At 66.4% G+C, this 115,343-nt stretch carries 98 protein-coding genes and 1 pseudogene (2 of these 99 cut by a window edge); 55 read left to right on the forward strand and 44 right to left on the reverse strand.

Features of this window, described 5'->3' with window-relative positions; translation table 11 throughout:
- From D575_RS0104485 to D575_RS0104500, 4 genes are all read left to right on the forward strand, one after another.
- Positions 1 to 569, forward strand: partial view of an inositol monophosphatase family protein gene (locus tag D575_RS0104485; protein ID WP_018144717.1) — the 3' portion only. Its footprint begins 262 nt before the window's first position; 569 of the gene's 831 nt are visible here — the last part of the coding sequence; the start codon falls outside the window, past its left edge; its stop codon occupies positions 567 to 569.
- Positions 566 to 1,969 carry an adenylate/guanylate cyclase domain-containing protein gene (locus D575_RS0104490; protein WP_018144718.1) on the forward strand — a complete coding sequence of 468 codons (1,404 nt, stop codon included), beginning with the start codon at positions 566 to 568 and terminating at the stop codon, positions 1,967 to 1,969. Before D575_RS0104485 ends, D575_RS0104490 begins: the two co-directional genes overlap by 4 nt.
- Positions 1,966 to 3,087: a tetratricopeptide repeat protein gene (locus D575_RS0104495; RefSeq protein ID WP_018144719.1), complete on the forward strand. Its 1,122-nt coding sequence runs from the start codon at positions 1,966 to 1,968 to the stop codon at positions 3,085 to 3,087. The genes D575_RS0104490 and D575_RS0104495 overlap by 4 nt, the downstream gene beginning before the upstream one ends.
- 84 nt (positions 3,088 to 3,171) lie before the next feature.
- The gene (locus tag D575_RS0104500) at positions 3,172 to 4,386 is read left to right on the forward strand and encodes a TraB/GumN family protein (RefSeq protein ID WP_018144720.1); all 1,215 of its coding nucleotides are present in this window, start codon (positions 3,172 to 3,174) and stop codon (positions 4,384 to 4,386) included.
- Positions 4,387 to 4,423: 37 nt separating this feature from the next.
- Here D575_RS0104500 and D575_RS0104505 read toward each other — a convergent pair whose 3' ends face one another.
- The 4 genes from D575_RS0104505 to D575_RS0104520 are packed head-to-tail and all read right to left on the reverse strand — an operon-like array spanning position 4,424 to position 7,501.
- Positions 4,424 to 5,422 carry a zinc-binding dehydrogenase gene (locus D575_RS0104505; RefSeq protein WP_018144721.1) on the reverse strand — a complete coding sequence of 333 codons (999 nt, stop codon included), beginning with the start codon at positions 5,420 to 5,422 and terminating at the stop codon, positions 4,424 to 4,426.
- 59 nt (positions 5,423 to 5,481) lie between these two features.
- On the reverse strand, positions 5,482 to 5,973 hold the full coding sequence (locus D575_RS0104510; RefSeq protein WP_018144722.1) for a Slp family lipoprotein: 492 nt from the start codon (positions 5,971 to 5,973) through the stop codon (positions 5,482 to 5,484).
- Positions 5,974 to 5,975: 2 nt separating this feature from the next.
- Positions 5,976 to 6,560, reverse strand: a complete 585-nt coding sequence (locus D575_RS0104515) for a Slp family lipoprotein (protein WP_051069915.1) — start codon at positions 6,558 to 6,560, stop codon at positions 5,976 to 5,978.
- Between the two features lie 44 nt (positions 6,561 to 6,604).
- Positions 6,605 to 7,501, reverse strand: coding sequence for an HDOD domain-containing protein (locus D575_RS0104520; RefSeq protein ID WP_018144724.1), 897 nt, complete (start codon positions 7,499 to 7,501; stop codon positions 6,605 to 6,607).
- 194 nt (positions 7,502 to 7,695) lie between these two features.
- Between D575_RS0104520 and D575_RS0104525 the strand changes: the two genes are divergently transcribed.
- Positions 7,696 to 8,490 (forward strand): dienelactone hydrolase family protein, encoded by a 795-nt coding sequence (locus D575_RS0104525; RefSeq protein ID WP_018144725.1) that lies wholly within the window; start codon positions 7,696 to 7,698, stop codon positions 8,488 to 8,490.
- 51 nt (positions 8,491 to 8,541) lie between these two features.
- Here the strand turns inward: D575_RS0104525 and D575_RS0104530 are convergent, their stop codons facing one another.
- From D575_RS0104530 to metH, 5 genes are all read right to left on the reverse strand, one after another.
- Positions 8,542 to 9,915, reverse strand: coding sequence for a response regulator (locus D575_RS0104530; protein ID WP_018144726.1), 1,374 nt, complete (start codon positions 9,913 to 9,915; stop codon positions 8,542 to 8,544).
- A 213-nt stretch (positions 9,916 to 10,128) separates the two neighbouring features.
- A complete protein-coding gene (locus D575_RS0104535; protein WP_018144727.1) occupies positions 10,129 to 11,682 on the reverse strand; it encodes a bifunctional GNAT family N-acetyltransferase/carbon-nitrogen hydrolase family protein in 1,554 nt (517 codons plus the stop codon).
- A gap of 57 nt (positions 11,683 to 11,739) precedes the next feature.
- A complete protein-coding gene (locus D575_RS0104540; RefSeq protein ID WP_018144728.1) occupies positions 11,740 to 12,063 on the reverse strand; it encodes a hypothetical protein in 324 nt (107 codons plus the stop codon).
- Positions 12,060 to 12,452, reverse strand: a complete 393-nt coding sequence (locus D575_RS0104545) for a PH domain-containing protein (RefSeq protein ID WP_018144729.1) — start codon at positions 12,450 to 12,452, stop codon at positions 12,060 to 12,062. The genes D575_RS0104540 and D575_RS0104545 overlap by 4 nt, the downstream gene beginning before the upstream one ends.
- 136 nt (positions 12,453 to 12,588) lie before the next feature.
- Entirely contained in the window at positions 12,589 to 16,380 is a 3,792-nt protein-coding gene (metH, locus tag D575_RS0104550; protein ID WP_018144730.1) for a methionine synthase, read from the reverse strand.
- 155 nt (positions 16,381 to 16,535) lie between these two features.
- On the opposite strand from metH, the gene D575_RS0104555 reads away from it, so the two are divergent.
- The gene (locus tag D575_RS0104555) at positions 16,536 to 17,270 is read left to right on the forward strand and encodes an arginyltransferase (RefSeq protein ID WP_018144731.1); all 735 of its coding nucleotides are present in this window, start codon (positions 16,536 to 16,538) and stop codon (positions 17,268 to 17,270) included.
- A 29-nt stretch (positions 17,271 to 17,299) separates the two neighbouring features.
- Here D575_RS0104555 and D575_RS0104560 read toward each other — a convergent pair whose 3' ends face one another.
- On the reverse strand, positions 17,300 to 18,148 hold the full coding sequence (locus tag D575_RS0104560; protein ID WP_018144732.1) for a methyltransferase domain-containing protein: 849 nt from the start codon (positions 18,146 to 18,148) through the stop codon (positions 17,300 to 17,302).
- Positions 18,145 to 18,963, reverse strand: coding sequence for a class I SAM-dependent methyltransferase (locus D575_RS0104565; RefSeq protein ID WP_018144733.1), 819 nt, complete (start codon positions 18,961 to 18,963; stop codon positions 18,145 to 18,147). The genes D575_RS0104560 and D575_RS0104565 overlap by 4 nt, the downstream gene beginning before the upstream one ends.
- Before the next feature lie 491 nt (positions 18,964 to 19,454).
- Between D575_RS0104565 and purH the strand changes: the two genes are divergently transcribed.
- The 3 genes from purH to D575_RS0104580 are packed head-to-tail and all read left to right on the forward strand — an operon-like array spanning position 19,455 to position 24,852.
- On the forward strand, positions 19,455 to 21,020 hold the full coding sequence (gene purH, locus D575_RS0104570) for a bifunctional phosphoribosylaminoimidazolecarboxamide formyltransferase/IMP cyclohydrolase (RefSeq protein ID WP_018144734.1): 1,566 nt from the start codon (positions 19,455 to 19,457) through the stop codon (positions 21,018 to 21,020).
- 13 nt (positions 21,021 to 21,033) lie between these two features.
- The gene (purD, locus tag D575_RS0104575) at positions 21,034 to 22,323 is read left to right on the forward strand and encodes a phosphoribosylamine--glycine ligase (protein ID WP_018144735.1); all 1,290 of its coding nucleotides are present in this window, start codon (positions 21,034 to 21,036) and stop codon (positions 22,321 to 22,323) included.
- Between the two features lie 42 nt (positions 22,324 to 22,365).
- Positions 22,366 to 24,852, forward strand: coding sequence for a glycogen/starch/alpha-glucan phosphorylase (locus tag D575_RS0104580; protein ID WP_018144736.1), 2,487 nt, complete (start codon positions 22,366 to 22,368; stop codon positions 24,850 to 24,852).
- 15 nt (positions 24,853 to 24,867) lie between these two features.
- Here D575_RS0104580 and cysQ read toward each other — a convergent pair whose 3' ends face one another.
- The 3 genes from cysQ to D575_RS0104595 all read right to left on the reverse strand — a co-directional run bounded on the left by cysQ (position 24,868) and on the right by D575_RS0104595 (position 27,205).
- Complete coding sequence (gene cysQ / locus D575_RS0104585) at positions 24,868 to 25,701, reverse strand: 3'(2'),5'-bisphosphate nucleotidase CysQ (protein ID WP_026182045.1); 834 nt, start codon at positions 25,699 to 25,701, stop codon at positions 24,868 to 24,870.
- 51 nt (positions 25,702 to 25,752) lie between these two features.
- On the reverse strand, positions 25,753 to 26,298 hold the full coding sequence (nudE, locus tag D575_RS0104590) for an ADP compounds hydrolase NudE (RefSeq protein ID WP_018144738.1): 546 nt from the start codon (positions 26,296 to 26,298) through the stop codon (positions 25,753 to 25,755).
- Between the two features lie 193 nt (positions 26,299 to 26,491).
- Positions 26,492 to 27,205, reverse strand: a complete 714-nt coding sequence (locus D575_RS0104595) for a hypothetical protein (protein WP_018144739.1) — start codon at positions 27,203 to 27,205, stop codon at positions 26,492 to 26,494.
- Between the two features lie 32 nt (positions 27,206 to 27,237).
- On the opposite strand from D575_RS0104595, the gene D575_RS0104600 reads away from it, so the two are divergent.
- Positions 27,238 to 27,972: an HAD family hydrolase gene (locus tag D575_RS0104600; RefSeq protein ID WP_018144740.1), complete on the forward strand. Its 735-nt coding sequence runs from the start codon at positions 27,238 to 27,240 to the stop codon at positions 27,970 to 27,972.
- Here D575_RS0104600 and D575_RS0104605 read toward each other — a convergent pair.
- Positions 27,965 to 28,204 (reverse strand): hypothetical protein, encoded by a 240-nt coding sequence (locus D575_RS0104605; protein ID WP_018144741.1) that lies wholly within the window; start codon positions 28,202 to 28,204, stop codon positions 27,965 to 27,967. The two genes, D575_RS0104600 and D575_RS0104605, sit on opposite strands and share 8 nt — an antisense overlap.
- Positions 28,201 to 28,842, reverse strand: coding sequence for a 7-cyano-7-deazaguanine synthase (locus tag D575_RS0104610; protein WP_018144742.1), 642 nt, complete (start codon positions 28,840 to 28,842; stop codon positions 28,201 to 28,203). The genes D575_RS0104605 and D575_RS0104610 overlap by 4 nt, the downstream gene beginning before the upstream one ends.
- A 43-nt stretch (positions 28,843 to 28,885) precedes the next feature.
- On the opposite strand from D575_RS0104610, the gene D575_RS0104615 reads away from it, so the two are divergent.
- Together D575_RS0104615 and D575_RS0104620 are read left to right on the forward strand one after the other, a co-directional pair.
- Positions 28,886 to 29,359: a TerB family tellurite resistance protein gene (locus D575_RS0104615; protein WP_018144743.1), complete on the forward strand. Its 474-nt coding sequence runs from the start codon at positions 28,886 to 28,888 to the stop codon at positions 29,357 to 29,359.
- 15 nt (positions 29,360 to 29,374) lie between these two features.
- Complete coding sequence (locus D575_RS0104620) at positions 29,375 to 30,037, forward strand: sulfite exporter TauE/SafE family protein (RefSeq protein ID WP_018144744.1); 663 nt, start codon at positions 29,375 to 29,377, stop codon at positions 30,035 to 30,037.
- Positions 30,038 to 30,086: 49 nt separating this feature from the next.
- Here D575_RS0104620 and D575_RS0104625 read toward each other — a convergent pair whose 3' ends face one another.
- The 4 genes from D575_RS0104625 to ppsA form a co-directional block, all read right to left on the reverse strand.
- Complete coding sequence (locus D575_RS0104625; RefSeq protein WP_018144745.1) at positions 30,087 to 30,539, reverse strand: DUF4426 domain-containing protein; 453 nt, start codon at positions 30,537 to 30,539, stop codon at positions 30,087 to 30,089.
- A 137-nt stretch (positions 30,540 to 30,676) separates the two neighbouring features.
- On the reverse strand, positions 30,677 to 31,237 hold the full coding sequence (locus tag D575_RS0104630; protein WP_018144746.1) for a YggT family protein: 561 nt from the start codon (positions 31,235 to 31,237) through the stop codon (positions 30,677 to 30,679).
- A 364-nt stretch (positions 31,238 to 31,601) separates the two neighbouring features.
- Positions 31,602 to 32,432 carry a pyruvate, water dikinase regulatory protein gene (locus tag D575_RS0104635; protein ID WP_018144747.1) on the reverse strand — a complete coding sequence of 277 codons (831 nt, stop codon included), beginning with the start codon at positions 32,430 to 32,432 and terminating at the stop codon, positions 31,602 to 31,604.
- The gene (gene ppsA / locus D575_RS0104640) at positions 32,429 to 34,798 is read right to left on the reverse strand and encodes a phosphoenolpyruvate synthase (protein WP_018144748.1); all 2,370 of its coding nucleotides are present in this window, start codon (positions 34,796 to 34,798) and stop codon (positions 32,429 to 32,431) included. Before ppsA ends, D575_RS0104635 begins: the two co-directional genes overlap by 4 nt.
- Before the next feature lie 178 nt (positions 34,799 to 34,976).
- Between ppsA and D575_RS0104645 the strand changes: the two genes are divergently transcribed.
- The 9 genes from D575_RS0104645 (at position 34,977) to D575_RS0104685 (ending at position 43,349) form a co-directional block, all read left to right on the forward strand.
- Entirely contained in the window at positions 34,977 to 35,471 is a 495-nt protein-coding gene (locus D575_RS0104645) for an ATP-dependent zinc protease (protein ID WP_051069919.1), read from the forward strand.
- Positions 35,468 to 37,003, forward strand: a complete 1,536-nt coding sequence (locus D575_RS0104650) for an inactive transglutaminase family protein (protein WP_018144750.1) — start codon at positions 35,468 to 35,470, stop codon at positions 37,001 to 37,003. Before D575_RS0104645 ends, D575_RS0104650 begins: the two co-directional genes overlap by 4 nt.
- A complete protein-coding gene (locus D575_RS0104655; protein WP_018144751.1) occupies positions 37,003 to 38,031 on the forward strand; it encodes an alpha-L-glutamate ligase-like protein in 1,029 nt (342 codons plus the stop codon). Before D575_RS0104650 ends, D575_RS0104655 begins: the two co-directional genes overlap by 1 nt.
- A 49-nt stretch (positions 38,032 to 38,080) precedes the next feature.
- Positions 38,081 to 38,563, forward strand: coding sequence for a transcriptional repressor (locus D575_RS0104660; protein WP_018144752.1), 483 nt, complete (start codon positions 38,081 to 38,083; stop codon positions 38,561 to 38,563).
- A gap of 389 nt (positions 38,564 to 38,952) precedes the next feature.
- The gene (locus D575_RS0104665; protein WP_038032011.1) at positions 38,953 to 39,399 is read left to right on the forward strand and encodes a DNA-deoxyinosine glycosylase; all 447 of its coding nucleotides are present in this window, start codon (positions 38,953 to 38,955) and stop codon (positions 39,397 to 39,399) included.
- A 151-nt stretch (positions 39,400 to 39,550) separates the two neighbouring features.
- Positions 39,551 to 40,846: a TonB-dependent receptor gene (locus D575_RS0104670; protein ID WP_018144754.1), complete on the forward strand. Its 1,296-nt coding sequence runs from the start codon at positions 39,551 to 39,553 to the stop codon at positions 40,844 to 40,846.
- Positions 40,847 to 40,932: 86 nt separating this feature from the next.
- A complete protein-coding gene (locus D575_RS0104675; RefSeq protein ID WP_018144755.1) occupies positions 40,933 to 41,859 on the forward strand; it encodes a metal ABC transporter substrate-binding protein in 927 nt (308 codons plus the stop codon).
- A gap of 106 nt (positions 41,860 to 41,965) precedes the next feature.
- Entirely contained in the window at positions 41,966 to 42,574 is a 609-nt protein-coding gene (locus D575_RS0104680) for an AAA family ATPase (protein ID WP_018144756.1), read from the forward strand.
- The gene (locus D575_RS0104685; RefSeq protein ID WP_018144757.1) at positions 42,564 to 43,349 is read left to right on the forward strand and encodes a metal ABC transporter permease; all 786 of its coding nucleotides are present in this window, start codon (positions 42,564 to 42,566) and stop codon (positions 43,347 to 43,349) included. Before D575_RS0104680 ends, D575_RS0104685 begins: the two co-directional genes overlap by 11 nt.
- A 72-nt stretch (positions 43,350 to 43,421) precedes the next feature.
- Here the strand turns inward: D575_RS0104685 and D575_RS0104690 are convergent, their stop codons facing one another.
- Positions 43,422 to 44,345, reverse strand: coding sequence for a histone deacetylase family protein (locus D575_RS0104690; RefSeq protein ID WP_018144758.1), 924 nt, complete (start codon positions 44,343 to 44,345; stop codon positions 43,422 to 43,424).
- Between the two features lie 39 nt (positions 44,346 to 44,384).
- On the opposite strand from D575_RS0104690, the gene D575_RS0104695 reads away from it, so the two are divergent.
- The 3 genes from D575_RS0104695 to D575_RS0104705 all read left to right on the forward strand — a co-directional run bounded on the left by D575_RS0104695 (position 44,385) and on the right by D575_RS0104705 (position 48,943).
- A complete protein-coding gene (locus D575_RS0104695) occupies positions 44,385 to 47,066 on the forward strand; it encodes a bifunctional acetate--CoA ligase family protein/GNAT family N-acetyltransferase (protein ID WP_018144759.1) in 2,682 nt (893 codons plus the stop codon).
- 127 nt (positions 47,067 to 47,193) lie between these two features.
- Positions 47,194 to 48,153, forward strand: a complete 960-nt coding sequence (locus D575_RS0104700) for a YafY family protein (RefSeq protein ID WP_018144760.1) — start codon at positions 47,194 to 47,196, stop codon at positions 48,151 to 48,153.
- Between the two features lie 379 nt (positions 48,154 to 48,532).
- Positions 48,533 to 48,943, forward strand: coding sequence for an HIRAN domain-containing protein (locus tag D575_RS0104705; protein WP_018144761.1), 411 nt, complete (start codon positions 48,533 to 48,535; stop codon positions 48,941 to 48,943).
- A gap of 46 nt (positions 48,944 to 48,989) precedes the next feature.
- Here the strand turns inward: D575_RS0104705 and D575_RS0104710 are convergent, their stop codons facing one another.
- Complete coding sequence (locus D575_RS0104710) at positions 48,990 to 50,357, reverse strand: NAD-dependent succinate-semialdehyde dehydrogenase (RefSeq protein ID WP_018144762.1); 1,368 nt, start codon at positions 50,355 to 50,357, stop codon at positions 48,990 to 48,992.
- 129 nt (positions 50,358 to 50,486) lie between these two features.
- Here D575_RS0104710 and D575_RS0104715 point away from each other — a divergent pair, with 129 nt between their 5' ends.
- From D575_RS0104715 to D575_RS0104755, 9 genes are all read left to right on the forward strand, one after another.
- The gene (locus D575_RS0104715) at positions 50,487 to 51,458 is read left to right on the forward strand and encodes a complex I NDUFA9 subunit family protein (RefSeq protein ID WP_018144763.1); all 972 of its coding nucleotides are present in this window, start codon (positions 50,487 to 50,489) and stop codon (positions 51,456 to 51,458) included.
- Between the two features lie 24 nt (positions 51,459 to 51,482).
- The gene (locus D575_RS0104720; protein WP_018144764.1) at positions 51,483 to 52,715 is read left to right on the forward strand and encodes a multifunctional CCA addition/repair protein; all 1,233 of its coding nucleotides are present in this window, start codon (positions 51,483 to 51,485) and stop codon (positions 52,713 to 52,715) included.
- 137 nt (positions 52,716 to 52,852) lie between these two features.
- Positions 52,853 to 53,509: a protein-L-isoaspartate O-methyltransferase gene (locus tag D575_RS0104725; protein ID WP_018144765.1), complete on the forward strand. Its 657-nt coding sequence runs from the start codon at positions 52,853 to 52,855 to the stop codon at positions 53,507 to 53,509.
- Positions 53,510 to 53,620: 111 nt separating this feature from the next.
- Positions 53,621 to 54,952 carry a TolC family outer membrane protein gene (locus D575_RS0104730; RefSeq protein ID WP_018144766.1) on the forward strand — a complete coding sequence of 444 codons (1,332 nt, stop codon included), beginning with the start codon at positions 53,621 to 53,623 and terminating at the stop codon, positions 54,950 to 54,952.
- Entirely contained in the window at positions 54,952 to 55,521 is a 570-nt protein-coding gene (locus D575_RS0104735; protein WP_018144767.1) for an isochorismatase family protein, read from the forward strand. The genes D575_RS0104730 and D575_RS0104735 overlap by 1 nt, the downstream gene beginning before the upstream one ends.
- Before the next feature lie 18 nt (positions 55,522 to 55,539).
- A complete protein-coding gene (locus D575_RS14455) occupies positions 55,540 to 55,686 on the forward strand; it encodes a hypothetical protein (protein ID WP_018144768.1) in 147 nt (48 codons plus the stop codon).
- A 10-nt stretch (positions 55,687 to 55,696) separates the two neighbouring features.
- A complete protein-coding gene (locus D575_RS0104745; RefSeq protein WP_018144769.1) occupies positions 55,697 to 56,548 on the forward strand; it encodes a hypothetical protein in 852 nt (283 codons plus the stop codon).
- The gene (locus D575_RS0104750) at positions 56,548 to 57,618 is read left to right on the forward strand and encodes a homoserine O-succinyltransferase (protein WP_018144770.1); all 1,071 of its coding nucleotides are present in this window, start codon (positions 56,548 to 56,550) and stop codon (positions 57,616 to 57,618) included. Before D575_RS0104745 ends, D575_RS0104750 begins: the two co-directional genes overlap by 1 nt.
- A 144-nt stretch (positions 57,619 to 57,762) precedes the next feature.
- Complete coding sequence (locus D575_RS0104755) at positions 57,763 to 59,103, forward strand: MFS transporter (protein WP_018144771.1); 1,341 nt, start codon at positions 57,763 to 57,765, stop codon at positions 59,101 to 59,103.
- A 286-nt stretch (positions 59,104 to 59,389) separates the two neighbouring features.
- Here the strand turns inward: D575_RS0104755 and D575_RS14525 are convergent.
- Positions 59,390 to 59,672, reverse strand: a pseudogene (locus D575_RS14525) (hypothetical protein).
- 302 nt (positions 59,673 to 59,974) lie between these two features.
- On the opposite strand from D575_RS14525, the gene D575_RS0104760 reads away from it, so the two are divergent.
- Together D575_RS0104760 and D575_RS0104765 are read left to right on the forward strand one after the other, a co-directional pair.
- The gene (locus D575_RS0104760; protein ID WP_018144772.1) at positions 59,975 to 61,873 is read left to right on the forward strand and encodes an ATP-binding cassette domain-containing protein; all 1,899 of its coding nucleotides are present in this window, start codon (positions 59,975 to 59,977) and stop codon (positions 61,871 to 61,873) included.
- Between the two features lie 164 nt (positions 61,874 to 62,037).
- Positions 62,038 to 64,053, forward strand: a complete 2,016-nt coding sequence (locus tag D575_RS0104765) for a methyl-accepting chemotaxis protein (RefSeq protein WP_018144773.1) — start codon at positions 62,038 to 62,040, stop codon at positions 64,051 to 64,053.
- A gap of 9 nt (positions 64,054 to 64,062) precedes the next feature.
- Here the strand turns inward: D575_RS0104765 and D575_RS0104770 are convergent, their stop codons facing one another.
- Positions 64,063 to 66,018, reverse strand: coding sequence for a GNAT family N-acetyltransferase (locus D575_RS0104770; protein WP_026182046.1), 1,956 nt, complete (start codon positions 66,016 to 66,018; stop codon positions 64,063 to 64,065).
- A 142-nt stretch (positions 66,019 to 66,160) separates the two neighbouring features.
- On the opposite strand from D575_RS0104770, the gene D575_RS0104775 reads away from it, so the two are divergent.
- The 11 genes from D575_RS0104775 (at position 66,161) to D575_RS0104830 (ending at position 78,459) form a co-directional block, all read left to right on the forward strand.
- Positions 66,161 to 66,880: an SDR family NAD(P)-dependent oxidoreductase gene (locus tag D575_RS0104775; protein ID WP_018144775.1), complete on the forward strand. Its 720-nt coding sequence runs from the start codon at positions 66,161 to 66,163 to the stop codon at positions 66,878 to 66,880.
- 285 nt (positions 66,881 to 67,165) lie between these two features.
- On the forward strand, positions 67,166 to 67,387 hold the full coding sequence (locus D575_RS0104780) for a cold-shock protein (protein WP_196799411.1): 222 nt from the start codon (positions 67,166 to 67,168) through the stop codon (positions 67,385 to 67,387).
- Between the two features lie 499 nt (positions 67,388 to 67,886).
- A complete protein-coding gene (murJ, locus tag D575_RS0104790) occupies positions 67,887 to 69,458 on the forward strand; it encodes a murein biosynthesis integral membrane protein MurJ (protein WP_018144778.1) in 1,572 nt (523 codons plus the stop codon).
- 54 nt (positions 69,459 to 69,512) lie between these two features.
- Complete coding sequence (gene ribF / locus D575_RS0104795; RefSeq protein WP_018144779.1) at positions 69,513 to 70,475, forward strand: bifunctional riboflavin kinase/FAD synthetase; 963 nt, start codon at positions 69,513 to 69,515, stop codon at positions 70,473 to 70,475.
- Between the two features lie 33 nt (positions 70,476 to 70,508).
- Positions 70,509 to 73,355, forward strand: coding sequence for an isoleucine--tRNA ligase (gene ileS, locus D575_RS0104800; RefSeq protein WP_018144780.1), 2,847 nt, complete (start codon positions 70,509 to 70,511; stop codon positions 73,353 to 73,355).
- A complete protein-coding gene (lspA, locus tag D575_RS0104805; protein WP_018144781.1) occupies positions 73,355 to 73,858 on the forward strand; it encodes a signal peptidase II in 504 nt (167 codons plus the stop codon). The genes ileS and lspA overlap by 1 nt, the downstream gene beginning before the upstream one ends.
- A gap of 12 nt (positions 73,859 to 73,870) precedes the next feature.
- Positions 73,871 to 74,305, forward strand: a complete 435-nt coding sequence (locus tag D575_RS0104810) for a peptidylprolyl isomerase (RefSeq protein WP_018144782.1) — start codon at positions 73,871 to 73,873, stop codon at positions 74,303 to 74,305.
- An 18-nt stretch (positions 74,306 to 74,323) separates the two neighbouring features.
- Complete coding sequence (gene ispH, locus D575_RS0104815) at positions 74,324 to 75,274, forward strand: 4-hydroxy-3-methylbut-2-enyl diphosphate reductase (protein ID WP_018144783.1); 951 nt, start codon at positions 74,324 to 74,326, stop codon at positions 75,272 to 75,274.
- Between the two features lie 344 nt (positions 75,275 to 75,618).
- Positions 75,619 to 76,473, forward strand: coding sequence for a formyltetrahydrofolate deformylase (gene purU / locus D575_RS0104820; RefSeq protein WP_018144784.1), 855 nt, complete (start codon positions 75,619 to 75,621; stop codon positions 76,471 to 76,473).
- Between the two features lie 119 nt (positions 76,474 to 76,592).
- Complete coding sequence (locus D575_RS0104825) at positions 76,593 to 77,438, forward strand: S1C family serine protease (protein WP_018144785.1); 846 nt, start codon at positions 76,593 to 76,595, stop codon at positions 77,436 to 77,438.
- A gap of 55 nt (positions 77,439 to 77,493) precedes the next feature.
- Positions 77,494 to 78,459 carry a hypothetical protein gene (locus D575_RS0104830; protein WP_018144786.1) on the forward strand — a complete coding sequence of 322 codons (966 nt, stop codon included), beginning with the start codon at positions 77,494 to 77,496 and terminating at the stop codon, positions 78,457 to 78,459.
- Between the two features lie 16 nt (positions 78,460 to 78,475).
- Here the strand turns inward: D575_RS0104830 and D575_RS0104835 are convergent, their stop codons facing one another.
- From D575_RS0104835 to D575_RS0104875, 9 genes are all read right to left on the reverse strand, one after another.
- Positions 78,476 to 79,582, reverse strand: a complete 1,107-nt coding sequence (locus D575_RS0104835) for a nucleotidyltransferase family protein (RefSeq protein WP_018144787.1) — start codon at positions 79,580 to 79,582, stop codon at positions 78,476 to 78,478.
- A complete protein-coding gene (locus tag D575_RS0104840; protein ID WP_018144788.1) occupies positions 79,579 to 80,484 on the reverse strand; it encodes an HprK-related kinase A in 906 nt (301 codons plus the stop codon). The genes D575_RS0104835 and D575_RS0104840 overlap by 4 nt, the downstream gene beginning before the upstream one ends.
- On the reverse strand, positions 80,481 to 80,783 hold the full coding sequence (locus D575_RS0104845) for an HPr-rel-A system PqqD family peptide chaperone (RefSeq protein ID WP_018144789.1): 303 nt from the start codon (positions 80,781 to 80,783) through the stop codon (positions 80,481 to 80,483). Before D575_RS0104845 ends, D575_RS0104840 begins: the two co-directional genes overlap by 4 nt.
- Positions 80,784 to 80,838: 55 nt before the next feature.
- Positions 80,839 to 81,606 carry a hypothetical protein gene (locus D575_RS0104850; protein WP_018144790.1) on the reverse strand — a complete coding sequence of 256 codons (768 nt, stop codon included), beginning with the start codon at positions 81,604 to 81,606 and terminating at the stop codon, positions 80,839 to 80,841.
- Between the two features lie 256 nt (positions 81,607 to 81,862).
- Positions 81,863 to 82,597: a class I SAM-dependent methyltransferase gene (locus D575_RS0104855; protein WP_018144791.1), complete on the reverse strand. Its 735-nt coding sequence runs from the start codon at positions 82,595 to 82,597 to the stop codon at positions 81,863 to 81,865.
- Between the two features lie 40 nt (positions 82,598 to 82,637).
- On the reverse strand, positions 82,638 to 83,360 hold the full coding sequence (locus D575_RS0104860; RefSeq protein ID WP_018144792.1) for a GAF domain-containing protein: 723 nt from the start codon (positions 83,358 to 83,360) through the stop codon (positions 82,638 to 82,640).
- A 140-nt stretch (positions 83,361 to 83,500) separates the two neighbouring features.
- Positions 83,501 to 86,827 (reverse strand): VanZ family protein, encoded by a 3,327-nt coding sequence (locus tag D575_RS0104865; protein ID WP_018144793.1) that lies wholly within the window; start codon positions 86,825 to 86,827, stop codon positions 83,501 to 83,503.
- 347 nt (positions 86,828 to 87,174) lie between these two features.
- Positions 87,175 to 88,464: a nucleotide sugar dehydrogenase gene (locus tag D575_RS0104870; protein WP_026182048.1), complete on the reverse strand. Its 1,290-nt coding sequence runs from the start codon at positions 88,462 to 88,464 to the stop codon at positions 87,175 to 87,177.
- Between the two features lie 91 nt (positions 88,465 to 88,555).
- Positions 88,556 to 89,686, reverse strand: coding sequence for a hypothetical protein (locus D575_RS0104875; RefSeq protein ID WP_026182049.1), 1,131 nt, complete (start codon positions 89,684 to 89,686; stop codon positions 88,556 to 88,558).
- Between the two features lie 560 nt (positions 89,687 to 90,246).
- On the opposite strand from D575_RS0104875, the gene wecB reads away from it, so the two are divergent.
- The 4 genes from wecB to D575_RS0104900 are packed head-to-tail and all read left to right on the forward strand — an operon-like array spanning position 90,247 to position 94,524.
- The gene (gene wecB / locus D575_RS0104885; protein WP_018144796.1) at positions 90,247 to 91,401 is read left to right on the forward strand and encodes a non-hydrolyzing UDP-N-acetylglucosamine 2-epimerase; all 1,155 of its coding nucleotides are present in this window, start codon (positions 90,247 to 90,249) and stop codon (positions 91,399 to 91,401) included.
- A 5-nt stretch (positions 91,402 to 91,406) separates the two neighbouring features.
- Positions 91,407 to 92,372: a polysaccharide deacetylase family protein gene (locus D575_RS0104890; protein WP_018144797.1), complete on the forward strand. Its 966-nt coding sequence runs from the start codon at positions 91,407 to 91,409 to the stop codon at positions 92,370 to 92,372.
- Positions 92,369 to 93,364, forward strand: coding sequence for a polysaccharide deacetylase family protein (locus D575_RS0104895; RefSeq protein ID WP_018144798.1), 996 nt, complete (start codon positions 92,369 to 92,371; stop codon positions 93,362 to 93,364). The genes D575_RS0104890 and D575_RS0104895 overlap by 4 nt, the downstream gene beginning before the upstream one ends.
- Before the next feature lie 2 nt (positions 93,365 to 93,366).
- Entirely contained in the window at positions 93,367 to 94,524 is a 1,158-nt protein-coding gene (locus tag D575_RS0104900) for a GNAT family N-acetyltransferase (RefSeq protein WP_018144799.1), read from the forward strand.
- Here D575_RS0104900 and D575_RS0104905 read toward each other — a convergent pair.
- From D575_RS0104905 to D575_RS0104920, 4 genes are read right to left on the reverse strand one after another with little or no spacing between them, the layout of a single operon-like run.
- Complete coding sequence (locus tag D575_RS0104905) at positions 94,487 to 95,134, reverse strand: GNAT family N-acetyltransferase (protein WP_026182050.1); 648 nt, start codon at positions 95,132 to 95,134, stop codon at positions 94,487 to 94,489. The genes D575_RS0104900 and D575_RS0104905 overlap by 38 nt on opposite strands.
- A 37-nt stretch (positions 95,135 to 95,171) precedes the next feature.
- Positions 95,172 to 96,140, reverse strand: a complete 969-nt coding sequence (locus D575_RS0104910) for a GNAT family N-acetyltransferase (protein ID WP_018144801.1) — start codon at positions 96,138 to 96,140, stop codon at positions 95,172 to 95,174.
- Positions 96,137 to 97,372 (reverse strand): pyridoxal-dependent decarboxylase, exosortase A system-associated, encoded by a 1,236-nt coding sequence (locus D575_RS0104915; RefSeq protein WP_018144802.1) that lies wholly within the window; start codon positions 97,370 to 97,372, stop codon positions 96,137 to 96,139. Before D575_RS0104915 ends, D575_RS0104910 begins: the two co-directional genes overlap by 4 nt.
- Entirely contained in the window at positions 97,369 to 98,982 is a 1,614-nt protein-coding gene (locus D575_RS0104920; protein ID WP_026182051.1) for an acyl-CoA ligase (AMP-forming), exosortase A system-associated, read from the reverse strand. The genes D575_RS0104915 and D575_RS0104920 overlap by 4 nt, the downstream gene beginning before the upstream one ends.
- Before the next feature lie 204 nt (positions 98,983 to 99,186).
- Here D575_RS0104920 and D575_RS0104925 point away from each other — a divergent pair, with 204 nt between their 5' ends.
- Positions 99,187 to 100,620: a putative O-glycosylation ligase, exosortase A system-associated gene (locus D575_RS0104925; RefSeq protein ID WP_018144804.1), complete on the forward strand. Its 1,434-nt coding sequence runs from the start codon at positions 99,187 to 99,189 to the stop codon at positions 100,618 to 100,620.
- A gap of 22 nt (positions 100,621 to 100,642) precedes the next feature.
- Positions 100,643 to 102,469: a hypothetical protein gene (locus D575_RS0104930; protein ID WP_026182052.1), complete on the forward strand. Its 1,827-nt coding sequence runs from the start codon at positions 100,643 to 100,645 to the stop codon at positions 102,467 to 102,469.
- Positions 102,470 to 102,483: 14 nt separating this feature from the next.
- Here D575_RS0104930 and D575_RS0104935 read toward each other — a convergent pair whose 3' ends face one another.
- Complete coding sequence (locus D575_RS0104935) at positions 102,484 to 103,494, reverse strand: glycosyltransferase family 2 protein (protein WP_018144806.1); 1,011 nt, start codon at positions 103,492 to 103,494, stop codon at positions 102,484 to 102,486.
- A 107-nt stretch (positions 103,495 to 103,601) separates the two neighbouring features.
- Here D575_RS0104935 and D575_RS0104940 point away from each other — a divergent pair, with 107 nt between their 5' ends.
- Together D575_RS0104940 and D575_RS14365 are read left to right on the forward strand one after the other, a co-directional pair.
- Positions 103,602 to 104,495 carry a polysaccharide pyruvyl transferase family protein gene (locus D575_RS0104940; RefSeq protein ID WP_018144807.1) on the forward strand — a complete coding sequence of 298 codons (894 nt, stop codon included), beginning with the start codon at positions 103,602 to 103,604 and terminating at the stop codon, positions 104,493 to 104,495.
- Positions 104,496 to 104,654: 159 nt separating this feature from the next.
- Entirely contained in the window at positions 104,655 to 105,875 is a 1,221-nt protein-coding gene (locus D575_RS14365; RefSeq protein WP_155985170.1) for a hypothetical protein, read from the forward strand.
- 290 nt (positions 105,876 to 106,165) lie between these two features.
- Here D575_RS14365 and D575_RS0104950 read toward each other — a convergent pair whose 3' ends face one another.
- The 4 genes from D575_RS0104950 to D575_RS0104965 all read right to left on the reverse strand — a co-directional run bounded on the left by D575_RS0104950 (position 106,166) and on the right by D575_RS0104965 (position 112,068).
- Entirely contained in the window at positions 106,166 to 107,731 is a 1,566-nt protein-coding gene (locus tag D575_RS0104950) for an asparagine synthetase B family protein (RefSeq protein WP_018144809.1), read from the reverse strand.
- 511 nt (positions 107,732 to 108,242) lie between these two features.
- Positions 108,243 to 109,064: an FkbM family methyltransferase gene (locus tag D575_RS13885; RefSeq protein ID WP_196799810.1), complete on the reverse strand. Its 822-nt coding sequence runs from the start codon at positions 109,062 to 109,064 to the stop codon at positions 108,243 to 108,245.
- Positions 109,065 to 109,292: 228 nt separating this feature from the next.
- Complete coding sequence (locus tag D575_RS0104960) at positions 109,293 to 110,192, reverse strand: hypothetical protein (RefSeq protein ID WP_231367504.1); 900 nt, start codon at positions 110,190 to 110,192, stop codon at positions 109,293 to 109,295.
- 73 nt (positions 110,193 to 110,265) lie between these two features.
- Positions 110,266 to 112,068, reverse strand: coding sequence for an ABC transporter ATP-binding protein (locus D575_RS0104965; protein WP_018144812.1), 1,803 nt, complete (start codon positions 112,066 to 112,068; stop codon positions 110,266 to 110,268).
- A gap of 262 nt (positions 112,069 to 112,330) precedes the next feature.
- Here D575_RS0104965 and D575_RS0104970 point away from each other — a divergent pair, with 262 nt between their 5' ends.
- The gene (locus tag D575_RS0104970) at positions 112,331 to 113,938 is read left to right on the forward strand and encodes an amino acid adenylation domain-containing protein (RefSeq protein ID WP_018144813.1); all 1,608 of its coding nucleotides are present in this window, start codon (positions 112,331 to 112,333) and stop codon (positions 113,936 to 113,938) included.
- Positions 113,939 to 113,981: 43 nt separating this feature from the next.
- Here the strand turns inward: D575_RS0104970 and D575_RS0104975 are convergent, their stop codons facing one another.
- Positions 113,982 to 114,806, reverse strand: a complete 825-nt coding sequence (locus D575_RS0104975; protein WP_018144814.1) for a GNAT family N-acetyltransferase — start codon at positions 114,804 to 114,806, stop codon at positions 113,982 to 113,984.
- Positions 114,807 to 114,886: 80 nt separating this feature from the next.
- On the reverse strand, positions 114,887 to 115,343 hold the 3' portion of the coding sequence (locus tag D575_RS0104980; RefSeq protein ID WP_018144815.1) for a glycosyltransferase. It continues 563 nt past the right edge of the window; only the last 457 of its 1,020 coding nucleotides appear in the window; its start codon lies off the right edge, out of view; it ends in the stop codon at positions 114,887 to 114,889.

The following is a 115,343-nucleotide window of genomic DNA, read 5'->3' on the forward strand; positions in this document are numbered from 1 at the left end:
TGGTGGACCCGCTGGACGGCACCTCCAATTTCGCCGGTGGCATGCCCTTCTTCGCCATCTCCATCGCCCGCATCGAGGGTGACCGGGTCACCCATGGCGCGACCTACGATCCGGTACGCGAAGAACTCTTTACCGCCACCGAAGACAGCGCGCTGGAACTCAACGGGGTCACCCCGCCGGCGACCACTCGCCCTCCCGTCACGGAGCTGGGCCGCGCCATCGCCCTGGTGGACTACAAGCGCCTGGATGCCCCCCTGGCGGGTGAGCTGGCCTGCAACGCACCGTTTCGCTCGCAACGCAACCTCGGCGCCTGCGCCCTGGAGTGGGCCTGGCTGGCCGCCGGCCGCGCCGATCTGTACCTGCACGGTGGCCAGGCCCCATGGGACAGCGCGGCCGGTGGGCTGATGCTCGCCCGCGCCGGCGGTGCCATGTGCAACCTCGCGGGCGAGCCCGTATTCGGACGATCGCTGACCAAGCGCTCCGCGGTGGCGGCGCGCTCCGACACCCTGCTCGCCGACTGGCGGGCGTGGCTAGCCCCTTGGCTTGCCGCCCCGGAGACCCCCTCGTGATCCGCCGCCGCAAGTCCGGCAGTGGCGCACGCCTGGGCGTCGGCAGCACCGACTTCACCCCACGCTACCTGCCGATCGCATGGAAGATCGTCGCGGCGATCGCCGGGCTGACACTGGCCGGGATCGTGACCCTGTCGGCTGTGGTGCTGAACCAGGTCAGCAACGTGCTGGACAACCAGATTCGCGCCCAGGCCGAGAGCACCGTGGCGCCAGTCGCGCGGACCTCGGCGGAACTGATGCTGGCCGAGGACTACCTGACCCTGGAGACCCTGCTGAACTCACTGGTGGAGGAGGGGCGCGTCGAGTCCATCGCCGCCTACGCGATCGACCGCGGTCAGGTTGCCCGCGCCGGGACACCCCCGGACCAATCCCTCACCGACGGGGTGTGGCCGCTGGCACCGACGATGGAGCCCTACCGACGCAACGTGCGCTTTCAGGACGTACAGGTGGGCTACATCGAGGCCTACATCGACACCTCGCCAATGCAGGAGCTAATCCGCAACACCCTGAACGCCGGGATCGCCACGGCCGTCGGGGTGTTTCTGCTGAGCCTGATCCTGGCCATCGACATCAGCAAGCGCCTGGTGCGCCCACTGGAACGCCTGGCCGAGAGCATGCGTTCGCGCGCCCGCCCCATGGATGACCAGGGCAACACGCTGCCGATGGTGCGCCAGGACGAGATCGCCCAGCTGACCGACGCCTTCAACGATATGGCGCGCGACCTGCTGCGCAAAGACCAGGTCGAGGCCGCCCTGCGCCGCTATGTGTCGGACGCCATCGCCCAGGACATCCTGGAGAATCTGGACCGGGTGGAGCTGGGCGGTCGCGCGCTGGAGGGATCGGTACTGTTTGCCGACATCCAGGGCTACACCGCGCTTTCGGAGCGCTGCAGCCCGGAGGCCCTGGGCCGCATGCTCAACGAATTCTTCGGGCCGATGTCGGAATGCATTGCCCGTCACGGCGGCACGGTGGACAAGTACATGGGCGACTGTACCATGGCGGTCTTCGGCCTCGCGGCGGATGCCGGAAACCATCGCCTGACCGCTGTGCAGACCGGCCTGGCCCTGCTGGACACCGTCGCCTCGATCAACGCCGAGCGTGAACGCCGCGGCGATACCCGGGTGGAGTTCCGTATCGGCCTGAATGCCGGCGAGATGCTGGCCGGCAACATGGGGGCCGAAGACCGCATGCAGTTCACCGTAGTCGGCGACACCGTCAACCTCGCGGCCCGCCTGGTCACGGTCGCGCCCGCCGGCGGGCTGGTCACGACTGCCGCATTCATGGAGCACGAGCAGGTGAAGGGACAGTTCCGCACCGAAGACTGGGGCACCCACGAGCTGCACGGGGTCAGCGAAGCCGTGCCCACCACCCGGGTACTGAACGCTACGGATCGCACATGACTGCAGCCCGCGGCCTGTTCCCGCTCGCGAGTATCCTGCTGGCCCTTCTGCTGGTCCAGGGCTGCGCCGCTCTGGACCCCTTCGCCCCGCCCGAGCAGCGCATCGAACGCGCACTGGAGACGGGTAACTACCAGCATGCCCTCGAGCTGATCGACGAGCACGACCCGGAACCGCGAGCCCGATGGGCCGAGCGCCGGGCAGCCATCGAGGACGAGGCCGCGACCGCCGCGACCGAGGCGATGCACGAAGCGCGCGCCGCCTCGGCCGAAGGCGCGGTCGCTCAGGCCCTGGAGATCCTCGAGACGGCCGAGGCACAACTGCCGCCGGACAGCGAACGTCGGGAATTCATCAGCCAACTGGAACGCCAGCGACAGGTTGGATTGCAGACCCTGCAGCAACGCCACGACATCCTCGAGGCGCGCGCCCTGGTCCAGCGGCTGCGCCTGCTCGAGGTGATGCGTCCGTTGGTGCGCCACAGCGAACGGCTGCCGGACGATCCCGACCGCCTTGCCAATCGTCGCGAGCCCCTGGCGCGGGCGCTGGATGGCTACGCCGCCGACACCGATGGCGAGGAACGCCTGGAGCTACTGCACCTGGCCCAGGGCCTGGCCTCCGACTCCGAACGCGCAGAACGCATCGCGCGCCTGGAGCGGGAACTGCGCCAGGCCGAAGCCCCCGAGATCGAGGAAGAGGTCCCGCATTCCACCATCAATGCACGCCTGCGTCAGGCCCTGGAGGCCGGCGAATTGGCCACGGCAGCGCGCTGGTGTCGCAACGAGATCACCCCCGACACCGACGCCTCCGGCCCGGACCAGGCCGCCCAGCGAGCCCATCGCGCGCTGTGCGAGGAATGGCGCGAGCGCCGAGACGCGCGCGCCGAGACGCTGCTGGAGGAGGGCCGCAGCCATTACTCCGCCGGTGACATCGAAGAGGCCCTGAGACACTGGGAAGAGGGGCTCGAACTGGCGCCCGACCATGCCGGACTCCTCTCGGCCCACGAGCGTGCGCTGCGCGTCGTCGAACGCCTGGAGAGCCTGCGCGTGCCGGAACCGCTCCCCGAAGCGGAGGCAGACAGCCCGCCCGACGACGTGCCACAGGCCGAGCCCGATGCCCCGTAGCGCGCGATCCGGCGGCCGGCGCTGCGGGCCGCGCGTATTCGCCGTAGAATACGGCCCGCCCACCGGAGCAAGAGCCCGCCACGCATGAATCCCGCCGTCCAGGAACTGATCGCCGACGAACCCCACCGCGTCCTGCAACTGGGCGACACTGAAGTCGTGGTGCTGGGCACCGCGCACGTGTCGCGCGCCAGCGCCGACAAGGTCCGAGCCCTGATCGACACGGGGGCCTTTGACAGCGTGGCGGTCGAGCTTTGCGAAAGCCGTCAGCGCGCGATGCTGGACCCCGACGCAGTCGGGCGCATGGATCTGTTCAGCGTGATGCGCAAGGGCCAGGCCCCGATGATCGCCGCCAGCCTGGCGCTCGGGGCCTACCAGCAACGCCTGGCCGACCAGTACGGCATCGAACCCGGCGCCGAGATGCGCGCGGCCATGGACGGCGCCCTGGACAATGGCCTCCCCCTGGCCCTGATCGACCGGGATATCGGCCTGACCCTGCGCCGCACCTACCGCGCAGTGCGCTGGTGGGAACGCATGGGGCTGATCGGCGGATTGTTCAGCTCGGTACTTTCGCGCGAGAAGATCGACGAATCCGAGATCGAGCGCCTGAAGGAAGGCGACATGCTGGAGTCCACCTTCAGCGAGTTCGCCGAGCAGTCCGAGGACCTCTACCGCACCCTGATCGAAGAGCGCGACCACTACATGGCCGCCCACCTGCGCCGCCTCGCGGCCAACCCGGAGACGCGCTGCATCCTGGCGGTGGTGGGGGCTGGCCACCTGCCCGGGATTGCCGAACAGGCCGAGGATCACCTGACCCCACCGGACGCGATCCTCGACGCCCTGGACCAGGCCCCGCCCAAGGCGCGCTGGCCCAAGGTCGTCCCGTGGGTGGTGATCGGGATCATCCTCGCCGGCTTTGCCATCGGGTTCTCGCGCAACCCGGATATCGGCCTGCAGATGGTGATCGACTGGGTACTGATCAACGGCGGGCTGGCGGCCCTCGGCGCGATCATCGCCCTGGCCCATCCACTGACCGTGCTCACCGCGGCCCTGGCGGCCCCGCTGACCTCGCTGAATCCCACCATCGGGGTCGGCTTTGTGGCGGCCGCGGCCGAGCTGTTCCTGCGCAAGCCGCGGGTCTCCGACTTTGCCAGTCTGCGTCAGGACACCACCACGCCACGCGGCTGGTGGCGCAACCGCGTCTCGCGCGTGTTGCTGGTCTTCCTGCTGACCACCCTGGGCTCGGCCGCCGGCACCTACATCGGCGGCGCCCGCGTCTTCAGCCACCTCTTCGGCAGCTAATCTCCCCCCTCACGCGCTTCGTGGTTGCAAGACCCGCTTATTCGGGGATGCGCAGCACGAGCTTGCCGCGGCGTCCACCGGCTTCGATGCGCCGGTGGGCCTCGGCGGCCTCGCTCAGCGGGAGAGTATCCTCGACGTTGACCTGCAAGCGACCGCTGGCCAGCCGGGCCAGACCCTCGGCCACCAGGGTGGCCTGGTGCTTCAGACGGCGGCGATCATTCTCCAGCATCGGGGTCAGCATCAGCTCCAGGCTGATGCTCGGGTTGCGCAGCCGCGCCGGGTTCCAGTCGGTATCCGCCGGGGGAGCCAGAAGGGTCACCAGATCCCCGCCATAGGCCACCTGCGTCAGTCCCTCGCGGAAGACCTCGCCACCAACGGTGTCCAGCACGATGTCGAAGCCACGCCCATCGGTGTACTGCATGATCGCGTCCGCGGCATCCGGCTTGCGCAGGTCGACGACATCGCCCCCAAGTGCGGTGACAATCGTGCCCGCCTCGTCGCGCCGCACCAGCCCCAGTACCCGGCCGCCGGCAGCGCGTGCGATCTGTACGGCCATCTGCCCGACCCCGCCGGCCGCCGCGTGAACCAGCACGCTCTGGCCGCGCTGCAGGTCGGCCCGCTCGAACAGGGACTCCCAGGCGGTCAGCCAGGTAAGCGGCAGGGCAGCGGCCTGGGCATCGGATACCGCCGCCGGCACCGGGACCACCGCGGCCTCGGGCACCACGACCTGTTCGGCGTAGGTCCCCGGATCGGCCCCGACCCCACCAAAACAGAAGGCAACCCGCTGCCCCGGCCGCGCGTGATGCACGGCGCTGCCACATTCCTCGATGATGCCCACCCCATCGCAGCCCGGCGTGTTGCGCGGCGCACCGGGGACGATCATGCCCCCGGCGCGCACCTTCGTATCCACCGGATTGACACCGGCCGCCAGCATCCGGATGCGGACCTGGTCGGGGGCCGTGAGCGCCGGCTCCGCTACTTCGTCCAGACGCAGGGCCTCGGCGGCTCCGGGTTCGTCGAACACGACTGCTCGCATGAATACTCCTCGTTGCATGGGGATTCGTGGAAACGCGCGCCGGCCGCCCCGAGTGCGGCCTACAGGCCGATCCCGATGCCTATGCCAAAGCGCACACCACCGGAAGATCGTGCCGGCTCGGGCTCCGGCCACAGGTGCACCGAGTGGGCCTCCAGCACCGGGAAGACGTAGTCCAGCTCGCCGATCCGGCCGTCCTCGACCCCGGTCACCGTGCCGACACCGGTAACCCGGCGCCCGGCACGATAGTCCACCGGGTCGGCGAAGCCCTCCACACGCAGGCGGAAACGCCCGGTGGTGGACTGCCGCGTCTGTGGCTCCTGACGACTGAGCGGGTACCCGACCACCTCGATGAAGGTCGCCTCGGCGCGATTGTCCACGCGCGCGATCACCCCGCCCCATACCTGCTCGTCGGGCGGCAGGCTATCGGCGGTGACTGCACGCGGCTCGACCTGCACGGCCGGGTCATCCGGGGCCTCCAGCGGGCCGGAGGCGCAGGCGGCCAGGAACACGGGCAGCAGCAATGCCAGAAAAGGACGCAGGAATCGGGTCATGCTCACCAGTACCAGGGATGCGGGTGATAGCGCCCATAGAGGCCGTAACGCGGGCCCCAGGGGCTATAGAACGGGTCATAAAACGGGTCGTAGAACGGATCGCGATAGCCGCGCTCCGTCGGTGGCGGGCGCCGCGGCCACAGGTAGACCGCGTCCGCCTGCAGCGTAACGAAGGTATAGGCGTAGTCACCGATGCGGCCCTCCTCGATCCCGTGGATGACACCCCGCACGGTCACCTCGCGGCCTTCCTTGTAGATCTGCGGGTCGAGGAAACCGCTGCTGACCACGCGGAAGCGCCCGGGTGAGCGATCCGCCTCCTGCGGTCGCCCCTGGCGATCAAGTTCGCGGGCCACCACCTCCAGCCGGGTACCGCCCGAGGTGTTCTCGATGTCCGCAATCACTCCGCCCCAGACCACGGTCTCGCCCTTCACGGCCTCGGAATCCGCCAGCACCTGATCTCGATCGGGGGCGGCAGCAGGCAACGGGGAAAGGGCCGCCGGAACCCCGGCACAACCCGTTAGCAGGAGCAGCAACGCCGCCAGGACCAGCGCGCGCAATCGTACAAGTGGCAATGCCCGACTCTGCATAGCCGATGGGACTCGAGCGCCATCCCCAAGTTCACGGCCAGCGGTCATGGCCGCGGCTCCCCCTCGTGCGCCGGATCGCAGAGGTCCTGCACCGCCAGTACCTCGTGCTGGGCCTCCTCCACCGCGGAGAGCAGGACCTCGGGGGCCAGGTGCAGGGCGTCCCACACCGCCGGATCTACCGGGGGTGCATCCGCCCAGTCGCGCGAATCAATCTCGGCGAGATGGGCACCGGTGTTGGCCAGATGCACCAGCATCACGGCGGTGCGATTGCGCTCCGGCGCCTGCAGCGGCTGATGGTGACCGGCGAGGCAGTCGACCAGGAGTTCCGGCAGACCCCAGTGCGCGGCCAGGGCCCCACCCAGCTCCGCATGATCGAAGCCCAGTTGCGCGCGCTCCGCGCCCTGCGGGCTCAGGCCGTCGCCAACATCCAGACTGGAGAGGAAGGCCCGGTGGGCCGATTCCGGCGACTGCGAGAACAACAACAGTTTGCCGAGATCATGCAGCAGGCCGGCCAGGAAGATCCCGCTGGCCTGGCGCGGCAGCACGCGCATCGCCAGTTGCCGCGCGATAACCGCGCAATAGGCCGAATGGCGCCAGAACACCTCCAGCGGCAGGCGCTCCTGATCCGGGATGCTGGCCGTGGCACGCGTGATCGCGCTCGCCACCACCAGACGCTGCAGGGCATCGCGGCCCAGCATGGCAATCGCGCGGTCCACCGAGTCAACCGGACGCGCCGGGGCATAGGCAGGGCTGTTGGCGATGCGCAGGACCAGGGCCACCAAGCCGGGATCGCGTCCCAGGCTGCTGGCGATCCTGGCAGCCGTGGCGTCGTCCTCCTCCAGCAGGCGCGCAACCTCGAACACCACCTGTGGCATGGCCAGAAGCTTGTCAGCCGACTGGACGCGGGCCTCAAGGGAATCGTTGGCAGATCGGTCGGACATGGGTGGATCCTCTTGCCGAGGCGGAACGGGGATCGCTGCGCCTCACTCGTCCTGTTTCGAGGCCACCTCGCGCACGTGGCCCCGACCTCTCTACTGTAGCCGCTGTCCCCTTCGTTGTAACCCGGCCGGGCGCGAACCATACTCGCAGGCCCGGGTCGAAAAAACGACGCGTCGACCACCAAGGAGGTGCCCATATGTTTAGCAAGCCCGCATTTGCGCCGCTGGCCGTTTTGCTCGCCGGCCTGCTCCCCGGCATGGCCCTGGCCGGTATCCAGACCGAAGAGATCGCCTACGACCATGACGGCGACGAGATGACCGGCTACCTGGCCCACCCCGAAGGCGACGGGCCGCACCCGGCGGTCCTGGTCATTCACGAATGGTGGGGCCACAACGACTACGCCCGCGACCGTGCCGAGCAGCTGGCCCGCGAGGGTTACACCGCCTTCGCCCTGGATATGTACGGCAGCGGCAAGTTGGCCGATCACCCGTCTACCGCCGGCGAATTCGCCGGGGAAATCCGCGAGAATCGCGACCTGATGCTGAGCCGCTTCCAGGCCGCCTACGACTGGCTGCGCGCGCATGATGCCAGCGCGGATGCGGCGCCCTCCGCGGTCGGCTACTGCTTCGGCGGCACCGTGGCCCTCGAGGCCGCGCGCGCGGGGATGGACCTGAACGTGGCGGCGAGCTTCCACGGCGGCCTGGGAACCGAGCACCGGGCCGAGGCCGGCAAGGTGTCGGCCGAACTGCTGTCCTTCACCGGCACCGCAGACCCGATGATCCCGCCGGAGCAGGTCGCCGGTTTCCAGGAGGAGATGCAGGAGGCCGAAGTACGCTACACCGTGGTGGAATTCTCCGGCGTGAAGCACAGCTTCACCAATCCGGGGGCCGATGCCATTGCCGAGGAGTTCGGCATGCCGGTCGGCTATGACGCCCGCGCCGACCACGACTCCTGGAACCACCTGCTGGGTGTCCTACGCGATCGGCACTAAACCCGATGTACGGCGGGCACTGCCAGGTGCCCGCCACTTTCACGCGGAGCCTCAGATCCCGCGCAGGTAGATCGCCACCCCCAGGACCACGATCACCGCCAGCACCCCGAAAAACGCCAGCCGGAACCAGCGGCGACGCCCCAGACGCGCGGGTCGCGCGTGTTGCGCATCGAACAGGGACGCTCGCAGGCTGTCCTCCGGCTCCGCCTTGACCGGTTCGCCCCGACTCGGCTCGCTCGCCGGCTCCGCAGCAGCGGTGGTGCTGTGGCCGGTCAGGGCATGTTCCAGATCACGGATGCGGCCACGCAGGTCCTGGTTGCGCTGCTGGGCCTCCGCCAGCTCCCGCTCGCGGGCCACCAGGCGGTCACCCAGATCCGAAGCCGAATCCTGGCTATCCGTACAGCGCTGCTCGGCCTCGGCCTGGGCCTTCTCGGCCGCCGCGGCGCGCTCGCACTGCTGGTTGCGCTCGCGGCGCAGGCGTTCGGCCTCGCCCCGCGCCACCTTCAGCTCCGTCTGCTCCTCCTCGCGCTGGCGCTCCAGGTCGACGAGCTCGTGGTCCAGACGGACATTCTCGCTCTCGAGCTCGCGCACCCGGCTACGCAGTTGTTCGGTCTCGCGGTCGGGCTCGGTCGACTCCGGGGCGCCCTCAGCCTCGAGTTCTTCCACACGCACACGCAAGGCCGCAAGCTCCTCCTCGCGGGCCGCGGCCTGTTCGGCTGCTGCCGCGACCTCTTCGTCCCGCGCCCGCGCCTCGGCCAGCGCCGTCTCCGCCTCCTCCAGACGACCCTGCAGGGCCTCGATTTCGCGATCCCGCTCTTCCGCGCGCTGGAACGCCGCTGTGGACTCGTCGCGGGCCTCGCCCAGGGCGTTGCGCAGACGCTCCAGCTCTTTCTGCGCCTCGCGCTCATTGGAGGATTGCTGTCGCAGCATCAACTCGCGGCGCAGGCGCTCGACCTCGTCGCGCAGCGCCTGGTTCTCGGCGGAGTCGGGGGCCGCTCCGGAGGGGGGCGGCTCGGGGACCGGCGGCGGTGGCAGGAGTTCGGCCACGACCTCGCGCACGCGGGTGGGAACAAACGGCTTCATCAGGACGGCATTGGCCCCCAGTGAACGCCATTCGTCGCTGGCCGCCTCGTCGCTCTCCTGACCGGTCACGATCACCACCGGGAGGTCCGTGGGGAGATCATCGACGCCATCACGAATACGCAGCAGGAGATCCTGGCCGTCGATGCCCGGCATCGAGAGATCGGTCAGCACCAGCCCGATATCGGGATACTGCTGCAGCAGCTCCAGGGCCTGTTCGCCGTCGGCCGCCTCGTAGACGGTGTTCTGACCCTGCAGAATACGTTGCAACGCAACCCGGATGACCTTGGAGTCATCCACCACGAGGATCGCGGCGCGTTTTGGGTCCGGTATCTGATCGCTCATGCTTCCCCCTGACTGACATCCGCCCGCCTGACAGCGGCACGGCCGTCGACCACGCTGGATTCCCAGTGGCCGAGCATCCCTAGAGTCGCAAGACTACGGGCCCCCGCGTCCGGATGCCAGTGGGGTCGCCGGGGCAACCGGAACCGGTTCACACTTTCTCGCTCCGGGCGATCGGCCCGCGGAGCATCATGCGCGAACACCGCTCCGTGTTTGCTACACGGGCTTCGACTTCCACTTGACCGAATAGAGGTCGCGCCGACGATCACGCAGGTTGCGCACCGAGCCGTGGTTGCGCAGCTCTTTCAGGTTGTCGAGGTCGAGATCCACGATCAGGGTCATCTCGGTGTTCGGGGTGGCCTCCGCCGCCACCGCGTCATGCGGGAAGGCAAAGTCGGAAGGCGTGAACACCGCAGCCTGGGAGTACTGCATGTCCATGTTCTCGACCTTGGGCAGGTTGCCTACCGAGCCGGACATGACCACGTAGCACTCGTTCTCGATCGCGCGGGCCTGGGCGCAGCGCCGTACCCGGAGATAGGCATTCTTGGTGTCGGTCCAGTAGGGCACGAACAGGATCTGCAGGCCGTGATCGGCCATCACCCGCGGCAGTTCGGGGAACTCCACGTCGTAGCAGATCAGGATCCCGATCTTGCCGAAGTCGGTGTCGAAGACATGCACCTCGTCGCCGCCCTGCAGGCCCCAGTAGGACACCTCGTCCGGGGTCACGTGGATCTTGTACTGGCGGTCCCAGGTGCCATCGCGGCGGCACAGATAGGAGACATTGCGCAGCACGTCGTCGGTGTACTCGGGCATCGAGCCGGCCACGATGTTGATGTTGTAGGCCAGCGCCAGGCGCACCATCTCCTCGCGGACCGCCTCGGTGTACTCGGCCAGCCGGCGCACGGCCTCGGCCGGGTAGTCCTGGTTGAAGGCCCCCATCAACGGGCCGTTGAAAAACTCCGGAAACAGCACGCAGTCCGAGCGATAGCCGGAAACCGCATCGACGAAATACTCCACCTGCTGGAACAGGGAGTCCAAGTCCACCGTCGGGCGCATCTGCCACTGGACGACGCCGATGCGCACGTCCGAGCGGCTGCCGCCGATCAGCTTTTCCTTCTCCTCGTAGTAGATGTTCAGCCACTCGATCAGCGTCGCGTAGGCCCCGGACTTCTCGTCGTCCGGCAGGTAGTTGGTGATGATCTTGCGGACGTGAAAGTCGTTCGCCAGCTGGAAGGTCAGGATCGGGTCGATGATCTCGTGGTTCTTCACCCGGCGTACGTACTGCTGCGGCGTCAGCTCGTCGCGGTACGGCTCGTAGCCGGGGATACGCCCACCGGCGACGATCGCCCGCAGGTTCAGCTTCTCGCACAACTCCTTGCGCGCGTCGTACAGGCGCCGGCCCAGGCGCAGCCCGCGATAGTCCGGATGCACGAAGATGTCCACGCCGTACAGCGTGTCGCCGTCCGGGTCGTGGGTGGTCAGGAAGCCATTCCCGGTGATCTGCCAGTAATTGTGCTGATCGCCGAAGCGCTTGTATTCAACGATCAGGCTGATCGCCGCGGCGACCACCTTGCCGTTGTCCTCGATGCAGATCTGGCCCTCGGGGAAGCGCATCACCTGGGAGCGGAACTGCGCCTCGCTCCAGGCACCGTCGAGGTCGTCATAGACCCGCTCCATGATCTCGCGGATGTCCTCGTAGTCCTCGACCCGCGTCGGGCGCAGGGTCAGGTGGTGCTGGGGGTTCGACTCGTTGTCCGCGTCAGTGGTCACGCTTGGGGGCTCCGGGGTTGAGACAGAGGGGCAGGATGCACGGGGAGCGGGCGTGGATCAAAAGATCCAGGCCAGCATCAACCAGAAGAACACAAAGAACAGGAAGAAACCGGGGATCATGAACTGCAGCTCCCCGATCAGGCCCTCGCCGGCGGCCAGGGCGAACACGATCGACACCAGCACCGAGACGATGGCCGCGACCAGGGCCGCGTTCTTCAGGCCCATACCATCATCAAAGGTGAGCGCGACCCAGTCCGACAGCCCCGGCAGGGACACCGCTGCCGCCAGCACCAGCAAAGCCACCAGCAACGCGACCAGCGCCGAGGTGCCAAGCAGGATGCGCAGCGCCAGACGGCTGTCCCGCCGGTCCGCACGGCTCATGCCACGCCCTCCCGACGGCCTCGCACATATTCGCGCACCCGGTTGGGGTCCGGGATGCCGTTAACCCGGAATTCCGGGTTGTCCCCGGTGGTGTACACCGCGATGCGACCCACGCGGAAGATGCGGTCGAAAAAACTCTGATCGACCTTCACCGTGCGGATCTGGCCGATGTCGAGGTCCACATGCGACTTCGACAGCAGGCCCCGCTCCAGATGGACCTGATCGGCGTCGATGCGCAGGCGGACCGAGCGCGCCTGGAGGTACCACCACAACAGGATCAGCAAGCCGAGGCCGAAGGCCGGGATCAGTAACACGCTGAGGATGAAACCGAACGGATGATTGCGGAACATCGCCGGTCGAGCGTCGATCGCGGGTTCACGAGCGGACATGCGCGGACTCCAGTTGGGGACAAGCCCGTCCAGTTTGGCGCGGCACCCCAAACAAAGCGAGCCCCGCACGGGGCGGGGCTCGCAGTTTGCCGGGTAAGGGCCGGTCAGCCGGCCCGCCCGGGGCAGGATCGCGAAGTTACGCGGTCCGGGCGTCGCGCTCGGCCTTGGCTTCCGCCTTGGCCTCGTCGCTGTCGTCGTAGCCGAGGTTCGGCGCGAGCCACCGCTCGGCCTCCTCGAACGACATGCCCTTGCGCTTGGCGTAGTCCTCGACCTGGTCGCGGTTGACCTTGCCGAGACCGAAGTAGCGCGATTCCGGATGCGCGAAGTACCAGCCGGAGACGGCCGAGACCGGCAGCATGGCGAAGCTCTCGGTGAGCGTCATGTCAGCGTGCTCTTCCGGCTGCAGCATCTCCCACAAGGTCGCCTTCTCGGTGTGCTCCGGGCAGGCCGGGTAGCCGGGCGCCGGACGAATACCCTGGTACTTCTCCTCGATCAGGTCCTCGTTCTCCAGCGACTCGTCGGGGACATAGCCCCAGTATTCGCGGCGCACATGGTAGTGCATGCACTCGGCAAAGGCCTCGGCCAGACGGTCCGCCAGGCTCTTCACGAGGATGGCGTGATAGTCGTCGTTGGCCTTTTCGTATTCCTTGGCCTTGGCGTCGACATCACCACCGGCGCTGACCGCGAAGGCCCCGATGTAGTCCGGACCACCGGCTTCCTTCGGCATCACGAAATCGGCCAGCGAATGGCTCGGCTGACCGCGACGCTTCTCGGTCTGCTGACGCAGATGGTGCAGCTTCTTCAGGACCTTGGAGCGGCTGTCGTCGGTGTACACCTCGATGTCGTCGTCATCAACGGTGTTCGCCGGGAAGAAGCCGACCACGCCACGGCAGGTGACCCACTTTTCGTCGATCATCCGCTTCAGCATCTCCTTGCCATCCTTGAACAGCTTGCGCGCCTCTTCGCCGACCTTCTCGTCATCCAGGATGCGCGGGTAGGCGGCGTGCAGCTGCCAGGAGTGGAAGAACGGCGTCCAGTCGATGTACTTGGCGACCTCGTTGAGATCGTAATCATCGAAGCGCAGCAGTACGGTGCCGTCGCCATGCGGGTGCAGCACCTTCGGCTGCCCCGGCAGTTCGTCGGTTTCCAGCGCCTTCGGTTTCGGCGGCGTGTAGTCGGACCAGTCGATCTTCGGCTTGTTGGCGCGCGCCTTGTCGAGCGTGACCCACTGGGTCTTCTTCTTGCGCCCGGCGTTCTGCACGCGCAGCTTCTCGTACTCCTCGCGGATGTCGGCGGCGTACTTCTCGCGCAGCTCGGGGCTGATCAGGCTCTGGGCCACGCCCACGGCACGCGAGGCGTCCTTCACCCAGACCACCGGACCGGAGTAGTTCGGCTCGATCTTCACCGCGGTGTGGGCGCGCGAGGTGGTCGCGCCGCCGATCATCAGCGGGGTCTTCATGCCTTCACGTTCGAGGTCGGCGGCGAAGTTCGCCATCTCCTCCAGCGAGGGGGTAATCAGGCCGGACAGGCCAATGACGTCGACGTCATGCTCCTTGGCCGCCTTCAGGATATCGGCCCCCGGCTGCATCACGCCGATGTCGATGACCTCGAAGTTGTTGCACTGCAGCACCACGCCGACGATGTTCTTGCCGATGTCGTGGACGTCGCCCTTCACCGTGGCCATCAGGATCCGGCCGTTGTTCTCGGTGCCGGTCTTCTCGGCCTCGATGTACGGGATCAGGTGGGCCACGGCCTTCTTCATCACGCGCGCGGACTTGACCACCTGCGGCAGGAACATCTTGCCCTCGCCGAACAGGTCGCCAACCACGTTCATGCCGTCCATCAGCGGCCCCTCGATCACCTGGATCGGGCGGTCGTAAGCCTGGCGGGCCTCTTCGGTGTCGTCGACCACGTAGGTGTCGATACCCTTGACCAGGGAGTGCTCGAGGCGCTTGGAGACTTCCCATTCGCGCCATTCGAGGTTCTCTTCCTTCTTGCCGCCGCCCTGGCCCTTGTACTCCTCGGACAGTTCGAGCAAACGGTCAGTGGCGTCGTCGCGGCGGTTCAGGACCACGTCCTCGACCGCTTCCTTCAGCTTCGCGTCGATATCGTCGTAGACGGCCAGCTGACCGGCGTTGACGATCCCCATGTCCATGCCCGCCTTGATGGCGTGATACAGGAAGACGGCGTGGATCGCCTCGCGCACCGGCTCGTTGCCGCGGAAGGAGAACGATACGTTGGACACGCCACCGGAGATCAGCGCGTGCGGCAGGTCGTTCTTGATGCGGCGGGTGGCCTCGATGAAGTCCACGCCGTAGTTGTTGTGCTCCTCGATGCCGGTCGCGACCGCGAAGATGTTCGGGTCGAAGATGATGTCCTCGGCCGGAAAGCCAACCTTCTCGGTCAGCAGCTTGTAGGCCCGGGTGCAGATCTCGACGCGGCGCTGTTCGTTATCCGCCTGGCCGTCCTCGTCGAAGGCCATGACCACGATCGCGGCGCCGTAGCGGCGGCACAGCTGGGCCTGCTTGATGAAGTTTTCCTCGCCCTCCTTCATGGAGATCGAGTTGACCACCGGCTTGCCCTGCACGCACTTCAGGCCGGCCTCGATGATCTCGAACTTGGAGGAGTCGATCATTACCGGCACGCGGGCGATGTCGGGCTCGCCGGCCAGCAGGTTGAGGAAACGGACCATCGCGTCCTGCGACTCCAGCATCCCCTCGTCCATGTTGATGTCGATGATCTGGGCACCGCCCTCGACCTGGTTCAGCGCGACTTCCAGCGCGACATCGAATTCCTCGTTCTGAATCAGGCGCAGGAACTTGCGCGAGCCGGTCACGTTGGTGCGCTCACCGACGTTCACGAACAGCGAGTCGTCGGTGATGTTGCACGGCTCGAGACCCGACAGGCGGCAGGCCGGCTCGATCTCCGGAAGCTTGCGCGGGGCGTGCTTCTCGACCGCCTCGCGCATGGCCCGGATATGCTCCGGCAGCGTGCCGCAGCAGCCGCCGATGATGTTCAGAAGACCCGATTCGGCCCAGGGGCCAACGTCCTCGGCCATCTGTTCCGGGCTCTCGTCATAGTCACCAAACTCGTTCGGCAGACCGGCGTTCGGGTGCGCGGAGACAAAGGTATCGGCGATGCGCGACAGGTCGGCCACATACTGGCGCATTTCCTTCGCGCCCAGGGCACAGTTCAGGCCGATGGACACCGGGTTGGCGTGACGCACGGAGTTCCAGAACGCCTCGGTGGTCTGGCCGGACAGGGTACGGCCGGAGGCGTCGGTGATGGTGCCGGAGATCATGATCGGGAGTTCCTTCCCGAGTTCGTCTTCCAGCGTCTTCACCGCGAAGATCGCGGCCTTGGCGTTCAGGGTATCGAACACCGTCTCGATCAGCAGCAGATCGACGCCACCCTCGACCAGGGCCTCGGCGGCCTCCTTGTAGGACGCGACCAGGGTGTCGAAGTCCACGTTACGCGCACCCGGGTCATTCACATCCGGGGAGATCGACGCGGTGCGGTTGGTCGGGCCGAGGATGCCGGCGACATAGCGCGGCTTGTCCGGGGTCTTTTCGGTCCAGGCGTCGGCCGCCTTGCGCGCGAGCTTCGCGGATTCGCGGTTCAGCTCGGGGACCAGGTCCTCCATGTGGTAGTCCGCCATCGCGATGCGGGTACCGTTGAAGGTGTTCGCCTCGATGATGTCGGCACCGGCTTCGAGGTAGTCGTTATGGATCTGCTCGATGATGTCCGGACGGGTCAGGGACAGCAGGTCGTTGTTGCCCTTCAGGTCGGACTCCCAGTCCTTGAAGCGCTCGCCGCGGTAGTCGGCCTCCTCCAGCTTGTACAGCTGGATGGTCGTGCCCATACCGCCGTCCAGGATCAGGATGCGCTCTTTCAGCGCGTTCTCGATATCGTTTCGTGTTGCCGTCATGTGCCGTACACCATTGGTTTCGAATGGGATAAGTGTACACGCCGGGGTTCCATCCCGCGCGTGGAGCCCACCCTGGTGGCAGGCTCTTTCAAATTGCGTCGCAGCCCCGGATGCGGCCTGGTTGCGCCCATGAACAGAGCTGTCACGATAGCGTCATGCAGGAACATCCGATCCGCTGGTTCATTACTGCCCCGCAGGCCTGCCCCTATCTGGACGACCGCGAGATGCAGAGTTTGCTGGTCGACCCCGCGGTCAGCCTGGGCGGCGCGCGCTTCGGCCAGCTACTGGCCGAGGGCTTTCGCCGCAGCGGTCAGTTTGTTTATCGGCATCACTGCCCCGGGTGCGCGGCCTGCGTGCCCGTACGCATCCCGGTTGCGGCCTTCCGCCCGAACCGGAGCCAGCGCCGCTGCCTGGAGCGCAACCGCGATCTCGCGGTGACGATCCGCCGGCCGCCGGAACAGCCCGGGACATCGCCCGCCGCCGATCTCGACGAGCACATGCCGCTGTTCTCGCGCTACCAGACCGCCCGTCACACGGGCGGTGGCATGGAACAGATGGGTCGCGAGGAATACGCGGGGATGCTCGCCCACCGCAACGGCCCAGTGGATCTAATCGAATTCCGCCAGGCCGACACGCTGGTCGCGGTGGCCGTCACCGATCGCACCCCACAGGGGTTGTCGGCGATGTACAGCTTCTTCGATCCGGATCAGCCGCGCCGCGGCCTGGGCACCCTCGCAATCCTGACCCAGGTGGCACATGCGCACCGCCTGGGCCTGCCCCATGTCTACCTCGGCTACTGGATCGACCAGGCACCGAAGATGGAATACAAGACCCGTTTCCAGCCGCTCGAAGGCCGCATGGACGGGGTCTGGAGGCGGCTGCCCGCCTGACGGCGGCCAGCAGCCTCCTCGCGCGCGACCTAGCGGGCCGGCTTGCGGAAGCGGAAGATGCCCCAGGTCAGGTAGCCCGAGTTGCCGCCATCGATCCAGTGCTGCAGGCCCTGCTTCATGCGGTCGATGTAGTCCTGCGAGATGTAGTTCTTCAGCTCCTCCTCGCGGGACTCGAGCTCCTGCTTCACGCGACCGTAATGGGTCGAGATCTGACCGGAGTGCTCCTCGAAGCTGACCTCTTCCAGGCCGGCCGCCTTGGCCGCCTCGCGGTACAGCGCCGGGCTCGCCAGCGAATCCAGGTGGATGCGGGCCAGAATCGGGTCCAGCACGCCATCCGGGCAATCGTCGGTCTGCATCGGATCGGTGAAGATCAGCCAGCCACCCGGCTTCAGGACGCGCGCGGCCTCCTGGATCACCTTCTTCTTGTCTTCATTCTGGCTGTGCAGGAAGGAGTCCTCGGACCAGACGACATCATAGGACGCGTCCGGCTCGTCGACCTTCTCGAAGGAGCCATCGACCACGGTGATCTTGTCGTCGAGGTGGCGCGCCTTGTTGATCTCGCGATCGCGCTCGTTTTCCTTCTCGGACAGGTTCAGCGCGGTGACATCACAACCGTAGTTTTCCACCAGGTAGCGGGCGACACCGCCGTAACCGGCGCCCATGTCGAGCACGCGCCATTCCGGCTGCGGCTCGCCCAGCAGGTCGGACATGTGGGCGACCGTGCGCCGGCTGGCGTCGCCGATCGGCTCGTCCTTGTACTCGTACAGCCCGATATGGAGGTCTTCACCACCCCACACCATCTTGTAGAAGGTGTCGGCGTCCTCGCTGTTGTAGTAGTCCCGAGCGGTTTCGACTACGTCGGAGTAGTTCTCGCTCATCGTTCCTCACCCTCGATATAACGCTTGTCGGCCACGTGGATGAAGAAGTCCGGATCACTCTCGCGATAGGTCTCCTGGAAGTCCCCGTAGGTCTCGATATGCTGGAAACCGACCTCGCGCATCAGGCGGCGGACATAGGCCTTGCGCAGCGGGAACATGTTCAGGAAGTACTCGGAGCCATCCGGGAACTTGTACTGGAAGCGCGCCAGGCCTTCGTCAACGTGGGCCGGCTGCACCTGGACGTTGTCGCCGCAGTAGTAGTAGGTGTGCTTGGACGAGTAACCGTGGTCCATGATGGTGTCGTAGTTGCGCTGGTCGAGGATCAGCACGCCATCGTGGTTCAGGGCGGAGTAGAACTCGGCCAGGGCCTTGCGGCGGTCGTGTTCATTGAACAGGTGGGTAAACGAGTTGCCCAGGCAGACGACGGCGTCGTAGCGGCCGTAGATATCGCGGTTCAGCATGCGCCAGTCAGCCTGCACGGTGCGCAGGATGTGACCCCGCTTGCGACCGTTCTCGAAGGCCTTGACGAGCATCTCGGGGGCGCCGTCGGCGGTCACCACGTCAAAGCCCGCTTCACGCAACTGCACGGAATGGAAGCCGGTGCCGGCGGCGACGTCGAGCACGCGCTTGGCGCCGCGCTTCTTCAGTTCTTCGATGAAGAAGGTGCCTTCGCTCTTGGCGCGGTTGTCCCAGTCGATCAGGTCATCCCACTTGTCGACGAAGCCGGTGGTGTACTCGTTGAGATAATTCTCGGTATCGCGACGTTCGGTCGGCTTCTCGCCGAAGTCCTGATCATTCTTGATATTCGCTGCCATGCTGGTTCCTCTTGGCTTTGCTGCTGTTGTAAGCGTGACTGGACCGACCCTAGGCCGATCCGTCGGCACAACACCCCGCAAACGCAGTAAACCGCGACCTCCGCATCACACGGCGGTCTCGCCAGCAGCCCGATCGAGCCAGGCGGGTGCCGCCCGGTGTTCGGGTATCAATGCGCCAGGTGCGTTGTTCGCAGCACCCGACACCGGCCTGGCCGGTTCTTCCTGCACATCCGGAGGGCAATCGGTACCCGGATGCCGAGCCGTGGTCTGGCGGGCCCATCCCGCCTGGCTCGGGGATCGTTTACGGCGCCGCGCGATGCGTCTGAACGCGGGCGTTGTGTCCGAAATCGTTTTTATACCCTGAAGGTTTTGCGCAAAAATTACAAGCTGAGGGCCCGTCTGGCGACCTCGCCTTCGCGACGCCGAATGCCGATCCATCCGGGCCGCGCGTTCGATATAATGGTCGTTTTGCAGCGATCCCGAGGTCCCGCATGACCCCCAGCCGCCCTATCCAGCGCGCCCTTTTGTCGGTCTCCGAGAAGACCGGCGTCGTGGAGCTCGCCCGCGCCCTGCATGAACGCGGCGTCGAGCTTCTGTCCACCGGCGGGACCGCCCGCCTGCTGGCCGAAAACAACCTTCCGGTAATCGAGGTTTCCGCGCACACGGGCTTCCCCGAGATCATGGATGGCCGAGTCAAGACCTTGCACCCGCGCATCCACGGCGGGCTGCTCGGCCGGCGCGACATCGACTCCGCGGTGATGGCCGAGCAGGACATCCCGCCGATCGACCTGCTGGTGGTGAACCTCTATCCCTTCGAGGCGACGGTGGCCCGTCCCGGCTGCAGCCTGGAAGACGCCATCGAGAACATCGACATCGGCGGCCCGGCGATGCTGCGCGCCGCGGCCAAGAACTACCGCGATGTGGCCGTGGCCACCAGCCCCGAGCAATACAGCGAGATCGCCGCGGCCATCGGCGACCATGGCGAGGTGCCGCAGTCGCTGCGCTTCCGCCTGGCGGTCGCGGCCTTCGATCACGTAGCGCGCTACGATGCCGCGATCAGCAACTACCTCTCGGCCCTCGACGAGGATGGCGAAGCGGCTCCGTTCCCGGGACAGCTGAACGCCACCTTCGAACGCGTCGAGACCCTGCGCTACGGCGAGAATCCGCACCAGCGTGCCGCGTTCTATCGTGATCCACAGCCTGCACCCGGCACCCTGGCCAGCTACCGCCAGCACCAGGGCAAGGCACTCTCTTACAACAACCTGGCCGACGCCGATGCCGCCTGGGAATGCGTGCGCCAGTTCGAGGCCGGGGCCTGCGTGATCGTCAAGCACGCCAACCCCTGCGGCGTGGCCGTCGCGCCGACCCAGCTGATGGCCTACGAACGCGCCTTCCAGACCGACCCGACCTCGGCCTTCGGCGGCATCATCGCCTTCAACCGGCCGCTGGACGGCGACACCGCGCACGCGATCGTCAGCCGCCAGTTCGTCGAGGTGGTCATCGCCCCCGAGATCACCCCGGGCGCCCTGCGCGCCCTGGCCACCAAGAAGAATGTTCGCGTGCTGGAGATCCCGCCGGCGGGTGTCGGTCCCGGCCTCGACTACAAGCGCATCGGCGGCGGGCTCCTGGTACAGGATGCCGATCGCGGCAGCCTGGCCGATGTGGAGCTGAAGACCGTGACCGCGCGCGCGCCCTCGGAACAGGAGATGAAGGACCTCTGCTTCGCCTGGCAGGTGGGCAAGTACGTAAAGTCCAACGCGATCGTCTACGCCCGCGACGAACAGACCATCGGGGTCGGTGCCGGGCAGATGAGCCGGGTGTATTCCGCGCGCATCGCCGGCATCAAGGCCGCCGACGAGGGCCTGCAGGTGGCCGGCTCGGTCATGGCCTCGGACGCCTTCTTCCCGTTCCGCGACGGTATCGACGCGGCGGCCGAGGCCGGCATCACCGCGGTGATCCAGCCCGGCGGCTCGATGCGCGACCAGGAGGTGATCGACGCGGCCAACGAGCACGACATCGCCATGCTGTTCACCGGCATGCGCCACTTCCGCCACTGATCCGGGGCATTCCATGAACGTACTGGTAATCGGCAACGGCGGCCGCGAACACGCCCTGGCGTGGAAGCTGGCGCAGTCCCCGCGCATCGAGCGCGTCCTGGTGGCCCCCGGGAACGCCGGGACCGCGCGCGAGGCAAAGTGCGAGAACGTCGACATCGGCGTCACCGACATCGACGCGCTGCTGGCCCTGGCCGAGCGCGAGGCAGTGGCCTTTACGGTCGTCGGCCCGGAGGCCCCGCTGGTCGCCGGTGTAGTGGATGCGTTCCGCGCCGCCGGCCGGCGCTGCTTCGGCCCCACCGCGAAGGCGGCGCAGCTAGAGGGCTCGAAGAGCTTCGCCAAGGACTTCATGCAACGCCACGGCATCCCGACCGCCGCCTACGGCAGCTTCGAGGACGAGACCGCAGCGCTTGAGTTCATCGCCACCCACGGCGCACCCATCGTGGTCAAGGCCGACGGCCTGGCCGCCGGCAAGGGCGTCATCCTGGCGCAGACCGAAGACGAGGCGCGCGCCGCAGTACACGACATGCTGGCCGGCAATGCCTTTGGCGAGGCCGGGAACCGGGTGGTCATCGAGGAATTCCTGCGCGGCGAGGAGGCCAGTTTTATCTGCATGGTGGATGGCGAGCATGTCCTGCCGCTGGCCTCCTCGCAGGACCACAAGGCACGCGACAACGGCGACCAGGGCCCGAACACCGGCGGGATGGGGGCCTACTCGCCCGCCCCGGTGGTGACAAATGCCCTGCACGCGCGCATCCTGCGCGAGGTTATCGAGCCGACCGTGCAGGGCATGGCCGCCGATGGCGAACGCTACACCGGCTTTCTCTATGCCGGCGTGATGGTCGACGCCGCGGGCAACCCGAAGGTGCTGGAGTTCAACTGCCGCTTCGGCGACCCCGAGACCCAGCCGATCCTGAGTCGCCTGGACTCCGACCTCGGCGAACTGGTCGAGGCCGCGCTGGAAGGGCGCCTGGACCAGGTCCGGGCCGAGTGGGATGCGCGCGTGGCACTGGGCGTGGTCCTCGCCGCCGGCGGCTACCCTGGAACCTACCGCAAGGGCGACGCCATCACCGGCCTGGAGGCCGTGGAACGCGATCCCGATGCCCACGTGTTCCACGCCGGGACCGCACAGGGCGAAGACGGAACGATCGTCACCGCCGGGGGCCGCGTGCTGTGCGTGGTCGGTCTCGGCGAGGACGTGAAGGCCGCGCAGAAAAAGGCCTACGCGGCCGTACAACAGATTCATTTCGACGATATATACTGCCGAACAGATATCGGCTATCGCGCCGTCGCCCGGGAGGGATAACCCCAGGCAACGGCGCGTCTACCCCTCCTGGAGAACCACCCGATGGCCGCCCCCGAAGTCACGCACCTGCCCAACCTCCCCAACGACGCGGAGGGCCTGCGGCAATCGATCCGCGATGCCGTGGTCCGCGTGGTGGGGGAAGACCCGCGCGAAGCCACCGAACGCGACTGGATGGAGGCTCTCGCCTTCGCCATCCGTGAACGCATGGTGGAGCGGCGCCTGCTGACCCGCCGGCAATTCGCCGACGAGGACGTCAAGCGCGTCTACTACCTGTCGCTGGAATACCTGATCGGGCGCATGCTCGAGGCCAACCTGCGCAACATGGGCATCCTCGAGCCGGCACGCCAGGCGATGGCGGACCTCGGCGTGAACCTGGATACCATCCTCGACCTGGAAGACGACGCCGCCCTCGGCAATGGCGGCCTCGGGCGCCTGGCCGCCTGCATCCTCGAGTCGCTGGCGACCCAGGGCTACCCCGGCTACGGCTACGGCATCCGCTATGAATTCGGGATGTTCCGGCAGGAGTTCGAGCCCTACCAACAGGTCGAGCACCCGGACAACTGGCTGCGCTACGGCAACCCCTGGGAATTCCCGCGCTCGGATCGCAAATTCCCGATCCACTTCTACGGCTACGTGGTCGAGCATCATGGCCCCGACGGCTCCACTCGTTACACCTGGGAGGACGGCGAGGAAGTCCTGGCCATGGCCTACGACTACCCGACGGCGGGCTACGGCCGGCGCAACGTGAACAATCTGCGGCTGTGGGCGGCCAAGGCCACCCGCGACTTCGACCTGCGCTACTTCAACGAGGGCGATTACATCCGCGCCGTCTCGGACAAGGCCGAGTCGGAGACCATCTCGATGGTTCTGTACCCCAACGACACCACCGCGGTCGGCAAGGAACTGCGGCTGAAACAGGAGTATTTCTTCGTCTCCGCTTCGCTGCAGGACATCCTGGAGCGCCATCTGGCACTCGGCTACAGCCTCGATGAAGTGCCCGACAAGATTGCGATCCAGCTCAACGACACCCACCCGGCGATCGCCGTGGCGGAACTGATGCGCCTGCTGGTGGACCACCATGAACAGTCCTGGGACCACGCCTGGGACCTGAGCCGGCGCACCTTCGCCTACACCAACCACACCCTGATGCCCGAGGCCCTCGAGACCTGGCAGGTGGAGTTGATGGAGCGCGTGCTGCCACGGCACATGGGGATCATCTACCGTATCAACCAGGATTTCCTGGAAGAGGTCCGTCACCGCTACCCCGGGGACAATGACCGCCTGACCCGGCTGTCCATCATCGACGAGGACCATGGCCGCCGCGTGCGCATGGCCCACCTGGCCGTGGTCGGCTCGCACCACGTCAACGGCGTGGCCGCGCTGCATACCCAGCTGTTGCAGGAGACCCTGTTCGAGGACTTCTACGCCCTGTGGCCGGAGCGCTTCGTCAATGTCACCAACGGCGTGACCCCGCGCCTGTGGATGATCCAGTCCAACCCCGCGCTCACCGAACTGCTGGGCCAGCGCATCGGCAACGACTGGCAGTACAACCTGGACCGTCTGCGCGCGCTGGAGCCCTACGCCCAGGATCCCGAACTGCAAAAGGCGTTCATGGACGTGAAGCGCGCCAACAAGCAGCGCCTGACCGACCTGGTCCGCGAGCGCACCGGCGTGGAGTTGAACCCGGACGTGATGTTCGACGTGCAGATCAAGCGCATCCACGAATACAAGCGTCAATTGCTGAAGCTCCTGCACGTGGTGGATCTCTACCGGCGCATCCGTGCCGGCGAGGACGTCCCGCCGCGCGTGGTCCTGTTCGGCGGCAAGGCCGCACCCGGCTATGCCCGCGCCAAGGGCATCATCCAGGTGATCAACGAGGTGGCCGACATCGTGAACCACGATCCGGTCGTGGGCGACCGCCTGAAGTGCGTGTTCTTCCCCAACTACGAGGTCAGTTCCGCCAGCATCATCATCCCGGCGGCCGATGTCTCCGAACAGATTTCCACCGCCGGTTTCGAGGCCTCCGGCACCGGCAACATGAAGCTGGCGCTGAACGGCGCCCTGACCATCGGCACGCTGGACGGCGCCAACATCGAGATCCGCGACGCGGTGGGCGAGGAGTCCATCTTCATCTTCGGCATGACTGCCGACGAGGTGGTCGAGCATCGCCGCAACGGCCCGAGCCCCGAGGCCATCCTGGCGCAGCAGCCCAACCTGGCCGCCGCGGTGGAGATGATCGAATCGGGGTTCTTTACCTGCGACGACCCGGGGACCCATGGCGACCTTGGGCGCTACCTGCGCCACGAGGACCCGTTCTTCGTCATCGCCGACTATCCGGCCTACGCCGCGGCCTGCGACCGGGCGGATGCCCTGTACGCCGACCGTACCGCATGGGCCGAGGCAGCCATCCTGAATGTCGCGCGCATGGGGTACTTCTCCATCGACCGCACGGTGCGCGACTACGCCGACCGGATCTGGGATATCACGCCGGAGCCGGTGGCCCCGTCGCGGACCAACGGCGCCGCCTGACACGGAGCGCGGGACTCAGGCGTCGGGAAGCCCCAGGCGGCGCAACCAGCCGTCGGGGTTGCCCGCGCACACCAGGAATTCCGGGTTCAGCAGGCTTTCGCGCGTGTTGTAGCGCAGCTCCTGCCCGTGGAGATCCGTCACCCGTCCGCCCGCGGCCCGGACCACGGCGTGCGCCGCGCCGGTATCCCACTCGCTGGTGGGCCCCAGACGCGGATAGATGTCGGCGGCTCCCTCGGCCACCAGGCACAGCTTCATCGAGCTGCCCATGCTGACCAGGTCGTGGGGACCCAGACGGTCGAGGGCGACCTTGAGTCGCTCCGCCCCGTGCGAACGGCTGCCCGCCACCAATGGGTGATCGGTGCCAATACGGTCGCGCGCCACTGCGATTTCCCGCGGGGGCTGATCCTCATCACGGCGAATGGCCACGCCATCGCGATGACCGGCGTACAGGCGCTTGAGCACCGGGCACCAGACGACGCCCAGCACCGGCTCGTGGTCGTGGATCAGGGCCACGTTCACGGTAAATTCGCCGCTGCGCTTGACGAACTCGCGGGTGCCGTCGAGGGGATCGATCAACCAGTAGGTCTGCCACTGGCGACGGCGCTCGAAAGGCACGTCCTGCCCCTCCTCCGACAACACGGGCCAGTCGGGGTCGATGTCGGCCAGCCCATGGGCAAGGATCCGGTGGGCAGCCAGATCGGCCTCGGTGAGCGGCGAATGATCGGCCTTTTCGGTGACCGCAAAGCGCGTCTCGTAGAGTTCGAGGATCGCGTGGCCGGCCTGGTCGGCCAGCGCAGCCACCTCGTGCATCAGGGCAGTAAGAGCCGAATCCTTCGGCGGAGCATGCATGGGGAACTCCCGTTTTCCCGGAACGTTCCGCCTAGCTTGGCAGGGTTGCGCTCAGGCGTCGAGGTAATCGCGCACCATGTACAGCGCGGCGATGGAGCGCGCCTCGGTCAGGTCTTCCCGGGCGACCAGCTCGGTCAGCCGGTCCAGCGACCAGGGGACCACCTCGAGCGCCTCCGGCTCGTCGCCTTCCGCGGCCTGCGGATACAGGTCCTCGGCCAGCACCAGATGGGTCTGGTGGGCCATGTAGCCGGGTGCCACGGTCAGCGCGCCCAGGTGGGTCAGGCGATGCCCGGCGTGGCCGACCTCCTCCATGATCTCGCGGTTGGCGGCAGTCAGGATGTCCTCGCCCGCCTCCATCCGTCCCTTGGGCAGACCCAGCTCGTAGCGGTGGGTGCCGGCGGCATACTCGCGGATCAACAGGACGGTCCGGTCGGTCTGCACCGGGGCGATGATCACCGCCCCGTGGCCGCGACTGACCAGACGCTCGAAACAGGTGCGCGCGCCATTGCTGAATTCGAGATCCAGCTCCTCCACCTCGAACAGGCGGCTGCTGGCGACCGTACGCCGCCCCTGGACATCCGGCTTGTCTCGGCTCATGCGCCCTCCGGGAGAGATGTAGGGAAACGCTGATTAATGTACACGCTCGCGTTGGCACCCCACGGGGGTCGGCCGCTTTTTTGCGCGCATGACGTTGCGGCTCACCTGTAGCAAAGGGACTACACGGCGGTCACCGCACCTTGTTCGCACGCAAACGCGTCGAGCGCGAGCGGGTAAATGCGTCAGCGCTTCCCTAATGGCTGTTGCGTAGCCGCACCAGGGTGCGCAGTTCGCCCTCGAACAGGGTGTCGAACATGAAGCCGTGATCGGAGGTGGCCACCTCGAACCCGTCCTGGTCGGCCGGCTCGGTCTCCGCCAGGCGCAGGTCGAGATCGCCCCAGCTCACGGCCATGGTGACACGCATCGGGAAGTAGCCATCCAGGAAGCGGCGCACGAACGGGCCGTTCTCCAGGCGATAGACGCCATCCCCCTCGTCCTCGACGATCTTCATGCGCGCGGTCACGCAGACCTCGGCGTCCCGCTGCACCCCGCGCAGGTCCACGCGATCGCCCTCGGCACGCGCGGATTCGATGTTGCGGGTGGACTCGACCTGGAGCTCGTCGATGGTCGCCTCATTGTACACAATGACCATGCGCCGAATGGCTGCCACATCATTGTGGCACTGGCGCAGATCGGCCCAGCCGTCCTCCAGCGAGGACTGCGTGATGCGGATCTGGTTCTGGTGGTGATGCGGAGTCCGGTCCGGCTCCTCCAGCAGGAAGGTCAGCTCCGGACTGGTGGTCTGGGTCTGGTCCGGCGAGACCGTCTCGCCCCACAGGCTGTCGTCCTCCAGCGGGTCGTAGTCCGGGTCACCGGGGTCCATTCCCTGCACCGCCAGCGGCAGCGCCATCAGCGCAAGAAGCAGGGGCGCGGGAAGGAACCGCGATTGGGGTACCATGGGGGCCATCGTCGTCACCCTCTTTCGTGTAGCCGTTAGCTGTGGACCTGCAAAACCCCGAAAAAAATCCGCACCCGCCCGCGGCCCCCGACGCGATCGCCTGGGATCGCATCGACACCGTGCTGTTCGACATGGACGGGACGCTGCTGGATCTGCATTTCGACAATCGCTTCTGGCGTGAACTGATCCCGCAGGAATACATCCGCTGCCAACCGGATGACCCGGAATGCGCGCGCCGCCGCCTGGAGGACGAGATGCAGCGGGTGCGCGGCAAGCTGGAATGGTACTGCGTGGATCACTGGACCCGCTTCACCGGTCTGGACATCCTCGGCCTGAAACGCGAGCTGGCCCACCACATCGTCCTGAAACCGCATGCCGATCAAGTCCTGGGTGCCCTGCAAAGGGCCGGGCGGCAGCGGGTGCTGGTCACCAACGCCCACCCGCAGGTCTACGCATTCAAGCACCGGCTCACCCGCATTGGTGACCGCCTGGATACCATTGTCTCCGCCCACGACCTCGATTGCGCCAAGGAAGACGGCAGCTTCTGGGAACGCCTGCAGCGGGTCGCACCGTACGACCCGGAACGTACGCTGCTAGTGGACGACAACCTGCTGGCGCTGGCCAGCGCCGCCGGAGCAGGGATCGCCCAACTGCGGGGGATGCGCTACCCGGACGAGCGCGGCGAGCCCATGCACTCGGAGGACTTCGAACTGCTGGAATCGCTCGCGGACCTGTTGCCCGGCCTGACCAACCCGGGAGGCGTGGCGGCTACTTGACCGGTGTCGGCAGATTGCGGATCAAGTCCAGACGAATCTGCACCGTACGGCCCTCGCATTCCCCGTCGAGCCAGTGGCACCCGTCCGCCTCGCGCACCTCGCGCGGGGTCACCTTGCCCCACCAGGCCTGGCTGGAATTGGGCTCGACCCAGTTCAGTTGCAGGGTCTCACCGGTAAGGATGGCGATCTCCAGACGCTCGGAGACATGACGGGGAATGGCGGGATCGGTCATCGGGGGGCTTCGCGGTAGTCGGTCGGGTCGGGGATGCCGGCCGCGGCGAACGCGGCACGCCGGGCCTGACACTGCGGGCAACGCCCGCACTGGCGCGATTGTGCCAGAAGGCAGCTCCAGGTGTGGCGCCAGTCGATCCCCAGCGGGTCGGTGGCGGCAATGATCTCGGCTTTGCTCCGGTCGATCAGCGGGGCCTCGACCTGCAGGCCGGGCACCAGACCTGCGGCCAGGTCCGAGACCTGCTGCACAAACCCCGGTTGCGAACCCGGACCATGCCCCTGATCCTCGCGGTTCAGCGCCAGCAGGATGCGTGCCGCGCCGTGGTGCTCGGCCAGGTTGACCGCCAGGGCCAGCACCAACAGATTGCGCTGCGGCAGCGGCACATGCCCGACCCAGTCGTTGCGACGGGTAAACACCAAGCGCAGGGACTGCAGATCCAGGGCAATGGGCATGCACGCGTACACGCCCGCCAGGTGTTCCACGGCGGCCCATTCGCGCGCGGCATTGCGCTGGCCGTAGTCGACCCACACGGCACGCAACGAGCGGCCGGCGGCATGCTCCTGCGCCAACAAGGCGCTGCTCTCGATGCCGCCGGAGAGCAGAAGCAGATCGGGGGATTCGGGCCGGGCGGGTTCCATTCGGGCACCATACCGCACAGCGCAAGACCACGGAGACCCTGACTTGATCGAACAACTACGCAGCCACTGGCAGCGCCTGCTGGGCGCCGAACGCAGCGACCGCCCCGAGGGCGCCCCCGAGGAGCGCCTGCAACGCGCCGCGGCGGCGCTGATCATGGAGGTCTGCCGGGCCGACTTTGATCTGCACGCCGAGGAACTGGAATCCGTGCGCGCCAGCCTGATCGAACTGTTCCGGCTGGACAGTGATACCGCCGATGCGATGCTGGAGATTGCCCAGGAGGACAGCGACGAACTGATCTCCATCCACCCCATGGTGCGCGAAGTGAACGCATCCTTTGATGCCGGGCAGAAGACCGACATCATGCGCGCCCTGTGGCGTGCCGCCTGGGCCAACCGCGACCTCAACAAGCGCCAGGAAGCGGTAATCCGGCACCTGGCAGACCTGCTCTACATCCCGCACGCGACCTTCATCCGTACCAAGCACGAGGTGCTCGGCGATGCGGCCGACCCTCGCTGACCGAGGCACTTTCTGATGAGTGATCCGGGTACCCTGCTGGCGGCCCTGGCCGTGGGCATCCTCGGTGGCGTGCACTGCCTGGGGATGTGCGGCGGCATCGTCGGCGCGATCTCCATGGGCCACGGCCGCCGCGGACCCGGGCTCGACCTCCTGCTGGCCTATAACCTCGGGCGCATGGCGAGTTACGTGGTCGCCGGCGCGCTGGCGGGATGGCTGGGGGCCAGCCTGCTCGGCGGCCTGCCCGCCGGGCAGGCGATCCTCCAGGGCATCGCCGCCGTCTTCCTGATCCTGCTCGGGCTCTATCTCGGGGGCTGGTGGCCGGTCCTGGCCCGCCTGGAACAGGCCGGTGGCGTGCTGTGGCGCCGCATCGAGCCGCTGGGCCGGCGTTTCCTGCCAGTGCGCCATGCCGGTCAGGCGCTGATGGTCGGCGGGCTGTGGGGCTGGCTGCCCTGCGGCCTGGTGTACAGCGTGCTGGCCTGGTCGCTCAGTGCCGGCGGCGCGCTGGAAGGGGCCGCCCTGATGGGGGCCTTCGCCCTGGGGACGCTGCCGAATCTGCTGCTGATGGGGGTATTCGCCGCGCGCCTGGCGGCCTTCGTGCGCCGCCCCTGGGTCCGCCGGATCGCCGGCGGCGGGGTCGCACTGTACGGCGCATGGATGCTGCTAGGCCTGGTGCTGTGATGCCCCGCCCGGACGAGCGGGGCATCGTTCGCGAGCGCCGGGGCGGGGCTCAGTCGGCGTAAAAGTCGCGGGTGAAACGGATCGGCAGCGTGCGGTCGCTGTCCGCCGGGGTAATGTCGATCTGGAACTCGAGCGTTTCCCCGCCACGCACCGTCACCTCGGAGAGGTGATAGATGGCATCACCGTCCTGAATCTCGCGGAAGCGCAGGCTGCGCATCTGGTCGTTCATGTTGGTGGCCGAGCCACTGACTTCCGCGGAGACCGCCTGCAAGCCGTTATCGCCCCGCTCCATCACGCTGATGTTGACCATGGCCCGGTTGGAACTGCGCCGCACGTCATAGGCCCGCGCGACCTCCGGGGACAGGAAGGTGGTGTTGATCACGTTGTAGTAGACGACGTAATTGTCGAACTCCGCCTCGTTGGCGGATGCGATCGAGCTTCCGAGAGCAACCGCCGCCAATGCGACGAGAAAGCCGGTGATGACCCGATGCACTCTTGCCATGACTGACTCCTGTTCCGTTTGAGAAACGGGGACCTGGCGGCGGCATTGCCGCAGGGGCCCCTCGTCCCGAGTCTAGCCCGTTTTGCACCCGAACAGGCAAGGCCGCCCCGTGCATTTCGCCCGGACGGCAATCCACCTCAAAAAGAGCGCACGATAATCAGCAAGATATAAAGCCCAACCAGGGCGATCATTGGCGAAAAATCGATCGCGCCGGTATTCGGCAGGGCCCGGCGCAGAGGGCCGAGGATGGGGCGGTTCACCGCCCCCGCCAGCCGCATGATGGGATTGTTGGTGGAACCGCCCCCCGCCTGAAGCCAGCTCATCACCACCTCGGCAATAAGCGCGATGATGAAGACCCAGATCACCGTGGTCAGCAATTCCCGGATTGCCACGGCAAGGATAATCCCGACCCCGGCATCCACACCCACAATCAGCACGCGCAACCAGATTTCGATGAACTTGAGCACGATCATCAGCACGATCGCGGCCAAGTCGACCCGCCCGACCGAGGGGATCACGGGCCGCAACACCCGCAACGGCGGGTCGGTCAGCATCACGATGGTCTGCGAGATCGGGTTGTAGTAATCGGCCCGCACCAGGCCGAAGATCGTCCTCAAAATCAACAGGATGATATAAATCCCGAAGACAACGCCAACGAGGAAGATGGCGATCTCTTGTCCGGTTCCGGTGGCGGGCATGCAGACTCCTTGCGATGCAGCGAGTGAACCGCGCCCATTCTCCGGCAAGCCCGGCGGGATGCCAAGCCAGGGAGGCGCGGATCCATCCGCCCGTCCGCGTTGACGCCCCATTTTTTCCGAGACAAGGCGCGGTGCGCAGTGCCGTAGCACTCTACGGTCAAGCGGGCAACGCAGGATCGGGGAAAATGGGGCGTCAACCCCGAAGGGGCTCGGCCGCCATTGCCTTCAAAATTCGGGTTCGCTGACTGCGTTGCGGCTCGCTTATGTAGCTCGGCTACACTTCGCTCACCGCGCCTTGTCAGCGAGCAAAATCGACTCGAGCGCGGTCGTGCGAATGAATCAGCGTCTCCCTGGGAGGCGCTGATCAAACGCCGCGGCGGGCATCCATGCAGTCGCGCACCCGGGTCGCGATTTCCTCGATCGACAGCTCGGTCACATCCAGATGCGGGATCTGCCAGCTGTCGAGGAACTCCTGGATCGCCGCACACTCGGCCCGGCACTGGGCCAGACTGGCATAACGGCTGTCGGGCCGTCGGCCCTCGCGGATCTGCGCGAGCCGCTGCGGGGTGATCGTCAGCCCCACCAGGCGCCTACCCAGACCTCGCAGCCCTTCCGGCATGTGCGGGATGTCGCCCTGGCGCAGGTCCTCCGGGACCAGCGGGTAATTCGCCGCGAACAGCCCGTAGTTCATGGCCAGATAGAGGCTGGTCGGCGTCTTGCCGGAACGCGAGGCACCCAGCAGCACGACATCGGCGACCGACAGGTCCTGCACGGCCAAACCGTCATCATGGGCGAGGGTGTAGTTCAGGGCCTCGATGCGCCGGTCATAGCGGCTGACATCGCCCATGCCGTGGGCACGCCCGGAAGCCGATTGCGAGGCCACCCCCAGCAGCCCCTCCAGCCGCTCGACGTGCTCCCCGAAGACGTCAATCACCGGCACCGAGCTCTGGTGCAGATCAGCCCGCAAGTCAGCATTGGCCAGGGTGGCCACCACCAGTGCGGGCTGCGGCCCAGCCTCGACCCGGGCGAACACGGCGGCCAGACGCCCGGGCGTCTGCACAAAGGGCAGCCGGTGCCAAGCCGGGTCGACATCCGGGAACTGGGTGAACAGCGAGCGCGCCAGGGCCTCTGCGGTGATCCCGGTGCCGTCCGAGACCAGATAGACCTGCGGGCATTGGGCGACGGACTCAGTCATCTGTCGCCCCCCCCGACCTTCGCCAGTTGCTCCCAGGTGGAGAGCAGCGAATCGGGATTCAGCGACAGCGAATCGATACCCTCGCTCATCAGCCAGACCGCCAGATCCGGATAGTCGGACGGGGCCTGGCCGCAGATTCCAATGTACTTGTCGGCGCGGCGGGCGGCGCGGATCGCCATGCTCAAGAGCGCCTTCACCGCATCGTTGCGTTCGTCGAAGGAATCCGCCACCAGTCCGGAGTCGCGGTCGACCCCCAGGGTCAGCTGGGTCAGATCGTTGGAGCCGATGGAGAAGCCGTCGAAATGCTCGAGGAAGCGCGCCGCCAGCAGGGCATTCGACGGGATCTCGCACATCATCACGATCTTCAGGCCCTGCTCGCCGCGGCGCAGGCCCTCCTCGCCCAGCACCCGGATCACGTCCTCGGCCTCGGTAAGCGTACGCACGAACGGGACCATAACCTGAACATTGTCCAGGCCCATCTCGTCGCGGACCCGGCGCAACGCCTCGCACTCCATGGCGAACGCCGGACGAAAGACCTCCGAGCGGTAGCGTGAGGCCCCGCGAAAGCCAAGCATGGGGTTCTCTTCGTGCGGCTCGTAGCCGGCACCACCGATCAGATGGGCGTACTCGTTAGACTTGAAGTCGGACAGGCGCACGATCACCGGTTCCGGCGCGAAGGCCGCCGCCAGCGTGGCGATGCCCTCGGACAGCTTGCGCACGAAGAACTCGCGCGGACCGTCGTCAAAGCCACGCAGGTGCTCGGCAATCTGCTCCTGCACCTCGGGCTCGAGGCGGTTCGGGTCCTCAGCATAGTCCAGCAGCGCCAGCGGGTGCACGCCGATGGTGCCGTTGATGATGAACTCCAGCCGCGCCAGACCAATCCCGGCGTGTGGCAGCTGCGAGAAGGCATAGGCCCGCCCGGGGTTGGCCACATTCAGCATCAGCTTGACCGGCAACTCCGGCAGTTCGCCGATATCGGTCTTCTTGACCGTGTAGTCGAGCCTGCCGGGGTACACGTGCCCGTCGTCGCCCTCCGCGCAGGAGACCGTCGCCTCCATCCCATCGGAGAGAACTTCGGTGGCATCGCCGCAACCGACCACCGCCGGGATGCCCATCTCGCGGGCGATGATCGCCGCGTGGCAGGTACGCCCGCCGCGGTTGGTCACGATCGCAGCGGAGCGCTTCATCACCGGCTCCCAGTCGGGGTCGGTCATGTCCGCGACCAGGATGTCGCCTTCCTCCATGGCGTGCATGGCATCCGGCGAATCCAGCACGCGCACGATACCGGCCCCCACCTTCGAGCCGATTGCACGGCCGGTCACCACCGGCTCGGCGTCGTGCGGTGCCAGCTCGTAGCGCTCGCCCGCGCCCAGCTCGACCCGGCTCTCCACCGTCTCCGGGCGTGCCTGCACGATGAACAGCTCGCCGGTCTCGCCATCCTGCGCCCACTCGATGTCCATCGGCCGTTCGTAGTGCTGCTCGATGGCGACCGCATAGCGGCCCAGCTGCTCGGCATCGGCATCCGAGAGGCAGAAGCGGTGGCGCAGGTCCGTCGGGGTGTCCTCGGTGCGGGTGCCGTCCTCCGTCAGCACCATGCGCACGGCCTTGGTGCCCAGGGCACGGCCGATGATGGCGCGCTTGCCAGCTGCCAGCGCCGGCTTGTAGACCTGATATTCGTCGGGGTTCACGGCACCCTGCACGACCGTCTCGCCGAGGCCCCAGGCCCCGGTGATGAACACCGCATCGCGGAAGCCGCTCTCGGTATCCAGGGTAAAGATCACGCCGCTGGCGCCGATGTCGGAACGCACCATGCGCTGGATGCCGGCCGACAGCGCGACCTCGTCATGGGCGAAGCCGTTGTGCACGCGGTAGGCGATGGCGCGGTCGTTGTAGAGACTGGCGAAGCACTCGCGCAGCCGCTGCAGCAGGGCATCAATGCCGCGCACGTTGAGGAAGGTCTCCTGCTGCCCGGCGAACGAGGCCTCGGGCAGGTCCTCGGCGGTGGCCGAGGAACGCACCGCCACCGGCACGTTATCGCCCAGTTGCGCGTAGTGCTCGCGCACCGCCTCCTCCAGCTCGCCCGGCAGTTCGGCCTGCTCGACCCAGCCGCGCACCTCGCGCCCGGCCGCGCGCAGGGCCTCGATGTCGTCGATATCCAGATCCGCCAGGCGGGCCTTGATCTGCGCATCCAGCCCGTCCTTCGCCAGCAAGGCGCGATAGGCATCCGCGGTCGTGGCAAATCCGCCCGGCACGCGCACCCCGGCGGCGCCGAGCTGCCCCAGCAGCTCGCCCAGCGAGGCATTCTTGCCACCCACCCGGGCGACATCGTTCATGGTCAGATCGGCGAGATCGACTACCCAGCTCATGGCAACTCCTGAACTCCTAGGGCCACGCTGATCTAATGCTTCCCTAGGCTTTGTGAACCCCTTAACACGGGGTAACAAACGTGATCAGCTACACTTCAGCGTTTTGCAACCTTCAGGAGACTGCGTGACTGCTCCAGCCGCCCGTCGTTCCAGCTTAACCGAATCCATCCTGCTGACCATGCTGCTTGGCCTGGCGGTCCAGACGCAATCCGCCGCGGCCCACGAGTCGGGGGCCTCCTTGGCCATCCTCGGTGTGGTGGAGGACGTCCTGATCGTCGAGGAAGGTGTTGTGCTGGAGGCGCGCATGGATACCGGCGCCACCTCCTCCTCGCTGAACGCGCTGAACAAGGAGCGCTTCGAGAGGGACGGCGAGGACTGGATCCGCTTCGAGATCATCGATCCGGAAGACGAGGACGCACGCATCACCCTGGAGCGACCCATCGAGCGCATCGTGCGCATTCGCAGGCACAGCGGAGACTCGCAGGAGCGTCCGGTGGTGCGCATGGAGTTCTGCATCGGGGACCAGCTCCTGACCGCCGACACCAGCCTGATCGACCGCACGGCCCTGACCTACCAGGCCCTGATCGGACGCAGCCACATGGCCGGACACATCCTGGTGGACTCCGGGGAGGAACATCTGCGCGCACCCAATTGCGCGGCGGATGACCAGTGAGGCGCTTCCACCTGCCGATCCTGATCGTACTGCTGAGTGCGATCGGACTCGGGGTCTTCGCCTACAAGGTCAGCGCGCTGGGGATGCCCCTGCAGCCGGACGCCACCGCCGAGACCTGGCAGGTGGAGGCCCGCGTGCGCTTTCAGGCCACCGGCGAGGCCACCACGGTGCAGCTTCGAATCCCACACCGCCTGCCGAATTTCTCCATCCTGGACGAAGGCTTCGTATCCCGCGGCTACGGCCTGAACACCGTCCTCCAGACGGAGGATCGCCTGGCCCAGTGGACGACCCGTCAGCCGCGCGGCGAACAGGTGCTGTACTACCGCGCCACGCTCTACCGTGACGGAGACGACCGCTCGGAATCCGACTACCCGGGGCCAGTGGCCGTGCCCGACTGGACCGAACCCTTCCGTTCGGCCGCCGAGGCGCTGATCGATGACGTCCGCGGACGCTCCTCGGACATCCAGAGTTTTGCCTCGGTACTGGTCAATGACCTCGCCAATGCCGCACCGGCTTCCAATGCGGCCGTGTTTATCGAGAGCGACGACAATCGCGCCCGCCGGGCCGAGACCCTGATCGAGCTGCTGGCCACGGCCCGCATCCCGGCCCGGCAGGTGACCGCCCTGCGCCTGGTCGACGGCCGCCGCGACATCGAACCGCAGACCTGGCTCGAGGTTCACAACACGCGGCGCTGGGTACCCATCGACCCGGAGAGCGGCGAGATCGAGTACCCCGCCGACGTGGCCGTTTGGTCGCACGGCGACGCCCCGCTCCTGGAGATATCCAACGGCGAGAACGCGGAGGTGCGCTTTGCGGTGGCCCGCGGGGTGCAGGATGCCCTGGCGACCATCCAGCGCTTCGGCGACACCCTGGACAGTCGCTTCCTCGACTTCTCCACCCTGAACCTGCCGCTGGGCACACAGAACACCTACCGGGTGCTGCTGATGGTGCCGCTGGGCGCGATGATCATCGTGTTCCTGCGCAACGTGATCGGCGTGCAGACCTTCGGCACCTTCATGCCAGTGCTGATCGCACTGTCCTTCCGCGAGACCCAGCTGCTGGCCGGGATCGTCCTGTTCACGCTGATCGTGTCGCTGGGTCTCGTGGTGCGCTTCTACCTCGAGCACCTCAGACTGCTACTGGTCCCGCGCCTGGCGGCAGTGGTCAGCGTGGTCATCATGCTCATGCTCGGCGTCAGCATCTTGTCGCACCAGCTCGGCTTCGAGCGCGCCCTAGCGCTGTCACTGTTCCCGATGGTCATCCTCGCCATGACCATCGAGCGCATGTCGGTGGTCTGGGAAGAACACGGCCCCGCCGATGCCATCACCCAAGGGATTGGCAGCCTGGCCGTCGCGGCCGCGGCCTACGGGCTGATGGCCAACCGCCAGCTGGAACACCTGTTGTTCGTGTTCCCGGAATTGCTGCTGGTCCTGCTGGCCGTGACCCTCCTGCTGGGACGCTACACCGGCTACAGGCTCACCGAGCTGTTCCGCTTCGGACGCATCCAGGATGCGATGCGGAGGACCGACTAATGCCGGCCTGGCTGCCGCGCTTCGTGCGCCCGAAACTGTTGAAGGAGCAGGGCATCGTCGGCATGAACGCCCGCAATGCCCGCTATATCGCCGCCTGGAACGCACGGCGATTCTACCCACGGGTGGACGACAAGCTGCAGACCAAACAACTCGCCCTGGATGCCGGGCTCTCGGTGCCGGATCTGTACGGCGTCGTACGCACCCTGCGCCAGATTCGCGACGTGCGGAAGCAGCTGCGGAACTATGAAGACGGCTTCGTCATCAAGCCGGCCCACGGCGCGGCCGGCGACGGCATTCTGGTGATCGACGGCTGGCGCGGCGATCGGCCTCGTCGGGCCGGTGGCCGCGCCATGGAGCTGAGCGAACTGGACGATCACATCGCCAACGTCCTCTCGGGCATGTACAGCCTGGGTGGCCGACCGGATGCCGCCATGATCGAGCAGCGGGTGCGCTTCTCCTCGATCTTCGATGAGGTCTCGCACCAGGGCGTGCCGGATATCCGCACCGTGGTCTATCGCGGCTACCCGGTAATGGCGATGATGCGCCTGCCAACCCAGGACTCCGACGGCAAGGCCAATCTGCACCAGGGTGCCGTGGGAACGGGCATTGACCTCGGCTCCGGCCGTACCATCGGCGGCGTGCGCTACAACCGGCCCTGCCGCGAGCACCCCGACAGCGAAAAGAGCATTGTCGGTCTGCAAATCCCCGGTTGGGACCAGCTGATGGAACTGGCCGCCGGCTGCTTTGAGCTGAGCGAGCTCGGCTACCTGGGGGTGGACGTGGTGATCGATGCCGACCGCGGGCCGCTGATCCTGGAACTCAACGCCCGGCCCGGGCTCGCCATCCAGATCGCCAACGGCGAAGGCCTGGACCACCGCATCCTCGCGGTGGATGCACACATGGTGGCCCGCGACATCGAGCCGGCCGCCGAACGCGCCCGGTGGTCCGCCGAGGTCTTCGCGCGCCCCGAGGCGACCCATCCAACCGAGCCCGACACCGAAACCACCCGCGCCGCCGAACCCGCCTGATCACCGAGGCGGTTACGGGCACCGTGATCGTTTGGGCTATCCTAGGCGCATGACTGCCGCCGCCGAGACCAAGACGCCGGACATCGAACAGGCCCTGGCCGACGCCGAACGCGTCTGCGCCACCCGTGGTGCACGCCTGACCGAGCAGCGCCGGCGCATCCTGGAGCAGATCCTGCGCACTGAGGGCGTCATCAAGGCGTACGACCTGATCCACGCGCTGTCCTCCGATGATCACAGCATCAAGCCGCCAACCGTGTACCGCACCCTGGCCTTTCTGCTGGAACAGGGCCTGATCCACCGTATCGAGAGCCTCAACGGCTTCGTCGCCTGCTCGCACCCCGGCGAGCGCCACGAGTCGGCCCTGATGATCTGCGACGGCTGCGGCCAGATCACCGAGTTCCACACCCCGGAGCCGGCCAGCCAGGCGCTGGAGCACGAGGCCGAGGCCCAGGACTTCGCCATCGACTCGCGCATGGTGGAGCTGCATGGCCAGTGCGGGGACTGCCGCCGGGGTCAGCAGGACCGCGCCTGACGCCTTTATCTGCGCTTGGCCCTCTCGACCCGTCCTCCCGTGACACACGTCGCACCGACCCCAGGGAAACACTGATTAATGTACGCGCTCGCGTTGGCACCCCAGGTTTTCCGAGACAAGGCGCGGTACGCAGCCGGTAGTGGTTCTACCGGCAAGGGCCGCAACGCAGGATCGGGGAACCTGAGGTGCCAACCCCACAAATCATTGAATGCAGGGGCTCGGCCGCTTTTGCGTGGGAACGGCGTTGCGGTTCCCTTGTGCAGAATGACTGCACGGCAGTCACCGCGCCTTGTTCGCACGCAAAAGTGACTCGAGCGCGAGTGCGTACATCGATCAGTGTTTCCCTTGAGGCGTTCCCGCCCATCCTGCGTGCGGACACCCGCCTGATCGTGCTGGGCAGCTTTCCCGGCGTCGCTTCGCTGGAGGCCCAGGCCTACTACGCCCACCCGCGCAACCAGTTCTGGCCGATTGTCGGGCAGATCCTCGGCGAGCCCTTCCCGGAAATGGATTACCCCGAACGCATCGAGCGCCTGCTCGACCACGGCGTGGGCCTCTGGGACGTGTACGGCGCCTGCTCGCGCGAGGGGAGCCTGGACAGCGCCATCCGCGCCCCGGTCCCCAACGATCTCGCCCGGCTGACCCGCGAGGCCCCGGACCTGCGCGTGATCATCCACAACGGCGCCGAAAGCGCGCGGCGCATCCGCGAGACCCGCGCCCTGGGCGTCGAGGCCCTGCGCCTGCCCTCCACCAGCCCGGCCAACGCCCGCCTCAGCCTGACCGAGAAGCTGGAACCCTGGCGCAACGCCTTCGCCCGCGCCGGCCTTCCACGCGACTGACCAGCAGCACACCGGAGCGCCCGATCGGGGGGTTGATACCTCGCTTGTTATTGTATAACGTTCGCTTTGTTATCCGTTACGCTATAACAGTCCAATTTCGTTGATCGGCACTGCCCGGACCGGCAGACTGCCGCGCAACCAGGAGCCCGACATGCCCCTCACCCCGTTCTCACGCCCCGTCCTCGCCGCGCTGGCCAGCCTGACCCTCGCCGCCCCCGGAGCCGCCGCGGCGCAATGGACCGCCGGTGACGACGAGTCCGCCTGGGGCATGGATGTCTCCCTGATCCTCGAGGGCATCTACTACAACGAGCTCTCGCACGGTAATGATTCGCCCGCCGGCTTCGACGACGGCCACGATCACGGCCATGGTAATGGCGACGACCACGGCCTCGACGACGGCTTCAATCTGGGCCATTCGGAGCTGGGCTTCCAGGCCCGTCTCGGCGACCTCCTGGACGCCACCGTGATCATCGAATTCGACGACCAGGACATCGAGGTCGACGAGGCCTACCTGACCACCCGCGCCCTGCCCGGCGGCCTCCAGCTCAAGGCGGGCAAGTTCCTGTCTGACATCGGCTACATCAACAACCGCCACCCGCACGAGTGGGACTTCGTGAACCGCCCGCTGGTCAACGAGTACCTGTTCGGCGACCACGGCCTGCTGGAAAAGGGCGTACAGGCGACCTGGCTCGCCCCCACCGCGACCTACACCCAGCTGGGTGTGGAGCTGCTGCAGGGCGAGACCAGCGGGATCGCCAACTACGAAGGCGGCCAGTCGTCGCTGAACGATCAGGACCGCATCCTGCGCGACCGCTCCGGTCCACGCCTGGTCACCGCCTTTGCCAAGATCGGGCCGGATCTCGGGCCGGACCACGCTGCACAATTCGGTGTCTCCGGCGGCTACGCCCGCAGCTACCAGGTCACCGACGAGCACTCCACGCGCTTCGAGGACTGGGACGGCAGCGCCTGGTTCGCCGGCCTGGATGCCGTCTACAAATACAGTGCCGGCCGCGCCTACGGCCATGGCGACTGGCGCCTGCAGGGCGAGTACTTCTACCGCGAAATCGATGTCGACCGCCGTGACGTGAACTTCGAAGCCGACGGCAACGGGCCGGTGGGCTTTGTGCGTAACGAACAATCATTCAAGAACCAGCAGGACGGCATCTACGTCCAGGGCGTCTACGGCTTTGCCCCGCGCTGGGAGGCTGGCCTGCGCGCCGAGGCCCTGGGCCTGAGCAACGACGTCGGCCGCGGCGACGGCGAGTCCTTCGGCACCTCCTATCGCCACACCGCCCAGGTGACCTTCCGCCCGGTGGAGCCGGTATTCCTGCGCGCCCAACTGTCCCAGAACGACCTTGTCGATGACCACGGCGATCGCGATCGCGGCCTGGAGTTCATGCTGCAGCTGAACGTGGCCCTCGGCGCCCACGGCGCCCACCGCTTCTAGGCCGCCTCTTGTCCTCGCGAGGCTGGCAGGGGCTGCCCCCGTCCCTGCCAGCCTCCGGCCATACCCCGATCTCAAAGGAGTCCCGCATGTCCTATCGCAAGACTCGCGTCCGCATGCCCCGCGCGCTCGCCGCCCTCGCCTCGGCGGCAATCCTGGCCCTCCTCCTGCTGCCGTCGCAGGCCGCCGCCGGACTGAACATCGTCGCCACCACTGCCACCCTCGGCGCCCTGGCCCGCGAGATTGGCGGCGACGAGGCCGAGGTCCGCGTGCTCGCGCCGCCGGATCGGGACGCGCACGACCTGGACGCCCGTCCGAGCTTCATGGCGGCCCTGCGCCGCGCCGACATGCTGCTCGAGATCGGCGCCGGGCTCGAGGAAGGCTGGCTGCCGGCCGCCCAGCGCGGCGCCCGCAACCGCGCGATCAACTCCGGCCAGCCGGGCCACTTCCGTGCGGCGGACATGATCGAACTGCGCCGCTCCATCACCATGGACGGCCCGAACATGGGCCACGCCCACGAAGAAGGGAACCCGCACTTCAACGGTGATCCGCGGCGCCTGGCAGACATCGCCCTGGCACTGGCCGAGCGCATGGGCAACCTGCGCCCGGACCATGCCGCCACGTTTATGGAACGCGGCGAGCGCACCGCCGAACGCCTGCGCGACCACGCCGAGGCCCTGGCCGAACAGGTCGAGCCGGGTCAGCGCATCGTGGTCTACCACGAAGACCTCGACTACCTCGAGGAATGGCTTCCGGTCGAGATCGTGGGCTACCTGGAACCGGCCCCGGGCATCCCGCCCACCGCGCGGCACCTGCGCAGCCTGGTGAGCGACCTGGAAGGCACCGAGGGCACGGTCCTCCACGCCGCCTTCCAGCCGGCGCGCGGCGCAGAGTTTCTGGAACGGCACCTGGGCTGGCCGAGCCATGCCGTAGCACTCGAGCCTCCAGCCGACACGGCGCTGGACGGCTACCTGAAGCTGATGACCACCTGGGCGAAGACCCTCCCTCAACGGTAATCACGCCGCGGCCACCCGCAGAGGCGCTGGCCCGCATCCCCTGACGACGGACCCGAATCGCTCCACCGGTCCGTTATCCTTCGCGCACCCCGTCACCGGAACCCCGATGTCTCGCGACCCCGCTCAACCGATCCTTCGTTTCAAGTCGGCCCGGCTGGGGTTCGACCGGCCGGTGCTGGGCCCGCTGACCCTGGACGTACCGATCGGCTCGCGCTGGGCCCTGACTGGGCCCAACGGCATTGGAAAATCGCTTCTACTGAAGGCCCTGACGGGACAGGCGCGGGTGCATCACGGTCACCTGGAACTTGCCCCCCAAGCCCGGATCAGCCTGCTCGCGCAGGACCACCCACGCCGCCAGCCCTGGCCGCTGTCCGGACACGACTGGTTCCGGGCAATGGGGGCGCACCCCCCCGAACAGGCACGCGTGCGCGCCCTGATGGAACGGCGGCTCGACCGCCTAAGCGGAGGGCAATGGCAACTGCTGCGCCTGGCCGCCGCCCTGGCCAGCCACGCCGCTCGCCCGCCGGCGCAGCGTCTGGTGCTACTGGACGAGCCCGCCAATCATCTGGATGCCGAGGTGCGCCACGATGCGATCGAGCTGATCATCAGCCTGCCAGGCGGCACCACACTGCTGATGACCAGCCATGACGACGATTTCCTGGAGGCCACCGGGGTCGAACGCCACCCACTGACGGAATACATCCATGCTGGGTGACCTGCTACTCATACCCTTCGTGGCAGGCCTGCTGATCACCGGCGTGCTGGGTCTCGCCGGCGCTGGACTGTTTCTGCGCGGCTCGGTCTGGCAGGCACTCGCGCTGGGCCAATGGGCCGCCGTCGGCGGGGTCCTGGCTTCGGTGCTGCACTGGCCGGTCCTGCTCGTGGCCCTCGTCCTGGGTACCGGGGTGATGGCCCTGCTACAGCGCAGCACGGACCGCGAGCGCCTGCCGCTGGGGGTGTTTCTGGCCGGCCTTGCGGCCGTGACCCTGCTGGCCGCCAACTTCTCGCAGGCCAGCCTGGCGGCGGCCGCCTGGGCCGAAGGCCAGCTGTACTTTGCCGGACCGAACGAATTGTGGGCGGTGGCGGTGCTGGCGGTCGCCAGCATCCTGCTCGCGCCCGGACTGTACCGCGTATGGCGGCATGCGCAGCTCGCTCCCGATGTCCCCGCCACACGCCCCCCGCCGACGTGGCAACGACTCACCGAGATCAGCTGGCTGGTCGCCGCGGTCGTGCTGGGCAGCATGGTCCTGGGCCTGCCCGCTGCCCTCGCGACCCTGCTGCTGCCCGCCTGGGGTGCGGCCTATCTCGCGCGCAATCTGCGCGGGCTGTTCCTGTGGACCCAGGCCATCGCCCTGGCGGGTTTCCTGATCGCCTGGAGCCTCAGCCTGCCTCTGGATCAGCCCTTTGCCCCCGTATTGGTACTGGTGAACGTAGCGCTCGCCAGCGGCGCCCGCCTCGCCGCGTCGGTCTATGGCGAACGCAACCACTGAACAAGGCGGCCCCCGCTCAACCATGAACGCGGCGCCACCCATACGCTGCAGCTGCGTCGCAAGCGGGGCAGGTCAGAGGGCGGCCAGGGCACGCATATGCGCCACCACACTGCGTCCCAGGGCGCTCAGGGCGTAGCCACCCTCCAGCATGGAGACCACGCGCCCATCGGCGTGACGCTCGGCCAGGGCCACCAGCTCACGAGTGATCCAGGCGTAGTCATCCTCGGCCAGCAACAGGCGCGAGAGTTCGTCCTCGCGATGGGCATCGAATCCGGCGGAGATCAGCACGAGTTCCGGGGCAAAGGCGTCCAGCGCATCGAACCAGGCCCCAGCCACCGCGTCGCGCCACTGCTCCCCCGACGATCCGCCGGGTACCGGGACATTCAGGCAGTTGTCGGCCAGCGGCGGGATGCCCGACCCGGGATAAGCCGGATGCTCGAAGGCGGAAGCGAACAGGATGGCGTCATCACCCGCCACCAGGGACTCGGTGCCGTCGCCATGGTGCACGTCGAAGTCGACGATGGCGATGCGCCCCACACCATGGCGCTCCTGTGCATGGCGGGCGGCAATCACCACGTTGTTGAACAGGCAGAACCCGGCCGCCCGGTCGGCACGGGCGTGGTGCCCCGGTGGCCGCACCGCGCAGAAGGCCCGCCGGTTCGCCGCCCCCATAACCCAGTCCACCGCGCCAATGCCCGCGCCGGCCGCCAGCAACGCGGCCTCGCGACTCCCCGGCGACAAGGCCGTGTCGCCATCCAGCATCACCCGCCCCCCTTCCGGGACGTGCTGCTGGATGGTGTCGATAAAGTCGCGTGTGTGAACCCGGCGCAGGTCCGCCCGCGTCGCCGGGAACGCCTCGCGATGCAGGACCCACGGATCCAGCCCGCTGGCCACCAGCTGGTCACGGATTGCGCTCAGCCGCTCCGGACATTCCGGGTGGCCGGGACCATTGTCGTGCTCAAGGCCGGCGTCCGGCGAGAAGAACGCTAGATTCATGCTATGAAGACACTGGGCACGTCATAACCGAGAGCATGCATGGGAACCCACATCCTGGACAAGCTGTTCAATCCGCGCGGTGTCGCCGTGTTCGGCGCATCCGAACGCGAGGGCAGCGTCGGCCGCACGGTGCTGGCCAACCTCCTGGCGGCCGGCTTCAAGCGCACCCTGCTCCCGGTAAATCCCAAATACGCCGAGGTACAGGGCCTGCACTGCGTGCCCGAGCTGAAACCCGGCGAGCACATGGTGGACCTGGCGCTGATCGCCACCCCGGCTCGGGCCGTCCCCGGCATCCTGCGCAACTGTGGCGAGGCGGGCCTGCGCGGCGCCGTCATCCTCTCGGCCGGCTTCGGCGAAGCCGGCCGAGAGGGCGAACGCCTGCAGCAGGAATGCGTCGAGATCGCACAGCGTTACCGCATGCGCCTGATCGGCCCCAACTGCCTGGGCATCATGCGCCCGGGCATCGGGCTCAACGCGACCTTCAGCCACAACCAGGCGCTGCCCGGCAAGCTCGGGCTGATCTCCAGCTCCGGGGCGCTGATCACCGCCGTCCTGGACTGGGCGGAGCCCACCGGCATCGGGTTTTCCAGCGTGGCCTCGACCGGCGACGCCGCAGACGTCGACTTCGGCGAGCTGCTGGACTACCTCGCGGTGGACCCCGAGACCCAGGGCATCCTGCTGTACGTCGAGGGCATCCGCCACACGCGGCGCTTTCTGTCGGGCTTGCGCGCCGCCGCGCGCATGAAGCCCGTGGTAGTCCTCAAGTCCGCTCGCCATGCGGCCACCGCCCAGGCGGCCGCCACCCATACCGGGGCGATGATGGGTTCGGATGCGGTGTTCGACGCGGCCCTGCAGCGCGCCGGCGTGGTCCGGGTGGAGCGCGTGTCGCAGTGGTTTTCCGCAGCCCAGACACTGGCCAGCGGCGTGCGCCTGCGCGGCGAGGATCTCGCCATCCTCACCAACGGCGGCGGACCCGGCGTGATGGCCGTGGACCGGGCCGCCGACCTCGGCCTGAACCTGGCCACGCTGGCCGACGGCACGCTGGCGGCGCTCAACGCCCTGCTGCCCGCCCACTGGTCGCATGGCAACCCGGTGGACATCCTCGGCGACGCTACCCCCGAACGCTATGGCGAAGCCCTGCGCATCGTGCTCGCGGACCCCGGGGTTCACATGGCGAGCGTCCTGCTCACCCCGCAGGCCATGACCGACCCCGACGCCTGTGCCGAGGCCGTGATCGAACAGGCCCGCAAAAGCCACAAGCCGGTGCTGGCCTGCTGGATGGGCGACCCGCTGGTGGCCCGCGCACGGAATCGCTTCGACGCGGAAGGGATCCCCCAGTTCCGCACGCCCGAAGGCGCGGTCGAGACCTTCGCCTGGCTGATCGAACACCGACGCAACCAGCGCATGCTGCTGCAGGTCCCCGGCCCCCGCAGCGATGACCAGCCCGCGGATATCGAGGGCGCGCGCCTGATCCTGCAACACGCACGCAGCCAGGGCCGCAGGGTCCTGAGCATGCGCGAGTCCCGGGCCGTGCTGGCCGCCTTCCACATCCCCTGCAGTCCCAGCATCCTCGCCCGCGACCCGGCCGACGCGATGCTGGCCGCCGAGACCCAGGGCTTCCCGGTCGCGCTCAAGATCAGTGCGCCCGACCTCACCCACAAGAGCGACTTTGGCGGTGTACGACTCAACCTGCGCAGCGTGCAGGCCGTGCGCCAGCAGGCCCAGGAGATGCTCGACCAGATCCACGAGCAATTCCCGGAGGTCGAGGTTGAAGGCGTGAGCGTAGAACGCATGGCCGAGGTCGGGCATGTTCGCGAACTGCTGGTGGGGATCTCGCGCGACCCGGTGTTCGGCCCGGTAATCGCCTTCGGACTGGGCGGGACCGCGGTGGAGGTCATCGGCGACCAGGCCGTCGCCCTGCCGCCGCTGAACCCCTCGCTGGCCCGGCGCCTGATGGCGCAGACTCGCGCGGCGCGCACCCTTGGCACCTTTCGCGGCGCGCCCCCGGTGCGCGAGGGCGCGGTGGAACAGGTCCTGCTCCGGGTCTCGGAGATGGCCTGCGAGCTGCCCGAACTCGCGGCGCTGGATATCAACCCCCTGCAGGCCGGCGAGAACGGCGTGATGGCCGTGGACGCCCGTATCGAACTGGCCGATCCCGCGCACGACGGCCGTGACTACGCGCACATGGCCATCCACCCCTATCCCGGCCACATGGCCCGGAAGGTCACCACCCGCGACGGCCATGAACTCGAGCTCCGGCCGATCCGGCCCGAGGACGCTGCCATCGAGCAGGAATTCGTGCGCAGCCTGTCGGAGAAGTCCCGCTATCTCCGGTTCATGCGCTCGATGGACGAACTCACGCCCGAGATGCTCGTGCGCTTCACCCAGATCGACTACGACCGCGAGATGGCCTTCATCGCGGTCGACCACCACACGGGCCGGGAGGTGCAGGTCGGCGTCGCCCGCTACACCACCGAACCCGACGGCGAGAGCGCGGAGTTCGCCGTGGTCATCAGTGACGCCTGGCAGGGCCGCGGCGTGGGCAGCCTCCTGATGGAGGCCGTCATCGATTCCGCCCGCAACGCCGGCCTGCGCGAACTGTTTGGCGAGGTGCTGCGCCACAACGGTGGCATGCTCGCGCTCGCCCAACGCCACGGCTTCCAGCGCGAGATCCTCGCCTCCGACGAGGAGATCATCCGCGTCAGCCGGCGCCTCCACTGACCACCGGGGCGGTCGCCCGCAACCGCCGCAAGCGACCCGGCGGGCATCCGGCGCCCCGGCGCGTCGCTTGCGGGTGCCCGGGCGAATGGGTAGCGTCCCCGGGCATGCATCGACCCCTGGCCCGCCCGTGAATCGCGCCGAGCGCATCTTTCACCTGCACCGATTGTTGCAGGGGCGGCGGCCGCCCTCGCTGGCGGACCTGATGGAGCGTCTCGAGGTCTCGCGCGCGACCGTCAAGCGCGACCTCGAATACATGCGCGACTTCATGCAGGCGCCCATCGAATACGATGCCCAGGCCAATGGCTACCGCTACGCGCAGGATGCCCCGGCGTTCGAGCTGCCGGGGCTGTGGTTCAACGAATCCGAGCTGCTGGCGCTGCTGACCATGGAACAACTCCTGGAGGACGTGCAGCCCGGGTTGCTGGCGCCCACGCTGGGGCCGCTAAAGGGCCGCATCCGCGAGCTGCTCGCCAGCGGCGGGCACCAGCCGGACACCGTGCGCCGCCGCATCCGCATCCAGCCGCTGGCCCAGCGCGGCAGCCGCGGCGAAAGCTTTCAGGCCGTGGCCGCTGCGACCCTGGACGAGCACCCCGTCGAGATCGAGTATCACGGCCGTGCCCGGGACGCCGCGAGTTGTCGCGTCGTGCACCCGCAGCGCCTGCTGTACTACCGCGACAACTGGTACCTGATCGCCTGGTGCGAGCAGGCCCGGGACCTGCGCACCTTCGCCCTGGAGCGCATCCGCTCGGTGCATCCGGTGGAGTCCGCCTACCGCACCATCGACGAGGCGACCCTGGATGCTCATACCGGGGACGCCTTTGGCATCTTCACCGGTCCCGCACAGGAATGGGCCGTGCTGCGTTTCACCCCGGAACATGCCCGCTGGGTCGCCGACGAGATCTGGCACCCGGAGCAGATCGGCGAATACGAGGGCGACGCGTATCGCCTCCGTATTCCCTACGCCGACCCGACCGAGCTGGTCCAGGAGATCCTGCGCCACGGCCCGGGCGTCGAGGTGCTGGCGCCCGTCGACCTGCGCCAGCGCGTGGCCAGCGACCTCGCGCGCGCCGCTCACCAGTACACCTAGGGAAACACGGATTAATGTACACGCTCGCGCTCGAGTCGCTTTTGCGTGCGAACAAGGCGCGGCGACCGCCGTGCAGTCATTCTGCACAAGGGAGCCGCAACGCCGTGCGTGCGCAAAAGAGGCCGAGCCCCTTCGGGGTTGGCACCCCAGGTTCCCCGATCCTGCGTTGCGGCCCGAATCGGTCAAAAACGGGCCGGTAGAACCACTACCGGCTGCGCGCCGCGCCTTGGCTCGGAAAACCTGGGGTACCAACGCGAGTGTGTACATTAATCCGTGTTTCCCTAGGCCAACGGATAAGAACCGATTTCGGGGGTGGCTCATCCTGTGAGCCACCCCCGGTGCTACAACGGACACCCAGGCAACACCGAGGAGTCCGAACATGTCGCACAACCGCCAGGCACGCCCCGTCCCGCCGCTCGCCGGCTACTACGCCGAGCGCGGCACCTACAACCGCACCGCCACCACCGAGGAACTGCTGGACCGCATCCCCCTGGCCGGCTTCCGCCACCACGAGGCGCCCCGGCTGTGGGAGATCCTCAAGCGCGGCCAGGCCCTGACCGTGGAACGCGAACGCACCAACACCCACGACGGCCGGGCCGTCGCCGTGCGCTGGATGGACCATCACCTGGGCTATCTGCCTCGCGACCGCAACGGCCTGGCCGCCCAGCTACTGGACCAGGACCAGCCCCTGATCGCCCGCATCCTCGAGAAGCGCGATCACGCCGACCGCCACCACCGTCTCGAGCTCGGCCTCTACCGCGCGAAGTCGAGGCCCACCCCGGCCCACTAGACCCACATACTCGAGGCGACGCGGATCAACCTTCGATGGGCACCGATCAACCGACCCAGATGGTCTTGGCGTTGACGAATTCGCGGATGCCGAGCTCGGAGAGTTCGCGGCCGTAGCCGGAGTCCTTCACGCCGCCGAAGGGCAGGCGCGGGTCGCTCTTGACGATGCCGTTGACGAAGGCGCAGCCGCATTCCAGACGCCGAGCCAGGGCCTCGCCACGTACCGGATCGGCGGTCCAGACGCTGCCGCCCAGGCCGAAGCGCGAGCGGTTGGCGAGCTCGATGGCATGATCCGCGTCGCGCGCCCGGGTGACCGCCGCGACCGGGCCGAAGGTCTCCTCGTCGAAGGCCGCCATGCCGGGCTCCACGGCATCCAGTAGCGTGGGCGGGTAGAAGTACCCCGCCCCGTCGCGGGGCTCGCCACCCGCCACCAGGCGGGCGCCGGCCGCCACGCTGCGAGTCACCTGGTCGTGCAACTCGCTACGCAGGTCATCGCGCGCCAGCGGTCCGATGTTCGTTCCCTCGTCCATCGGATCCCCGATGACCAGGGCCTCGATGGCCGCCTGGAAGCGTTCGACGAAGGCATCCGCGATGGCCTCCTCGACGATGAAGCGCTTGGCGGCGATGCAGGTCTCGCCGTTGTTCTGGAAGCGCCCGCGTACCGCCTGCTCCACGGTGTGGTCGAGATCGGCATCCGCCAGCACGACGAAGGCATCCGAGCCGCCCAGTTCCAGCACCGAGGACTTCAGGGCCTTGCCGGCCGCAGCCCCCACCGCGCGGCCGGCGCCTTCGGAGCCGGTCAGGCTGACGCCCTGCACGCGACGGTCAGAGATGATGCCCTCCACCGCATCGGAGCCAACCGGCAGGTTGCGGAACACGCCCTCGGGAAAACCGGCCGCTGTGAACACCCGTTCCAGATGTTCGGCACATCCGGGGACATTGGACGCGTGCTTCAGCAGCACGGTATTGCCGGCCAGCGTGGCCGGGATCGCCTGGCGAAAGGCCTGCCAGTAGGGAAAGTTCCAGGGCATCACCAGCAACACGGTCCCCAGTGGCTGCCAGGCGATGAAGGAACGGCTCGCATCCGAGGCGATCATCGTGTCCTGCAGCAAGTCCGGGCCGTGCTCGGCGTAGTACTCGCAGGCGTTGGCACACTTGTCGACCTCGGCGCGCGCCTCGACCAGCCGCTTGCCCATCTCGCGGGTGGCGGTGGTCGCCAGGGTCTCGCGCGCGTCGCGCAGCACCCCGGCCAGGTCGTGCAGGCGGGCGGCGCGCTCCGCCACCGGGCGTGCCGCCCAGTCCGGTGCGGCGCTGGCCGCGCGTGCCAGGGCGGCCTCCAGCCCGTCCCGATCCATGCGGGGATAACGCGCGAGCATCTCGCCGGTCGCAGGGTTGATCGCGGTCAGTTCGGTCATGTCGGCGCCTCGGATTGGTGACCCGGAAACAGGCCACGGGAAACACAGGTCAACTATTTGCTAGTTTGAACAATGCGGGTCACCCGAGTATAAGACGATCCGCATTCGCTTTCGGAAGGACCTTGCCCCATGTCGATCGATTCGATTCGCAATGTCTGCCTGCTCGGCGGCACGGGCTTTGTCGGCCACCACATCATCCGCCGACTGATTGACCGCGGCCTGAAGGTCCGCGTGCTGTCGCGCCGCCCGCACCGCCATCGCGACCTCCTGGTCAACCCCGAGGTCGACCTGGTCGAGGGCAGCGCCCATGATCCCGCCACCCTGGAACGCCTGTTCGCGGGCCAGGACGCGGTGATCAACCTGGTCGGCATCCTCAACGAGCGTGGCCACAGTGGGGCCGGCTTCCGCGCCGCCCACACCGAGCTGACCGAGAAGGCCCTGGCCGCCGCCGAGTCGCAGGGCGTGCGCCGCTTCCTGCAGATGAGCGCGCTGAAGGCGGACATGGACGACGCCCCCAGCCACTACCTGCGCAGCAAGGGTGCGGCCGAGCAGGCCGTGTTCGCCAGCGAATCCCTGGCGGTCACTGTCTTCCGCCCCTCCGTCATCTTCGGGCCGGAAGACTCCTTCCTGAACCGCTTCGTGACGCTGCTGAAATTCTCGCCCGTGATGCCACTGGCGCGTGCCCGGGCGCGCTTCGCCCCGGTGTTCGTGGGCGATGTGGCCGAGCACTTCGTCGAGGCCCTGGAAGACCAGGATACCTTCGGCCAGGGCTTCGAGCTGTGCGGCCCGAAGACCTACACCCTGGGCGACCTGGTGCGGTATGTGGGCCGGGTCTCCGGCCACCGGCGCCCAGTAATCGGCCTGCCCGACTGGGCCGGCAAGCTGCAGGCCAGCGTGCTCGAGTTCGTGCCCGGCAAGCCGTTGTCGCGCGACAACTTCGCCTCGCTGACCATCGACTCGGTCTGCGACGGCGAACAGCAGCTGCCCTGCCCGACCCGCTTAGAATCCATTGCCCCCAGCTATCTGGGCGGTGGGGGCGCGGGGCGCGAGGCCCGCATGCAGCACCTGCGCACGCTCAATCGCGGGGCCAGCCGCGGCTGATCGAAGGGTGAACCGGTAACCGCCATGCAGACCTATCTCGTCGGCGGTGCGGTTCGCGACCGCCTGCTAGGGCGCCCGTTCACGGAGCGCGACTACGTCGTTGTCGGCAGCTCGCCGGAGGCGATGGAGTCCAATGGCTTTCGGCCGGTCGGGCGCGACTTCCCGGTCTTCCTGCATCCCGAAACCCACGAGGAATACGCGCTGGCGCGCACCGAGCGCAAGACCGCACGCGGCTATCACGGCTTCCAGTTCAATGCCTCGCCCGAGGTCACCTTGGAGGACGATCTCGAACGCCGCGATCTCACCATCAACGCGATGGCCGAGGACGCCGACGGCCGCTTGATCGACCCCTACAACGGCCAGGCCGACCTGGAGGCGCGCCGACTGCGGCATGTCTCCCCCGCCTTCGCCGAGGACCCGGTGCGCCTGCTGCGCGTGGCGCGGTTTGCCGCCCAGCTTGCGCCATGGGGCTTCGAGGTCGCGCCCGACACGCTGACGTTGATGCGCGAGCTCGTCACCTCCGGCGAGGTCGACGCCCTGGTACCCGAACGCGTCTGGGCGGAATGCGAGAAGGCCCTGAAGAGTCCGGCACCACGGCGTTTTCTGGAGGTGCTGCGCGAGGCCGGGGCACTCGCCGTCCTGTTCCCCGAGATCGAGCGGCTGTTCGGCGTGCCGCAGCCGGAGCGCTACCACCCGGAGATCGACACCGGCGTGCATACCTTGATGGTGCTGGACCAGGCGACCCAGCTTTCCGATGCACCGGAGGTCCGTTTCGCCGCGCTGGTGCACGACCTCGGCAAGGGCACCACTGACCCGGAGATCCTGCCCAGCCATCACGGGCACGAGGAACGCGGGGTGGACCTGATCCGCGCCCTGACCGAACGCCTGCGCATACCCAATCGCTACCGCGACCTGGCGGTGCGCGTGGCGCGCTACCACGGGCTGGTGCATCGCGTATTCGAGCTGCGCCCGAAGACCCTGATGAAGCTGGTCGACGGCCTGGACGTCCTGCGCCGCCCGGAGAACGTGGAGCCCTTCCTGCTGGCGGTGGAGGCGGACTTCCGCGGCCGCACCGGCTGGGAAGACAAGCCCTATCCACAGGCCGACGCGGTGCGCCGCGCAGTGGCGGCCGCGCAAGGCGTGCAGCCGGCGGCCCTGATAGCCGAGGGACACAAGGGCAAGGCACTGGGCGAGGCCCTGCAGCGCGAGCGCGTTCGCGCCATTGCCGCCGCCCTCGACGAACACCCCGACGCGTAGGAGCCTGCTCGCAGGCGAATGCCCCCGCCAGAGTCCGACGCGGGCAGGGGCATTCGCCTGCGAGCAGGCTCCTACTTGCCTGTTTCGGCCCGTGAACGTACTCTTTCGCGGCTGTCGAGCGCACTGAGGAAACTGCGATGGATTACGCCAAGGCCCGGATCAACATGGTCGAACAGCAGGTCCGCCCCTGGGACGTGCTGGACACCCGTGTACTGGACGTAATGGAAACGCTCCCGCGCGAGCGTTTCATGCCCGAGCCCTATCAGGCCCTGGCGTACGCCGATTCCGAGATCCCCCTGGGGCACGACGAGAACACCCTGCCGCCGGTCGTGATCGGCCGCCTGCTGCAGGCCGTGTCGCCGCAGCCGACCGAAACCGTGCTGGAGATCGGCACCGGTTCCGGCTACGTCACGGCCTGCCTGTCCCATCTGGCGGCCCAGGTCGACAGCGTCGAGCGCATCGACGAGCTGCGCCTGGCCGCCCGCAACCGCCTGACCGATCTCGGCATCGAGAACGCGCAACTGCGCACCGCCTCGGTGACCCCCGACTGGACCCCGCCGCGCCCGCGCTACGACGCGATCATCCTGACCGGCGGCATGACCGAATATGACGACTTCCTCGAGCCCTACCTGACTCTGGGCGGGCGACTGTTCGTGATTACCGGTGACGGTCCGATCATGGAGGCCCAGCTGATCATCCGCACCACCGAGGACGGCTGCCGCCACGAGGAGCTGTTCGAGACCCGCGTGAAGCCGCTGGTGGGCTTCGAGCCAAAGCCCGCCTTCGAATTCTGAGCGGCGCCCGGGGTGCCCATTTCAGGCGCGGGCAGCATGGGGTGGAGATCCCATGCCCGAACCGGCTCTGATAGGATAGGCTTTTCCTAATATCCTTCCGGAGTCGCGTCCATGAACCGTCTGCCGTCGCTTCTCGCCACCGCCGGGCTGGCCCTTGTGATCTCGGCCCCCGCCGCCGCCTCGAGCCTCCTGGAGGTCTACGAGCGCGCCGCCACGGAAGACGCGGAGCTGCGCACCGCCGAGGCGGAATACCGCGGCGTGCTGGAAAATCGCCCGATCACTCGCTCTGCCCTGCTGCCACAGATCTCCGGGCAGGCCGAGGCCGGCGCGTTCTACCGCGACGACCGCGATTCGCAAACCGGCAGCCTCGACGGTCGCCAGACCAGCTTTGGCGTCAATCTCTCGCAGAGCATCTACGACCGCCGCAACTACATTGATCTTGTGCAGGTGGATCTCGAGATCGCCCGCGCCGAGGCGGAACTGGATTCCGCCCGTCAGGACCTGATCCTGCGCGTCTCCCAGGCCTATTTCGACGTACTGATCGCACAGGAGACCCTGGCCTTTCGCGAGGCCGAGGTCGAGGCAATCGAGCGCCAGCTGGAACAGACCGAACGCCGCTTTGAGGTCGGCCTGGTCGCACGCACCGACGTCACCGAGGCCCAGGCCCAGCGCGACCTTGCCGAGGCCGAGCGCATCAGCGCCGAAAACCAGCTGGACCTGACCCGCGAACAGCTCGCGGTGATCACCAATACCTACTGGGAGCAGCTCGACATGCTGCGCGACGACGCCGAGCTGACCCCGCCGGATCCGGCCGACCCGCAGGCCTGGGTGGATATCGCCCTGGCGAACAACCTGGAACTGGCCGCCCAGCGTCTGAGCACAGAGAGCGCGCGCGAGCAGATCCAGCGCCAGCGCGCCGAGGGCCTGCCACGCATCAACCTGAACGCCTCGGTCAACGAGAACCGCTATCACGGCCTTGATGCCGGCACGACCGGCGGGGCGATGTTCTTCGAAGGCACCGAAGCCCAGGTCGGGATCCAGCTGGAGATCCCGTTCTACACCGGCGGTCGTGTCAGCGCCCTGACCCGTCAGGCGCGCGAGAATTTCCAGGCCGCGCAGGAAGGCCAGTCGCTGGTTGAACGCCGCACGACCCAGGACACCCGCAGCGCTTATCTGTCGGTGATCTCCAACAACTCGCGCGTGCGTGCCCTGGAGCAGGCCCTGGCCTCCACCCAGTCCGCGTTCGAGGCGGCCGAGGCCGGCTTCGAGGTGGGCACCCGCACCCAGGTCGACGTCCTGCTCGCCCTGCGCGAGGTCTTCCGCGCCGAGCGCGACTACGCCGAGGCCCGCTACGGCTTCCTCAGCGAGTCGCTGCGCCTGCAGCGCGCCGCCGGCCGCCTGAGCGTGACCGATCTCGAGGCCATCAACCGCCTGCTGGAGTAATGGCCGCTGCCGCTTCCAATCCGCGAGCCCGCTGCGAGCGTACGCGCTCGCGTCTGGTCCTGATCGACCTGCAGGAACGCCTGCTGGCCGCCATGCCGGACGCGCGGGACGAGGTCGAGCGCAATACCGCCCGTCTGATCGAGGCCGCACGCAAGCTGGATATCCCGATCGAGGTCTCGCGTCAGTATCCGCAGGGCCTGGGCGAAGTCACCGCCACTCTGCAGCAAGCGCTCGACGGTTACGGCTCGGTCACCGACAAGACCTCCTTCTCCTGCTGCGCCGAGGATGACCTGCGCGCGCGCCTGACAGGCGGCGACCAGATCATCCTGACCGGCTCGGAGACGCACATCTGCGTGACCCAGACGGCGCTGGAGTTGCTGGACGCAGGCGTGACCGTGTTCGTGGTCGAGGACGGGGTCTGCTCGCGCGACGCCGGGCGCAAGCGCAACGGGCTGGAGCGCCTGCGCGCCGCCGGCGCCATCATTACCAACCACGAATCGGTGCTGTTCGAATGGCTGCGCGACGCGGCCGATCCGCAGTTCCGCGAACTGAGCCAACTGATCCGCTAACCGGAGGATTCCGCAGGGATGCGCATACTCGGCAACATTCTATTGGGCGTCTGGCTGATCCTGTTCGGCCTGCGCGGCCTGCTGGGGCTGCAGTTCCAGTACGACCATTACGTCATCAGCGGCCTGGCGGTGATCGCCGGCATCCTGTTCATCCTGCGACGCTAATCGAGTCCCCATGCGCCTGACACCCGACGAATACCGCAACCAGGAGCACCGCCGCATCACCCTGCTGGGGATGTCCGGTGTCGGCAAGACGCGCCTGTCCAACATGCTCCGGCGCGAGGACTGGTTCCACTACTCGGGGGACTATCGCATCGGAACGCGCTACCTGAGCGAGCCGATCCTGGACAACATCAAGGCCCAGGCGATGGCGGTGCCGTTCCTGCGCGACCTGTTGCGCTCGGACTCGATCCAGATCATCAACAACATCACCGTGGACAACCTGCACCCGGTGGCGAGCTTCCTCGGCAAGCTCGGCAACCCGGAGCTGGGCGGCCTGCCGCTGACCGAATTCAAGCGCCGCCAGACCCTGCACCACCAGGCCGAGGTGCAGGCGATGCTCGACGTGCCGGACTTCATCCACAAGGCGCAAACGCTGTTCGGCTACCCGCATTTCGTCAATGACGCCGGCGGCTCGGTCTGCGAACTGGACAGCCCCGGCGTGCTCGAGACACTGGCCGAGCACACCCTGATCCTGTACATCAAGGCAACGGACGAAGACGAGCGCCAGCTGATCGAGCGCGCCGAGCGCGACCCCAAGCCGCTGTACTACCGCGAGGCCTTCCTCGACCAGCAGCTGGCCGAATACATGCGTGACGAGGGGCTGGACTACGTCGCCCAGATCGATCCGGACGCCTTCGTGCGCTGGGTCTTCTCGCGCCTGTTCCGCGCGCGCCTGCCGCGCTACGAGGCGATCGCCGAGACCCACGGCTACACCATCAGCACCACCGAGCTGGCGCGCGTACGCAACGCGGCCGACTTCGATGACCTGGTCTGCATGGCCCTGGAACGGGAGGCACGCCTCTAATGCCACTTGTCGCCTATTCCGATCTGCCCACCTTTGCCCGTCTGAAGAGCGAGGGCGAGACCGTACTGCCCAGCGACTTCGCGCAGCAGCAGGAGATCCGTGCGCTGCACATCGGGCTGCTGAACATGATGCCGGACGCCGCCCTGTCGGCCACCGAACGTCAGTTCTTTCGCCTGATCGGCGAGAGCAACCAGATCGCGCAGTTCTATATCCACCCGTTCACCCTGCCGCAGCTCAAGCGCGGGCCGAAGGGGCGCGATCACATCAAGCAGTACTACGAGGACTTCGAGGACCTGAAGAAAGAGGGTCTCGACGCGCTGATCATCACCGGGGCCAACGTCACCCAGCCGGACCTGGCACTGGAACCCTTCTGGGAGCCGCTGGCCGAGGTGGTGGACTGGGCCTGGGAAAACGTGACCTCGACGCTTTGCTCCTGCCTCGCCACCCACGCCGTGCTGCAGGCACGCTACGGCGAACACCGCCGGCACATGGGCGAAAAGCTGTGGGGCGTGTTCCCGCACCGCGTGGTGGACCGCGGGCACCCGCTGGTCACCGGCGTGAACACCCGCTTCGACGTGCCGCACTCGCGCTACAACGATGTCTCGCGCGAACAGTTCGAACGCCACGGGCTTCGGGTGCTGGTGGAGAGCGACCAGTCCGGCATCCACCTGGGCGCGTCGCCGGACGGCTTTCGCATGGTCTTCTTCCAGGGCCACCCGGAGTACGACTCCATCAGCCTGCTCAAGGAATACAAGCGCGAGGTCGTGCGCTACATCCAGGGCGAACGCGACGCCTACCCGCCGTTGCCGGAGAACTACCTGATGCCGCAGGCCGCCGCGATCCTCGGCGAGCATCGCGAGCAGGTCGAGGCCGCGCTGGAGCACTGCACCGAGATCCCGGCGCTGCCCGAGGCGCTGCTGCTGGACCGCCTGGACAACACCTGGCACGACACCGCGCTGGCGGTGATCAACAACTGGCTGGGCAACGTTTATCAGCTGACCAACCTCGACCGCCGCAAACCGTTCCGCGACAGCGTCGATCCGAGCGACCCGTTGGCCGGGCGGCGTTAGTCAGCCGCCGTCATTGCGAGGAGCCGAAGGCGACGTGGCAACCTCCCGAAGTTGGCAGTGCGCCAGGTCCCGGTGGCTCCGGTGGGAGGTTGCCGTGTCACTGCGCTCCTCACAATGACGGGGGCAACGCAACGGAAGGACTCCATGGCCGAACATGACCCGGACAAGCTGCCGCGCCCGATCGTCTCCCTGTACGAGACCATCGCCGGGGACGAGGACGCCCGCGTCTGCAAGGACATTCCGGAAAACGCCTGCAGCGCCCAGCCGACTAACTTTTTCGTCCACCTGGTCTCCAACACCCTGAGCAAGATCGGCGACGAGCTGGCCTCGGCCCGCCTGGTCCTCGCCTGGCTATTGGGCGCCCTGGGGGCCCCGGCCGCTTTCGCCGGCTTCCTGGTCCCGATCCGCGAGTCCGGCTCGCTGCTGCCGCAGTTGTTCGTGGCCGCCGCCATCCGGCGGCGGGCCATCCGCAAGGGCTTCTGGATCCTCGGCAGCCTGCTCTCCGGGCTCGCGGTGGCCGGCATGGCCGTGGTCGCGCTGACCCTAGAGGGTGCAGCCGCCGGCTGGGCCATCCTCGGGCTACTGGTGGTCTTTGCGCTTTCGCGCGGGATCAACTCGGTCGCGGCCAAGGACGTGCTGGGCAAGACCATCGCCAAGCATCGCCGCGGCACGGTGATGGGCTACGCCGCGTCGCTGGCCGGGTTCTTCACCCTGGGGCTGGGCATCTACCTCACGCTCGCGAACCTGGAAGAGGCCGGCATAGGCGTGTTCGTGGCCCTGCTGGCCGCCTCGGCCGGGGCCTGGTGGGTCGCCGCCGCGACCTTCACCCGGCTGCGCGAGGATCCGGGTGCCACCGAGGGTGGCGGCAACGCCGTCACCGAGGCCATCAAGTCGATGCGCCTGCTGTGGACCGACCGCGCCTTCGGTCACTTCGTGCTGACCCGCGCGCTGCTGATGAGCACGGCCCTCGCACTGCCCTTCTACGTCCTGCTCGCGGAGGACGCGACCGCCGGTGATCTGGGCACCCTGGGCCTGCTGATCCTCGCCAGCGGCCTGGCCTCGGCCGTCAGCGCCCCGGTCTGGGGCCGGCTGTCCGACCGCTCCGCCCGCTGGGTCCTGATCCTCTCGGGACTCCTTGCAGCCGGCCTCGGCATCGCGGTCGCCCTGAGCGTCTGGCTCGCGCCCGTCGGCACCGACCATGCGCTGGTCCCCGGCGGCTGGGTCTATGCGACCCTGTTCTTCCTGCTCGGGGTCAGCCATGCCGGCGTGCGTCTGGGCCGCAAGACGTACCTGGTCGACATGGCAACCCAGGAAACGCGCGCCGCGTTCACCGCCGTCAGCAACACCGTCATCGGCGGCCTGCTACTGATCGGCGGCCTGTTCGGGCTGCTGGCCCAGCTGGCCGGCACCGAAGTCGCCATCTTCGTGCTCGCGCTGATGAGCCTGGCCGGCGCCGTGAGCGCCTGGCTCATGGGCGAAGCCTGACGCCCGCCTCGTCCCCGCCGACTCCGCCGGCTGGCCACGGCTCGTCGTCGGTGCTTACATGCCTTCGCCCAGCCGCCTGCCCTGTTGTGGCTGGTCCGGGTTCGTCCTCCGGTGTTTACGGTGCCTTCGTCCGGCCGCCTGCCACGCGCTCTCTCGCGAGCGCACCGCGAGGTACTTTCTTGCTTGCCCAAGAAAGTACCCAAAGAAGGGCACCCGGATTTCGCCCGGGAACCTCGCTCCGGACGCGCTGGGCCGGCGGCGCTGAACTCGCTACGCTGCGCTTCGCTCAGACATCCAGCGCCTTCTCCCAGCCCATCACGCCCTCCGCGAGGGGCTCCATACGGGAGGAGAAGGTCAAGACAGACGGTATCCGGACACCAGCAGCCAGCCCCTGTCCCGTAGGGTGCGGTTGAGCGCAGCGCAACGCACCGGTCCCCGCGCCGTGCGGACCCGTGATGCGATTCGCTGCGCTCATCACATCCTACGCCCCCCGGCGCCCGCTTCGCGGGCGCGGCACGCCATGGCCGCAGGCCGAGCGTGCCAAAGATGCCGGAAGACCCAGCCTCCATCCATGAGCAACATCGCCGGGACGGCCGTTGTTTGGACCTTCCCCCCGTTGTCGTCGCGCCGAGTGGAGAGGCTTTTCGCGGGATTCAAGGCGCTGGATGTCTGAGCGGAGCCGCAGGCGGCCGGACGAAGCCACCGTAAACACCGACGACGAACCAGGGCCAGCCTCTCCCGGGAGGCGGCAGAACGAATGCGATTCCTGCTCCGGGATGGCGAGCCTGTAAGGCGTCACGGTGCGCGCTACGGCACGCCAAGGTGATAGTCTTGGCGCCCGCAACAACACTTGCTCGCGACCGGAATTCGAATGGCACTGCTCACCCTGCGCAACATCCACCTGGCCTACGGCATGGCCTCCCTGCTTGATGGCGTCAACATGAGCCTGGAGCCCGGCGAACGCGTCGCGATCGCCGGGCGCAACGGCGAGGGCAAGTCCACCCTGCTCAAGGTCATCACCGGCGAGGCCCAGGCCGATTCCGGCGAACTGACCCGCCAGGATGGCCTGACCACCGCCTACCTGACCCAGGAACTACCGCCCGGGATCGAAGGCACGGTCTTTGACGTGGTCGCCGAGGGCCTCGGCGAGGCCGGCCGGTTGCTGGAACGTTTCCACCACCTGAGCCAGGCCGCGGCATCGGGTGACATGGACGCCCTGGACAAGATGGGTCCAGTGCAATCGAAACTCGACGCCATCGACGGCTGGAGTCTGCAGAACCGGGTGGAGACCACGATTTCGCACCTGAGCCTGGATCCCGAGGCGCAGTTCGCCGCGCTGTCGGGCGGGCTGAAGCGACGGGTGTGGCTGGCGCGCGAGCTGGTGCAACGCCCGCAATTGCTGCTGCTCGACGAACCCACCAACCACCTGGACGTGGCCGCGATCCGCTGGCTGGAACAGTTCCTGATCGAAAGCGGACTGACCGTGGTGTTCATCAGCCATGATCGCCAGTTCATGGAGAGCGTGGCCACGCGCATCCTCGAGCTGGACCGCGGGCATCTGTACGAGCACCCACCATCCATCGAGGCCTTCCGCGAGCGCCAGGCCGAAAGGCTGGAAACGGAGGCCACCCAGCGCGCGGAGTTCGACCGCAAGCTGGCCCAGGAGGAGGTCTGGGTGCGCCAGGGCATCAAGGCGCGACGCACCCGCAACGAAGGCCGCGTGCGGGCACTTCAGGCATTGCGTCGCAAGCGTGCCGAACGCCGTGAACGCGGCGGCCAGGTGAAGATGAAGCTGAGTCCGGAGCAACGCTCCGGACGCCTGGTGATCGAGGCGGAACACGCCGATTTCGGTTACGACACCCCCATCGTGCGCGACGTGAACCTGCTGCTGCAGCGGGGGGATGCCCTGGGCATCGTCGGACCCAACGGGGCCGGCAAGACCACCCTGCTGCGCGGGCTCCTGGGCCAGATGGAGCCGCTCGCAGGCAGCGTCAAGCTGGGCACCCAGCTGGAGATCGCCTACTTCGACCAGGCCCGTGCCCGCCTGGACGAGGCGACCACAGTTCAGGATGCGGTCGGCGAGGGCCGCGACCGGGTCATGGTCAACGGCGAGAGCCGCCACATCCTGTCCTATCTGGAAGACTTCCTGTTCCCGCCCGCGCGTGCCCGCCAGCCGGTATCGGCGCTGTCGGGGGGCGAGCGCAACCGCCTGCTGCTGGCCAAACTGTTCCTCCGCCCGGCCAATCTGCTGGTGCTGGATGAACCCACCAACGACCTGGACGTGGAGACGCTGGAGCTGCTGGAGCAGCTGCTGATCGAGTACACCGGCACCGTTATCGTGGTCAGTCACGACCGCTCTTTCCTCGACAACGTCGCGACCTCGACCCTGGTCCTGCCGGGCGATGGCGCGGTCGAGGAGTTCGTCGGCGGCTGGTCCGACCTGCCCGAACGGGTCACCCGGCGCCTGCTGGAGGGCGAGTCCGGAGCGACCGCGAAGGCCGAGCCCGCGGCCAAACCCGCGGCGCCCGCACCCGAGCCGGCACCGGCGGCCCCACGCAAACGGTCCTACAAGACCGCGCGCGAACTGGAGGCCCTGCCGGCACGGATCGAGGCCCTGGAACAGGAACAGCAAAGCCTGACCACGGCCATGACCGAACCGGATGCCCTGCGCGACGGTGACCGCATGCGCGAACTGCAGGCGCGGCTGGAAGCCGTCGAGTTAGAACTGGCCCACTGCTACGAGCGCTGGGAACAGCTGGAATCCGACTGAGCCCCGGCACGTCTACCCTGCGGCGACGCCCTGAATAACCGGCTCAACTCTGAGCGCGGCCGGCCGTAACAGGGGTTGAATAACCACCTTTCGAGTCCGCGGTCGTAATGGCCGCGGCCGGTTCGTGAAGCGCCGGACACAAGGCGCCCAGAAGGAGTCATCGCATGCTGGACAAACTCTCCATTCGGGGGCTGCTGATCGCCGGCTTTGGCCTGGTGGTTGCCATTTTGATCATCAACTCCCTGCTGGCCCTGCGCGCGATGAGTACGGGCAGCCAAGGGGTTGAGCAGCTCACCCAGGCCGACTACCCGGCGGTAGCCCGGGTCAATGACGTCGAGCAATTGCTGCAGGAGAGCGCTGCGTTTCTCGGGTTCTACCTGATGAGCGAGGAGCAGTCCCACCGCGACGCGTGGCAAAACGCGATGCGTGACCTCGATGGCGCAACCCGGGCCCTGAACGAGAACCCGGTGATCGCCGCCGACGAGGAGCTGTCCGCCAGCGCAACCGAGGTCCGCCGGCTGGTCAACCAGTTCGCCAGCTTCGAGGACCGACTGATCGAGGTTGCCGAAAACGCCGCCGAAAACATGCCGGCGCTGGGAATCGCCAATGCCCGGGCCAACCCTGCCAGCCGCGAGATGACCCAGCAGACCAACATGATGATCAGCGCCGAGATGGGCCTCCCGCGCTTCCAGCGGTCCTGGGATCGTCTCGACACCCTGCATGACCTGCGCATGTCGGTGGTGCAGGTCACCTCGAACCTGCGCGGCTTTATCGCCTTCCGTGACGATGCCTTCCGCGAGAATGTCCGACTGTTCGCGACTCGCACCAACGACATCACTGCACAGCTGATGGACCAGTTCGACGATCTGGACTTCGAACAGCAGATCGCGCTGGAGGACTTTCAGGGGGCGCTGGACACCCAGAACACGGCGCTGGATGACCTGATTGAGATCCACGGCAGCGAACAGGCGCTGCAAGACGCCTACCTGATCCGTACCGAGATCGGGCCCGGTCTGATCGAGGCGCGTGACCACCTGCAGGGGCTCAGCGAGCGGATTACCAATCGCGCCGAGCGCAGCGCCGCCGCCCTGACCGCCGACATGCGCGCGACCCAGACCACCCAGGGCGTGCTGGCCCTGATTGGCGTGATCCTGGGCTTGGCCGGCGCGGTGTTCATCATCCTGGTGGTCCGGCGCGCCCTGGCCCACTCGACCGCGGCACTCGAGGAGATCGCGGACGGCGATGGCGACCTGAGCCGTCGCCTGGACGAGAACGGCCTGATCGAAACCGCACAGCTGGGCCGGGCCTTCAACCGCTTCACCGACAAGATCGCCCAGGCCATCGGCAATGCCCGCGGCGGTACCGAGACGCTGAATCGCGCCACCGAGAACCTGAACCAGGAGGCCTACCAGGCCCGCGAGGCCGTCTCGCGCCAGCGCGACGAGACCGACCGCGTCGCCACCGCGATCAACGAACTGCAAAGCAGCGCCGAGGAGATCGCCCGCAACACCGATGCGACCTCCCAGGCGGGCCAGGAGGCCGGGAATGCAGTGAACAACGGCTCCGAGGTGATGAGCAAGAACATCGAGTCCATGGCCTCGCTGCTCGGGACGGTCGAACAGGCGGCCGACACCGTGGCCAAGCTGGGCGAGGACTCGAAGCAGATCGGGACCATCCTCGAGGTGATCCGCGGCGTGGCCGAACAGACCAACCTGCTGGCCCTGAACGCGGCCATCGAGGCCGCCCGCGCCGGTGAACACGGCCGCGGCTTCGCGGTGGTGGCCGACGAGGTACGCAAGCTGGCGACCCGTACGCAGGAATCCACCGACGAGATCGAGACCATGATCGCGCGCCTGCAGTCCGCCACCACCAGCGCGGTGAAGGCCATGCAGCACGGCCAGGAAGAGGCCGAGGCCACCATGGAGCACACCTCCGAGGTGAACGGTGCCCTGCAACAGATCCGCCAGTCGGTGACCACGATCGTGGAGATGACCGAGCAGATCGCGGTCGCCTCGCGCGAACAGAGCACGGTAGTCGAGGACATCAACCGCAACATCGTGCAGATCTCCGACGAGGCGGATCAGTCGGCCAATACCGCCGACCGCGTCAGCGCCGCCTCCGACGAGCTCAAGCAGGTAGAGAAGGAGATCCAGCAGGCACTGGCCCAGTTCCGGCTCTGACCGGGCGGGTTACAGACTCCGGGCCTCCAGCCAGTTCCGGGCGGCGCGACGCAACCTTCGGGTCACGCCGCGCCGCCCGGAAACGTCCAGCTCGCGTGCCAGTCGGTCCCAGTCGATGGGCTGCGCCAGGCTCGCCTCGAGCAGCTGACCTTCCGGCTCGTCCGGCGGCGCCACCGCCAACTGCCGCAGCAACGCGGGAAGCGCCCACTCCAGGGGCCGCGCCCGCTGGGAAAAGGCTCGGACCTCCTTCAGATCCGCCACCGGGTCAACCGGCGACAAGCGACAATCTCCCTTCGCATCCTGATCCCCAAGGACTTCGCTCACCATGGCTGCGGTCGTGTCCAGCAGGAACCGTGGATGCCAGGCCGGCCAGTCGCGCCGAAAGGCCGCCAATGCTTGTTGCAGCCGGGGCTGCAATCGGGGCGCGGTCGCACGCAGGACCACGCCGCTCACCTGGCCACTGGCCGCATCCGGCTGGATGCCGACTCGCACCAGGCCATAACCGGCGCGCTGCCAAAGGTGCAGCAACACAGGTTGCAGCCCGAAACTCGCGCCAATCAGCGCCACCCCCTTGGCACCAGCCCGGTCCTCGACCGCACGCAACAGACGACTCCCCAGGCCCTGCCCCTGCCAGTGCGGATGCACCGCAATGCGCTGAATGCGCCACGCGCCCTCCCCCGCCAGGTCGAAGTCACCCCGGGCCGCAACGGTGCACGGCAGGAAATGCCCCTGCGGGCGCCGTTCGCCCGACCAAACCGCTTCGGCTAGCGCGCGCTCCAGTCCGCCCTCTTCCTGGATCAAAACCACCCCGAACAGGGCGCCATCCGCCGCCCCTTCCAGCAGCAACAGGTGAACACCCGCATCATCCAGCCAGCGCGCCAGATCGGAGGGCCGTGTGCGGTAATGGGCATCTGCCAGCAGGCCCATTACCGCCTCCAGGGTTTGCGGCGTGTCCGCGAGCGCCGTGCCCGTGCTCCAGCGCAGCCGTACAGCCTGGGAGACCGGGGGGCGACTCACCGCCTCCAGCAGGAACAGCCGATTCAGCCAGTCCTCGAGCGGATCGCCCGGGGCCCAGCGGACCGGTGTATCCAGGGTCTGTAGCCGTACGCAAAAGCCCGCCCCCTCCAAGGCCGGCAGCGCACGCAGCCGAAAGCCCTGCCCGCTCCCCTCGAAGCCGCCGGTCGTGGTCGCCAGCACCAGGCGCCGTGCGCGTCGAGCCAGCCGCAACAGTCGATCCACGGGCAGGTTCGCCGCCTCGTCGATCATCAGGGTATCCGGCGATTCCGGCGCCTGCCGCAGGACATCCGGCGCCATGAACACCTCCCCCGGGTCCGGCGCACGCGTCCATTGCCGGGCACGCTGCAGCAGGGCATCCACCGCCCCCCGCCCCGGGGCGGTCAATGTAATTCCCGCAGCGCCCCGCTGCAGCGCGGCGCCCAGGTACTCGCCCAGCACGGTTGATTTGCCCCGCCCGCGCGGCGCAATCAGCACCAGGCAATTTCCCGGGGCCAGACGATCCAGACGCTCGAGGACGGCCACCTGATCCGGCGTCCAGGCAAAGGGGAGTGCCGGACTTGCTGGGATCGCCGGCAGCGCGGCAACCGGACACGAAGCGTCCAGGCTGTTCACCCAGGCATCGGCCAGCGCGGCCTGCCAACGGCGGGAGAAGGCCCCTTCACGCACCCCATCATCGAGGATCAACAGCGCCCCGCCCCCACGCAGCAGGCCCGCGGCCATCACCAGGGCATCCACGGCAAGGGGAGCGTGCGACTCGAACACCAGCGCCTGGACCTCCCGCCCTAGCCAGTGGCCCATCTGCGCGGGTGCCACCCGCGGGACCCCCTCAGGCCCGGAACAGCCCACCCACAACACGGGAGCATGCGCCGCCGCAGCCAGCAACCACTCGCCGGCCCGGCGGAAGCTGCCCGCATCAGCCGGCAGGCGGTAGAGTGTTCGGGGCTCCATCCAGGTGTGATCTCTCAAGCGGTGGCCAAAGGAGAACACGGATGAATCGACTCCAGCGCGCGCGTGTACATTAATCAGTGCTTCCCTGGCATCGTGGTAGACGATCTGCACATTCTATTCAGTCCAAGACAAGGAGGAACTCATGCAAGAGCGCAGCATTGCTTCCGCACTGGTGACCGGCAACTCGAGCGGCCTCGGCCTGGGCATGACCCGGGTTCTGCTGGAACAGAGTGCACGGGTCTACGGCATGAGCCGGCGCGGCTGCCCCGAGGCCGGGGTGAGTGGCGACGAACAGGTGGACCTAAGCGATTTCGGCGCCACACAGGACGCAATGGAACGCCTGTTGCAGGGCGTGGAGTCGCTGGATCTGGTGATACTCAACGCCGGGCTACTGGGCCACATGCAGCGCATGCAGGACGCGCCGATGGACGAGTTGCGCCTGCTGATGGACGTGAACACCTTCGCCAACAAGGTCATCCTCGACGCGCTGCTGAAGCATCGCGTGGCCGTCGGCCAGATCATCGCGATCTCCTCCGGCGCGTCGGTCTCCGGGCATGCCGGCTGGAGCGGCTATTCGCTGTCCAAGGCCGCGCTGAACATGATGATGCAGCTCTACGCCCACGAATTCCCCGAAGAGACCGCCATCAACGCCTTCGCCCCGGGCCTGGTCGACACCACGATGCAGGACTACCTGTGCGACGAGGCCGACCGCGAGAGCTTCCCGGTGCTCCAGCGCCTGAAGGCGGCGCGCGGTACCCCGGACATGCCCGACCCGGAAAACGCCGCGCGCGCCATCCTAGATGCCCTGCCGCGCCTGCGCCACACGACCCGCGGCAGCTTCGTCGACATCCGCCAACTCTGACGCCCGTTTCTGTTTCGCACGCAGAAAACCGTAGTGGAAACGCTCTTGATTCTGCCTTTCTTCGCGGCCTTGTGCGGTTCGGGCGCGGACCGCGACCCAACCCGGAAAATCGGCTTCGCAGCGCCAAAAAAGGTTCATGAAGGTGCGTTGGATTTTGCCTGGGATGGCGCGTATAGTCGGGAGCGTGATTCGTGGTTGAGCGACAACACTAGGAAGTTTCTAGTTTCTGAACCAGTGCTCCCGTTGATCTGTTGGCAGCATGCCGCGAACACATTTGTTAGTTACATGAAGAGGTTACAAGTTGTGAATACTGGTGTTGTGAAGTGGTTCAACGAGAGCAAGGGTTTTGGTTTCATTACCCCCGATGATGGCGGCAAGGACGTGTTCGTCCATTTTTCCGCGATCAGCGGTTCGGGTTTCAAGACCCTGGCCGAAGGCCAGAAGGTCTCCTTTGAAATCCAGGAAACCGCCAAGGGCCTGGCCGCCGGCGAAGTGACCGCCATCTAAGGCGCCACTCCCAAGGCTGACGGCTCCTTCGTTGGACCGTCCGAAAAGGCCGCCTCCGGGCGGCCTTTTTCGTGTCCGGCGTTTTGCATTCACCACCAAACGCCCCCCTATCCCCTCTGTACCCTCTGTACCCTCTGTACCCTCTGTACCCTCTGTACCCTCTGTACCCTCTGTACCCTCTGTACCCTCTGTACCCTCTGTGTGCGATCGCTCTTTACTTGGAAGTAACGGGTAGGATGCGTTGAACGCAGTGAAACGCATCGGGGTCGGGCCGTCCCACGGATCGATGCGATTCGCTACGCTCATCAGCATCCTACCCACCACCAAACGCCCTCCCTATCCCCTCCGTGATCGCTGCGCCCTCTGCGGCCTCTGTGGTGCAATCGCTCTTGAGCTTGCCCTTCTTCGTGTGTGTGCGAGCTTCGTGGAGGATGCAGAAGTTCATCGAGAATGATTCAAGTACACTGCGGGGCTTTCCCGTAGGCTGCCCCCGCACGCGATGAACCGCCTGTTTCGCTCCACCGCCGTCGTCAGTGGCATGACCATGATCTCCCGGATCATGGGCTATCTGCGCGACATGGTGCTGGCGGTCACCTTCGGCGCCGGACCGGCCACCGACGCCTTTTTCGTCGCCTTCCGCATCCCGAATTTTCTGCGCCGACTGTTCGCCGAGGGCGCCTTCAACCAGGCCTTCGTTCCGGTGTTCGCGGAGTTTCGCGAGAAGCGCGGGCGCGAGGCCCTGCGTGATTTGCTGGATCACACCGCCGGCACCCTGATGACGGTGGTCACCGTCGTGACCCTGATCGGGATCCTGGCGGCGCCGGCACTGATCTGGGTGTTCGCCCCGGGGCTGGGCACCCAGGAGGCCGGGCGCCAGGACCTCGCCGCAGCCATGCTGCGGATCACCTTCCCTTATCTGCTGTTCATCTCGCTGACCGCGATGGCGGCCGGCATTCTCAACAGCATCGGGCGCTTTGCGGTGCCGGCCTTCACCCCGGTATTCCTGAACCTGTCGATGATCGTCGCCGCGCTGTGGCTGGCGCCGATGTTCGACGAGCCGGTGGTCGCCCTGGCCTGGGGGGTGTTTATCGCCGGTGCCCTGCAACTGGCCTTCCAGATCCCCTTTCTGTGGCGCGCGGGGCTACTGCCGCGCCCGCGCTTTGGACGCGCCCACGAGGGGGTGCGCCGGATCGTGAAGCTGATGCTGCCGGCGATCCTCGGGACCTCGGTGGTACAGATCAACCTGCTGGTGGACACCCTGATCGCGTCGTTCCTGGTGGCCGGATCGATCTCCTGGCTGTACTTCGGCGACCGCTTCGTGGAGCTGCCGCTGGCCCTGTTCGGGATCGCGATCGGCACGGTGATCCTTCCGCGCCTGGCGCGGCAGTACAACCTGGCCGACCCGGCCGCCTTCGGTCGCACCCTGGACTGGGCCCTGCGCCTGGCGATGCTGGTCGCGCTGCCGTCGATGGTCGGCCTGGTCGTGCTGGCAGTGCCGATCCTGGCCACGCTGATCCAGTATCAGGCCTTCACCCAGTTCGATACCTACATGACCGCGATGGCCCTGGCGGCCTATGCCCTGGGCCTGCCCGGTTTCATCCTGATCAAGGTGCTGGCGCCTGGCTTCTTCGCTCGCCAGGACACCAAGACCCCGGTGAAGATTGCGATCATCGCCATGCTCTGGAACATGGTGCTGAACGGCGCCTTTGTGCTGCCGTGGTATCTCTCCGGCACGCCCGGAGCGCACGCCGGACTGGCGCTGGCCACCTCGGCCTCGGCCTATATCAACGCCGGGCTGCTCTACCGCGGGCTGATCCGCGAGGGCATCTACCAGCCAGGACCGGGGTTGCGCTCGTTACGCCTGGGGCTGCCCCTGGGACTCGCCGCGATGATCGGGGTGCTGATCTGGCTCTCGCCGGAGTTCAGCCAGTGGACCGAGTGGTCCGTCGACACCCGCCTGCTGGCGCTCACCGGCCTGATCCTGGCCGGTACCGCCACACTCGCCGCCACGTTGTGGCTGACCGGCGTGCGCCCGCACCACTTGCTGCTGCGCGAAGGCACCGATCAATGATGCCGGGGAAGGCCCCGGCGGGTTATACTTTCGGTTTTGCGCGGGATCGGGGCGATGCGGCTGATTCGCGGCCTGGGGCCGGCCGACAGCAAGGCGTTCGAGGCAGCCGGCATGCATGGCGCGGTGGTGACCATTGGCAACTTTGATGGTCTGCATCGTGGTCATCAGGCTGTTCTGGGACGGCTACTCGAGGCGGCGCAGGATCGCCAGGCGCCGGCGCTCCTGATGACCTTCGAGCCGTTGCCACGCGAGTACTTCGCCGCACGCTCCCAGGCCCCCGCGCCACCCGGCCGCCTGCAGCGGCTGCGCGATCGCCTGGTGACGCTGGGCGACAGCGCCCTCGGCGCAGCCTGGGTCCTGCGTTTCGACGCGCAGCTGGCGGGGCTTTCGGCCACGGCCTTCATGGAGGAGGTCCTGCATCGCCGTCTGGGCGCCCGCCATGTGCTGGTGGGCGACGACTTCCGTTTCGGACGCGGACGCGAGGGCGATCGGTCGGCCCTGCAGACGGCCGGCAAACGTCTTGGCTTCACCGTCGAATCCACCCCGACGGTGCGTGACGCCGAGGGGCGCATCAGCAGCACGCGGGTGCGCGCCGCCGCCGTGGCCGGCGACTTCGCCCGCGTGGCGGAACTCCTGGGGCGGCCCTACCGGCTGCACGGCCGGGTTGCACACGGCGACAAGCGCGGGCGCACCATCGGCTTTCCCACCGCGAACCTGCGCCTGGGGCCATGGCCGCTGGCACTGCGCGGGGTGTACTCCGGCTGGCTGCGCCGGGCCTCCGGCGAGGCCCTGCCCGCCGTCGCCAACATCGGCTGGCGTCCGACGGTGGGTGGCACCGAACAGCGTCTGGAGGCCCACGTACTCGAGGGCCAGCCCGACCTGTACGGCGAAGCCGTCTGTTTTGAACCCGTCGCGCAGGTGCGCGGCGAGCAACGCTTCGAGGGACTGGAGGCGCTGCGCGCGCAGATCGCGCGTGACGTCGAAACCGCCCGCACGCAACTCTCCGCACACGACTGAAACCGGCCCGCAGGGCCGATCCGGAACTCGCTAATGGCACGCAAACCGGCACCGCCGAATCCCTACAAGGACACCCTCAACCTGCCCGAGACGGCCTTCCCCATGCGCGCCGGCCTGGCGACGCGGGAGCCCGAGTGGCTGGAGGCCTGGAAGGCCGAGGACCGCTACCAGCGCCTGCGCGAATACTGTGCCGGGCGGCCGCGCTTCGTGCTGGCCGACGGCCCTCCGTATGCGAACGGCTCGATCCACGTCGGCCACGCGGTCAACAAGATCCTCAAGGACGTGATCGTGAAGAGCCGCACGCTGGCCGGCTTCGACGCCCCCTACGTGCCGGGCTGGGACTGCCACGGCCTGCCGATCGAGCTGAAGGTGGAACAGAAGCTGGGCAAGGCCGGGCGCGACGTGGACGCCGCGACCTTCCGCAAGGCCTGTCGCGAATACGCCCAGGAGCAGGTGGACGGCCAGAGCGCGGACTTCCAGCGTCTGGGCGTGCTGGGAGACTGGGACAACCCCTACCTGACCATGAACTATCAGGTGGAGGCGGACACCGTCCGCGCGCTGGGTACCATCTTCAAGCGTGGCCACGTGCAGATGGGCGAGAAGCCGGTGCACTGGTGTGTCGACTGCGGCTCGGCCTTGGCCGAAGCGGAGGTCGAGTACGAGGACAAATTCTCGCAGGCGATCGACGTGCGCTTCCGCGTGGTCGACGACATCGACTTCCTGCGCCGCTTCGACGGCATCGACGGCTCGCGCGGCCCGATCAGCGTGGTGATCTGGACCACCACCCCATGGACCCTGCCGGCCAACCAGGCGGTCGCCCTGCACCCGGAACTGGACTACGCCCTGGTGGAGCTGGAGCACGAGCGCATCCTGCTGGCGGAGGACCTGGTCGAGGACTGTCTGGCGCGCTACTCCCTGGGCGAGGGCCACATCGTGGCACGCACCAAGGGTCAGGCGCTGGAAGGCCTGATGCTGCGCCACCCGTTCCTGGAACGCGACGTGCCGCTGATCCTCGGCGATCACGTGACCACCGAGACCGGTACCGGCGCGGTGCACACCGCCCCCGGCCACGGCCAGGAGGACTATGCGGTCGGGCTGCAGTACAGCCTGCCGGTGGAAAACCCGGTGGGCCCGGATGGCCGCTTCCTGCCCGACACCCCGCACTTCGCCGGCGAGAACGTGCACCAGGCCAACGGCCACGTGATCGACGTGCTGAAGGAGCACGCCGCGCTGATCGTGGCGGTCAAGTTCGAGCACAGCTATCCACATTGCTGGCGCCACAAGACCCCGATCATCTTCCGCGCGACGCCGCAGTGGTTCATCAGCATGGACCGCGCCGAGCTGCGCGCCGATGCCCTGAAGGCCATCGCCGACACAGAGTGGATGCCGAGCTGGGGGCAGGCCCGGATCCACGGGATGGTGGTGAACCGCCCGGACTGGTGCATCTCGCGCCAGCGCAACTGGGGCGTGCCGATCCCGTTCTTCGTGCACAAGGAAACCAACCGCCTGCATCCGCATACCGCAGAGCTGATCGAGACCATCGCACAGCGCATCGAGCGCGACGGTATCGAGGCCTGGTTCCAGCTGGATCCGCAGGAATTGCTGGGCGAGAAAGCGGGCGACTACGTGAAGCTGAACGACACGCTGGACGTCTGGTTCGACTCCGGTGTGCTGCACTCCACGGTCGTGGAGAAACGCCCGGAACTGGGCGAGCTGCCGGTGGACCTGTTCCTGGAGGGCTCGGACCAGCACCGCGGCTGGTTCCAGTCCAGCCTGCTGACCAGCGTGGCCATGCGCGGCGAGGCGCCCTACAAGGCGGTGCTGACCCACGGCTTCACGGTGGACGAGAAGGGCGAGAAGATGTCCAAGTCGCGCGGCAACGTGGTCGCGCCACAAGAGGTGGTCTCCACCCTGGGGGCGGACATCCTGCGCCTGTGGGTCGCGGCGACCGACTTCTCCGGCGAGATGGCGATCTCCAAGGACATCCTCGACCGCACCGCCGATGCCTATCGCCGCATCCGCAACACTACGCGCTTCCTGCTGGGCAACCTGAACGGCTTCGAGCCGGCCGAGCACGCCCTGCCGCTGGAGGATCTACTGCCACTGGACCGCTGGATCGTCGCCCGCGCACTGCAGGTACAGGGCCAGGTCACGCAGGCCTACGACGGCTACCAGTTCCACCAGATCTACCAGCGGGTACACAACTTCTGCTCGGTGGAGCTGGGCAGTTTCTACCTGGACGTGATCAAGGATCGTCAGTACACCACCCAGGCAGACTCGCACGCCCGCCGCTCGGCACAGACCGCGCTATATCACGTGGCCGAGGCCCTGACCCGCTGGGTGGCCCCGATCCTGACCTTCACCGCCGAGGAGATCTGGGAACTGCTGCCCGGCGAGCGTCCGGACAGCGTGCTGTTCGCCACCTGGTACGAGGGGCTGGCGCCCCTGCCGGAAGACGCCACGTTCTCCGATGGCGACTGGGACCGCATCCTGGAGGTGCGCACCCATGTCGCCCGCGCCCTGGAACTGGCGCGCAACGAGCAGGGCATCGGCGCCTCGCTGAATGCCGAGATCGACCTGCACCTGCCGGCCGACTCGAGTGCCCGCAGCCTGCTGGAACGCCTCGGAGACGAATTGCGCTTCGTGCTGATCACCTCCGAGGCACGCCTCGCCGAAGGCGCCGCACCGGAAGCGGCGCATGCCGCGGAACTCGGCGACGGGACGCCGCTGGGCGTGGCGGTGCACAAGAGCGAACAGCCCAAGTGCGCCCGCTGCTGGCACCGCCGCCCGGACGTCGGTCAACACAGCCAGCATCCGGAACTGTGCGGGCGCTGCGTCAGCAACGTGGACGGTCCGGGCGAGACCCGGCACTTCGCCTGATGGACTTGCGGGGGTCCGGCCTCGGCCCGGGGCTGCTCATCGCGGTGGCCATCGTGCTGGCCGACCAGGTCACCAAGGTCTGGGCGGAGCATGCGCTGACGCTGTTCGCGCCGGTCGAGGTCACGAGCTTCTTCAACCTGTCGCTGGTGTACAACCCGGGTGCGGCCTTCAGCTTCCTGGCCGGGGCCGGGGACTGGGGCCGCTGGCTGCTGACCGGCATTGCCGTGGCGATCGGGCTTCTGATCCTCGTCTGGCTGGCCCGCCTGCCGCGCCAGGCCTGGTGGTCGGTGACCGCCCTGGGCCTGGTGCTGGGCGGCGCCATCGGCAACCTGATCGACCGCGTGCGCTACGGCGCGGTGGTGGATTTTCTGGACTTTCACTGGGCGGGCTATCACTGGCCGGCCTTCAACGTGGCGGACATGGCCATTGTTGTGGGGGCGATCACGCTGATCGTCGCCACCTTCATCGAGGGCGATCGCAGCCACTCGGGCAACACAGACTAGTCGGGAGCACACATGACCACGGCCACCAAGGGCGCGCACATCGAGATGCACTACCGCCTGATCCTGGAAAACGGCTTTGTCGTGGACGGGACGGGCGAAGAACCCATCACCCTGGAGATCGGTTCCGGCGAGATCCTGCCCGGGCTGGAGGATCTGCTGGTCGGTCTGATCGCGGGCGACCACCGGGAATTTGCGATCGAGGCCGGCGTCATGTTCCCGTTTCGGGACCAGGCGGCGGTGCAGGAAATGCCGCGCTCGCAGTTCCCGGCCGACCTGCCGCTGGAAGTGGACTACATCTACGAGTTCAACAGCCCGGCCGGCGATGCCGTACCCGGCCGCATCGAAGCGGTGGAGGACGACACCGTGACGGTGGATTTCAACCACCCGCTGGCGGGGCAGAACTTCACCTTCGAGGTGGATGTGCTATCGGTAAGTGAACCGCAATAGGTCGCAGGAGAGTCTCCTATGAGCATGCAGGCCCAGCTCGCCAATCCGCGCGGTTTCTGCGCCGGGGTGGAACGCGCCATCGAGATCGTGGAACGTGCCCTGGAGATCTACGGCGCGCCGCTGTACGTCCGCCATGAAGTGGTGCACAACCGGCACGTGGTCGGGCGTCTGACGGATGCCGGCGTGCACTTTGTCGACGAGCTGGACGAGGTCCCCGACGGCCAGGTGGTGATCTTCTCCGCCCACGGCGTGCCCAAGCGTGTGCAGCAGGAGGCCGAACAACGCGGCCTGACGGTGTTTGACGCCACCTGCCCGCTGGTCACCAAGGTGCATCTGGAGGTAGCGCGCTACGCCCGCGAGGGCCGCGAGGTGGTGCTGATCGGCCACGCCGGGCACCCCGAGGTCGAGGGCACCCTGGGCCAGTTCGATGATTCCCGGGGCGGGAGCATGATGCTGGTCGAGACCATCGCGGACGTCGAGAACCTGGAGGTGGCCAACCCCGACCGGCTTGCCTTCGTGTCCCAGACCACGCTGTCGATGGACGACACCGCCGGGATCATCGACGCCCTGACCGCGCGCTTCCCGAAGATCGAAGGCCCGCGCAAGATGGACATCTGCTACGCCACCCAGAACCGCCAGGACGCGGTGAAGGACCTGGCGAAGCAATGCGACCTGCTGCTGGTGGTCGGCTCGAAGAACAGTTCGAACTCCAACCGCCTGAGCGAGATCGGCGCACGCATGGGCGTGGAGTCCTATCTGGTGGACGGCGCAACCGACATCGACCCGGCCTGGCTCGAGGGCAAGAGCCGCATTGGCGTCACCGCCGGCGCCTCGGCCCCGGAGATCCTGGTCAACGAGGTGCTCGACTTCCTGCGCGGACACGGCGTCGACGCCGTCTCCGAACTCGCCGGCCGCGAAGAGACCATCACCTTCTCCATCCCCACCGGCCTGCGCCGCGAATCCGCCTGACCCGCCCCATCCTTCCTTGCGCCGATTTGTTCACCACGAAGCGCACGAAGAGATGAAGAGGGCAAGGCGAATGAACCACAGAGGTCACGGAGATAACCAGGGATGGCTTTGTGGCGGGCAGGATGCCGATGAGCGCAGCGAATCGCATCGGCCACATGTAACGGCCCGACCCTGATGCGTTTCGCTACGCTCAACGCATCCTACCCCTCTAGAAATTTGTCGTCTTTCTCGGTGTCCTCTGTGCACCCTGTGGTGCAACCGCCTTTGACCTTGCCCTTCTTCGTGCCTTCGTGCGCTTCGTGGTAAAAACCCGCCCTTGACCTTATTCGGGATACTTAAACGACATGGATGATCGACCCCGTTTTCGGCTGAGTATCCGCTGCCCCGATCAGCACGGAATCGTCGCGCGCATTGCCAACGCAATCGCGAATACCGATGGCTGGATCACCGAAGCGGCCCAGCACACCGATGCCGAGGCCGGCTGGTTCTTCATGCGCTGGGTGTTCTCATTGCCCATCGATGCCGAGCCCGCGCTGCGTGAACGGCTGGATGAACTGGCCCTCGATCTTGGCATGGACTGGTGGCTGGCGGGGGCCGACACCCGCCCGCGCGTGGTGCTGATGGTCTCGCGCGAACCGCACTGTCTCAATGACCTGCTGGCCCGCTGGAGCAACGACGAACTGCCGATGGAGATCCCGGCGATCCTTTCCAACCACCGCGACCTGGCACCGCTGGCGGATTGCTACGGCATCCCGTTCGAGCACATCCCCGTGCCGCGCGAAGACCGCGAGGCCGCCTTTGCCACCCTGCAGGCGCGCCTGGCCGACCTGGCGCCCGATGCCATCGTGCTGGCGCGCTACATGCAGATCCTGCCGCCCATGCTCTGCGACGAATACCCCGAGCGTATCCTCAACATCCACCACAGCTTCCTGCCGTCGTTCGTCGGCGCCCGCCCCTATCACCAGGCCTTCGCCCGCGGCGTGAAGCTGATCGGCGCCACCTGCCACTACGTCACCGAGGACCTCGACGCCGGCCCGATCATCGAGCAGGACGTCACCCGCATCCGCCACGACGACGGCGTGCAGGACCTGATCCGCAAGGGCCGCGACGTCGAACGCTGGGTCCTCGCCCGTGGCCTGCGCTACCACCTCGAGGGCCGCGTCCTTACCCACGGCAACAAGACCATCGTCTTCAACTGACGGGGTGTCGACGCGGCGTTAAAGCGCCCGCTGGCCATTACCCCCTTCGCCTAACGCATCACCACCACGGCCGGAACCGCCTGACCTAGACTCGAACCATCGACTGGCGGGGATGGCCCATGGACAGCACGACGAGCAAGCGATCCGCCCTCTTCTTCCGGGGCTTTTCGGCAGACACCTGGCAGCGCGCGTGGAAGACGCTGAAGGTGCTGGCCGCGGCGAGCCTTCTGGCCCTGCTGGTTACCCAGCGCCCGGCTGCCGCCGACGGGCTGCCGGACACGATCGAGCGCATCAAGCCCTCGGTAGTCAGTATCGCGACCCACCAGCCGTCGCGCAGCCCGCGAGCCAATTACCTCGCAACCGGATTTGCGGTCGGCGATGGGCGCCTCATCGTTACGAATCACCATGTGATCCCGGAATCACTGGATCATGCAAACCGCGAGCAACTCGTGGTGGTCAGCGGCGAAGGTCGCGACACCTCCATCCACAGCGCGGAGCTTGTGGCCCATTCGGCGAACGACGACCTGGCCCTGTTGCGGATCGCCGGCCCTCCACTGCCCCCCTTGCGACTGGGATCGTCGGACGCCGTACGCGCGGGCGAGCAGCTGGCCTTCACTGGCTACCCGATCGGCATGATCCTGGGCATCTACCCCGCGACCCATCGTGCCAACGTGGCCGCACGCACCCCCATGGCGATCACCGCCCGCCGCTCGAGAGAACTGAGCGAGGCTCACATCCGGCAACTGCGCGCCGGTGCGCCGATGGTGTTTCAGCTGGATGCCACCGCCTACCCCGGTAACAGCGGCAGCCCCCTCTACCGCATCGACAGTGGCGAAGTCGTCGGCGTGATCAACCAGGTCTTCGTCCAGGGCGGGCGCGAGGCCGCAGTAAGCCGGCCCAGCGGGATCAGTTACGCGGTCCCGGCCGACCGGATCCGCCCGCTGCTGGCCGGCTACCAGGAGTAGGCCGATCCGCATCCCCTCCCCTCACGGCAAGTCCGAGCCGGACAAAGGCACACCCATGGCGGCCTCATCGTCCGATACTCGCTGCGTTTACCGCCAGATCCACATCGATGTGGCCCGCAACGCCACGGACGACTTCAACCCGTTCCATGACGGCGACAAGTGGACGCGCATCCGCGGCAATCCGTTTGGCGGACCGATCGTGCTGGGCTTTCAGCTGGAGTGTCTGGCAGAGGCCCTGGTGACCCGGATGCGGATCGCCGAGGGCGATGCCGGAAGCACCTCGCAACTCCCGTTCCGCAACTACCAATTCACGTTCGCCGGCGCCCTGCGCGTGGACGAGCCGTTCACCACCGTGGTCAAACCCACCCTCCGGGGCACGGATGCGTCGGGACAGCCGCAGGTATCCAATCGCATCGCGATGCGCAAAGGCAGCGGGCTGGTGCTGCTCGGCCATGTACGCGACTCCCTGACGCCCCAGGCGTTGACCGGCGAGTCATCGCCGCTGCCCGCGGATGTCCGACTCGAGCCGCTCGAGGATCGCTGCGTGCTTGCAGAAAACGGGTGGTTCCACAAGCGCAAGTTCATGTCCAACAGCAATGCCAAGAACCTGTTGTCGGGGTCGCTCGTGCGCCAGGCGGACTACTTCGACGAGCTCGAAGATCGCATCAACTTTCCGGACATGTTTCCCGCCGCGCTGATCTCCTGCGCCCTGCTCGAAAAGGCCGATGCAGACGGCCACGATTTCTACCGCGACCCCATGGTCTACACCGCGCACCACATCAGCGTGGACCAGCGGCTAGCACGCGCCCTGCGCAGCGCCGACGCCCTGCACATCCTGGTGAGCCCCGCGGAGCAAGTGGAAACCGCGGGGCGCGGCCTGGCGGGCTCCGGCATGGCACAACGACGCTATCGGTGCATGGGGCTGGTGGCAGGCCCGCGCATCCTGTTCCGCGGCGAACTGTTTCTCGCACCCCTGATGGCCCTTTCCGAAGCCATGGTTTCCGGCCCCGCAGCCCCCTGAGCCCTGGCCAGTCCGATCAGGGCTCGGCCTGGTTCCTTTTGCCCTTGCGATGGTCCTTGGCCGCCTTGCGCAGCAGGTGCGGAACCAGCAAGTGCAAGGGCATGCGCAGATAGTGCGAGCGTACATACAACAACCAGCGGGCGGTGCCGGACAACCGACCGTCGCAACTCCAGTGATGCGGTTTCAGGCCGCGCCGGAACAGGCCGTCCATCAGCGCCAGAAGAGGAGGCGCCGGACGCGCCGCGGCCAACGCGCGGAACGCCGAATCGGGGACGGGGGTCTGCAGGAACTCGCGACCATAGCGCAACGCATAGTAGAGCGGGCGTGCCAGATCCATCTCGAAGGCGCGCGCCGTCAGGCGTTCCCAGAAGCCCGAATCCTCCGCCACAAAATGACGCAGTAGCGCATCCATATCCGCCAGGTCCCGCAGGCCGTTCTCCAGTTCGCCATCGTGAAACAGATGCGTCGCACTGTGCAGGACCATGTCGGCCGGCCCCGGAACGTACATACCGGGAAAGCCATCCAGCGGCAGCGCGGCCGCCCACAGGAGTTCCGGATCGGGATGCAACCGCGCGGTCGGCGGCAGGATGGTGTGATGCACATCCAGCACGCTCTTGCGCCGCATGTGCGTGAGCGGAGGCAGCTCGTGCATCCACTGGCGATAGTAGGTCTGGTCGTAAGTGTCGTAGCCCTCGCAGACCCATCCCTGAACGAACAGGTGCTGTTCCGCCGACTGGATCTGCGCCTGCGGGACCAGGATGTCGACATCGGAGAACTGCCGCCCCGGCGCACTGGGCAGCCCGGCCATCACGTAGGCAGCGCCCTTCAGGAGCATCACCGGGATCGCCTCCGGCGCCAGGGCCTCGTGAATCCGTGCCACCTCCCAGCGAACCATGGCGTGCTGGCGATCCGCCAGGACCCGCGCGACGTGCAGGTGTCGCCGGGGCGCCGGAGGCACATCCGACAACGCCCCGGCATCCTTGATCAAGGCTTGCAACCGGCCCTCCAGAGAGGCCACTCGCGCCACCCGGACCAGCCAATCCCAATCCGCCGGCGAAAGACCACGGGAGGCTGCCGGCTCGGCCAGGACCGCGAGCAGTTGCTCCAGCACAGGGCGCGTCATGCGCCCCCCCCGGCCAGATCGTTCAGTAACCCCAGGGAGGCATCCAGGTCCGCGTACTCCAGATTCAGGCAGGCGCTTTGCTCGATCAGATCGGCCGCCGCCTCGAAACCCGCTCCGCCCACCACGCTGTAATTGAAGGACGAGCCGACCAGCTTCAGCAATGCCTCGGCCCGCTCCAGCGGTTGCAGCCGGTCACGTCCTCCGGCCGCAAAGCGCGGGAAGACCAGCCAAGCCGGCCCGGCCTGCTGGTGCATCCGTTCAATGCTCGAATCCGGTGGCTTCAGATGTGCCACGGTCCCCTTGCTGGTGTCGTGGGAGGCAGGCCCGATGATCGCCTGCGGATGGCGTTCGCGGATCAGGTCGATGGCGGCATTCTTCAGACTGACCGGACGCGGCAGCGCGACCAGCTTGCCGGTCGCCAGCGACAGCAGGGCGAATTCGTCCGACAACAACCGCCAGCCCGACAGGGTCAGGGCCGCGGTCAGCGTGCTCTTTCCCGCCCCGGGCTCGCCCGGCATCACCAGCGCCCGGCCGTCGCGCTCCAGCACCGCCGCATGGATCATCAGGAAGTCATGGGCGTGCTGGGCAATGCACCAGTTCAGCCCCCACTCGAACAGCGGATAGGCATGCGCCAGCGGCAGGGGGCGGAAGGGCGAGCGACCATCCAGAAAGAAACGCGCCTGCGGACGCCAAACCGAGCGCAGGCCGGGGGAGGCCGCAAGGGTGACGTGGAAATCGGCGAAGGGGGTACTGGCGGTCGGCAAAAGTTGCCGGTCGTAGAACAGGGCCACGGAGTGCTCGACCCGGTCCAGCCGCGAACGCAAGCGGACCACGAAGGGCCCCACCTGGATGGCAAGGCCGGCGTCCCGCAACCCCGCCCTCAGGTCTTCATGGGCAATCACGCGTCCCGCGACTCCGGGGAGACACGGATCAGATCATGCTGCCGCAACTGGCTCAAGCCGGCGTGCATCGCATCCTCCAGGTCCCCTTCCGTGGCGTCATATCGCTGTTCAAGGTACTCGAACAGGGTGGCCGGCGTCATCGGCCCCTCTTGCAGGGCCTGGAAGATGTCGATCAGAGGGGGCTGCAGCACGTGCGTCTCGCCACAGCGCTGATCATAGACAACCACCGATTCACCCCATGCCCGCACGTGAGCGGCGGGCAGCGGGATCAGCGCAAAGGATTCTTCAGAAACGGACAAGGGGGCCTCGTGTACCGACCGGCCCAGGAGCGCTGGTGGGCAGCGCCCCGGGATATCAACGATTGAGAGTGGAAGAGTTGGTCCGCACCTCCACGCACTCGCCCGCCTCGTTGCGCGTGTAGCCGTCTCCGCAGTCGCCCAGGCCGTTGATCGGGCAGAAGCGCTCGTTCATGTAGGTGAAGACGTTCCTCACCGCGGAGTGCTTGCCCACATCCTCGCGGGCCATCGAATAGGCCTTGATCACCTCGTCGACCGAGGCGCCGAAGTCGATCGAGGTACACGCTGCGTTCAGAACGGCACCCACGGCATGCCAGTCGAGCGACCCCCTGCACACGCCCCAGGCATGGAGCACCTCCATCAGCGAGGGTGTGCCGGTCAGGCATTCCGGCCTGTAACCGAAGACCTCCTCGAAGGAGGTCGCCCCGCCCGTACCCACGGTGGCGTCAAAACGCTGGCAGTTGTTGTCGGTCCCGCTGGTCTGAATGCAGGAACCCGGGGAATACCCGGTGCACTCCCAGGCACCCCAGTTGTCCTTCCAGAACGCCGAGGTACAGCCATCGCCCGCGGTGCACTCGTGGTCAATGTTGGAGACGTTGGCGGAGAAGATGTTGCCCGACAGCGAGCACTGCCCCTGAGCGCCCCAGACCGACTTGGCCGGGAGCGACACCAGCATCGCCCCACCCAGGCCGGCCGCGGTCAGGCGGCGCCGGCTGCGACTGCGAAGGCCGGACGAACCCGTGTCCGGGTCCACGGGGGCGGTGGACTTGCCCTCGCCTACGTCTTCGGGGCCATGATTTCCGTTGTGCTCGTGTTCATCACTCATGCTTGCCTGCTCCAGGTCAAACCTCGCCATTTCGCCGTCCGGGCAACGGCACCCGGCCACGCCGCAATGGGCTGCGATCCGGGGGGTACACTGCAATCAGACGCTTTCTCCTGGAACATAGCAAGCGGGATGCCAGCCTTTTGAATAACGGGTAACTTACTGATATAAAGGCTCCGACCCTCGACGATACAAAGCCCGCGGGGCACGCGGAGGCGCCGAGTGGAAAGTTTTCCGACAGCCCTGAGTGGCCCGCCCCTCATACCCGCCGCACCCGCAGAATGAACGAATGACTCAGCCACGCCCCAGCGGCCGGCACCGCCTGCAGGAAACTCCGGGTGCCCCGGTTCTCCAGGAGCGGCTGCAAGCGCGCCAGGCGGCCGGGGGCCAACGGAAGCCAGTACAACGCCTCGGGCCGCAGACCCACGGCCTCCGCCGCCGCGCGAAGACCCTGAGGGTCGTCGTAGCGCAGATGCGGCGGACGCCCTCGCCGACACCGGCGCCATTCGCGAACCGCCGTGGGCAGGCAACGCAGGTTCAGCGCATCGACCCAGGCCTCGCCTCCCGGGCGCAGAACGCGCCGAATCTCGGCAAGTGCCGGCTGGGGATCCGACAAGGCCTGCATGACGCCGAAGCACAGCACCCCGTCGAGGGCGGCGTCCGCCAGCGGGAGGTGATTGATGTCCGCCGCCAGCCAGGGAATTGCCGGATCACTTCGATCCCGCGCCTTCTGCAGGGAGGGCGTTGAGTAGTCCAGCCCCCAGACCTCATGGCCCTGCGCATGCAGCATCCGTGTGTAGGTTCCCGCGCCGCAGCCGACATCCAGCCAGCGACCGGGCCCCACGTCGGCGCGCCGCCACAGCCGCTCGAACTGCCGGACGCGGCTATGCAGGCCGCTGTGCGTCCAGCCCGCGATCCCGGCATCGTCCTCCAGGTTCGCCCCGCGCTCCAGGAAGCGCTGGCGCCAGCGGCGTTCGAAGCCGGCATCCTTCACCGGTTCGCACCTTGCGCCATCGCCATGACCGCGTGATGGTTCATTCCCGGCCCTCGCTGACCTGACCAATGAGTTCGGTCGCGGCAATCAGCACATGATCGCGGGAGAATCCGGCCCGGCGCATCTCGTCGTACAGCGTGCGCGCCAGCAACCGGGCCACGCGTTCCGGGGCGTGGGTAATGGGGCCCGTTGCCGCCCCCGGCTGTCGCGCCAGCGCCATCTGCGTAAAACTCGTGCGCAAAAGCCCCTTTAACCGATGGACGAGGACCGACTTCGCCACCACCAGGGCCAGGATCAACGCCCGGCGCAAATCCTCCTGCGTCAGCCGGCCCCGCCCCTCGGGGCTGTCGATGTTGATCACTCCCAACAGGTCGCCCTCCAGAATCACTGGCACCGCGATCACGTCGACCGGACCCGCACCCTCGGCCCGCCGCGCCTCGGCTGCAAAATCGGAGGCATGCAGGTCACGAATCAGCAACCCCTTGCGCGCACTCGCCACCCGCCCCGAAATACCCGAGCCAAGGGGTTGCCTCACGTCATAGGCCTGATCGGGCAGATACCCGTGATGTGCCTGGACGCGCAAGCGCGCCGCACCCCCGTCCGGGTCCGGCTTCAGCAGCATGATCGAACAGCGCTCGCACTCCATGGCGTGACTGACCAGCGCGGCCAGGCCGGCCAACCCCTTTTCCAGGGACTCGGCCTCCTCCACAAAATGAGCCAGCTCCATCAGCCGCTCGTCGAATGCATCAAAGGCCTCGCCCATCTCCCCGGCCCCACCGCGGTTTCGTCCTGCGAGCTTAACAGCCCGACCGGGCGCGGGATCGAGGCAGCGTTAGGCACAAGCCGAGCGGACCCGACTGGCCCATAACGCCCCCGACCGCGCACCGCACGACTGCACCAAATTCAACCCGCTCGAGGCTTCGCGGATTGCCTGACGCCCTTTGCGGCCGGCGCTGCGGACGCCGCCACGCCCAGCAACAGCACCAGGTAGAACAGCAGGGCGATCCGCGGGGAGTAGAACAGCGTACTGAACACGCCGATCGACAACGCCCCTGTCAACGCGGCAGTCGACGCCAGCGCCACCGCATCGCCCGCCAGCGAACTCCGCAACAGCAAAACCAGGGCCGCCAGCGTCAGCCACACAAAGGCCAGCAGACCCAGCCAGCCCTGATCGAAATAGATCTCCAGCCACTGATTCTCGACCCGCCACGGCCACAGATGGTCCGTAGTGAAGTACCAGTAACGGCCCAGATGCTCGAAGTCGCCGTTGGCGACGTATTCACGACCAGCCGAATCTTGAACCTGCACGCTGTAAAATTCGGTGACAGACCGCTGGCGCGCATCGACCCCCAGCGACAACACCAGGCCGCGCTGAATGGGCCAGGGGCGTGTCTCCATCGGATCCAGGTCGAAGGTCCACTGGAAGGTCTGACGTCCGCCGCCTTCCAGACGCATGCCTTCGCTGCGACAACCGAAGGAATGGCGGATGGGCTTCTCGCAGATGAAGACTCGAAATCCCGTGGGCTGGGCACTGGCGGCCTCCACGGTCAAGGTATAGAGACCGTCGCGGGGCAGGCTCACCCGCTGATTCACGAACAACGAATCGCCGCCGCCGATTTGCAGGCGCGGCTCACCCTCCGCGCGGGTGAAGGCCAGATTGCCGGGCAGGCGCCCGTCCCGGTTTCCGGTCCGGTAGTGCTCCGGAAAACTGCCGACACCCCGCCCAAACAGAGGTGAAAGCGGCCCGCCGCCCGGCAGTTCGAGGGCGGCCTGCCAGTGATCCATGCGGATCCCGAAGTCACGTTCGATGTGGCTCATCCGCTGCTCGGCAAACCCGCCCAACGTGGTGCCCGCAACTAGGGCAATCGCCACCACGGGCAACAGCACACCGACCAGTGCCCCCTGCCGAGCCTGCATGCGCCCATGCAACGCCGCCAGCAGCACCCCGACCGCGAGGACGGCCACGGCCACCGCCAACCCCAGGTACCCACCGCGCGAATAGGTCATTGCCACCGCGTATGCTGTCCCGACCGCCAGCAGGGCCGAGCCGGCGAGCATCAGGCCGAGGCGCTGGCGCCAGCACCAGATCAGGGCCAGGGGAAAGGCCAGCACCAGAAAGGTCTCGATGCTGGGCCCTCCTGCCTGCATCTCCGAAAACAGCCCGGACAGCCGATAGCCACTATCGAAGTTCAGCAGCCCGGGATAGGTAACCCGCTCGCGCACCACGAACGCCAGTTGCGCCAGCAGGGCCAGCGCCACCCCGGGGAGAAACCACCGCACCACCTGCTCCGGCACCGGGACAGGCGCAACCCTCAGCATCGCCAGCAGGACAACCGCCCACAGCAGGCCCTTGGCGACCCGCAGGGCATTCCACTGGTGGGCAAAATGCGCCGCCTCGCCGGGGTTCCAGGTGCCGGGCGGGAACAGGGCAACCGCCAGGCTGATCAGCGTCGAGGCCACCAGGAAACCCAGCGCCCAACGGATGCCGCGCGGCAACAACGATGCCCCCGAATGCAGCGCATGCGGCCCGAGCCAGAGGGCCATGGCCAGGGTCATCAACAGGAACAGGTCCAGCTCGGAGACGAAAAGGCGCCCGTGGTAGAGCGTCAGGTCCAGGGTGGCCAACAGCACGGGGATCACGAACAGCCAGCCCTGCGGCCGCCACGCCAGCAATGCGGCATAGGCCAGCAACCCGGCGCTCAGCGCCACGGGCACGACCGGCCAGGTCACCGCCAGCAGCAGAGTCGCCAGCGCCAGCAGGCCGGCAAGCGCCTGGCGCAGTCGCTGCAGGGGTTGCCAGCGCGTACCCGGCCCGGGCGGCGCTGGCTGCGGATCGCGTGGATCGGATACCACCCGCCCCGCCCCGGGCGGGCCCGGCGTAACACTGGCCCGGCCGAGCCATTGCAGCACCGCAGCCATTGCCCAGGCGGCCAGGCCGGCAAGGACCAGGCTGGCCGGATCCGGACGCGCACCCTCCACCAAGAGCTTGGCGGCCTCGACTACCAGCGCCAGTATCACCCCCGCCAATACGGCCAGAAGATTCAGTGCCGCCGGCTGCATGGGGTGGCGCAGCTGCCACAGCCAGACCAGGAAGCCCAGCGGGGCATACATGGCCAGGTGCAAAGCGGTACTACGCAGGGCATGGATCTCGTCCACGTGATAGTGGTAGTAGAACGGCCACAGGTTCAGGTCATCCCACTGGGTTCGGGCCGCTTCCATATCGGCGTGGAACGGGCCGAAACCGTGGTTGAGCGCGACCAGCAGCAACGCGTAGAACACGGCACCGATCACGAGTATCGGCGTGGCGAACTGCTGCAGCGTCCGGATCACGCCATGGGGATGCGCGGGCAGGTTCCGGAACAGGACCAGGCCGATGCCCATCCCCAGGGCCCGCAACAGCACGGACCGCCCCTCGGCGATGCCCGACAGGGTGGCGAGATTCAACAGCTCCAGCAGCCCCGCAAGAAGCAGGGCCAGCGGGATTCCGGCCCCCAGCAGCGAGGCGCCGCGCCGGTGCAACCACAATGCCAGGAGCAGCCCCACCGGGATACTGGCGACCACCTCCAGCGTCAGCCAGCTGATACAGCGAATCCCGCTGGTGCAGGCCCCGGCAGCGACCCACCAGCCCCAGGCATCGGATGCCAGGCGAGCCCGCAGCTCGTCCATGGCGAGCACCAGGTCAAAGGGGACGAAGCCGACCATCACATAGGCGGCGGCATAGATCACCAGCCCGGCGGTCAGGGCCTGCGCACCCGCACCTTCCAGCACCCGACGCCAGCGCGCCAACGGGTCGCGCGACGCCAGCCAGGCGAGCGAGCCGGCCACTGCCCCGGAAAAGTTGCCGGCGATATCGGCCGCCGCCGGATGCCGGTACGGCAGCCACACCTGCAAGAACTCCACGCCGGCCGTAACCGCCAGTCCCAGGGCGGCCACGAAGACGAACGCGCCGGCCGCAAGTAACCGGTTGCGGCGACCATGAGTCAGCCACGCGGTCCAGAAAAACCCCAGCGGCAGGAACATCAGGGCATTGGCCATGAACTGCTGGCGGCCACTGGTCCCGGGGCCGGTCAGGCTCATGCCACGGTAGATCTCCCAGGCACGCTCCAGGCTCATCGAGCCGAACTCGAACGGCAGCAGCGTCAGGTAGACCGCAGCGCCCAGCGACAGCCAGGCCCACAGCGCGCAGGTACGCAGCGACAGCGGTTCCGAACCGGCGCCCGGCCGGCTCATCGAAGGGTCAGGGAAGCGCCGATCCATGAATCGGTGCGGGCGCGCGTCACGCCCGAATGCACATGGGGCGCAGCGACGCCCCTGCAATCAGGCGGCACGTCGGAAACCATGGGGCAACAACGCGGACGGACACACGGTTCAGCGTCTCCCGGGACGAAAGCGTCCCGCCACTGTAGCTCCGGCCGCGCCCATGAACAGCGCGGGCGTTATGCGGGCGTGGCGTTCGCCATCCGTGCGCCGCGCCGGGGCCCAGGGGTACGGTGCGCGACGCGCCAGGTCCCGGAGCCTCCCCATCAGGAACATGGGGGGGGGTACCAACGCGAACGCGCGATTGGCTCGGCGCCCCCTTACAGGCGGAGATCCGTGGCAGTGCGGGGGAAGACCGATTTCACGTCGAAGATCACCGACTCGGGCCGGGCCAGTTCACGGATGGCCTCGATCCCCATCTGCAGGAATTCGCGGTGCGGCACGGCCACGATGATTGCATCGAACTGCCCCGGTGCCGGCGTCTCGGTCACCGGCGTGATGCCGTACTCGTGCTCGGCCTCGGCCGGGTCCACCCAGGGGTCGAAGACCGTCACCTGGGCGTTGTAGCCAGCCAGGGTGGCGTGGATGTCGATCACCCGGGTATTGCGCAGGTCCGGGCAGTTCTCCTTGAAGGTCAGGCCCATCACCAGGATCCGCGCCCCCACCGGGTTGATGCCCTTGCGCACCAGGGCGCGCACCGTGTTGTCCGCGATGTGCGCGCCCATGGCATCGTTCACGCGCCGCCCGGCCAGGATCATCTCCGGGTGATGCCCCACCGCCTGTGCCTTGTGCGTCAGGTAGTAGGGATCCACGCCAATGCAGTGTCCACCCACCAGGCCCGGCCGGAAGGGCAGGAAGTTCCACTTGGTCCCGGCCGCCTTCAGAACCGCCTCGGTATCCAGGCCCAGGCGCTCGAACAGCAGGGCCAGCTCGTTGATCAGCGCGATGTTCACGTCGCGCTGGGTGTTCTCGATCACCTTGGCGGCCTCGGCCACGCGGATGCTCTCGGCCTTGTGCGTCCCGGCGGTGATCACCCGCGCATACAACGCGTCGACGAAGTCGGCCACCTCCGGGGTGGAGCCCGAGGTCACCTTCATGATGGAGGTGACCCCGTGTTCCTTGTCGCCCGGGTTGATGCGCTCGGGGCTGTAGCCGGTGAAGAAGTCCCGGTTGTGCACCAACCCGGACTGCGCCTCGAGGATCGGCACGCAATCCTCCTCGGTCGCGCCCGGGTAAACGGTGGATTCGTAGATCACCGTGTCGCCCGGCTTGAGGACCTGCCCCACGCTGCGGCTGGCTCCCAGCAGCGGTCCCAGATCCGGTCGCTTGTGCAGGTCGATCGGCGTCGGGACGGTCACCACGAACACGTTGCATTCGCGCATGGTCTCGAGATCGGCGGTGTACGTCAGCTGCGGGGTCGCGGCGAGCTTCTCCGGCTCTACCTCGCGCGTGCGGTCCACTCCAGCCTGCAGTTGCCGCACCCGCTCCGGGTCGATATCGAACCCGCGGGTGGGCCATTGATGGCCGAATTCGACGGCCAGTGGCAGGCCGACGTACCCCAGACCGACTACTCCGATGGTGACTTCATCCAGCGCGGGAAGCGTATGCATAAGATGTCCGTTCTCGTTGCCAATCATAATGGAGGGCGCCCGGCCGGATACCTCTCCGTTTTCGTATGCGATACCGATGCTCGCAACCCAGTTACCGGCAGGGTGCACAGCCCGGGACACGCGGCCCGACACCGTCCGCTCGTCCGGGGTTGGGCCCCGGCGGCCCGGCATAGGCACCCCAGACTGCCTGCTCGCGCAAACGGCCATTGTAGTCGCGATCCGCACCCGCGACCGGGGCCGAACTCACGCCGGCAGAACGCTCGTGCAGAGCGCCCTCCCGGGGATAGAGATCCAGCGCATCCTGCCCGGCATCCGGTGCCGCCAGATACCGGGCTGCATCCTCGCGCGGCGCGGTGAAATTGTCGCTCCCCGCGATCCCCCCCGAGAGCTGCAGAGGGTCCCCGGCAAACACGGCATTGCCGGCCACCAGCTGGTCATAGGCTTGGTCAGGCGCGTCCACGCGGATACCGAATCCGGCGGCCAGGATCGTGTTGTTCACGATCCGGATCTCGCGTGGCAGGTGGTTGTGCGGCCGCACCAGTACCGCGTCGCCCGTATCGTTCAGGAACAGGTTGTCGTGTAGCTCGATATTCCCCTCGCCCTGAAACAGACGCTCGTGCGGATTCTGATAGAACAGGTTCCCCGCGATGCGATAGCGGTCCTGCGACCCCGGCCCGGCAGGCGGGAAATGCCCCAACAGCAGGTTGGGCCGCGCCCGCCCCCCGTCGCTGGCGCGCTCTGCCTTGCTCAGCAGGTTGTAGCGAATCCGGGTCTCCCGCGGCTCCACCGGCATCCCCGGGATCCCGTCGCGGTCCGTCTGGTGCTTGATCTGGATGTTGTACCCCAGGGTGCGGTGAACGTGATTGTGCTCGATCACGCCAGCGACAAACGGGCTGGTCCCGTCCGGCTGTCCCAGATACATCCCGGTCCCCACGTCGTGGATCTCGTTGTGCCGGATCACCCAGTCCCGGGCGGGCGCCCGCGTGGTGATCCCGGCGTTGCCTTGCGAATGGTCGTAATGACGGATGGTCAGGTGTTCCAGGGTCACGTGATGGACCCCATCACCGCGCGCCTCGGCGACCACCCCGGCCACGGGTTCGCCACCACCATCCAGGGTCAGGTGCCGGATCACGACATGCTCGGCGTCCACCAGACTGATCGTGTTCGCCCCACGCCGCCCGCGCAGGATGGCGGGCTCGCCGTCGACCGGGCCACTGATCACGATGGGTTGCTCCGGCGTTCCGCGCACGCCATGCAGCCGCAGGGCCCGGGGGTAGTCGCCCGGTGCCAGCTGCAGCCAGTCGCCGGGCTCCAGCGACGCCACCCGCGCACGGTAATCTTCCGGACCCGCCCGAACCAGGTTCCAGTCCGTATCCGGCAGCCCTTCGCCGGGGCCACCTGGAGCCGGCGAGGCGCCAGGCTCCGCGGTGGCTACCGATACCCCCTGCAGCAAGACGCACGTCGCCAGCAACCCGCAAAGGCCACGGCACAGCCCGCGATCGAAACGTTCCATCACCGAGGCCTCCCTTGCCGAAAACGCTTACCCAACCCACTTGCCGCACTCAACGATGGCCCCCGGCCACCCTGTTGTCACGCACTACCACCCACACCGGATCTAACGAGCCATTCACGAAGGCCCAGCATGTTTCTGCAGACGCGATAAAGTGATTCAACAGGGATCCCAACCGGGCCTCGCGGACCCATCGAGGATGCCAAGCAGCGCCCGTTGGCGTCGTCGCAAGCGGGCCCCGCCCATGCGCCCACAGGAGATCTCGACAGCCCATGACAAGCCATCAGCAATGCGACATCGTGTGCGTCGTTGGCGCACGGCCGAATTTCATGAAGATCGGCCCGGTGATGCGCGCGCTGGCGAACGCCGGCATCACCGCGCAGCTCGTGCATACCGGCCAGCACTACGATCCGGCGATGAACGAGCGCTTCTTCACCGATCTGAACATCCCGTACCCGGACATCAACCTGGAAGTCGGCTCCTCCTCCCACGCGGTACAGACCGCCGAGGTCATGAGCCGCTTCGAGCCGGTGCTGGACGCTCTGAATCCGCGGGCCGTACTGGTCGTCGGCGACGTGAACTCCACCATCGCCTGTGCCCTGGTCGCGGCCAAGAAGGGGATCGGCGTGATCCACGTCGAGGCCGGGCTGCGCAGCTACGATCGACGCATGCCCGAGGAGATCAACCGGGTTCTGACCGACCAGATCTCCGATCTCCTGTTCACCACCGAAGGCCATGCCATCGACAACCTCGCGCGCGAGGGGATCGATCGCGAGCGCGTCCACTTCGTCGGCAACGTGATGATCGACACCCAGCTCCACAACCTCGAGCGGGCCGTGCCCTGGGACGCATCCCTGCAATCCGCGGGTATCGACCCGGCGCGCTTCGCCCCGGAGGGTGCCTACGGCGTGCTGACCCTGCACCGTCCCTCCAATGTCGACGACCCGGCGATCCTGGAACGCCTCATCGCCACTCTCGCGACCATCGCCCGCGAACTGCCCCTGGTGTTCCCGCTGCACCCCCGCACCCGCGACCGGCTGCAGGCCTCCGGGCTGGACCACCACCTGAGCGAGGCGCCCATCGCGGTCCTGCCGCCGGCCGGCTATCTGGAAATGCTGGGCCTGATGAAGGACGCGCGAGTCGTGCTTACCGACTCCGGTGGCATGCAGGAAGAAACCACGGCGCTGGGCGTACCCTGCATCACCCTGCGGGAGAATACCGAACGGCCCATCACCATCGACGAGGGCACCAATGTCCTGGTCGGACACGACCCGAAGCGTCTGCAGGCCGCCTTCCGCGACGTCATGGACCATGGCAGCAAACAGGGCCGCGCCCCGCAATACTGGGATGGCCGCGCCGGCGAGCGTATTGCCTCCGTCATCGCCCAGTGGCTGGGGCACGAGCCGCGCGCCCGCGCCACGGGCTGACCCGCATGCTGCTGCGCTCGCTGCTGTCCCTGATGTCGCCCGGCGGCTCCCGCGCGCGGCTGTCCATCCTGATCTATCACCGCGTCCTGCCGGCACCCGACCCGCTGTTGCCCGGCGATCCGCACGCCGATGATTTCCGCTGGCAGATGCGCCTGCTGGCCCGCTCCATGAACCCCTTGCCGCTGGACGAGGCCGTGGACCGCCTGCAGGCCGGTACGCTGCCCGCCCGCGCGGTCAGCGTCTCCTTCGATGACGGCTACGCCGACAACGCCGAGGTCGCCCTGCCGATCCTGCGCGAGGCGGGCGTGCCGGCCACCTTCTTCATCGCCACCGGGTATCTCGACGGCGGGCGCATGTTCAACGACACCCTGATCGAGACCGTACGCCGCCTGCCAGCAGGACCCATCGACCTGACGCCGGAAGGTCTGGGACAGCGGCAGCTGGACACCATCGCCGACCGGCGGGAGTTGATCCGCGCCCTGATCGGCCAGTTCAAGTACCAGCCCGCCGAGCAGCGCACGGCCGGCACCGAGGCACTTGCCCGGCGCTTCGGACTGAAACTTCCTGACGACCTGATGATGACTCGCGCCCAGCTCCGCGAACTGGCGGCGGCGGGCATGGGGATCGGCGGGCACACGGCCACCCACCCGATCCTCACCGAGGTGGACGCCGCCACCGCGCGCGCCGAGATCCAGCGCGGCAAGGCCGATCTGGAGACCCTGCTGGACCGCCCGCTGCGCCTGTTCGCCTACCCGAACGGCCGCCCGGACCGCGACTACGCCGCCGAGCACGTGCAGATCGCGCGCGAGTGCGGGTTCGATGCCGCCGTCTCCACCGCCGCCGGCACCGCGCGCGCGGCTTCCGATCCGTTCCAGCTCCCGCGCTTTACCCCCTGGGACCGCACGCCCCTGCGCTTCGGCCTGCGCCTGGCCCGCAACCTCGCCGAACCCCTGGAACGCCGCGCCGCATGACCACCCGTGTCCACATCACGGTCGACACCGAGTTCAGCATCGGCGGGGCCTTTGCCGACCCGCAGGGCCGGCGGCCGATCGGCCCGCCGTCCGTCTACTGCGAGCGCCATGGTCGCTCGGAAGGTCTGGGCTATCTTCTGGAGACCCTGGAGCAGTACGGCATTCGTGGCACCTTCTTTGTCGAGACCCTGAACACCTGCTATTTCGGAGACGAGCTCATGGGGGGCATCGCGCGCGAGATCGCCGCGCGGGGGCATGACGTGCAACTCCACCTGCACCCCTGCTGGACGTACTTCGAACAGCCGAACTGGTCTCAACAGCTGCAGACGAATCCGCCGAACGATGACATCACCCGCCGCAGCGAGGACGAGCAGGTTCGGCTGATCCGGATGGGCCAGGACACCTTCACCCGCTGGGGCCTGCCCGCGCCCACGGTCCTGCGTACCGGCGGGCTCAAGGTCGGGCTTGGCGTCTACGCGGCGATGCGCCGCTGCGGCATGGGGATCGCCTCGAACATCGGCCTGGCGATCTACCGCCCGCGCGAGCCCGAGCTGCACTTGTTCACCGGGCATCACGATATCGACGGCATACGCGAGTTCCCGGTCACCACCTACACGGACTTTTGCCTGCGGGGCGAGCGCCACTACAAGACCCTCACGATCACGGGATGCTCCTGGCCGGAGACCCGGACCGTCCTGAAAAAGGCCCGCGAACAGGGCGTATCGGATGTCGTGGTCCTCACCCACCCATTCGAGTTCGTGAAGCACCGGGGCGACGCCGCCCGGTCGCCGACCCTTGATCGCGTCAATCGTCACCGCCTGAAGCGACTGTGCAAATTCGTCGCGGAACAGCCCGGTCTGGAGGCGGCCTGCATGAGCACACTCGGAAACGAGCCGGCGGCCCCGCATGAAGACACCCTCGATGTCCCCGCCTACCGGGCTCTGGGGCGCATCCTCGTCAACCGCCTCAACCACGCCTCGGTCGGGGTGTGAGCATGGCCCGCTCCCCCAGCGCCGCCGCGACCCAGCAGACCGATCGTGCCCGCGCAGCGAACTGGGTCCTGCGCCAGGCCTCGCCGGGCGAGACCTTCACGCCCCCGGCGCCGGGCACGATGATGGAGCATGACCCGGAGTGGCTGCTCGCCATACGGCACCCCGGCCACGGCAGCGTGCTGCTGGCCGAGCGGGACTCCCGCCAGTTACCCATCTATGTCCACGACGGGGCCCTCAGCTTCGTCCTCGGTGGCATGGCCCTGAGGCGCATCGAGATCCGCCGCCATGTACTCACCGGCAACCTGCCCGACTGGTCGCAGGATGACCTGACGGCCGTCCTCGGGGAGCTGAAAGGCCACCTGGACCGGCGCGGCGTGGTGTTCCTGATCGGCGTGGTCGAAGGCGAACCCCTCTGGCAGGCGCTGCAATCGGCCGAGCTCCGCCGTCACTACCACGTACTGCAAAGCGGCGAGACGGACACGCGGCGTCTTGCGGACCTGTCAGGCACCTTCGATGCGTATCTCGGCTCGTTGCCACGCAAGGCCCGCCAGGACATCCGCCGCAGTGAACGTCGATTCAGCGAACACTTCGGTCAACGCGCACGCCTGGATGTCTTCTCCCGACCGGAAGAGATCACGGCGTTCCTTGATACCGTCGAGCCCGTATCGGCCCGCACCTACCAGAGCCGTCTGCTTGGACTGGGGGTAAAACGGGGGCACTGGATTGAGCGCATGTTGCAGGCCGCCGCCGAACGCGGCTACGCGCGATGTTACGGCTTGTTTGTGGACCAGAAGCTGGTCGCCTGGAGAGTCGGCTTTGTCTTTCAGGGCACCTATTTCAGCCACCACATCGGCTACGACCCGGACTGGTCCGAATGGCATCCGGGCATTGTCTTGCAAGCACGGACCCTCCAGGACCTCTGTTCGCTGTCACCAACCGTCCAGCGTGTCGACATGCTGCATGGGGACAACGCGGCGAAACGCAAACTCTCGAACCAGTCGCGCCGCGAAGGCAAGTTCTACCTGTTCCCCCGAAACGTGCGGGGGACCCTCCTCTACACCTCGCTGGGCAGCTTCAACAGGCTCTCTGACACCCTCTCTGCGCTCGCCGCACGCCTGAAATTCAAGGACCGGATCCGGAGGGTTCTGCGGCGGGTTTGAGGCGCGTGACGCCGAACCCCCGCCGGCGGGTACCGGGGGTGGCGACAAGGCGTCCGGACGTGGTCGCGACAATGATCCCCGCCGGCCGCCAGCCTGCGCGCCGGAATGCCCGGCGAGAGGCAATATTGGTGGAGCGGACATGACAGTACGCGCGCCCGTAGCCTTCCCGAAACAGCGTCTCGCAGGCATGCCGCACCAGTGCCTGGGCGTGCCCCCGCCCGCGCTCGGATTCCGGCGTGTACAGGAAGGAGACAAAGAACGCCTCGGCCGGCAGGGAGAACCGCAACGGAATCGGCGTGGAGACATCGAATGCGCCGAACTGCACATTCAGCTGCGACACGATCCGTCCGCCCGTCTCCAGCGCATGGATGCGCCCGCCCTCGCGCAACAGGCGCCGGGGTGAGCGGCCGGTGTGTCCCGCGATCGACCGGGCCTGATCCTCGGGCAGACCGTCGAACCCCGCCACATCACGAAACTGGTGGTAGCCGACGTCCGGTGCCCCCCCGTGCGGACTCCCGTCCGTGGCGTCCGCGCGCAGTTCGTAGAGCCAGTGGACCTGGAGACCGGTCAGTCGCTTGAGCAGCCACAGGGCGGATGCCTCGAACATCATCGGTGACAGGCGCAGTCGGCGCACGAGCGAGCGCCCCTCAGCCTGCTGCCGCCGCCCGGGCACGGCGCTTGGCCCGGCCCTTGAGCTGCAAGCGGCTCAGGACATCACTGGCCAGACGCGAAAGCTCCGTGACTGCCAGATACGAATACACCAGGGCACGGTTACGCCAGGACGGGCGCAACAGGTACACGTCGGCGCAATAGCGGGAGTCCTTCCCGAACAGGGACTTGTGCGCGCCTTCCCCCGGGCTGAAATCGAACAGGGCGAAGCGCTCCTCGTGGAACAGCGCCTCCAGCACCAGCCACTGCAGGACCGTGCCGGGCGACAGGTCGGCATGCTCCTGCAAGTAGCCGAGGAATGCGTAGCGCAGAATCCCGTCGTCGATCGGGCAGTACAGATAGGCAATGGGCTGCCCCTGCAGAAACAGCAGGTACCCGCGCACCCGCCCCTCACGGGCTCGTTCCACCAGTTGCTCGACGAACGCCTTGCCTCCGGGCAGACCGGCATCCAGCAAGCGCTCCTGATAGGTCCGGGCGGACACCTCGCGGGCAAGGCGATGAAATTCCTGGATCCCCTCCGGCGTGTCGTATTGCCGCCAGTCCACCGCGCCGCCGGAGGCCTCCGCCAGCTTGCGCACCTTGCGGCGCATGCTCGAGCGGGTCTTGGCGGTGAACCGTCCCTGATACGCGTCCCACCCGGTGGTCAGATCAATGAAGTGACGCTGGTATTGCCGGGGCACGAAACGCAACCGGCCACCAAATCGCGAGACACGGGGCAGGGGCGCCTCCACCGGCATGGAGCGGATCAGGCAGTCGTCGTCCGGTGCGGCCGCCAGGATCTCTTCGGCATGTTCGGCACGGATCCGGGTAAACGGGAGCTGCAGCACCTGCATCGTGCGCACCGGCTCCGCCAGGGTGCGATACCCGAAGCGGAAAGGCAGATACACGGTCTGCCGCTCCAGCGGCAGGGCCGAGGTATCCGGGGGCACGGCAATGGCGCCGTTCACACCAGGACCTCCACCGGTTCCGGGTGGCTGAGGAAGCGCGTGGGGCTCGCGGTGTAGCCGTAGGCGCCCGAGTGGAAGACCACGATCAGGTCACCCACGTCGGCGCGCGCCAGTTCCATCTGCTGGGCCAGCACGTCCAGCGGCGTGCACAAAGGGCCCACCACGTTCACGACCTCGCGCTCGGTACCGCGCACGCGATTGCCCACCACCACCGGATAGTTCTTGCGGATCACCTGGCCAAAGTTGCCGGAAGCGGCAAGGTGGTGATGCAGGCCACCGTTGGTGACCAGGAACACCTGACCGCGCGACTCCTTGCGGTCAAGGACCTCGGCCACGTAAATGCCGGCCTCGCCCACCAGGTAGCGCCCCAGTTCGAGAATAATCTCCGCGTCCGGAAGCGCATCCCGCACTACAGGCAGACGGCCTTCCAGATGATCCGCGACCGGCCCGAGATCCAGCGGTTTGTCGCCCGGGAAATAGGGGATGCCGAAGCCACCGCCGATGTTCAGCATCTCGACCGCCCCCGGGGCGGACTCGGCCAGACGCAGGGCAAGCTCGAACGTCTGCCCCTGCGCCTCGACCAAGGTCTCCGGTCGCAGGTTCTGCGAGCCGGAGAAGATATGGAAACCGCGAAAATGCAGCCCGAGTTCGCCAATGCGGGCCAGCAGGTCGGGGACCCGTTCGGCATCGACCCCGAAGGCCTTGGGTCCGCCACTCATGCGCATGCCGGAGCTCTTCAGCTCGAAATCGGGGTTCACCCGGACCGCGACCCGGGCCTGATACCCGGTACGCGCAGCAATCGCGCCGACCCGCTCCAGTTCGGTGGGAGATTCCAGGTTGATGGTAATCCCGGCCGCGACGGCGGCCTCCAGCTCCGGCACCGACTTGCCCGGTCCGGCGAAGCTGATATCAGCCGGGCCGGTCACGGTATCGAGAGCCACCTGCATCTCGCGCTGCGAGGCCACGTCGAGCCCGTCCACCTGCCCGGCCATGTGTTGTACGACCGCCGGCATCGGGTTGGCCTTGATCGCGTAATGCAGCGAGAGGCCATCCGGCAGGCTGCGACGCAGCAGCGCGACCCGGCGGGTCATTGCGTCCCGGTCATAGGCATAAAAGGGGGTCTGTCCGATACGCGCGGCCAGATCCACGAGCGACTGCCCTCCAAGCTGGAGGCAGTCGTCCACCACGCTGAACTGGTCCATCGGGCTGTGGTCGGGGCGGGTATCGTTCACGCCGGCACCCCTTCCCGGAACAGGTCGCCAAACTCGCTGGCAAGCGCCTTGCGGTCGATCTTGCCGTTGGCGTTGCGCGGCAGTGGCTCGGTGCACAAACCGACATGCGCCGGCAGCATGAAACCCGGCAAATGGGGGCGCAGCGCGTCGATCAGGTCATCCGCCCGCAGCCCCGGGGCCTGCGGCAGGGCCACCAGCACGATCGCTTGCCCCAGGCCCGGGTGTTCCACCCCCAGCGCGGCGGCCTCCGCCACCAGCCCTGTGGCATAGACCGCTTCTTCCACCTCGTTGGGGCTCACGCGGTACCCGGAAGTCTTGATCATCTCGTCACGGCGCCCAACGAAATAGAGGAACCCATCCGCATCCATGCGTACCGTATCGCCGGACCACACCGCCATCTCGGTCAGTGGCACACCGGGCGGTTGGCCCGGCGCAGGGCGGAAACGCTCCGCCGTGCGTTCCGGATCGTTCCAGTACCCCATGGCGACCAGCGCACCCCGGTGAACCAGCTCGCCCGGCTCGCCGGGGGCGCAGGGGCTGCCGTCCTCGCGCACCACCTGGATCTCCGCATTGGGGATCGCCCGGCCCATGGAGCCGGCACGCTTGTCCAGCTCGGCCGGCGGGAGATAGGTGGAACGAAATGCCTCGGTCAATCCGTACATCAGGTAGCAATCGGTGCGCGGAAGTTGTTCGCGCAGGGCCGCGAGTGTCTCCTTCGGCATCGCACCGCCAGAGTTGGTGATATAGCGCAGGGAGGCGCGTGCCGCTTCCGGCCATTCCAGGCGGGCGAGCTGGATCCACAGAGGCGGGACGGCCGCAAGGCCGGTGATGCCGTCGCGCTCCACGGCCCGGATTACGTCGCGCGGCAGCAGGTAATTCAGCAACACGGCCTCGGCCCCGATCCGGAAGGCGGTGGTCAGCTGGCTCAGGCCATAGTCAAAACTGAAGGGGAGCACCGCGAGGATGCGGTCATCCGGCCGGTTGTCCAGATAGGTCGACACGCTCTGTGCGCCCGCGACCATATTGCGGTGCGAGAGCACAACCCCCTTGGGGCGTCCGGTACTCCCGGAGGTGTAGAGGATCGCGGCCATGTCGGTATCGATCACCCGGTGCCCGCTCAATCCATCGCGATCCGGCGCGGCGTCCCAGGCGTCCACTCGCACATGCCCGACCCCGGCATCGCCCGAGTCCTGACCCGAGTCCTGGCTCGGCTCCTGCCCCACCACCAGCACCGTGTGCAGGTCGGGGCACCCGGCGAGAGCCGCACGCAGTGCCGCCAGGCGGTCCGCGGAAGTCACCAGGATGCGCACATTGCAGTCGCGCAGGATGTGCGCCACCTGTTCCGCCTTGAGTAGCGGGTTGACCGGAACGAAGACACCGCCGGCGCGAGCCGCACCGAACAGGGCGTGAACCGTCTCCGGCCGCTTTTCGAGGTAGACCGCGACGCGTTCCTGACGCTCCAGGCCGCAATCCAGCAGGCGCGAGGCCGCGCGCTCGATACTGGCCGCCAGCGTCGCATAGTCCTCGACGCCATCCCGATGGCGCAGGGCCGGTACGGCCGCCGAGCGCTCGGCTTGCATCAATACGGAATCGTGCAGGAGAAAGGACATTCGGCGCCAAGGGTGTCGGGGACTGACGGGTCGATCATACCCCACGCACTTCGCACCGCTGGCTGCGGCCTGGCCACAGCGTTAGTAGTCCGTTCGTCGGCCCGGCCTTACATGCGTCTCGCCGCGTGTAACATTCGAAAAGACGCGCCATGAGCCATCCCTTTTCCGTCCGTCCCGGCCACAGCGGCGCGAGGTTCGAACTGCATGCGTGATTACCTGCTCGCCCTGATCGTCGTCGTGCTCGTTCCCCTGATCGTGCGCTACGCGTGGATCGGCATCCTGGCCTGGTTCTGGGTCGGGCTCTTTGCGCCCCAGTGGCATGCGTGGACCTTCATGCGCGGGGCCCCCCTCGCCACCTACCTGGGCGGGGCGACCCTGGTCGCACTGTTCCTGGCAAAGGATCGCAAGCCGTTTCCGTTCACCCGCGAGACGGTGATGCTGTTCGCGCTGGCGGCGTATTTCGCGATGACCAGCCACTTCGCGGTGAATTCCAGTGGCGCCTGGGACTTCTGGATCCACTTCATGAAGATCCTGCTGATCACCTTCATCACGCCCCTGCTGATCTACGGCGAGCGCCGCATTGTCTGGCTGCTGCTGGTGATCACCGCCTCGCTCGCCTTCTACGGATTCAAGGGCGGCATCTTCGCCCTCCAGACGAGCGGGGCCCACATGGTCCTTGGGCCCGTTGGCTCCTACCTTTCCGGCAATACCTACATCGGCCTGGCCATGCTCATGGTGCTGCCACTCATCCTGGCAAGCGCGCGCATGTTCCATCACCAGTGGGTCGACCTCGGATTCGACCTGCTCCGTCGATTCTCGCGCCCCATTAGCTGGTTCCTCTACGGCGTCTTCTGGCTCACCGCCATCGCGATCCTCGCCACCCACTCGCGCGGGGCGTTCGTGGGCCTGCTCGCGATCGTGCCCCTGCTCTTCTGGCACATGCAGAAGAAGTGGCTGATGGTCGGCGTCGGCTTTTTCCTGATAGCGGTGGTGGGCGTGACCGCACCGGAGCCGCTGGTCGAGCGCTGGCAGACGATCGAGACCTACGAGGAAGACACCTCCGCCATGCAACGCATCCAGTCCTGGGGCGTGGCCTGGAACATGGCGATGGAACGCCCCCTCACCGGCATGGGGTTTCGGAACTCAGCTCTCGGTTATGACTGGTGGATGGGCTATGCCAATTTCGAGGGCAGCTGGCGCCACGTACTGTCTCCCCACAGCGTGTATTTCGGGATCCTGGGACAACACGGGTTCGGAGGCCTGGCCGTATTCCTGCTGCTAATGGCCTTCACCTTTCACACTCTCAACCGGGTCCGGCGAACGGCGCGCCAACGGACAGGAGAGATCTGGCTGTCGGAGTACGCCTGGGCCCTGCAGATTGGGCTCGTAGGCTATCTGATATCCGGCATCTTCCTGGATGTCGCCTACTTCAACCTGCTGTATGCCTTTATCGCCCTGGCCGTCATCATGCGCAGGGAACTGGAACAGGCCCCACAAGCGGCCACGGCCCCGGCATCCGATCCGCCCACGGAGCCAGGCCTCGCCTCCGGCCCCGATCCCGACCCCGAACCAGTCCGCGCAGACAAGGACACGGTGATGTCCGGCACCCTGATGGGGCCGTCGTCGCCCAGGGTTTAAGTCGATTGTGATTACCGACCTGATGGGGGCCACACCAATCATCCCTTCCTCCGCGCCTGCGGCTTCCGAGTTGGGCCGGTGTCTAGAGACGCTCGCCACTGCACTACGTACTCACATCCGGCCCGGCTCTGGCTTGCACGATCCAGTTGATGAAGCCCCTACACCCGCAGATCACTACGGCCAAACTGGTGCCGCCCTCGCGCTTGCAATCCAGGATGGCCCCGACTCGCGAATGTGGCGGTACCCCCTGGAGGCGTGGGAGGCCCTGCCCGCGCGAAAGACCGGGCACGCCCCGTTCAACCGCTTCCTGCTGAACCTGCTCGCGGAACACCTCGAGCGATCCGGGGCACCGGCAAGCGAAGTGGCGCACAGCAGGGCATTGGCTCAAGGCTGCAAGTTGACGCGCCGCTACCCATCCAACAATTGGACCTTGCTGGCCCGGCTGTGCGAACTGCAGGAGGCCAACGGCAAGGCCGAACCCCGGGCGCATGCGCGCCTGCGCGGACTCCTTGACCGCTGGACAACCCCTTCCGGCGCCTTCGTTGATTACCCGGCCCGCCCCGGCACACCGGCACGCGGGGCCACACCCGCGGCCTATCATCACAAAGCGTTGTTCGTGGCGGTCATGGCCGCGGAGCTTGGCGAACCGGAAGCATGGCGGCCCACCATCGAGCGCCTGCTGCGATGGAGCCTCTACGTGTGGGACGGCCACGGCCATGCTGGCGGCCTCGGCCGGAGCAGCCATGCGCTCTTTGGAGATGCCTGTCTGGTAGCGAGCCTGCTACTGCTCGGGGCCGCAACTGACGCACACCAGGACACCGCATCCGGACGGATGTTGAGCGGCCTTCTTGGGCGCTGGTCCGACCAGATTCGACCCGATGGCTTCCTGGCACTGAACCCCGCCGATACCGCCAGTTCGGGCACAGGCTGGGACCCCTACATGCATCTGTCGGTCTACAACGCCTGGGCCGCGGCCATAGTCGCATCGGCGCGCTGTCGCACGAACCGCCCTGATCGCGAGCATGCCGTCTACCTCGATGCGCTCGAGGCCGCACAGCCAGCCCACACGGGGACCGAGCTTCTCCGGGCTGGAACACCGTCTGCTACCGTTGCCCTGGTCGCTACCCACGGGCAGCCTCCACAGGCCTTCAGCCGCGACGCCGTGGAGCTGCGCTATGCCGGTGGCGTGCCATTGCACGTGACCTGGCAGGGGAACGTGCTTTGTCCCGCGCCTGCCCGAATACCCGTAAAAGCCCTGCTGGACGCTCCCGCCCTGGCGGGCTGGACGCCCGTGTTCCTGATTGACGACCGCCTGTTCGGACTCACTGACTTCGAACAGTGCGAAAACGAGGCTTCGGAAGAACGCTTGCGAGTAACGCTCTCGGGACACCCGCGCCCTTTGCTTCGCCTTGCCGACACAAGCCCCCCGGCGCGAACCCTGGCCGCACTCGACTGGCGGTTGCTGGATGGCGCGTTAGGCCGGCGCGCCGCCCTGCGGAGAGCGCCATACCGGGACGTCGTCGGCACTGTCACCCTGATCATTTCCCTGAAGAGGCCTTGCATCGTGCAGCGCCTGAACCTCGAATACGGCGGTCGGCAGACGCTCACCCTCCTGAACCCGGGCGGACACGCTGTCACCGACACGCGACGGGTGCATCGCCGGTTCAGACAAGCCGTGAACGGAGCCCAGCGCGACTGCTCATCGGGCGACTGGCACGAGACGCCCTTGCCCTCCGCCATTGCCGGTGGCATGGGGTTTTGCCAGAGCCCCGCAAGCATCCTGAAAGGCACTTACATGTCCGAACTGACACTCGAATGGCCCAGTCGGCACCGGGACGCGCCATGCTAGCCGCCCAACATCGCTTACGCCGTTGGCCGCCCACCCTTTTGTCCAAGGCGTCCGAGGGCAAGGCGCAGAATGTTCGGCAAGAACAGGCCAGCCCCAAGCGGATCTCGACGCAGCGTCGCCCTCACCAAAGACCAGTCCAGGGGTTTACGGTGCCTCAGCTGGTGCAAGACGGCCGCGACGAAAGAACGCCGCGAGTCCGCCAGCTGCCCCCGCACAAATGCCCGCTGCTTCCCATCCAGCCGAATCTCTTCAAGAACCATGCGCGCGAGCGCGATGTAGTTGGATGTCAGGCGAAGATAGCCTTCCGTCTTCCAGCCCGACTTGTCGAAGATATTCACGCCCTCGCCTTCGTCGGCATAAATACGGGGCGAAAATGCCACGCGTCCGATCGATTGCCCCAGGGTCAGTTTGAACAACCGGTCCTCACCCTGAAAAAGACTCTCGCGGAAACGGACATCGGGAAACCGGTCAAGTCGGTACGCCATGGTCGTGGGACCAATGATATTGGTTCGCCGAACCAAAAGGTCAAAGAAATCCCCAACGTATTCGTACAAGTCGTGTTCCGGATCCACCACGCGGTGCTCCTCGGGACAGATATTGTCGTTCCGAGTATCCGACCACTGGAAGCGCGATGTCGGGATTCCGGTTCGTCGACTGTTTCCCACAAAGATGTCGAATCCTTGGTCAAGGGCTCGCACAGCATCTTCCAGAAACGGCCCTATCCATTCGTCATCGGAATCCAGAAAGGCGACATGGCGGGTGCCTGGAGCGACATGCTCGAGGCCCCTATTTCGGGCAGCCGCTGGCCCCGCATTCTCCTGGTGAATAACCTCGACCGGACAATCCTCCAGGAAATCGCCGATCTCCTCCTCGGCTGGAAGTGGCGACCCGTCATCGACCACCAGGACCTCTATGTCAACTCCCGCGGCGTTGTCCAGAACCGAACGCACGCACTGGCGCAGAAGTCCCCGCTTGCGCTGGAAATACGGTATGACCACTGCAATCTTCGAAGGGCTCACGGACAATTTGATATCTCCACGACGGGGACCGAAAAGCTGCCTTTTGACACCTACATCCCTCTAATACAACCCCAACATCCGGGGCGCTCCCCTGGATTGTGCTGGAGCTCGAGATGTATCTCTATAGCTATCGTAAACGACCCAACTTTGGCGACGCTCTCAACGACTACCTTTGGCCACGTTTCATCCGAACGCCACTGGAGGCTGAGCCAGGCTCCAACGAGGTGTTTGTAGGCATAGGGACGTTGCTCAATGAGCGCCTGCCCGCCTCGGGCGTTCTCCACATTTTCGGCAGCGGCCTCGGCTATGGAACGGTCCCAGCAGAAGCCGTCGCGCGCTGGACGGTGCACTTCGTACGGGGCCCCTTGACCGCCGCCTCTCTGAACCTGGACCCGAAACTCGCCATCTCTGACCCCGGCATCCTCCTCCACCGCACCGAAGACCTCAACCCGAAAAAAGATATCGACTGCGCCTTCATGCCGCATCACGCCCTTTTCTCCGAACGAATGCGCCAGCTTTGCGAGCAGGCCGGCGTTCATTTCATTCATCCGGAAGCCCCTTGCGACAGCGTAATCGATCAGATCGGCCGGTCCCGCAAGCTCATCTGCTCCGCCATGCACGGCGCGATCACCGCCGAAGCACTCCGTGTTCCGTGGCTCCCCGTGATTACAAACCGACAAATGCTACTGAGCAAGTGGCACGACTGGTCAGCGAGCATGCAGACTGAAGTCCACTTTCAGAAGCTTCCGACGATATGGTCTCACGCCAACCGGTATCCCCATGGTTGGGTCCTTGCGAAACTCAAGGGAAACACCTTTTCCCGAAAAATGAAACAACTCTCACGGAAAGGTAATTTCCAATTGGGGCCCGATCGCATTCTTCTGGATCGCATCCAGCGCATAGAGAACAAGATCCACGACTTCAACTCACAGATATGCAGCGAAGTCGACGGCGCCGAACAACCCCCGAAAGGCGCCTCTAAATTAAAGGCGGATTGCGCTAAATAACCCCCCCTCAAACAAAGACGCCATTCCAAACCAAGAAACACCAGATGCTCGGACGATAGAAACTACAATACACGCGACCGACCCCGACACGCTGCGCAAGCACAAACAAAAAAGGGCGGTTTCGATTGAAATTCAACACCACCCATGGGGACGACCGCCATGACCATCTACGTCGAACGAACGGAGCAACGGGAAGAAGATGGCTGGGCCATTTTCGAAACAGCAGTTCGCCATCCACAACTGCCGAACAGCCTTTACTTCCGTACGTTCAGCCGTTATTCCGGCCACATATCCGAAGAATCCGACGCGCCCGCGCTAGCCCTCCTGATGCCCGCCATGGCTTTAGGTGAAGACATACACCTCTCCACAACCGTGTCCGAGAAACTTCTCCGGAACCTTAACGGCCCAATTCAGACCATCCTCCTCGCCATTGCCCCCTACCTAACACGGGTGAAGGTGAAGGCGACCCCCGCGCCACGCACTCCTCACCATGGGGACGGGCTGGTTGCGACGGGATTTTCTTCCGGCGTCGACTCCTTCTGCACCCTAACGCAATACCATCGTGCGAACGCGCCGCAGGGCTTTGCGCTATCCTTTCTGACCTACAACAACGTAGGATCGCAAACCAAATCCAACACAAAAGAGTTCCTCGAACGATATAACCGCCTAAAACCAAAGGCCTCCCAAGAGGGGCTCGAACTTGTTCCAATTGACTCGAACATGGAAGAATTTTTCAAAGTATCTGATGAACTCGACTTCGTTCAGACACATTCCGTACGAAACAGTGCGACAGGACTCCTTTTCCAACAGCGAACGTGCCGATTTCTATACTCGTCAGCCTACCCGTACGACGCTACATTCGTTGGAGAAACGCGTCTGATCGCGCGCGCAGATCCCGTTTTACTACCCCTTCTCGGAACCGAATCCATCGAAGTACTTCCGGTTGGTGGCGAACTCACGCGGGTGGAGAAAACGGTGGCCCTCGTAGAGAACCACACGGCTCGGACAGGCTTGGACGTATGCCTAATTAATGAAAGGGGGGAGAACTGCTCGCGCTGTGAAAAATGCATGAGGACACTCCTTTGCCTTGAAATCACAGGAAATCTCGAAAAATTCAGCGAATCGTTCGATCTTAAAGTTTATGAGAAGGAGCGAATTCGATACATCGCGAGAACCATTCGAGGACAAAGGACTTACGATAAGGAGCTACGAGATGCGATGAAACGGTACCGGTTTCGAGCCCCGCTAAAAGCGCACCTCATCGCAAGTTCCAGGGTTATCGAAATGCGATACAAGATACGGCAAACAAGGCGGCTGGCTCAGCATACAATCGGTGCCATTCGGCGAAGATTGGGTAACCAAGCGTCAGCCAACAGCTAACCGAGCTTCACCGGGGAAGTCGTAGAGTATTTTAAACATCTAAAATCAGACAGATTATTTTTCCCGCGTCTAATTGCACACCATACGTGAAAGTGTTTTTATGTCGCGCAGGAGTGAAAAAACATAGTTCCGGAAAATTGAACGCAGGGTGAGATTGGCAATTTACGGTTACGTTGGTCCGTTGAAAACGCAACCCCCTCCCCCGGCAGAGCAGCAGGGCCTATGGACGCCGAGCTTGTCCCAGGGAACGCTACCCTGTAGGAGATCATCAACAAATCTCTGAGTTCGGCTCAGAGACCATGGATTCCGCCCGCTGCCCGTTCCATTTCTAGTCTTCTTAACAATGGCTGAAGATACCAAAGCTTCCCTGGATGCCGGGCAACAGAAGAACGTGCCAGCATTGCCGCGAAGCGCCCAGTCCTCACTAGACGGGAACGCATCAGCCCAGGGTTTCTGGCCAGATACAGTAGTGTCTCGCGCGCCGCCTTGCGGTAATACCGATCGAGATCACGCTGTCTCGGTGGCGTCGTGCTTCGAGATTCATAAGGTACGTGCGCGTATTCCGGGTAGCTGCGGCGAATTGTCTCGTCATGCAATCCCTGGCGCGCGTAGGCAGGGTTCAGCCCCATCAGAAAGTCGAACAAATCATGGTCGAGAAACGGGCAAAATACCGTTTCGACATTTCGCAAGAGACCAAAGGGAATGAGCCCGATGCATCGACGAGTGCGATTCCAGAAGACGAACGAGAGCAGTGGATTCGGTGCACTGCAGTGTTGAGCCAGCTCCTCGGCCAAGCGGTCGATTGCCACCGAGCGCGAAATCCGTTTTTGAAAGTCGGCCTGAGAACATGACTGAATAAACTCCTCATTTCCTGATTCGCCCAACAGCTGCTCAGCTAACCGTGATGTCTGGCCAGAAACGAGTAGCTGCTGCTTCTGCTCCGTAAGCGTATGTCCTGCCGACAGCACGTCACCTCCAATGCCGTCGTAAATACACTTCGTCTCACGATGCGAAAAATAGCTGGCCAGGGCTTCAAGCCAAGTGTGCCCACTCGCGCAGAATTCGGTCCGCTCAATATCCTGCAGGGTTGCATCGAGATAAGACGGGGGATAGTCCACCTCGTCATGCGGCTGACCAGCGGCCCGTGCGAGATCGCGTGCAATGATCCGGTCCTCGTCATCGATCGGCGGGTACCCCTGAACCGTCACGGCTCTCCCCGGAGCATGGCCCTGAGCCAGTAACTCTAGAAAGATATGGCGTGAATCCCTGCCCCCGCTGAGTGCCAGATCAAATCCGCCATCGGGAGGAACCCTGCGGCTGATGGCTTGCGCGAACAGGCCGGCATACTGGTCGACGGCCTCGTCAAAATTTCCCACCTTGGGCGCTACGTTGGATGCCCCGGAAAAACGCGGTTCCACGGAAATCTTTCCCTTTGCCCAGATAAGCCGTACGCCCGGGGGCAAAACCCTCACGTACTCGAAGGGGGTATCGTTCGCTAGGAAGATTCCCAGCCTCTGAAAAACCGCCAACGCCCCGAAGTCGAGTGTTTTGGGGAAGGTGCCTGCCAGCACATGCCGAATCGACGGCGAAATCCGTATCTCGTTCCCCCATGTGCTGTAGAACAATGGATACATCCCGTACCGATCGTTTTCTACGATCAGCCTTCTCCCGTCCCAGTCCCAACGGCCGAAGACTCCGTCCATTTCTCTACCGAGACCGCGGTCGAGCTCATGACCCAGACGCACGTGCTCTTCCCCCTCAATGCAAACACCCGACGCGGTGCTTCGAGCGACGAAATATGGCTCGGGCCTGGGTTTGCTCTTGCAAAGCCGAAAGTCCAAAGGCTCCTGCTTCATAGAAATCACCTCACGGGCAAGAAAGGCCCACGTCGCCTTTGCTTCCGCTCGCCCAAACACGAGCCACAACCGAATGAAGCAGCTGACTCCACGATTGCTCGAACGTCTGCATAGAAGAGGCAGCCCGCCCATGGAAACGTTTTAACCAAGCGGGGCAAAGAGCTTCCATCCGCTTGCAGCTTCGCAGAGAAGCCTTCACATCGATACCCCGATCCGTGAAGAACCACCAACCGAAAGAAGAGTCGAGACGAACAATCGAGCTATGGCACACCGTAAGGATCCACACTAATCAAGTCCTCCTCATACGTGCGCGACTTTAGTTCGAGAGCCTGGCACGGAACGCCGCGAATCCGCCACGCTGCAACCCTTTACCCGCTAGAGCAGGGAGAGGCTCTATTCGCAGCGGATCCACTCTGCCGTGACCCCGAACGTGACCCCGAAGCCCGAACGAGCCCCTAAACCGAACCACACATGGATCTAGGTACATCATCATGTTCCAAAGGACCGCCAACTACTTCTCCGCATGAACATCCCGATGCGCGCCACTACCAATGTCCGTGAACTGCTTGAATCCGATATTTTCCAACTTCCGTCTTAGTTCAGGAACAGACACCCACCTCTCATCCACCTCATACACGATATCGGATATGCGAGGACAAAGTTGCGTCGATTGAGCAATCGATGAAATCACTGAAGGCTCATGCCCTTCAACGTCGATCTTTACAAATATTGGGAGCATCTCGCCACTCACGTACTGCTCCAAATCAGAGAACTCGTGCAGCTCGACGACCTCCCCCTTCTGCCCGTCACTCCAGCGCTCTAAACTACTCGCGCCGCTATGGTTGGGATTGGATGATACCCTCGCATTACCACGACGATTACTGATAGCCCAAGGCAGCGCCACCACGTGAGCCGACACGCCATTCAAGATAATGTTCTTCTTTAGGGTTTCAAAAGTATCCTTTATCGGCTCTAACGAGATCGCCTTACGACACTGAGGGTTCCGAGCCGCAAGAATACTATAAAGCCCTTGGTTGGCACCGATGTCAATGAAGAAAAACGGTGAGTCCTGTTCAGACAGAAGGTCCGCGAGGCCGGTACCATAGGCACCGTTCACATAAAACCGAAACGTCAGGTCGCGCCAATTTGGAGCAAAGTCTACGCCGTATGGGCTACCCACCTTTTTGACACCGACCCAGTCACACCAACGCTGACGCCAACTCGATCGGACTTCAGTACGCAGCATTCGAAAACGCCAACGAACAGAATGGATGACACCCATCAGTCCGTATTTACGATGCGTGGATAGGCTGCGGGTCCAGATGTTTTTCATTTTGGAATGCATCGTCATTAACCAGCGCGGATGTTAGGCGTTGAAGGCGTTAAAAAGACCAGAGCCGCTACGCAATGCAGAAATGGACTTGCCCCACGGGTTGGATCACGCATTCATAGAAATCGAGTTAAATTCACATAAGGTATGCAAAGCAGCACCCCACAAGGATCCGGTATGGTCTTGGTGCCCCCCCCTGTGGGGTCAATCTTCGGGCCATTTCCATGCGGGTCAGTCCCGGAGAAACCGAGTAAGCCCCAAACGGCCACATACCTCGAGCAAGTCGTAGTTGTGCAGCAAATTCCGACTCAAGTCGCGGCGGACGTCCATTGGACCTTGTGGTTCGTACAGCTTGTTGCCGATACGGGTGCAATGGCCCTCATGCAGCGATTTGGCACGAATGGGTTTAACCTTCCCCCCGCACCGTTCGTTCCAAGCCAGGATACCGCCCCCGTGATCCCAGCTGTAGGCTCGCCGTGCGACGCGTTCCCTTTCGTCGTCGGGGCCGTTGGGATGATCGTCTATCCACTTCCACCAGCCGCAGCCATTGGCGAATTGATCAGCGCTGGCACCTCGGGTGGTACACCCGATCAGCTCCCAGAAACGCCCCCTTTTGCCGCTCGGGATCCGGCGAAACCAGCGGTTTCGGACGTCCACGGCCGCAGTGGCTCCATCTGGCAACTGGCGGAAACGCTGGGCCAACTCTCGGAAGAGCGGCTCACGGACCAAGAGATCGGAGTGCCAAAAGGCTAGCCGAGGGGCAAACAGGTAGACGAGTTCCATCGGGAACGCCATGTGGAGCATGGGGAAGTCGAGGCCGGCGTTAAAATCCACGAGAATCGCGCCCTCCACTAGGGGAGGCTCCCCCACGCGTGGATCAAAACCTACCACAGGGGTCCAACCGACTGATCGGACCATCCTTTGCTGGACCAAACACCATTCGTCGGCCACATTCCAGCAAAGCCATGGGTAGTCCACCCCTTCCAAGGCTTTTGCCCATGGTCCTTCAGCCAGCGCTTGCGCGGCCCGCAACTCATCTGCACAAATGGCACGCCAAACGCCTTTCCCCGCTGCATATCGGCGGCCTTCGGGATCGTCCTGGTACAACGTTTCCGTGCTCAGCACTCCCATGGACTGCTAACCCCTTTGACTCGCCATTGATCGCTTACTCCATCCAAGCGTAAGTCGGAAATTCACCTGCGACTCACTCAATCCCGGCCGCAAGCTGGTGAAAGAGCGTTCCGGCGCTCGACAGTTCTTCATAAGAACCGTCCTCCGAAATGCGGCCCTTATGTAACACGTAGATCCGGTCACAGGGCTTCACGGTGGTAAGCCGATGCGCCACCAAGATGATCGTCTTGGCTCCGGAGAGATTGTGGATTGCTTCCATCACCGCCCGCTCAGTGGCGTTATCCAACGCGCTGGTAGCTTCATCAAATAGGAGCACATCGGGGTCGCGATAAAGGGCGCGAGCGATACCAATGCGTTGCCTTTGCCCGCCGGAGAGGCGAGTGCCACGTTCGCCGATGACGGTTGCGTAACCGTTCGGGAGCTCCTGGATGACGAATTCGTGCAGGTTAGCCAGGCAAGCAACTCGCTCCACAGCTTGCTGGTCAATCTTGTCTTCCGGAACACCCAGGGCGATATTAGCTGCCACACTTTGGTCAGCGAGAAAGATGTGCTGCGGGACGTAGCCCAGGGCTGCCTGCCAGCGACGGATGTTGGCTCGTGTCAGGGGTTCGCCATCGATCAGGATAGTGCCCTGCTCGGGTTCCAACAGACCCAGCAACACGTCGACCAGGGTGCTCTTTCCGGCACCGGACGAGCCCACGAATCCGACCGTGGTTCTGGCGCGAATCTCCAGAGAGATGTCTTTCAGAGCAGGGTGCTCGTGTTCGGGATACCGATAGGTGAGACCTTGCACCTTGATGGACCGAGTCGGAGCCAGCGGAGCGAGTCGATCGTTGCGCGAAAGGGGAGGCGTACTGTCAGAGAACTGGCCAAGGTCCCGAAGAACGCTGTCGACCGCGGCCGCATTGAAACGCAACGAAGCGACCTGCTGGAAGATCTTCTGAAACGCCGGGATCAACTGGCGTCCGGCCAGCGCGTACAGGCCGATCAGGGGCAAGGCCTGAGCCAGCCCACCGTCCCCCGCCATCAGATAGAGCACCAGGACGAGAACCCCGCCGAATGCAATCGCCTCGATCGCGTATTGCGGGAGGCTCTGCAGCAGGACCGCATTCGCCTGGTGACTCGCAAACCGCTTGGATGGTTTCCGGTACCGCTCCAGGTAATCACGCTCCCGCCCCAAAAGACGGATCTCCTTGGCACCGGCAAAGGCCTCGGCCGCGGCCGTGAAACGCTCGCGATTGGCCTCCACGCGGTCCAGGCCGATGCGGTTCAGCCACGTCCGCGACGCCACATAAATAACCGCATAGATGCCACCGAGGCCAGCCGCTGCGATCAAAGCCAGCCAGGGCTGCACCACAACCAGAAGTGCAATGATGAAGGCCGCGAGTAACAGCTGGCTCACGAGCTTCAGCGCGGGCATCAGCGCGCCATTGATCGCCTGGGTGGTTTCCTGCAGTACCGTTTTCGCCAGATCACCGGAGTTTCGATTAAGGAAGAACGTGAACGGACGGCTGAGGTAGTCCCCCATCAGGCGCCGGGAGAGCTCGTACTGCTGCATGTGGGTGAACCGCGTAATGGCCCACTGGTTGAATGCCTGAAGCGCGGTACCGGTCATGAACAGAACAAAGGCCGCAAGACCCAGGAAGTACAGGAAGCGACCGGTCGACTCGAAGCCAAGCCATTCGTAGGCGAAGCGCAGCATCTCGTTGTCATGGACCATGCCCGGATCGGACAGTACCGCCAGAAACGGCATGACCGAGGCGATGCCGGCGGTCTGCATGAACGCCGTGGCGATCATCAGGATCAGCAGCAAGACGACCTTGCCGCGATCGCGGGGGTCGAGCAGGGCATTCAGCTTGTACAGGGTTTGCAGCATGGTTTCGCCGAACCGGGATCCTTCGCACGAGGGGCCGTGTCGCGGCCCCGTAGACAACCGCCATCAGGCGGCCGTTAGCCAGGCCTGGTGGCCGGCTTCTCGTTTGGATTGTACGAGATGGGGCGTTCGCGGATGCTGCGCTGAAGGCACCGTGGACGTGCCTGGGCACGACTGGCCAGATGAACCGCCGGTCCGGGCCGACCCAAAAACCCCCGGGAGCCGCAGCAGTAAAGGGTTCCCGAGGAGAGCGAGGACTGCATCCATGCCAAACGCCAGGATAACGAAGGGTTTACTGACCGGCTTCCTGCGCTCCGTCGAACGCTTCCCGGAACGCCCCGCCCTGGAGGTCGAGGGTCGTGCCCTGAGCTACGAGGAGCTGTTCGCGGCCGGCGCGGATATTGCGGACACGCTGCAGCAGAGCCCGACCGGGCCCGGCCGGGTCGGCGTACTGGCCCAGCGCTCGCTCGCGATGTACCGGGGGATTCTGGGCACCCTGATGGCCGGCCACACCCTGGTTCCCCTGAACCCCGGGTTCCCCACGGAACGTACGGTGGCCATGGCCGAACAGGCCGATCTGTCGGCGCTGCTGGTGGATACCCAGGGTCTTGAACGGCTCGATGAACTGCTGCAGGCATTCTCCCGGCCGCTCCTGATCCTGTTACCCGATACGCAGCGGCTTGAGGACCTGCAAACGCGCTGGCCCCGACACGACGTCCGGGTGGCCGGCGATTCCCCTCGGCCCGCGGATTGGGCGCCGGCGGCCGTATCCCCGGATGACCTGGCCTGCCTGTTCTTCACCTCCGGCAGCACGGGCGTTCCCAAGGGTGTGGGGGTGCTCCAGCGCAACGCAGCCCGTTTTGTGGAGATGTCGCAGGAGCGCTACCGGGAGTTCGGCATTAGCGAGACGGACCGCTTTTCGCAGTTCTACGACATCACCTTCGACTCGTCGATGTTCGACCTGTACGTGTCGTGGGCGTTTGGCGCCTGCCTTTGCTGCCCCTCCGCGAAGGAGTGGTTCAACCCCAACCGCTACATTGCGGACAAGGCGCTCACGGTCATCGACATCACCCCCTCGGCCGGGCACGGGATGAATCGCCGCAACGGCTGGGCACCGGGACGCTTTCCGGACCTGCGCCTGTGCCGCTTTGGCGGCGAGGCCCTGTCGGCGGAGCTGGCCGAGGCGATGACGGCCGCCGCCCCCAATGCCATTGTCGACAACGCCTACGGTCCCACCGAATGCACGGTGGATGCCTGCTACTACCGCTGGGACGGGGAGCGCTCGCCGGCGGAATGCGAGCACGGCATGGTCCCGATCGGCTATCCGGGCAACCAGGTGGGACTGCGCGTGGCGGACGAGACCCTGCGGGAGGTGCCGGTCGGGGCCGAGGGCGAACTGCTGATCAGCGGCCCGCAGGTGACGCCCGGCTACTGGAAGGACCCCGAACGCACGACGCAGGCCTTTGTGCACCTGGAGGATGGGCGCGTGCACTACCGCACGGGGGACCTGGTGCGTCGCCCGCCCCCGGGCGAACCGATCATCTTTCTCGGGCGCCTGGATCACCAGATCAAGATTGGCGGGGTGCGGATCGAGCTCGGCGAGGTGGAGGCCGCACTGCGCGAGGCCGCCGGCACGGACCAGGCCGTGGCCGTTGGATGGCCACGAACGGAAAGCGGCGCCTCGGGGATCGTGGCCTTCGTGGTCGCGGAAGATATGGACGAATCGGCCATACGCGACCGACTCCGCCAGCGACTGCCCACGGTGATGGTGCCCCGGGCCATCCACTCGCTGGACAACCTGCCGCTCAACGCCAATGGCAAGGCCGACCGAAAGGCACTGATCTCGACCCTGGAAGAGACGGCGACCCCGTAACCACGAGGCTGCGCCGAGCCTCTGGCCAACGTCTGTTTCCAGGCTACGCCGGCGCGACCACTCCAGGCACAGCCAGGTACGTATGCCGGAGATGCAACACCTCGAACCCCTTGCGGAGGTGATTTTGATAGGACGGGTCCGGCCTGTCCGGTGTCCCCACGGCGGTATCCGTGATCACCGACGTACACCCGTGCAGCGACGCGTCCCTGAGGCAAGCGGAGATGAGCGCCCCATGCAGGCCACGTCCACGGTAGTCCGGGCGGGTTGCTTCCCACCCGGCCCAGGCCACCCCGTCCCCGAGATACAACAGGCCGGTTGCCACCACCGTTCCATCGTCGAGCGCCAGCCACTGACGCCATTTGGGTGATCGCGGCAGTTCCGCCAGAAGGGCCTTTGCCTCCTGCGGCACGGAGAACGCATCCACCGCCAGCGCGGCGCCGGCATCTTCGTCTTCTGGCCGCCAGGGGCGGATCTCGAGATCGCTCTTCCCCTCGGGGACGTCGCGGCTGGCCCGCATCAGGACCGCAGATGCCGCCCCCCGGCGAATCCTGCGATCGCGTAGCCATTGGAGAACAGACTCCGGGCGGGCATGAGGGCTGAGCTCGATTGCCCAGGGAAGGTCATGCTCGGCGTACAGGGCCGCTAGTTCATCAATATGGGCCTCGGTTGCCGGGCCTGAGACGCCCAGTCCCAGCACCCGGTTAAAGACCAGCATCTTCTTCAGGCCCGGGGCGATCAGGGCAACATGCGTCCCGCTGCGGACCGCTCGAAAGCCCGGGATGCCCGCACTTTCGGCCAGCTGCATCATGCTCTCGTAGGCCTCGGCCTCGACCCGCTCGGCCTGGGCGGAAGATGGATCTTCAGTCATGGCACCTCCTCCTGTCTCCGGCTTGGGTCTTGCCGAGGACCCTTAATCAGCCCGGACGATGCCGGGCCCGGCCCAATGCCTCACCGCGCCTTGCGTCTCCCTGCCAGACTCTTCCCGGCACTCAGGACCAGGTAGGCCCAGGTGGACACAGACCAGGGGTCCCGAAGCGTCGACTGCAGGAACGACCGTGCCGCCAGCCTCGGGTCCCCCTCCCAGTAATGGTGATAGCCGAAACTGAAGCAGGTCTCGGCAAGGCGCCTGCGAATCGCGCCGCGTGACGTCTGCTCTCCGCCCGGGCCAACCCGACCCCAGCGGCCGAGCGCCTTGCGGACGACCTCGAATTCATAGTTCGTGTCGGGGTACTTGGTGATGCAGCCCTCGCCATGAAGCCGGTAGAGAGCCGTCACGAGGTTCAGCTGGTGGATCTCGGTCAAGCGCGACGCCCGCAACCAGTAATCGTAGTCCTGCCCTCTTTTGAGATCAGGGTCGAACTGTCCGACACGTTCCACCAGGTCGCGTCGCATCATCACCGTGATG

Origin of the sequence: Thioalkalivibrio sp. AKL6 (genome assembly GCF_000376905.1) — a bacterium.
Lineage (GTDB): Bacteria > Pseudomonadota > Gammaproteobacteria > Ectothiorhodospirales > Ectothiorhodospiraceae > Thioalkalivibrio > Thioalkalivibrio versutus.

Bases quoted from the DNA above. Each gene is read 5' to 3' on its own strand.
- D575_RS0104495 (WP_018144719.1), top strand. From the start codon at position 1,966: ATGACTGCAGCCCGCGGCCTGTTCCCGCTCGCGAGTATCCTGCTGGCC.
- D575_RS0104500 (WP_018144720.1), top strand. From the start codon at position 3,172: ATGAATCCCGCCGTCCAGGAACTGATCGCCGACGAACCCCACCGCGTC.
- D575_RS0104505 (WP_018144721.1), bottom strand. From the start codon at position 5,422: ATGCGAGCAGTCGTGTTCGACGAACCCGGAGCCGCCGAGGCCCTGCGT.
- D575_RS0104510 (WP_018144722.1), bottom strand. From the start codon at position 5,973: ATGACCCGATTCCTGCGTCCTTTTCTGGCATTGCTGCTGCCCGTGTTC.
- D575_RS0104515 (WP_051069915.1), bottom strand. From the start codon at position 6,560: ATGCAGAGTCGGGCATTGCCACTTGTACGATTGCGCGCGCTGGTCCTG.
- D575_RS0104520 (WP_018144724.1), bottom strand. From the start codon at position 7,501: ATGTCCGACCGATCTGCCAACGATTCCCTTGAGGCCCGCGTCCAGTCG.
- D575_RS0104525 (WP_018144725.1), top strand. From the start codon at position 7,696: ATGTTTAGCAAGCCCGCATTTGCGCCGCTGGCCGTTTTGCTCGCCGGC.
- D575_RS0104530 (WP_018144726.1), bottom strand. From the start codon at position 9,915: ATGAGCGATCAGATACCGGACCCAAAACGCGCCGCGATCCTCGTGGTG.
- D575_RS0104540 (WP_018144728.1), bottom strand. From the start codon at position 12,063: ATGAGCCGTGCGGACCGGCGGGACAGCCGTCTGGCGCTGCGCATCCTG.
- D575_RS0104545 (WP_018144729.1), bottom strand. From the start codon at position 12,452: ATGTCCGCTCGTGAACCCGCGATCGACGCTCGACCGGCGATGTTCCGC.
- metH (WP_018144730.1), bottom strand. From the start codon at position 16,380: ATGACGGCAACACGAAACGATATCGAGAACGCGCTGAAAGAGCGCATC.
- D575_RS0104555 (WP_018144731.1), top strand. From the start codon at position 16,536: ATGCAGGAACATCCGATCCGCTGGTTCATTACTGCCCCGCAGGCCTGC.
- D575_RS0104560 (WP_018144732.1), bottom strand. From the start codon at position 18,148: ATGAGCGAGAACTACTCCGACGTAGTCGAAACCGCTCGGGACTACTAC.
- D575_RS0104565 (WP_018144733.1), bottom strand. From the start codon at position 18,963: ATGGCAGCGAATATCAAGAATGATCAGGACTTCGGCGAGAAGCCGACC.
- purH (WP_018144734.1), top strand. From the start codon at position 19,455: ATGACCCCCAGCCGCCCTATCCAGCGCGCCCTTTTGTCGGTCTCCGAG.
- purD (WP_018144735.1), top strand. From the start codon at position 21,034: ATGAACGTACTGGTAATCGGCAACGGCGGCCGCGAACACGCCCTGGCG.
- D575_RS0104580 (WP_018144736.1), top strand. From the start codon at position 22,366: ATGGCCGCCCCCGAAGTCACGCACCTGCCCAACCTCCCCAACGACGCG.
- cysQ (WP_026182045.1), bottom strand. From the start codon at position 25,701: ATGCATGCTCCGCCGAAGGATTCGGCTCTTACTGCCCTGATGCACGAG.
- nudE (WP_018144738.1), bottom strand. From the start codon at position 26,298: ATGAGCCGAGACAAGCCGGATGTCCAGGGGCGGCGTACGGTCGCCAGC.
- D575_RS0104595 (WP_018144739.1), bottom strand. From the start codon at position 27,205: ATGGCCCCCATGGTACCCCAATCGCGGTTCCTTCCCGCGCCCCTGCTT.
- D575_RS0104605 (WP_018144741.1), bottom strand. From the start codon at position 28,204: ATGACCGATCCCGCCATTCCCCGTCATGTCTCCGAGCGTCTGGAGATC.
- D575_RS0104610 (WP_018144742.1), bottom strand. From the start codon at position 28,842: ATGGAACCCGCCCGGCCCGAATCCCCCGATCTGCTTCTGCTCTCCGGC.
- D575_RS0104620 (WP_018144744.1), top strand. From the start codon at position 29,375: ATGAGTGATCCGGGTACCCTGCTGGCGGCCCTGGCCGTGGGCATCCTC.
- D575_RS0104625 (WP_018144745.1), bottom strand. From the start codon at position 30,539: ATGGCAAGAGTGCATCGGGTCATCACCGGCTTTCTCGTCGCATTGGCG.
- D575_RS0104630 (WP_018144746.1), bottom strand. From the start codon at position 31,237: ATGCCCGCCACCGGAACCGGACAAGAGATCGCCATCTTCCTCGTTGGC.
- D575_RS0104635 (WP_018144747.1), bottom strand. From the start codon at position 32,432: ATGACTGAGTCCGTCGCCCAATGCCCGCAGGTCTATCTGGTCTCGGAC.
- ppsA (WP_018144748.1), bottom strand. From the start codon at position 34,798: ATGAGCTGGGTAGTCGATCTCGCCGATCTGACCATGAACGATGTCGCC.
- D575_RS0104645 (WP_051069919.1), top strand. From the start codon at position 34,977: ATGCTGCTTGGCCTGGCGGTCCAGACGCAATCCGCCGCGGCCCACGAG.
- D575_RS0104655 (WP_018144751.1), top strand. From the start codon at position 37,003: ATGCCGGCCTGGCTGCCGCGCTTCGTGCGCCCGAAACTGTTGAAGGAG.
- D575_RS0104660 (WP_018144752.1), top strand. From the start codon at position 38,081: ATGACTGCCGCCGCCGAGACCAAGACGCCGGACATCGAACAGGCCCTG.
- D575_RS0104670 (WP_018144754.1), top strand. From the start codon at position 39,551: ATGCCCCTCACCCCGTTCTCACGCCCCGTCCTCGCCGCGCTGGCCAGC.
- D575_RS0104675 (WP_018144755.1), top strand. From the start codon at position 40,933: ATGTCCTATCGCAAGACTCGCGTCCGCATGCCCCGCGCGCTCGCCGCC.
- D575_RS0104680 (WP_018144756.1), top strand. From the start codon at position 41,966: ATGTCTCGCGACCCCGCTCAACCGATCCTTCGTTTCAAGTCGGCCCGG.
- D575_RS0104685 (WP_018144757.1), top strand. From the start codon at position 42,564: ATGCTGGGTGACCTGCTACTCATACCCTTCGTGGCAGGCCTGCTGATC.
- D575_RS0104690 (WP_018144758.1), bottom strand. From the start codon at position 44,345: ATGAATCTAGCGTTCTTCTCGCCGGACGCCGGCCTTGAGCACGACAAT.
- D575_RS0104695 (WP_018144759.1), top strand. From the start codon at position 44,385: ATGGGAACCCACATCCTGGACAAGCTGTTCAATCCGCGCGGTGTCGCC.
- D575_RS0104705 (WP_018144761.1), top strand. From the start codon at position 48,533: ATGTCGCACAACCGCCAGGCACGCCCCGTCCCGCCGCTCGCCGGCTAC.
- D575_RS0104710 (WP_018144762.1), bottom strand. From the start codon at position 50,357: ATGACCGAACTGACCGCGATCAACCCTGCGACCGGCGAGATGCTCGCG.
- D575_RS0104715 (WP_018144763.1), top strand. From the start codon at position 50,487: ATGTCGATCGATTCGATTCGCAATGTCTGCCTGCTCGGCGGCACGGGC.
- D575_RS0104720 (WP_018144764.1), top strand. From the start codon at position 51,483: ATGCAGACCTATCTCGTCGGCGGTGCGGTTCGCGACCGCCTGCTAGGG.
- D575_RS0104725 (WP_018144765.1), top strand. From the start codon at position 52,853: ATGGATTACGCCAAGGCCCGGATCAACATGGTCGAACAGCAGGTCCGC.
- D575_RS0104730 (WP_018144766.1), top strand. From the start codon at position 53,621: ATGAACCGTCTGCCGTCGCTTCTCGCCACCGCCGGGCTGGCCCTTGTG.
- D575_RS0104735 (WP_018144767.1), top strand. From the start codon at position 54,952: ATGGCCGCTGCCGCTTCCAATCCGCGAGCCCGCTGCGAGCGTACGCGC.
- D575_RS14455 (WP_018144768.1), top strand. From the start codon at position 55,540: ATGCGCATACTCGGCAACATTCTATTGGGCGTCTGGCTGATCCTGTTC.
- D575_RS0104745 (WP_018144769.1), top strand. From the start codon at position 55,697: ATGCGCCTGACACCCGACGAATACCGCAACCAGGAGCACCGCCGCATC.
- D575_RS0104750 (WP_018144770.1), top strand. From the start codon at position 56,548: ATGCCACTTGTCGCCTATTCCGATCTGCCCACCTTTGCCCGTCTGAAG.
- D575_RS0104755 (WP_018144771.1), top strand. From the start codon at position 57,763: ATGGCCGAACATGACCCGGACAAGCTGCCGCGCCCGATCGTCTCCCTG.
- D575_RS0104760 (WP_018144772.1), top strand. From the start codon at position 59,975: ATGGCACTGCTCACCCTGCGCAACATCCACCTGGCCTACGGCATGGCC.
- D575_RS0104765 (WP_018144773.1), top strand. From the start codon at position 62,038: ATGCTGGACAAACTCTCCATTCGGGGGCTGCTGATCGCCGGCTTTGGC.
- D575_RS0104770 (WP_026182046.1), bottom strand. From the start codon at position 66,018: ATGGAGCCCCGAACACTCTACCGCCTGCCGGCTGATGCGGGCAGCTTC.
- D575_RS0104775 (WP_018144775.1), top strand. From the start codon at position 66,161: ATGCAAGAGCGCAGCATTGCTTCCGCACTGGTGACCGGCAACTCGAGC.
- D575_RS0104780 (WP_196799411.1), top strand. From the start codon at position 67,166: ATGAAGAGGTTACAAGTTGTGAATACTGGTGTTGTGAAGTGGTTCAAC.
- murJ (WP_018144778.1), top strand. From the start codon at position 67,887: ATGAACCGCCTGTTTCGCTCCACCGCCGTCGTCAGTGGCATGACCATG.
- ribF (WP_018144779.1), top strand. From the start codon at position 69,513: ATGCGGCTGATTCGCGGCCTGGGGCCGGCCGACAGCAAGGCGTTCGAG.
- ileS (WP_018144780.1), top strand. From the start codon at position 70,509: ATGGCACGCAAACCGGCACCGCCGAATCCCTACAAGGACACCCTCAAC.
- lspA (WP_018144781.1), top strand. From the start codon at position 73,355: ATGGACTTGCGGGGGTCCGGCCTCGGCCCGGGGCTGCTCATCGCGGTG.
- D575_RS0104810 (WP_018144782.1), top strand. From the start codon at position 73,871: ATGACCACGGCCACCAAGGGCGCGCACATCGAGATGCACTACCGCCTG.
- ispH (WP_018144783.1), top strand. From the start codon at position 74,324: ATGAGCATGCAGGCCCAGCTCGCCAATCCGCGCGGTTTCTGCGCCGGG.
- purU (WP_018144784.1), top strand. From the start codon at position 75,619: ATGGATGATCGACCCCGTTTTCGGCTGAGTATCCGCTGCCCCGATCAG.
- D575_RS0104825 (WP_018144785.1), top strand. From the start codon at position 76,593: ATGGACAGCACGACGAGCAAGCGATCCGCCCTCTTCTTCCGGGGCTTT.
- D575_RS0104830 (WP_018144786.1), top strand. From the start codon at position 77,494: ATGGCGGCCTCATCGTCCGATACTCGCTGCGTTTACCGCCAGATCCAC.
- D575_RS0104835 (WP_018144787.1), bottom strand. From the start codon at position 79,582: ATGACGCGCCCTGTGCTGGAGCAACTGCTCGCGGTCCTGGCCGAGCCG.
- D575_RS0104850 (WP_018144790.1), bottom strand. From the start codon at position 81,606: ATGAGTGATGAACACGAGCACAACGGAAATCATGGCCCCGAAGACGTA.
- D575_RS0104860 (WP_018144792.1), bottom strand. From the start codon at position 83,360: ATGGGCGAGGCCTTTGATGCATTCGACGAGCGGCTGATGGAGCTGGCT.
- D575_RS0104865 (WP_018144793.1), bottom strand. From the start codon at position 86,827: ATGAGCCGGCCGGGCGCCGGTTCGGAACCGCTGTCGCTGCGTACCTGC.
- D575_RS0104870 (WP_026182048.1), bottom strand. From the start codon at position 88,464: ATGCATACGCTTCCCGCGCTGGATGAAGTCACCATCGGAGTAGTCGGT.
- wecB (WP_018144796.1), top strand. From the start codon at position 90,247: ATGACAAGCCATCAGCAATGCGACATCGTGTGCGTCGTTGGCGCACGG.
- D575_RS0104890 (WP_018144797.1), top strand. From the start codon at position 91,407: ATGCTGCTGCGCTCGCTGCTGTCCCTGATGTCGCCCGGCGGCTCCCGC.
- D575_RS0104895 (WP_018144798.1), top strand. From the start codon at position 92,369: ATGACCACCCGTGTCCACATCACGGTCGACACCGAGTTCAGCATCGGC.
- D575_RS0104900 (WP_018144799.1), top strand. From the start codon at position 93,367: ATGGCCCGCTCCCCCAGCGCCGCCGCGACCCAGCAGACCGATCGTGCC.
- D575_RS0104905 (WP_026182050.1), bottom strand. From the start codon at position 95,134: ATGATGTTCGAGGCATCCGCCCTGTGGCTGCTCAAGCGACTGACCGGT.
- D575_RS0104920 (WP_026182051.1), bottom strand. From the start codon at position 98,982: ATGTCCTTTCTCCTGCACGATTCCGTATTGATGCAAGCCGAGCGCTCG.
- D575_RS0104925 (WP_018144804.1), top strand. From the start codon at position 99,187: ATGCGTGATTACCTGCTCGCCCTGATCGTCGTCGTGCTCGTTCCCCTG.
- D575_RS0104930 (WP_026182052.1), top strand. From the start codon at position 100,643: ATGGGGGCCACACCAATCATCCCTTCCTCCGCGCCTGCGGCTTCCGAG.
- D575_RS0104940 (WP_018144807.1), top strand. From the start codon at position 103,602: ATGTATCTCTATAGCTATCGTAAACGACCCAACTTTGGCGACGCTCTC.
- D575_RS14365 (WP_155985170.1), top strand. From the start codon at position 104,655: ATGACCATCTACGTCGAACGAACGGAGCAACGGGAAGAAGATGGCTGG.
- D575_RS0104950 (WP_018144809.1), bottom strand. From the start codon at position 107,731: ATGAAGCAGGAGCCTTTGGACTTTCGGCTTTGCAAGAGCAAACCCAGG.
- D575_RS13885 (WP_196799810.1), bottom strand. From the start codon at position 109,064: ATGAAAAACATCTGGACCCGCAGCCTATCCACGCATCGTAAATACGGA.
- D575_RS0104960 (WP_231367504.1), bottom strand. From the start codon at position 110,192: ATGGGAGTGCTGAGCACGGAAACGTTGTACCAGGACGATCCCGAAGGC.
- D575_RS0104965 (WP_018144812.1), bottom strand. From the start codon at position 112,068: ATGCTGCAAACCCTGTACAAGCTGAATGCCCTGCTCGACCCCCGCGAT.
- D575_RS0104970 (WP_018144813.1), top strand. From the start codon at position 112,331: ATGCCAAACGCCAGGATAACGAAGGGTTTACTGACCGGCTTCCTGCGC.
- D575_RS0104975 (WP_018144814.1), bottom strand. From the start codon at position 114,806: ATGACTGAAGATCCATCTTCCGCCCAGGCCGAGCGGGTCGAGGCCGAG.